The sequence below is a fragment of the Pseudomonas jilinensis genome, assembly GCF_003586265.1.
GTDB lineage: Bacteria > Pseudomonadota > Gammaproteobacteria > Pseudomonadales > Pseudomonadaceae > Halopseudomonas > Halopseudomonas phragmitis.
The window spans coordinates 114785-199237 of the sequence record NZ_QJSA01000009.1 but is presented as its reverse complement, the minus strand read 5'-3'; the positions used below and the strand labels follow the sequence as shown (position 1 = coordinate 199237).

73 protein-coding genes and 5 tRNA genes (1 of these 78 running past the window's edge) are annotated in these 84453 nt (G+C 60.2%); 44 read left to right on the top strand and 34 right to left on the bottom strand.

The features are described 5' to 3' along the window. Positions 1-165 precede the first annotated feature (165 nt). From C2846_RS11635 to C2846_RS11625, 3 genes are all read right to left on the bottom strand, one after another. A complete protein-coding gene (locus C2846_RS11635; protein ID WP_205890197.1) occupies positions 166-714 on the bottom strand; it encodes a YdeI/OmpD-associated family protein in 549 nt (182 codons plus the stop codon). A 367-nt stretch (positions 715-1081) separates the two neighbouring features. After that, complete coding sequence (locus tag C2846_RS11630) at positions 1082-2116, bottom strand: NADP-dependent oxidoreductase (protein WP_119701506.1); 1035 nt, start codon at positions 2114-2116, stop codon at positions 1082-1084. A 99-nt stretch (positions 2117-2215) separates the two neighbouring features. Next, entirely contained in the window at positions 2216-2782 is a 567-nt protein-coding gene (locus tag C2846_RS11625) for a hypothetical protein (RefSeq protein WP_080051075.1), read from the bottom strand. 152 nt (positions 2783-2934) lie between these two features. On the opposite strand from C2846_RS11625, the gene C2846_RS11620 reads away from it, so the two are divergent. Continuing rightward, positions 2935-4725 carry a hybrid sensor histidine kinase/response regulator gene (locus C2846_RS11620; RefSeq protein WP_080051074.1) on the top strand — a complete coding sequence of 597 codons (1791 nt, stop codon included), beginning with the start codon at positions 2935-2937 and terminating at the stop codon, positions 4723-4725. On the opposite strand, the gene C2846_RS11615 is transcribed toward C2846_RS11620, so the two are convergent. The 14 genes from C2846_RS11615 to ccoN form a co-directional block, all read right to left on the bottom strand. After that, a complete protein-coding gene (locus C2846_RS11615) occupies positions 4715-5359 on the bottom strand; it encodes a response regulator (protein ID WP_080051073.1) in 645 nt (214 codons plus the stop codon). The two genes, C2846_RS11620 and C2846_RS11615, sit on opposite strands and share 11 nt — an antisense overlap. Before the next feature lie 105 nt (positions 5360-5464). Next, positions 5465-6661: an MFS transporter gene (locus C2846_RS11610; protein ID WP_119701505.1), complete on the bottom strand. Its 1197-nt coding sequence runs from the start codon at positions 6659-6661 to the stop codon at positions 5465-5467. After that, a complete protein-coding gene (locus tag C2846_RS11605) occupies positions 6639-7508 on the bottom strand; it encodes an ion transporter (RefSeq protein ID WP_119701504.1) in 870 nt (289 codons plus the stop codon). Before C2846_RS11605 ends, C2846_RS11610 begins: the two co-directional genes overlap by 23 nt. Positions 7509-7566: 58 nt before the next feature. Continuing rightward, positions 7567-8112, bottom strand: a complete 546-nt coding sequence (locus C2846_RS11600) for an adenine phosphoribosyltransferase (RefSeq protein WP_080051071.1) — start codon at positions 8110-8112, stop codon at positions 7567-7569. Between the two features lie 24 nt (positions 8113-8136). Next, the gene (gene fnr, locus C2846_RS11595) at positions 8137-8868 is read right to left on the bottom strand and encodes a fumarate/nitrate reduction transcriptional regulator Fnr (protein ID WP_080051070.1); all 732 of its coding nucleotides are present in this window, start codon (positions 8866-8868) and stop codon (positions 8137-8139) included. An 89-nt stretch (positions 8869-8957) separates the two neighbouring features. Then, positions 8958-9689: a sulfite exporter TauE/SafE family protein gene (locus tag C2846_RS11590; RefSeq protein ID WP_080051069.1), complete on the bottom strand. Its 732-nt coding sequence runs from the start codon at positions 9687-9689 to the stop codon at positions 8958-8960. Continuing rightward, complete coding sequence (gene ccoS, locus C2846_RS11585; protein WP_080051068.1) at positions 9686-9916, bottom strand: cbb3-type cytochrome oxidase assembly protein CcoS; 231 nt, start codon at positions 9914-9916, stop codon at positions 9686-9688. Before ccoS ends, C2846_RS11590 begins: the two co-directional genes overlap by 4 nt. Further along, positions 9913-12366, bottom strand: coding sequence for a heavy metal translocating P-type ATPase (locus C2846_RS11580; RefSeq protein ID WP_119701503.1), 2454 nt, complete (start codon positions 12364-12366; stop codon positions 9913-9915). Before C2846_RS11580 ends, ccoS begins: the two co-directional genes overlap by 4 nt. A gap of 4 nt (positions 12367-12370) precedes the next feature. Then, entirely contained in the window at positions 12371-12886 is a 516-nt protein-coding gene (locus tag C2846_RS11575) for a FixH family protein (RefSeq protein ID WP_165443813.1), read from the bottom strand. A gap of 4 nt (positions 12887-12890) precedes the next feature. Next, positions 12891-14303: a cytochrome c oxidase accessory protein CcoG gene (ccoG, locus tag C2846_RS11570; RefSeq protein WP_080051065.1), complete on the bottom strand. Its 1413-nt coding sequence runs from the start codon at positions 14301-14303 to the stop codon at positions 12891-12893. Between the two features lie 139 nt (positions 14304-14442). Next, positions 14443-15327 carry a cytochrome-c oxidase, cbb3-type subunit III gene (ccoP, locus tag C2846_RS11565; protein ID WP_080051064.1) on the bottom strand — a complete coding sequence of 295 codons (885 nt, stop codon included), beginning with the start codon at positions 15325-15327 and terminating at the stop codon, positions 14443-14445. Next, entirely contained in the window at positions 15324-15515 is a 192-nt protein-coding gene (locus tag C2846_RS11560; protein WP_080051063.1) for a cbb3-type cytochrome oxidase subunit 3, read from the bottom strand. The genes ccoP and C2846_RS11560 overlap by 4 nt, the downstream gene beginning before the upstream one ends. 6 nt (positions 15516-15521) lie before the next feature. Beyond that, entirely contained in the window at positions 15522-16133 is a 612-nt protein-coding gene (gene ccoO / locus C2846_RS11555) for a cytochrome-c oxidase, cbb3-type subunit II (protein WP_080051062.1), read from the bottom strand. 11 nt (positions 16134-16144) lie between these two features. Then, positions 16145-17572 carry a cytochrome-c oxidase, cbb3-type subunit I gene (gene ccoN, locus C2846_RS11550; RefSeq protein ID WP_080051061.1) on the bottom strand — a complete coding sequence of 476 codons (1428 nt, stop codon included), beginning with the start codon at positions 17570-17572 and terminating at the stop codon, positions 16145-16147. A gap of 400 nt (positions 17573-17972) precedes the next feature. Here ccoN and C2846_RS11545 point away from each other — a divergent pair, with 400 nt between their 5' ends. After that, positions 17973-18602, top strand: coding sequence for an alpha/beta family hydrolase (locus tag C2846_RS11545; protein WP_119701513.1), 630 nt, complete (start codon positions 17973-17975; stop codon positions 18600-18602). A gap of 23 nt (positions 18603-18625) precedes the next feature. Here C2846_RS11545 and C2846_RS11540 read toward each other — a convergent pair whose 3' ends face one another. Together C2846_RS11540 and C2846_RS11535 are read right to left on the bottom strand one after the other, a co-directional pair. After that, positions 18626-19906 (bottom strand): TRAP transporter large permease, encoded by a 1281-nt coding sequence (locus tag C2846_RS11540; RefSeq protein WP_119701502.1) that lies wholly within the window; start codon positions 19904-19906, stop codon positions 18626-18628. After that, positions 19906-20508 (bottom strand): TRAP transporter small permease, encoded by a 603-nt coding sequence (locus C2846_RS11535; protein WP_119701501.1) that lies wholly within the window; start codon positions 20506-20508, stop codon positions 19906-19908. Before C2846_RS11535 ends, C2846_RS11540 begins: the two co-directional genes overlap by 1 nt. Before the next feature lie 212 nt (positions 20509-20720). Between C2846_RS11535 and dctP the strand changes: the two genes are divergently transcribed. From dctP to dcd, 3 genes are all read left to right on the top strand, one after another. Next, positions 20721-21782, top strand: coding sequence for a TRAP transporter substrate-binding protein DctP (gene dctP / locus C2846_RS11530; protein ID WP_080051059.1), 1062 nt, complete (start codon positions 20721-20723; stop codon positions 21780-21782). 298 nt (positions 21783-22080) lie between these two features. Next, positions 22081-23172: an iron-sulfur cluster carrier protein ApbC gene (apbC, locus tag C2846_RS11525; RefSeq protein ID WP_080051058.1), complete on the top strand. Its 1092-nt coding sequence runs from the start codon at positions 22081-22083 to the stop codon at positions 23170-23172. Positions 23173-23237: 65 nt separating this feature from the next. Continuing rightward, on the top strand, positions 23238-23804 hold the full coding sequence (gene dcd / locus C2846_RS11520) for a dCTP deaminase (RefSeq protein WP_080051057.1): 567 nt from the start codon (positions 23238-23240) through the stop codon (positions 23802-23804). 108 nt (positions 23805-23912) lie between these two features. Here the strand turns inward: dcd and C2846_RS11515 are convergent, their stop codons facing one another. After that, the gene (locus tag C2846_RS11515) at positions 23913-24638 is read right to left on the bottom strand and encodes a TorF family putative porin (RefSeq protein WP_080051056.1); all 726 of its coding nucleotides are present in this window, start codon (positions 24636-24638) and stop codon (positions 23913-23915) included. A 307-nt stretch (positions 24639-24945) separates the two neighbouring features. Here C2846_RS11515 and C2846_RS11510 point away from each other — a divergent pair, with 307 nt between their 5' ends. The 3 genes from C2846_RS11510 (at position 24946) to C2846_RS11500 (ending at position 26707) form a co-directional block, all read left to right on the top strand. Continuing rightward, positions 24946-25374: a universal stress protein gene (locus tag C2846_RS11510; protein WP_095624536.1), complete on the top strand. Its 429-nt coding sequence runs from the start codon at positions 24946-24948 to the stop codon at positions 25372-25374. Positions 25375-25412: 38 nt separating this feature from the next. Further along, positions 25413-25700 (top strand): ORF6N domain-containing protein, encoded by a 288-nt coding sequence (locus tag C2846_RS11505; RefSeq protein WP_080051054.1) that lies wholly within the window; start codon positions 25413-25415, stop codon positions 25698-25700. 83 nt (positions 25701-25783) lie between these two features. Continuing rightward, the gene (locus C2846_RS11500) at positions 25784-26707 is read left to right on the top strand and encodes an EamA family transporter (protein ID WP_080051053.1); all 924 of its coding nucleotides are present in this window, start codon (positions 25784-25786) and stop codon (positions 26705-26707) included. Positions 26708-26717: 10 nt separating this feature from the next. Here C2846_RS11500 and C2846_RS11495 read toward each other — a convergent pair whose 3' ends face one another. Both C2846_RS11495 and C2846_RS11490 read right to left on the bottom strand, forming a co-directional pair. Next, positions 26718-28547 carry an ABC transporter ATP-binding protein gene (locus tag C2846_RS11495; protein ID WP_119701512.1) on the bottom strand — a complete coding sequence of 610 codons (1830 nt, stop codon included), beginning with the start codon at positions 28545-28547 and terminating at the stop codon, positions 26718-26720. A 150-nt stretch (positions 28548-28697) separates the two neighbouring features. Continuing rightward, entirely contained in the window at positions 28698-30050 is a 1353-nt protein-coding gene (locus C2846_RS11490) for a class II 3-deoxy-7-phosphoheptulonate synthase (RefSeq protein WP_080051051.1), read from the bottom strand. 102 nt (positions 30051-30152) lie between these two features. Between C2846_RS11490 and C2846_RS11485 the strand changes: the two genes are divergently transcribed. The 3 genes from C2846_RS11485 (at position 30153) to C2846_RS11475 (ending at position 33026) form a co-directional block, all read left to right on the top strand. Then, complete coding sequence (locus C2846_RS11485) at positions 30153-30908, top strand: spermidine synthase (RefSeq protein WP_165443812.1); 756 nt, start codon at positions 30153-30155, stop codon at positions 30906-30908. A 69-nt stretch (positions 30909-30977) separates the two neighbouring features. After that, positions 30978-31826: a sulfurtransferase gene (locus C2846_RS11480; RefSeq protein WP_080051049.1), complete on the top strand. Its 849-nt coding sequence runs from the start codon at positions 30978-30980 to the stop codon at positions 31824-31826. A 120-nt stretch (positions 31827-31946) separates the two neighbouring features. Further along, a complete protein-coding gene (locus C2846_RS11475) occupies positions 31947-33026 on the top strand; it encodes a DUF5610 domain-containing protein (RefSeq protein ID WP_119701499.1) in 1080 nt (359 codons plus the stop codon). 5 nt (positions 33027-33031) lie between these two features. Here the strand turns inward: C2846_RS11475 and C2846_RS11470 are convergent, their stop codons facing one another. Then, complete coding sequence (locus C2846_RS11470) at positions 33032-34576, bottom strand: DHA2 family efflux MFS transporter permease subunit (protein ID WP_231705530.1); 1545 nt, start codon at positions 34574-34576, stop codon at positions 33032-33034. Then, complete coding sequence (locus C2846_RS11465) at positions 34569-35600, bottom strand: HlyD family secretion protein (RefSeq protein ID WP_119701498.1); 1032 nt, start codon at positions 35598-35600, stop codon at positions 34569-34571. The genes C2846_RS11470 and C2846_RS11465 overlap by 8 nt, the downstream gene beginning before the upstream one ends. Positions 35601-35703: 103 nt before the next feature. Here C2846_RS11465 and C2846_RS11460 point away from each other — a divergent pair, with 103 nt between their 5' ends. The 7 genes from C2846_RS11460 to C2846_RS11430 all read left to right on the top strand — a co-directional run bounded on the left by C2846_RS11460 (position 35704) and on the right by C2846_RS11430 (position 38918). Beyond that, positions 35704-36633, top strand: a complete 930-nt coding sequence (locus tag C2846_RS11460; RefSeq protein ID WP_080051046.1) for a LysR family transcriptional regulator — start codon at positions 35704-35706, stop codon at positions 36631-36633. 47 nt (positions 36634-36680) lie between these two features. After that, entirely contained in the window at positions 36681-38171 is a 1491-nt protein-coding gene (gene gltX / locus C2846_RS11455; RefSeq protein WP_080051045.1) for a glutamate--tRNA ligase, read from the top strand. Positions 38172-38242: 71 nt separating this feature from the next. Continuing rightward, positions 38243-38318: transfer RNA gene (locus C2846_RS11450), tRNA-Ala, on the top strand. A 105-nt stretch (positions 38319-38423) separates the two neighbouring features. Then, a tRNA-Glu gene (locus tag C2846_RS11445) sits at positions 38424-38499 on the top strand. A 43-nt stretch (positions 38500-38542) separates the two neighbouring features. After that, positions 38543-38618: transfer RNA gene (locus C2846_RS11440), tRNA-Ala, on the top strand. 105 nt (positions 38619-38723) lie between these two features. Continuing rightward, positions 38724-38799, top strand: a tRNA-Glu gene (locus tag C2846_RS11435). A 43-nt stretch (positions 38800-38842) separates the two neighbouring features. Continuing rightward, positions 38843-38918: transfer RNA gene (locus C2846_RS11430), tRNA-Ala, on the top strand. Between the two features lie 42 nt (positions 38919-38960). Here the strand turns inward: C2846_RS11430 and C2846_RS11425 are convergent. Beyond that, positions 38961-41213, bottom strand: a complete 2253-nt coding sequence (locus C2846_RS11425; RefSeq protein WP_080051044.1) for an Orn/Lys/Arg family decarboxylase — start codon at positions 41211-41213, stop codon at positions 38961-38963. Positions 41214-41360: 147 nt separating this feature from the next. Here C2846_RS11425 and C2846_RS11420 point away from each other — a divergent pair, with 147 nt between their 5' ends. Next, entirely contained in the window at positions 41361-41804 is a 444-nt protein-coding gene (locus C2846_RS11420) for an acyl-CoA thioesterase (RefSeq protein WP_080051043.1), read from the top strand. Between the two features lie 29 nt (positions 41805-41833). On the opposite strand, the gene ppnP is transcribed toward C2846_RS11420, so the two are convergent. From ppnP to C2846_RS11405, 3 genes are all read right to left on the bottom strand, one after another. After that, complete coding sequence (ppnP, locus tag C2846_RS11415; RefSeq protein ID WP_080051042.1) at positions 41834-42115, bottom strand: pyrimidine/purine nucleoside phosphorylase; 282 nt, start codon at positions 42113-42115, stop codon at positions 41834-41836. Positions 42116-42188: 73 nt separating this feature from the next. Beyond that, positions 42189-45359: an efflux RND transporter permease subunit gene (locus C2846_RS11410; RefSeq protein WP_119701497.1), complete on the bottom strand. Its 3171-nt coding sequence runs from the start codon at positions 45357-45359 to the stop codon at positions 42189-42191. Between the two features lie 3 nt (positions 45360-45362). After that, on the bottom strand, positions 45363-46415 hold the full coding sequence (locus C2846_RS11405) for an efflux RND transporter periplasmic adaptor subunit (RefSeq protein ID WP_165443811.1): 1053 nt from the start codon (positions 46413-46415) through the stop codon (positions 45363-45365). 195 nt (positions 46416-46610) lie between these two features. Here C2846_RS11405 and C2846_RS11400 point away from each other — a divergent pair, with 195 nt between their 5' ends. After that, positions 46611-47483, top strand: a complete 873-nt coding sequence (locus C2846_RS11400) for an NAD(P)-dependent oxidoreductase (RefSeq protein WP_080051039.1) — start codon at positions 46611-46613, stop codon at positions 47481-47483. A gap of 23 nt (positions 47484-47506) precedes the next feature. Further along, on the top strand, positions 47507-47758 hold the full coding sequence (locus tag C2846_RS11395; protein ID WP_080051038.1) for a YkgJ family cysteine cluster protein: 252 nt from the start codon (positions 47507-47509) through the stop codon (positions 47756-47758). A 94-nt stretch (positions 47759-47852) separates the two neighbouring features. On the opposite strand, the gene gltA is transcribed toward C2846_RS11395, so the two are convergent. Then, positions 47853-49127 carry a citrate synthase gene (gene gltA, locus C2846_RS11390; RefSeq protein WP_080051037.1) on the bottom strand — a complete coding sequence of 425 codons (1275 nt, stop codon included), beginning with the start codon at positions 49125-49127 and terminating at the stop codon, positions 47853-47855. Positions 49128-49473: 346 nt separating this feature from the next. Between gltA and sdhC the strand changes: the two genes are divergently transcribed. The 11 genes from sdhC to C2846_RS11335 all read left to right on the top strand — a co-directional run bounded on the left by sdhC (position 49474) and on the right by C2846_RS11335 (position 63168). Next, entirely contained in the window at positions 49474-49860 is a 387-nt protein-coding gene (gene sdhC / locus C2846_RS11385) for a succinate dehydrogenase, cytochrome b556 subunit (protein WP_176472787.1), read from the top strand. Then, entirely contained in the window at positions 49854-50222 is a 369-nt protein-coding gene (gene sdhD, locus C2846_RS11380) for a succinate dehydrogenase, hydrophobic membrane anchor protein (protein WP_080051035.1), read from the top strand. Before sdhC ends, sdhD begins: the two co-directional genes overlap by 7 nt. Continuing rightward, positions 50223-51995: a succinate dehydrogenase flavoprotein subunit gene (gene sdhA / locus C2846_RS11375; protein WP_080051034.1), complete on the top strand. Its 1773-nt coding sequence runs from the start codon at positions 50223-50225 to the stop codon at positions 51993-51995. A gap of 11 nt (positions 51996-52006) precedes the next feature. Then, the gene (locus C2846_RS11370) at positions 52007-52711 is read left to right on the top strand and encodes a succinate dehydrogenase iron-sulfur subunit (protein ID WP_080051033.1); all 705 of its coding nucleotides are present in this window, start codon (positions 52007-52009) and stop codon (positions 52709-52711) included. Positions 52712-53014: 303 nt separating this feature from the next. Further along, a complete protein-coding gene (locus C2846_RS11365) occupies positions 53015-55849 on the top strand; it encodes a 2-oxoglutarate dehydrogenase E1 component (RefSeq protein WP_119701495.1) in 2835 nt (944 codons plus the stop codon). 38 nt (positions 55850-55887) lie between these two features. Next, positions 55888-57120, top strand: coding sequence for a 2-oxoglutarate dehydrogenase complex dihydrolipoyllysine-residue succinyltransferase (gene odhB / locus C2846_RS11360; RefSeq protein WP_119701494.1), 1233 nt, complete (start codon positions 55888-55890; stop codon positions 57118-57120). A gap of 85 nt (positions 57121-57205) precedes the next feature. After that, positions 57206-58642: a dihydrolipoyl dehydrogenase gene (gene lpdA / locus C2846_RS11355; protein ID WP_080051030.1), complete on the top strand. Its 1437-nt coding sequence runs from the start codon at positions 57206-57208 to the stop codon at positions 58640-58642. A 179-nt stretch (positions 58643-58821) separates the two neighbouring features. Then, positions 58822-59988 (top strand): ADP-forming succinate--CoA ligase subunit beta, encoded by a 1167-nt coding sequence (gene sucC, locus C2846_RS11350; RefSeq protein ID WP_080051029.1) that lies wholly within the window; start codon positions 58822-58824, stop codon positions 59986-59988. Beyond that, positions 59988-60869: a succinate--CoA ligase subunit alpha gene (gene sucD, locus C2846_RS11345; protein WP_080051028.1), complete on the top strand. Its 882-nt coding sequence runs from the start codon at positions 59988-59990 to the stop codon at positions 60867-60869. The genes sucC and sucD overlap by 1 nt, the downstream gene beginning before the upstream one ends. 120 nt (positions 60870-60989) lie before the next feature. Next, the gene (brnQ, locus tag C2846_RS11340) at positions 60990-62315 is read left to right on the top strand and encodes a branched-chain amino acid transport system II carrier protein (protein WP_080051027.1); all 1326 of its coding nucleotides are present in this window, start codon (positions 60990-60992) and stop codon (positions 62313-62315) included. Positions 62316-62421: 106 nt separating this feature from the next. Continuing rightward, entirely contained in the window at positions 62422-63168 is a 747-nt protein-coding gene (locus C2846_RS11335; protein ID WP_119701493.1) for a DUF599 domain-containing protein, read from the top strand. Positions 63169-63247: 79 nt separating this feature from the next. Here C2846_RS11335 and C2846_RS11330 read toward each other — a convergent pair whose 3' ends face one another. Then, the gene (locus C2846_RS11330) at positions 63248-63580 is read right to left on the bottom strand and encodes a hypothetical protein (RefSeq protein ID WP_095624511.1); all 333 of its coding nucleotides are present in this window, start codon (positions 63578-63580) and stop codon (positions 63248-63250) included. Positions 63581-63735: 155 nt separating this feature from the next. Between C2846_RS11330 and C2846_RS11325 the strand changes: the two genes are divergently transcribed. The 12 genes from C2846_RS11325 to C2846_RS11270 all read left to right on the top strand — a co-directional run bounded on the left by C2846_RS11325 (position 63736) and on the right by C2846_RS11270 (position 80052). After that, positions 63736-64203: a PaaI family thioesterase gene (locus tag C2846_RS11325; RefSeq protein ID WP_080051762.1), complete on the top strand. Its 468-nt coding sequence runs from the start codon at positions 63736-63738 to the stop codon at positions 64201-64203. Then, entirely contained in the window at positions 64200-64646 is a 447-nt protein-coding gene (locus C2846_RS11320; protein ID WP_080051024.1) for a PaaI family thioesterase, read from the top strand. Before C2846_RS11325 ends, C2846_RS11320 begins: the two co-directional genes overlap by 4 nt. Before the next feature lie 9 nt (positions 64647-64655). Continuing rightward, on the top strand, positions 64656-65639 hold the full coding sequence (locus C2846_RS11315) for a hypothetical protein (protein ID WP_080051023.1): 984 nt from the start codon (positions 64656-64658) through the stop codon (positions 65637-65639). A gap of 87 nt (positions 65640-65726) precedes the next feature. Continuing rightward, complete coding sequence (gene htpG / locus C2846_RS11310; protein ID WP_119701492.1) at positions 65727-67628, top strand: molecular chaperone HtpG; 1902 nt, start codon at positions 65727-65729, stop codon at positions 67626-67628. Between the two features lie 207 nt (positions 67629-67835). Beyond that, entirely contained in the window at positions 67836-68609 is a 774-nt protein-coding gene (locus C2846_RS11305; protein WP_080051021.1) for an SDR family oxidoreductase, read from the top strand. Between the two features lie 87 nt (positions 68610-68696). After that, positions 68697-69650 carry a LysR family transcriptional regulator gene (locus tag C2846_RS11300; protein WP_080051020.1) on the top strand — a complete coding sequence of 318 codons (954 nt, stop codon included), beginning with the start codon at positions 68697-68699 and terminating at the stop codon, positions 69648-69650. A gap of 410 nt (positions 69651-70060) precedes the next feature. After that, a complete protein-coding gene (locus tag C2846_RS11295; RefSeq protein WP_119701491.1) occupies positions 70061-71320 on the top strand; it encodes an FAD-dependent oxidoreductase in 1260 nt (419 codons plus the stop codon). Between the two features lie 123 nt (positions 71321-71443). After that, positions 71444-72181: a dienelactone hydrolase family protein gene (locus C2846_RS11290; protein WP_231705529.1), complete on the top strand. Its 738-nt coding sequence runs from the start codon at positions 71444-71446 to the stop codon at positions 72179-72181. A 253-nt stretch (positions 72182-72434) separates the two neighbouring features. Further along, entirely contained in the window at positions 72435-73463 is a 1029-nt protein-coding gene (locus C2846_RS11285) for an efflux RND transporter periplasmic adaptor subunit (protein WP_165443810.1), read from the top strand. 10 nt (positions 73464-73473) lie between these two features. Beyond that, positions 73474-76581, top strand: a complete 3108-nt coding sequence (locus tag C2846_RS11280; RefSeq protein ID WP_080051016.1) for an efflux RND transporter permease subunit — start codon at positions 73474-73476, stop codon at positions 76579-76581. 253 nt (positions 76582-76834) lie between these two features. Beyond that, entirely contained in the window at positions 76835-78190 is a 1356-nt protein-coding gene (locus C2846_RS11275) for a hypothetical protein (RefSeq protein ID WP_080051015.1), read from the top strand. 77 nt (positions 78191-78267) lie between these two features. Beyond that, positions 78268-80052 (top strand): ABCB family ABC transporter ATP-binding protein/permease, encoded by a 1785-nt coding sequence (locus C2846_RS11270; RefSeq protein ID WP_119701511.1) that lies wholly within the window; start codon positions 78268-78270, stop codon positions 80050-80052. A 184-nt stretch (positions 80053-80236) separates the two neighbouring features. On the opposite strand, the gene cobA is transcribed toward C2846_RS11270, so the two are convergent. The 4 genes from cobA to nirB form a co-directional block, all read right to left on the bottom strand. Continuing rightward, a complete protein-coding gene (gene cobA, locus C2846_RS11265) occupies positions 80237-81013 on the bottom strand; it encodes a uroporphyrinogen-III C-methyltransferase (RefSeq protein WP_080051014.1) in 777 nt (258 codons plus the stop codon). Between the two features lie 3 nt (positions 81014-81016). Continuing rightward, positions 81017-83722, bottom strand: a complete 2706-nt coding sequence (locus C2846_RS11260; RefSeq protein WP_119701489.1) for a nitrate reductase — start codon at positions 83720-83722, stop codon at positions 81017-81019. Positions 83723-83999: 277 nt separating this feature from the next. Next, positions 84000-84326: a nitrite reductase small subunit NirD gene (nirD, locus tag C2846_RS11255; RefSeq protein WP_080051012.1), complete on the bottom strand. Its 327-nt coding sequence runs from the start codon at positions 84324-84326 to the stop codon at positions 84000-84002. After that, on the bottom strand, positions 84323-84453 hold the 3' portion of the coding sequence (gene nirB / locus C2846_RS11250; RefSeq protein WP_080051011.1) for a nitrite reductase large subunit NirB. 2326 nt of this gene lie beyond the right edge of the window; the window shows 131 of its 2457 coding nt (coding positions 2327-2457); its start codon lies beyond the right edge, outside the window; it ends in the stop codon at positions 84323-84325. Before nirB ends, nirD begins: the two co-directional genes overlap by 4 nt.

The window sequence follows — 84453 nt, the reverse complement described above, 5'->3', positions numbered from 1 at the left end:
CTACTCTCCGTGGGTAACTCGGGTACCAAGCGCCCAAAATGAGGGTAATAAAAATAGAATTTTCATAGAGTCTGCAATGATGTTCAACGCCTGCGCTCAGCCGACGGCAAATCGCGCAGCGGTTTGACGGCCGGCTGGAGCGCGTTGTTAAACAGCATCCTCCCGCTACCTCATTGCCTCGGGAGCGTTGAGGCTCTTGCTGTAGTAACCGGATTGATCAAAACAACAAACCCGTTTCTTGCCTTTGGCAAGCATATCGCAGGCGTTCTCCACGCGGCTCTTTCGCGTCTTGGCCTGCTTCGCGGACTCAACCCAGTGAACCCAGTCGACGCGTGCAATGGTAGTTGTGGCCTCCCAGACAGTCTTGGCCTCCGGGCACGCATCAAGGGCTTGCTGCAGGTCATCTGGCACTGTGGGCTCAGGCTCGGGACTCACTGGGGAAATCTGAACGGTGACCATCTCGCCAAACTGCACGCCTGCTGCTTCGCGTAGGTTCATGTCTACCCGAAGCCAATGGCTAAGCTGGCCATCCGGTTCGAGCGTAGCTTGGAAAGGATGCCCGTTGATAGCGCCTTGAACTGAGGTTCTGCCGCGTCTCGGCAGGGCATCGCTTATGCTCCTCGGTAGCACAAGAAACGCCCATGAATCATCATCTCCCGGCTTTGCCGGGCGCAGCAACTTCGTTTTGAACGGGGGGCAATTAATTTTTGCCACTTCGCGGCTCCTGAAGCTCCCAACAGTGAAGTAGATCGACAATTTTATGACCACATTCCAGAGGCTTCTTTATAATCACGCGCAGGCCTCATTTTACTCGGTGATTTTCTCTTTTAAGTCAAAGGTATGCGGACTTTGGTGGACGCTGCGGCGTAATCACGTGACTTCTCTGTTTTGCTCATGCAATCAACCTTCCCTGTATTGAGCTGTGCCGTTGGCTTTGGATGATGTCAGTGTGTCTTGCGAGAGGGCGATTGCCAAGAGGGGAGAGTTGGGGCGGGGTTCGCCTTTGTTCGAGCAGATGCTCGAGCATTCCCAGGAAACCCGGAACGCTTCGGGGTTGGAGCGTTCCGGGTGGTGGGGTTGGTTAGTCGGCGATTTTGACTACCAGCTTGCCGAAGTTCTTGCCTTCGAGCAGGCCGATAAAGGCTTGCGGGGCGTTTTCCAGGCCTGTTACGCGGTCTTCTTTTACTTTGACCTTGCCTTCGGCGACCCAGGGTGTCATTTCCTTGAGAAAGTCGGGGTAGTAGGGGCCGTAGTTGTCGAAGATGATGAAGCCTTGCATGCGGATTCGCTGGCTGAGGATCAGGCGCATAAGTTGCGGCATGCGGTCAGGACCAGCAGGTAGTTCGGTGGCGTTGTACTGGGCAATCAGGCCGCAGACAGGGATGCGGGCGTGGGCGTTGAGCAGGGGCATGACGGCGTCGAAGACCTTGCCGCCGACGTTTTCGAAGTAGACGTCGATACCCTTGGGGCAGGCCTTGGCCAGTTGTTCGGCCAGGTCGGCCTGTTTGTGGTCGAGGCAGGCGTCGAAGCCGAGTTCATTGACGGCGTAGGCGCATTTCTCGGCGCCACCGGCAATGCCGACCACATGGCAGCCTTTGAGCTTGGCCACCTGGCCGACGACGGCGCCGACCGGGCCGGTGGCGGCGGCGACTACGACGGTTTCGCCGGATTTGGGCTGGCCGATGTCGAGCAGGCCCATATAGCCGGTGAAGCCGGGCATGCCGAGCACCCCGAGCGCCTGCGAAGGTTCGGCCATGTGTTTGTCGAGCTTGAACACCATGGTGCCGTCGCTGACCGAGTAGTCCTGCCAGCCGGCGGTGTAGGACATGACCAGATCGCCGGGGGCGTAGCCGTCGTGGTTGGATTGCATGACTTCACACACGGCACCGCAGGTCATTACGCCTCCGACCGGCACCGGGTCGGCATAGGATTTGGCGTCGCTCATGCGTCCGCGCATGTAGGGGTCGAGCGACATCCACTTGGCGCGCAGCAGCATCTGTCCGGGGCCGGGTTGCGGGATTGGGGTTTCCACCAGTTGGAAGTTGGCCGGGGTCGGGGCGCCGACCGGGCGTGAGGCGAGCAGAATCTGGCGGTTGATGCTGTTGGACTGGGGCATGCTGAGACTCCTGTAATGAAGATCAAGGCAGGAACTGAGCATGGGTGGCCCCGGGGCGGGGGTCAAGCAGGTTATGTGGCGCTGATGTTGGGTTATCGATCAGGCTGAGATGCTACCCTCATTGTTGAAGGCCCGGCGCCAGGCGGCGAGAAAGTCGCTGGCACGGCCTCCCTGATGGGGGTAGGCTGTCTGCCACAGGCGGGCCAGGCCGCGCAGGTCGGTGTGTTCGTTCAGGCAGATGGCCTGACGCTGGTAGATCAGCCAGGCGATGGCGCTGGCATAGCCCAGGTTGAAGCCAAGCTCGGCGTGGGGATCCTGAAGGAACCCCCGCTGGCTGGCGAGCCCGCGAACCCGGCTGGCCAGATCAGGGTCTTGCGCCAGGTAGTCGTCCCAGAGGCTGAGGTGGTACTCGGGGGTAATGGCGAAGGGGCCTATGGCACCTGCGGGGCGCTTGTCTGCCGGCAGGCTGGCACAGGCCAGCAGCGTGCCTAGCAACAGGCTGTCTGCACCGTGTTCAGTGATTCCGAGCCAGCTTAGCGTTGGGACTATGATGCCTTGGCGCAGGCTGTCGGCGGGCAGGAGCGAGGTGATTTGAGCAGCAAGGGCACTACCGGGCGGCTGATTGCCGGGGGTGGTGTCAGATGGACTCGCAAGTAACGGTCTCATGGCGGCATCCTGGCTCAGTTAGCGTTCTAGTCTAAAGGATAGCTATAAAAACAGCAGGTAATGCACTGTTTTTAAATTGATTACACCTGAGCCTATGTTGCTATATTACTGCATGCAATAACGATAATAACTAAGACCATGGTATAGAGCGGATGCACACTTCTACTACCTCACAAAGTGCTGAGTTGATTGACGAGCCGGCCTTGCTGGCCCAGCGCCGTGGCTACACCCGGCTGCGTTTCAGTGCCGAGCTGGAATCCGGCTTTCTGCGTTACCTGCATGTGAAGATGTGCAGCCGGGTCTGGCTGGTTGGCGGCTCTTGCATTGCTTTCATGCTGCTGTTCGTTTGGGTCGATCTGCTGTTTCTGCCTGAAATGGTTCACCGCCTTACCGTGCCGGTGCGGCTGGCGGTGTTGCTGCTGGTGATGTTCACCCTGTGGTATTCCAATCGACCAGGCCGGGTCGAGCCGGTGCGAGCCTTTGCGGTGTCGACTTTGGGTTATGTTTGTGCCGGACTGATGGTGGTGATGGTGATCATTGTCGGGCGGCTGGCCGATGGGCCGATCCCGGTGACCCACGACGGCCTGTATCTGATCCTGCTGGCCGGATTCTTTCTGCTCGGCTTGCCGATGCGCCATGCGGTGGCTGGCTCGTGGGTCATCGTGCTGAGTTTTGTCGGTGCTGAGTATGCGATTGGGGCGAGCCGGGCGGCGTTGATTGGTCATCTGCTGTTCTTTGGCTCGTTCACCCTGATCGGCAGCCTGGGTGCCTACCTGTATGAGCACATGCTGCGCGGCGCCTATCTCAACGAGCGCCTGCTGGATGCGGCCCGCACCCGGGCTGAGCGCGAGAGCCAGAGCAAAACCCGGTTCCTGGCGACTGCCAGCCATGACTTGCGTCAGCCACTGCATGCCATGAGCCTGTTTGTCGAGCACATGGACGCGCGGGTGCAGGATGTTGAGGCGCGTCGTACCCTGGGGCGGCTGAACGACTCGATCAGTCTGTTGCAGAACATGCTCAGCTCGCTGCTGGATATTTCCCGGTTGAGCGTCGGGATGGTCAACCCGCAGCTACGCAGCATCAATCTGAATCCGTTTTTGCAGCGCTTGCTCGACAGCGTCGAGGCTACCGCACGCCAGCGCGGGGTCAGGCTGAGCCTGAGCTGTCCCCGCTATGCGGCGGTCAATAGTGACCCTCTGCTGCTTGAGCGGCTGATTCGCAATCATCTGAACAATGCGTTGATGCATGCCCAGGCCAGCGAGGTGCGTATTGAGGTCAGCCGCCGCCCGCACAGCCTGCGTCTGGCGGTGGTGGATGACGGCATAGGTTTGAGCGAAGAAGAGCAGGGGCGGATTTTCGATGAGTTTACCCAGTTGCGTAATCCGGCCCGCTCGCTGGACAAGGGCGTGGGGCTGGGGCTGTCGATCTGTCGGCAATTAATGCACCTGCTGGAGTACCCGTCAGGGGTGCAGTCGGCGCCGGGGCAGGGTGCACGTTTCTGGTTCGATGTGCCACAGGCTGAATGGCATGAGGAGCAGGCGGGTGCCGGGCTGATGCTGCCGGCTTTGCGGCTGTCGGGGCGGGTAGTGGTGGTGGAGAATGATGCGATCAACCGCGAGGCGACCGAGCTGCTGCTGCGCCAGTGGGGCTGTGAGGTGCATGGTTTTGAATGCGCCGAGCAGGCGATGCAGGCACTGCCGGGGCTGGAGGTCGATCTGCTGTTGAGTGATTTCCACCTGGAAGGCTCGCTGGACGGTCTGCAGTTTATCCGCCAGCTCAGGGCTCAGCAGTTGTATGCCGGGCCGGCTTTGCTGGTTACCGCCGACACCAGTGAGACTCTGCTCGAGGCCGTGCGTCTGGCTGATGTCGAGATGATCTACAAGCCGGTGTTGCCGGCGCGTTTGCGCCGGCAACTGCAACGGTTGTTACCGGTCAAAAGCTGACCAGCCCCAGGCGGCGGGCGTTGCTGACGCATTCGGTGCGGTTGTGGCAGTCAAGGCTGCCGAATAGCGCTTTGAGGTGGGTTTTGACGGTGTCTTCGGACAGCGACAGGCGCTGACAGATAGCCTTGTTCGGCAAGCCTTCGGCCAGCAAATCAAGAATCTCCAGTTGGCGTGGGGTTACTCCCAGTTCGCGGGCGTTGCTGAGTCGGTCCAGCGGTTGATTTTCGCTGGCAATCACCACCTGTTCACCAAACAGCAGCCGGGTAACGGCATCGAGCAGCATGCGACCGTCGGCGGTTTTGCTGATGAAGCCGGCGGCACCCAGTTGCAGTGCAGCATTCAGGTCGCTGGGGCTGGTACTGGCGCTGAGAATGGCGATGGGGACGACGCCGTCCAGCTCGCGCAGTTTTTGCAGCAGGGCCAGGCCGCTGCTGTCGGGCAGTTGCAGGTCGAGCAGAATCAGGTCGTAGCTGTGCTGGCTGACCTGGCTTTCCGCCTGACTGGCGGTGCGAGCATGGTCGAGAATGACGTCACGGCATAGTTGACCAAGGGTCAGGCTGAGTCCGTCAAGGTAGATCTGGTGGTCGTCGATCAACAACAACCGGGTGTCTGGCGGCAAGGTGGTGGTCGGCATGCCGTGGCTCCTGCTATTGGGTGGCGCTCTGTCGGCGCTACGTGTTGTTATTGTCAGGCCGGTCGATAATAGGAAACCTGAGGGTTAAGGTCCAGAACCGGGTTCTCACTGTTGGCGATACAGATAGGCAATCAGTATCAGGTTGACCAGTAATACCAGCAGCCCGCCGATGACTACCCAGAGCCAGCCGCCCAGGCGCCAGAAGGGCTCCAGATAAAAAATGCCGATGGCCGCGCCCAGGTAGTAACAGACCGAATACAGCGAGGTGGCGCTGGCTTTGGCCGACTCGGCATGCTGGTTGACCCAGGTGTTGGCCAGCGAATGGGTGAGGAAGAACCCAAAGGAGTTGGCCAGCAGGCCGAGTACTATCAGGCCAAGCTGATCGGCCAGGGTCAGCAGGCTGCCCAGCAACAGAATCAGTACGCCAATGGCCATGCCCTTGGGAATCTGCCGCATGCCAAAGCGCCCTGACAACATGGCCGAGAAGGTGCCGCCCAGATAGGTCAGAAACAGTAGCCCCAGGGCGGTGGCGCCCAATGCCCAGGGTGGTGCGCTTAGGCGAAAGGTCAGGTAGGTGTAGAGGTTGATGAACACCAGGAAGTTGAGGCCGCCGAGCAGAAAGGCTGGCCACAGCGCTGAGTTGCCGAGGTGCCGGCGGAAGTTGCCAAGCACGTTGCCCAGTGATATTGGTTGCGGGCAGAAGGCGCGGGGCTGTGGTAGCAGCCAGGCGATCAGCAGCACGGCGCCAAGACTGACTCCGCCAACCAGAATGAAGACCGCCTGTAGCCCCAGGTGATCAGCGATCAAGCCACCGACCAGACGCCCACCGGCCCCGCCCAGAGTATTGCCGCTGATGTACAGACCGACTGCGCCGACCAGTGCGGTGCGGCTCATGCTGTCGCCAAGGTAAGCCACGGCGGTGGCGGGTAGTACGGCCAGGGCCAGGCCCAGGGCGGCGCGCAGCCAGAGCAGGGTGGTGAAGTTGTCCGCCAGGGCCATGCACAGAGTCAGTAGTGCGGTGGCGCTCAGGCCGGCGATCAGCAGGGCGCGCCGACCAATGGCATCGGACAGCGGTCCGAGAATGAGCAGCGCCAGTCCCAGGGTCAGGCTGGTCAGGGTGAAGGCGTTACCAGCCTGCAATACCGAAACCTGATACTGGCTGGCGATCAGTGGTAGCAGTGGATGCAGGGCATAGAGGTTGGCGAATACCACCAGTGAGGCGATTACCAGGGCCAGACAGGCACGCCGGTAGGCTGGCGTGCCGCGTTCAATCAGCGCTTCAGCGTTCCCCGAGTTGGTCACGCAGAGATCTCAGTTCGGCGCGCATTTGCCGTACTTCCTCAAGCAGCAGTTCCTGGTTGGCGCCGGACAGGCTGGAGCGGTGCGGTTCGGTCGGCTCAACAGTCTTGCCCTGGCTGGCGGCCTTGCTGGCGGCGACCCGCTCACGCTGGTTCTGGATCGCATCGACGATCACAGCGATGAACAGGTTGAGCATCATGAAGGTGGCGATCAGGATGAACGGTACGAAGTACAACCAGGCCAGCGGATAGGCTTCCATCACCGGACGCACGATACCCATGGACCAGCTCTCCAGAGTCATGACCTGGAACAGGGTATAGAGGCTGGCACCCAGGGTGCCGAACCAGTCCGGGAACTGTTCGCCGAACAGTTGGGTGGCGATCACCGCCGCGACGTAGAACACCAGCCCCATCAGCGCCATGATGCTGCCCATGCCCGGCAGGGCCGACAGCAGCGATTGCACCACGATTTTCATGCTGGGCACGATCGAGATCAGGCGCAACACCCGCAGTACCCGCAGGGCGCGCAGTACTGCCAGCGGGCCGGAAGCTGGAATCAGGGCAATGACGATCACCAGGGTGTCGAACAGACCCCAGGGGTCGCGTAGCAGCCGCCAGTCATGGGCGATGAAGCGCAGACTGATCTCGATGACGAAAATGCCCAGGATCAACTGGTCGAGCCGACTCAGCAGGCCGCCCCAGTGCTGCATGACGCTGGGTGCGGTTTCCAGGCCGAGAATCACCGCATTGACGATGATCAGGGCCATGATCAGAAATTGACTGCGGGGGCTTTCAATCCACTCCGCCAGGCGCTGGCGCCAGGGTTGGGTCGCGTTTAGGGTCGTACTCATGGTATCCGGTCAGGCTAACAGGTTGGCGAGCCCGCCCCGGACGAGGCGGGCAGAAGGTTTACTCGTTTTCTTCGAAGGCGCACAGGGTGAAGGTCGGGATGTCTGCGTCCTGCATGCGCCGCGAGCCACCCAGGTCGGGCAGATCAATGATGGCGGCGGCTTCGTAGACTTCCGCACCGAGTTGTTTGATCAGACGGGCGGCAGCCAGGAAGGTTCCGCCGGTGGCGATCAGATCATCCAGCAGCAGTACCTGTTCGCCACCGTGCAGGGCGTCACGCTGTACCTCAATATGACATTCGCCATACTCGGAGGTATAGCTCTCGCTGAGGGTGTCGGCCGGTAGTTTGCCGGCCTTGCGGAACAGTACCAGCGGCTTGTTCAGCTCATAGGCCAGGACTGCTCCGAGCAGAAAACCGCGCGCATCAATTGCGCCGATATGGGTCACCGGGGACTCGACATAGCGCTGGATCAGGCTGTCGGCAACCATGCGCATGGCCCGTGGTGACTGGTAGAGCGGGGTAATGTCGCGGAACACCACGCCGGGCTTGGGGAAGTCCGGCACCGGGCGGATCAGCGACTTGATGGTGTACTCGTCAAAAATCATGGGGCAATCGATCCTGCAAGGCGGTCAATCGAGCTGGCCACCGGCCAGTGCACAGAGTTGGGTATGGTCCAGAATGTCGATCTGCTTGCCGTCGGCAGCGATCAGACCTTGCTGCTGGAAGCGGGTAAACACCCGGGACACGGTTTCCACTGCGAGCCCCAGGTAGTTACCGATCTCGTTGCGTGACATCGCCAGGCGGAACGACTTGGCCGAGTAGCCACGGGCACGGAAGCGTGCTGACAGGTTGATCAGCAGGGTAGCGATGCGCTCGTCGGCGGTTTTCTTCGACAGCAGCAGCATCATCTGCTGGTCGTCACGAATCTCGCGGCTCATCAGGCGCATGACCTGCTTGCGCAGCAGCGGCATGCTGGCAGTCAGGTCGTCCAGACGGCTGAAGGGGATTTCGCAGATCGAGGTGGTTTCCAGGGCTACGGCTGAAACCGGGTAACGCTCGCTGTCCATGCCGGACAGGCCGATCAGCTCGCTGGCCAGGTGGAAGCCGGTGATCTGCTCCTCACCGCTATCGGACAGGCTGAAGGTCTTGATCGCACCGGAACGCAGGGCGTAGATCGAGCTGAAGGCATCACCCTGACGGAACAGCATCTCACCTTTCTTCAGGGGCCGACCACGTTTGACAATGCTGTCGAGCATGTCCATTTCTTCGCTTTGCAGTGACAGAGGCAGGCACATGGTGGCCAGGCTGCAGTCCTTGCAGTGGGCTTCGGGCAGGGCTCGCAGTTTGAGAGCGTCAGTCATGAGGGGGCGTCCAAAAGGGTAGTGATCCTGATATGTGCAAGCCTACAACAAGCGTCACCGCTCTGCCATGGCTTAATGGGTGTATGCCATCAGTGGCTATGACTGCTGCTGTGGCTGGCGCTGTCATGGCTGCCATGACCCGTCAACCAGCCGTGGTGTGGGCCGGGCAAGGTCCAGAGGCCGAACAGAATCACCAGCAGGGCGGCGCTGATGCGGACCTGGCGTTGGCGTAGCAGGGCCATCATCCGTTCGGCGGCCAGCCCGGTCACCAGCAGGGTTGGCAGCGTGCCCAGACCGAAGGCCAGCATCAGGCTGGCCGATAATCCGGCACTGCCCTGGCTGCTGGCCCAGATCAAGGTGCTGTAGACCAGACCACATGGCAACCAGCCCCACAGCGCGCCAAGTGCCAGGGCCTGACGGGCGCGGGTGACTGGCAGCAGGCGTCGGGCGCGGGGTTCCAAGTGGCGCCAGAGTCGTCGGCCGAGGGCTTCAACCCGGGTCAGCCCAGCCCACCAGTTGGCCAGATACAAGCCCATGGCGATCAGCATCAGGCCAGCCAGCAGGCGCAGCCAGATTCCCAGGCCAAGACTGTGCAGCAGCCAGCCAAAGCTGCCGGCCAGTGCGCCGGCCAGCGCGTAGCTGGAGATGCGGCCAAAATTGTAACCAAGCAATACGCGCCACAGCCGCCAGCCGTGGCGCTGCTCGGCGGGAATCGCCAGGGTCAGGGCGCCCATCAGTCCGCCACACATGCCGATGCAGTGTCCGCCACCGAGCAGGCCCAGGGCCAGTGCGGTCAGCAGTAGCGGTAGCAGCTCAATCATGTCTGCGGTTTCTCGGGGTCGTCCTCGGTATTCGCAGCATCGGGCTCGGCCGGGTTGTGTTCCTGCAGGGCCTTGAGGTGAGCCGGATCTTCGTCGTCGAACAGGATGCTGTGGGCCGGGCCGTCGAGGTCATCGTACTGGCCGCTGTTGACTGCCCAGGAAAATACCCAGATGGCGACGATCACCAATACAACGGCAATGGGGACCAGAACGTAGAGTACGGTCATGCGAGCTTCTCCTGGCCCAGCGGCGCTACTGCCGGGCTGGCCGGGCGGACTTTCAGGCGGGTCAGGCGCAGGGCATTGAGTACTACCAGCAGCGAGCTGGCGGACATCCCCAGAGCAGCCAGGGCCGGGGTGACCCAGCCCAGGGCTGCCAGGGGCAGGATGCCGGCATTGTAGGCACTGGCCCAGAACAGGTTCTGGATCATGATACGCCGGGTCCGGTGGGCGCCGTCCAGTGCCTGCAGCAAGACATTCAGGTGACTGCTGAGCAGGACCGCATCGGCATTGGTTTTGGCCAGGTCAGAGGCTTCACCCATGGCTACGGAAATGTTGGCGCTGGCCAGCACCGGTACGTCGTTGACGCCGTCACCGAGCATCAGCACATTGGCGCCCTGGTTCTGGCGTTGCTGGACCCAGGCCAGCTTGTCGTCCGGGCTGGCGTTGCCGATGGCCTGTTCGATACCGAGGGTCCGGGCCATGCGCTGGACTACCTGATCGTGATCGCCGGACAGCAGCACGACGTCCAGCCCGCGTGCCTTGAGCCCGCTGATCAGCTCTGGGGCGTCGTTGCGCAGGCGGTCGTTGAGTACGAACCAGGCCAGCGGTCCTTGCTGGTCGCCCAATAGCAGCCACTGACCGGGTTGGTCGGGGAGTGCCGGAGCAGGCAAACCGCTCAGAGCGGCAACGAATTCGGGCTTGCCGATTCGCAGGGTCAGGCCATCGCAGATGCCTTCAAGCCCTTGTCCGGGATGATTCTCAACGGTTTCAGCCGGTTCCAGGCTGCGACCAAAGGCGCGGGCAATCGGGTGCTCGGAGCGGGTTTCAAGACGGCGGGCCAGTTCCAGTGCACGATCGCCATCGTGGCCGGGGAAGGGCTGGACCCGTTCCAGGGTCATGCGTCCTTCGGTCAGCGTGCCGGTCTTGTCCAGCACTACCGTGTCGATTTTGGTCAGCCCTTCAAGTACGTGGCCGCGAGTAATCAGCAGACCCAGTTTGTGCAGGCTGCCGGTGGCGGTGGTCAGGGCGGTAGGCGTGGCCAGTGACAGGGCGCAGGGGCAGGTGGCAACCAGCATGGCCAGTACGATCCAGAAGGCCGTGTCGGCATTGGCCACCCACCACCAGATGCCGCCAATGATCACGGAGGCGCTGAGTACGATCAGCAGGAAGTATTGCGCGACCTGATCGGCCAGTTGGCCCAGTCGTGGCTTGTCTGCCTGGGCTCGTTCGAGCAGGCGGACAATGGCCGACAGCCGGGTCTGTTCACCGACCGCGCCGACCCGGATACGCAGGGGACCATCAACATTCAGGGTGCCGGCTGTGACTGCATCGCCGCTACGCTTGGCCAGCGGCAGGTATTCGCCAGACAGGGCGGACTCGTTGATACTGCTGACGCCCTGCTCAATCACGCCGTCAGCCGGAATGCTTTCACCGGGCTTGACCTCCAGCAGGTCGCCGGGGCGGATTTCGTCGAGCATGATCCGCTGCGACTGGCCGTCGGTGTCGATGCGGATGGCGCTGGGCGGCAGCAGGTTGACCAGTTTCGCGGTGCTTTCGACGGTGCGCTGCCGGGCCCGGCGTTCCAGATAGCGACCAGCCAGCAGGAAGAAGGCGAACATGGTCACCGAGTCGAAATACACCTCTCCGGTGTGGGTCACGGTGGCCCAGATGCCGGCCAGATAGGCGCCGCCAATGGCCAGCGATACCGACACATCCATGCTCAGCCGACGGTTGTGCAGGTCACGCCAGGCGCCCTGGAAGAATGGCGCGCAACTGTAGAACACCACCGGGGTGGTCATGATCAGGCTGATCCAGCGTAGCAGAATGGTCATTTCCGCCGAGAGGTCCTGATTGAACTCCGGGGACAGCGCCATGGTCGCCATCATCACCTGCATGAACATCAACCCGGCCAGGCCCAGGCGTCTCAGGTAACGGCGATTTTCCTGCTTGATCTGTTCACTGGCCTTGTCGGCTTCGTAGGGATGAGCGACGTAGCCGATGCGCTTGAGTTCGGCCAGCAGGCTCGACAGACGGGTCTGCTCGGGAAGCCAGCTCAGACTCAGGCGATGATTACCGAGGTTGAGGCTGACGTCGGTAACGCCGTCGAGCTGGCCCAGACGCTTTTCGATCAGCCAGCCACAGGCGGCGCAACTGATGCCTTCGACCAGTAGCTGGATCTGCTGCTGATCGCCGTGGGTTTCAACATAGCGCTGCTGAATGTCGGCGCGGTCGAGCATTTCCAGCTCGTCCTGCAGTACCCGGGGCAGGGCTTCGGGGTTGCTGGCATTGTCGGTGCGGTGACGATAATAGGATTCCAGACCGCCGGCGATGATCGCCTCGGCAACCGCCTGGCAACCCGGGCAGCACATGGTGCGTGGCTGGCCGAGAATGTCACAGGTCCAGGGTGCGCCGGCCGGAGCCGGCTCACCACAGTGGTAACAGGCGGTGGGCTGCATGAACTTAACGGGCGCTTAGGCGGTACGGCTGGCCCATGCTGATGGTCAGTTCATCGGTCAGGCGCCAGCCGTCTTCACCGGGCAGGGCAGGGTCGCTGAGGTCGATGTAGAGGCGGCCCTGCATGGGCTCTTCAAGCTGGCCGACATATTGTTCGGCGCTGACATGCTTGAGCAGCACGCTGCGATCACGGTCGGCGTGGGTTGGGGAAATCAGGTCCAGTTGCAGGTTGGCCGGCAAGTTCTCCAGCTTGCCCTGCAGTTCCAGGCTGATCTCACCGGTCAGCTCGTCGATCTGGAAGTCGGCGACCAGATTCAGGTCACGGGCCATCTGGTCACGTCCCAGGTGCATGTTGATGGCACGGCCTTCCTTGTAATAGTTGTCGCGCACCATGCTGTCCTGGTTCAGGGTGGCGATGGTCAGCAGGCCCAGCCCGATGAAGACGGCAAAGATCAGGATGCTGATCAGAAACCAGGGCCAGAATTGCTTGTACCACGGGGGGATGATCTCTTGCTCGGTCATGAAATTACCTGACAGTTGGGCCAAGGAAACGACTCTCGGAAGTGGCCGAGATACTGTCGTCATCCAGGGCGGTCACACGGAAAACGATGGGCATGTTGGTGCCCTGCATGAAGCCGGGGTCGAGCTGAACGTTGACCGGCAGCTGCAGCAGGCTGCTGGGTTCAACGCTCAGGCGGTTGGCCGGTACTTCCAGAATCAGTTCGGGGTGCCCTTCAACGCTCAGGCTGTAGGTGCGTTCCTGCTGGCTCTTGTTGAAAATTTTGACAATATACACGTTCTCGATATTGCCGCCGCGGACTTCTCGATACAGAACATTTCGGTCGCGCTCCACATCCAGCGAGACCTGGGCCAGGCTGCCGACGGTAACGATGAATAGACCAATCATGATCGCCAGAGCCGCGCCGTAGCCGAGCAGGCGTGGACGCAGGATCTTGGTCTCTTCGCCGGCCAGATTGTGCTCGGTGGTATAGCGGATCAGCCCGCGTGGGTAGTTCATCTTGTCCATGATTTCGTCGCAGGCATCAACGCAGGCGGCGCAGCCGATGCACTCGTACTGCAGGCCATCACGAATATCAATACCGACCGGGCAGACCTGGACGCAGACGTTGCAGTCGATGCAGTCACCCAGGCCGGCGGCCTTGTAGTCGGCGTCTTTGCGCCGCGAGCCACGCGGGTCGCCTCGGGCGGCGTCATAGGAGACGATCAGGGTGTCCTTGTCAAACATCACGCTCTGGAAGCGGGCGTAGGGGCACATATAGATGCACACCTGTTCGCGCAGCCAGCCGGCGTTGATATAGGTGGCGGCGGTGAAGAAAAATACCCAGAACAAGGCCCAGCCACCGATCTGCCATGTCAGGGTGTCGACAACCAGCCCGCGAATTGGGGTGAAGTAGCCGACAAAGGTCAGCGCGGTGATCAGTGAGACGCCCAACCAGATGCCGTGCTTGGCGCTCTTGCGTAGCACTTTGTTGGCGCTGAGTGGGGCCTTGTCGAGCTTGATACGGGCGTTGCGCTCACCTTCGGTTACCCGTTCGGCCCACATGAAAATCCAGGTCCAGACGGTTTGCGGGCAGGTGTAGCCGCACCAGACCCGGCCGGCGAACACGGTGATGAAGAACAGGCCGAAGGCGCAGATGATCAGCAGGAACGACAGCAGGAAGAAGTCCTGCGGCTGGAAGGTGGCGCTGAAAATGTGGAACTGCCGGGCTGGCAGATCCCAGAGCACGGCCTGGCGGCCGTCCCATTGAATCCAGGCGGTACCGAAGTACAGCAGAAACAGAAACCCCACCCCGATCAGCCGGATGTTCTTGAACAGCCCCTGGTACGACCGGACCTGGATCTTCTCGCGCTTGGCGTACAGATCGTAGGTTTCAACCTTGCCGGTGGTAACGTCTTTGACGGGAATCTTTTCAGTCATAGCAGCAGGACCATGAAGTGCGGGGGAGGGGATGGCCCGACCGGTTGATTGGCCGGTCGGGCCGGGTACGAATCAGCATACTGAGGATAGTATGGCTGGGTACTTCGTACCATGCGACCAGAGGTCGCGCAGTTGTTTACTAGTCCTCGAGGGACAGGCTGTAAACGTAGGCGGTCAGCATGTGGATCTTGTCTTCACCCAGGTGGGCCTGAGCCGGCATGTTGCCGTTACGGCCGTAGCGGATGGTGTGCTGAACCTGCAGCATGCTGGAACCATACAGCCAGGTGTCGTTGGTCAGGTCGGGCGCACCGAGCATCGGGTTGCCTTTACCTTCGGGACCATGGCAGGCCACACAGGTGCTCTGGAAGACTTGCTTGCCAGCGTCAAGATTGACGTTTTCGGTTTCCAGCCCGGACAGGTGACGGACGTAGCCGGCCACGTTGCGCACGCCATCTTCGCCGATCACTGCCAGCCAGGCTGGCATCGCGGCCTGACGGCCCTGGGCGATGGTGGTGTGAATCTGCTCCGGCGAGCCGCCCCAGATCCAGTCATTGTCGGTCAGGTTCGGGAAGCCGAAGGCGCCGCGCGCATCGGAACCGTGACAGACCGAGCAGTTGACCGCGAACAGACGCTGACCAATGCGGACAGCCTCAGGGTCGCGAGCAACTTCTTCGACCGACAGGTTGGCGTAACGGGCGAAGATCGGGGCGAACTGTGCTTCAGCACGCTCTACTTCACGCTCGTACTGGTTGACCTGGGTCCAGCCCAGTACGCCTGGCCACTTGCCCAGGCCCGGGAACAGCACCAGGTAGATGGCGCTGAATATGAAGGTGGCCATGAACAGGATGAACCACCAGCGGGGCAGGGGGTTGTCATACTCTTCAATACCGTCGAAAGCGTGACCCAGGGTTTCCTCAGTCTGTTCCGAGCGCTGGCCCTTGCGGGTGGCGAACAGCAACCAGAGGATCAGACCAAGGGTGGTCAGGGTCAGGACAATAATGTACCCGCTCCAGAAATTGCTCATTCTTTGTTACTCCTAGCGTCTTGCTGCTCACGGGGCGCCTTGTTGTCATCGGGCTCGTCGGCAAACGGCAGGTTGGCCGCTTCCTCGAAGTCTTTTTTCTTGTATGAGCTGTAGGCCCATACGGTGATTCCGATGAATGCCACCAAGACCAGCAAGGTGGCGATGCCGCGGAGAGTGTTGATATCCATGGCGGTTTACCGGCGTTCCGAGATGACAGTGCCGAGGTGCTGCAGGTAGGCGATCAGGGCATCCATTTCGGATACACCTTTGACCGCTTCCTGGGCACCGGCGATGTCTTCGTCGGTGTAAGGCACGCCGAGGCGACGCAGAGCCTGCATCTTGCGTGCAGTGTACTTGCCGTCGAGCACGTTTTCCTGCAACCACGGGTAGGACGGCATCTTCGATTCCGGCACTACGTCACGCGGGTTGATCAGGTGGGCACGATGCCAGTCGTCGGAGTAGCGCTGACCCACGCGAGCCAGGTCCGGACCGGTACGCTTGGAGCCCCACAGGAACGGGTGCTCCCAAACGCTCTCGCCGGCCACGGAGTAGTGGCCATAGCGCTCGGTTTCAGCCCGGAACGGGCGAATCATCTGGGAGTGGCAGCCAACGCAGCCTTCACGGATGTAAATGTCGCGGCCTTCCAGCTCAACCGCGGTGTAGGGGCGCAGGCCCTCGACCGGTACGGTGGTTTCCTTCTGGAAGAACAGCGGGACGATCTGAGTCAGGCCGCCGAAGCTGATCGCAACCACGATCAGCACGACCAGCAGGCCCAGATTCTTTTCTACGAGTTCATGTTGTCTCATCAATCAACTCCTCAAGCCATCTGGGCAGCGGCACGAATTTCGGCCGGCTGGGCGGCACGGATGGTGCGCCATACGTTGTAGGCCATCAGCAGCATGCCGATTACGAAGAAGGCGCCACCGATCATGCGGACCACAAAGCCCGGGTGGCTGGCTTCCAGCGCTTCGACGAAGGAGTAGGTCAGGGTGCCGTCGACGTTGACTGCACGCCACATCAGGCCCTGGGTGATACCGTTGACCCACATGGAGACGATGTACAACACGGTGCCGATGGTAGCCAGCCAGAAGTGAGCGTTGATCAGCGCAGTGCTGTACATCTGCTCACGACCGAATACCTTCGGAATCAGGTGGTAGAGCGACCCGATGGAGATCATGGCTACCCAGCCCAGAGCGCCGGCGTGTACGTGGCCGATGGTCCAGTCAGTGTAGTGCGACAGGGCGTTGACGGTCTTGATCGCCATCATCGGACCTTCGAAGGTCGACATGCCGTAGAACGCCAGGGAAACCACCAGGAAGCGCAGGATCGGGTCGGTGCGCAGCTTATGCCAGGCGCCGGACAGGGTCATCATACCGTTGATCATGCCACCCCAGCTCGGAGCCAGCAGGATCAGGGACATGATCATGCCCAGTGACTGAGCCCAGTCAGGCAAAGCGGTGTAGTGCAGGTGGTGCGGACCGGCCCAGATATAGATGGAGATCAGCGCCCAGAAGTGCACGATCGACAGACGGTAGGAGTAGATCGGACGTTCGGCCTGCTTGGGAACGAAGTAGTACATCATGCCCAGGAAGCCGGCAGTCAGGAAGAAACCTACCGCGTTGTGGCCATACCACCACTGGATCATCGCATCAGCGGCGCCCGAGTAGATGGAATAGGACTTGGTCAGGGTGACCGGGATCGCCAGGTTGTTGACGATATGCAGCACCGCTACCGTGATGATGAAGGCACCGAAGAACCAGTTACCGACATAGATGTGCTTCATCTTGCGCTTCATGATGGTGCCGAAGAACACCAGCGCATAGCTCACCCAGACTACGGCGATCAGAATGCCGATCGGCCACTCCAGCTCGGCGTACTCTTTAGTGGTGGTGTAGCCCAGCGGCAGGGTGATGACAGCCAGCACGATCACGGCTTGCCAGCCCCAGAAGGTGAAGGCGGCCAGACCGTCGGAAATCAGACGGGCCTGCGAGGTGCGTTGCACCACATAGTAGGAGGTGGCGAACAGCGCGCTACCGCCGAATGCGAAGATCACTGCATTGGTATGCAGTGGACGCAGACGGCCGAAGCTGGTCCAGGGAAGGTCAAAGTTAAGGGCGGGCCAGACCAGCTGAGCGGCAAGAAAGACGCCCAGGGCCATGCCCACGATACCCCAGACCACCGTCATGACGGCGAACTGGCGTACCACCTTGTAGTTATAAGCTGTCGGAGTGGTAGCTGTGCTCATGCGAGATTCCACGGATAGCAATGGGTTTTTAGGGTTCAAAGCGGTCGCAAGTATGAGGAAACACCGCACTGTTTGCAATGACACAAGTCAAGGTAACAACGTGTTACGGGCGCTCTGCGGCGCGTCCTGCACTACTTGTGGTTCTGTCCTGCCTAAGCTTCCAAAGGATTGTTTGGTGGCCGGCTTCGGCATGTCGCAAGAGGTATTGCCAGCCCCCAAACATGCGGGTTCTGGCGCTAGCGCACCTGTGATTGTTGGGATCGGCTGGTGTGCAATTTCAAAAGCTTAGTATGCTGTTGGGCTTATGTGAAGAAATTACCCCCTTGGTCAGTGTGGCATCTTGTCGCACAGAACTTTGGGCGGTAGCGTTTCATCCTCAAGTTGAATGCGAATGGCCCCAATGACTGACAACCTGCTGCTGGCAGAGCCCGGCAATCCCCCGCTAGCGACCCTCTTGCTTGCCCACGGTGCTGGTGCGCCCATGGACAGCCCGTTCATGGAGCAGTTGAGCGCCGCTCTGTGTGAACGGGGTATCCGGGTAGTGCGCTTCGAGTTTCCTTATATGGCTGCACGGCGTGAGGACGGACGCAAGCGCCCACCCAATCCCTTACCAGCCCTGCAGCAGTGCCTGCGTGAGCAGGCCGCAAGCATGAGCGGCCCCTGGCTGGTGGGCGGCAAATCAATGGGTGGGCGGGTTGCCAGCCTGCTGGTCGATGAGTTGGGGGCGCTGGGACTGGTCTGCTACGGTTATCCGTTTCACCCGCCCGGTAAGCCGGAGAAGACCCGTACTGCTCATCTTGAGGCGCTGGCCACGCCGGCACTGGTGGTTCAGGGCACCCGCGATCCGTTCGGTCGGCCGGAAGAGGTCAGTGGCTATCGGTTGGCCGACAGCCTGCAGGTGCATTGGCTGGAAAGCGGCGATCATGATTTCAAGCCACTCAAGGCCAGCGGTCGCACCCAGGCACTATTAATAGAAGAAGCAGCCGAAGCGACCCTGGCTTTTGTGCAGGGTGTGATCTCCAAGAGCTAACGCCCTTCGCGCCTGCGAAGGCCTCAGGCGGCCAGTGACGGCAGCCACAGGGAAATCTGCGGGAACAGGATCAGCAGTACCGTTGCCAGCAGCAGGATGAAGATGAACGGCGGCGTGCCACGGATCACATCCAGGTACGGCCTGCGAAATACCGCCATGGCGGTGAATATATCGCAACCGAAGGGCGGGGTAGCTGAACCGATGGCAGCCTGCAGGGTCACGATCACGCCGACGTGAACCGGGTCCAGCCCGGCGGCATCCACGGCCGGCTTGAACAGCGGGGTCAGGATCAGGATTACGACGATCGGATCGACAAACATGCAGCCAATGAAAAAGGCCACCGCGATCATGGCCAGCACCAGTGTCGGGCTGTCGCCGATCACCTCGATCACCGGACCGATAATCGCCTGGGGGATGCCGGCAAAGGAAATGCTGTAGGTAAAGGCATTGCCGGCGGCCACCAGTATGAACACCACCGAGGTAATCAGCCCGGTGGACAATGCCACATCCCACAGCTCGCGGAGTTTGACTGCGCGCAGAATAACCACTTCCAGCAGCAGGGCGTAGAGCACGGCGATAGCTGCCGCCTCGGTTGGGCTGAAGTAGCCGGCATAAATACCGCCGACCACCACCAGCGGGAAGCCCAGGGGCAGCAGGGCCTTGCGCAGAGCTTTGAGACGCAAGCCCCAGCCGACTCTTGGCTCAGGCTCAATGCCCATGCGCCGTGATGCTACCCAGGCGTAGAACGAGAACAGCAGAAGAATCAGCAGCCCAGGCAGGATGCCAGCGATGAACAGGTCGCCAATCGAGGCGCCGGCGACCACACCGTAGATGATCATGCCGATGCTGGGTGGAATCAGTAGGGCAATGTCGCTGGCATTGATGATCAGGGCCAGTGAGAAACTGTCCGAGTAACCCTTTTCCAGAAGTTTGGGGCGCATTGGTCCGCCCATGGCCACTACCGTAGCCTGGGTTGAGCCGGAGACCGCGCCAAACAGGGTGCAGCTGGCGGCTGTGGTGATCGGTAGCCCGCCGCGCAGGTGGCCGACGAAGCTCTGGACCAGATCGAGCAGGCGGTTGGCGGTGTGGCCTCGAGTCATCAGGTCGGCGGCAAAGATGAACAGCGGTACCGCGGCCAGAGCCCAGGACTGTACGCCGCTGATCATCTGGCCCATCAGCAGGCCAACATTGTCCAGGCCAATCACCAGAAACAGCAGCATCAAGCTGGCGACCAGCAACGGCACCATCATCGGAAAGCCGAGCAGTAGTAGAACAAACATAGTGACGAAGGTCAGGGTCAGCATCATTCGACCCTTGACACGTTGGCTCCCGGTGCCTGCTCATAGCGTTCAGGTTCTGAGAACGAGCGCCAGATGCCCGGTGACAGCAGGTTGCGGGCCACGGTCAGCCAGTATTGCAGGCCCGCCAGGGCAAAGCCGATGGGGGCAGCCAGATAGGGAATCCACAACGGTATCTGCCGGGCCGAAGAGGTGCGGCCACGGCTCTGGATCGCGCTGACGTAATCCCAGGCGTGCCAGGCCAGATAGAACATCAGTGCGCCGGTGAGCAGGCTGATGGCTACCAGCATCGACTTGCGCAGCTTGCCCTTGAGCTGGTCATAGAATGCCGACATGCAGATATGCCTGGCCCGGCGCACTGCATAGCCGATGCCGGCGAAGGTCATGATTACCAGCGCCACCTGGGTCAGTTCGACCTGGCCGGCGACGCCGCTGCCAAATAGTTGCCGGCCCAGTACGTGGGTGATCAGCAGGCCGGCAAGAAACAGCACGCTACCGGCCAGAATGGTTTTTTCGATGTGTTCGGTGATCAGGTCCAGGGTGCCCAGAATCTTTCCGAGCAGTCGCTTGATCGAGTGGCTGGCCGATGGGTCGGCAGTCCTCGGCATTGGCTGGTCCTCTGCTGTTCCTGGCGCAGGGCAAGGCTGGCTGCGCGTTTATGAGTCTTTTCAGGACGCTTTGGTCATGATGCGGAATGGAGCTCTCCCTAAGCCCCTTTTTTGAACATAACCCATATTCGTCGTTTGTGCACGGCATGGACATGTCGGGGTCATGTGTTAAGGTTTAAAAGCAAACCAGAACAATCGAAAAGGAGCGTTCCATGAATTGGCGTAATGGCTGTATAGGGGTGGCGGCACTGTTTCTGGCGGCTTGTGGTTCGGACGACCAGCAGCAGGCGGCAAGCACTCCGTCGGCGGAGCCTGAAGTCCAGGTGGAAACCTGGGGTTTTGCGTTGGAAGAAATTGAAGGCAGCGTGCAGTATGAGTACGCAGCCAAGTTTGCTGAACTGGTGACCGAGAAAACCGCAGGAGCGGTTGATGTGCGTCTGTTTCCCTACGGGCAACTCGGTGGTTTGACTGATATCTATGATCAGGTCCAGGCCGGTGCGGTGCAGTTGGCCTTTGGCTCGGGATTCCTGGGCGGCACTGTGCCCGAGTCGCAGTTGTTCAGCCTCAACTTCGTGCTGGGCGATGATGAGTGGCAGAACACCCAGATACTCAATGACCCGGCTTTTCGCAAGCATCCCGACTTGCTCGAGTCTTTCCGTGAGCGTGACCTGCAACCATTGGCGATAGTGCCCGAAGGCTGGCAGGTATGGAGCGCCAACAAGGCAATTCGCAGCCCTGATGATTTCAGCGGGGTGGCGATCCGGACCATGGACAACCGCCTGTTGCGCGAGACCTATCGGGCCTATGGCGCCGATCCGACCACCATGGAGTATGGCGAGCTGTTCAGCGGTATGCAGCTTGGCCAGATTGACGGCAATATCCAGCCGGTCTTCGCGCATCAGGAGATGGATTTCTATCAAGTCCAGGATTACCTGATCTTTGCCAATCAGGCGCAATTCATTGCCACCTTCATGGCCAATCGCGACTGGTACGATGGGCTGAGCGATGAGCACAAGCAGGTTATTGAAGAAGCCGTGGTCGAGCTGGTGCCCTATATCCATGAAGTACAGACCCGGCTCAATAGCGAACGGCTGGACATCATCACCAGCAACAGCGATATCGAGCTGGTGTACCTGACGCCTGAAGAGCGCGAGGTATTCCGTGAACTCAGCATCCCGGTGCGCGAGACCTTTGCCGAGATGGTCGGTGAGCGCGGTACGCGGCTGATGACGGTGCTGGTGGATATGACCGATGAGGCCTATTCGGCTGAGTAAAGGAACCACTGATTAATTGCACCCAAGCTCAGTAGCCCGGTTGTCGCTGACCTGTTCTGGACTGTCGATGCCCCGGACGGGCATCGTCAAGCCCCCGTGGGTGAGGCAAGCGTTTACCAAGCATGCTTGGTGCGCAGCTGAACGCCGACCGATCTGTGATCGGTTGGCCGGACCCGGAGGGGTTCACGGCGTGTCCAGAACAGGTCAGTGACAATTGGGCCAGCACCGAAACTGATTTAATCAGTGTTTCCAGCTTGTGTTAGCATACCCACCCCCTGTTTCTTCGCTGGAAGCCCCCATGCATACCGTCGACCGTAGTGCCGTAGAGCGCGCTCTTGGCCAATATCAAGATCCTTACCTGCAAACCGATCTGATCAGCGCGGGCTGTTTGCGTGATCTGCGGATTGAGGGCGGCAAGGTTGAGGCTGAGCTGGTGCTGGGCTATGCGGCAGCCGGTATTCGGGCCGGTATCGAGCAAATGTTGCAGGTGGCGGTCGAGTCGGTGGCGGGTGTCGAGTCGGCGACCATCAGCGTAGCTTGTGAAGTGGCGAGCGCTCCTGCTCAGGGCAGTATCGAGGCGCTGCGCAATGTCAAAAACATCATCGCCGTCGCGTCAGGCAAGGGCGGGGTGGGCAAATCCACCACGGCGGTCAATCTGGCGCTGGCGCTGGCCCGTGAAGGTGCCCGGGTCGGGGTGCTGGACGCCGATATCTATGGCCCTAGCATGGGCTTGATGCTGGGGTTGCCCGAAGGTACCCGGCCTCAGGTCAAGGATCAGAAGCTGTTTATTCCGCCGACTGCCCATGGCGTGCAGGTCATGTCCATGGCTTTTCTGGTTGATGACAATACCCCGGTAGTCTGGCGTGGGCCGATGGTTTCCGGGGCGCTGATGCAGTTGCTGACTCAGACTGCCTGGGATGATCTCGACTACCTGGTGGTGGACATGCCGCCGGGGACCGGGGATATCCAGCTGACGCTAGCCCAGAAGGTGCCGGTAACCGGCGCGGTGATCGTGACCACACCGCAGGACCTGGCACTGCTCGATGCCAAGAAAGGGATCGAGATGTTCAACAAGGTCAATATTCCGGTGCTGGGGGTGGTCGAGAACATGGCCATTCACATCTGCTCCAATTGCGGTCATGCCGAGCATCTGTTCGGCGAGGGTGGTGGCGAGCGCCTGGCCGAGCAATACGGTGTTGATCTGCTGGCTTCTATGCCGCTGTCGATGATGATTCGCGAGCAGGCCGATGGCGGAACCCCGACCGTGGTGGCTGAGCCCGAATGCCAGATCAGCATGATTTACCAGGATATGGCCCGGCATGTGGGCGCACGGATTGCCGAGCGGGCTCAGGCACCGGCCATGCCCAGTATCAGCATCAGCGATGACTGACAGCTTAGTCATAACCGGCTAGAATGCCCGATCATTTTTCACCCAATCCTTATGCAGGACACACCATGAGCATCAAGTCAGACCGCTGGATTCGTCGCATGTCCCAGGAGCACGGCATGATTGAGCCGTTCGTCGAGCGTCAGGTACGCGGCGCCGAGGGCAATCGGATGATTTCTTATGGGGTGTCCAGTTACGGTTACGATGTGCGTTGTGCCGATGAGTTCAAGGTGTTCACCAACATTCATTCGGCTACGGTGGATCCCAAGCATTTCGACGAAAAGAGCTTTGTGGATGTGAAGGGCGATGTATGCATCATTCCGCCGAACTCGTTCGCCCTGGCCCGTACCGTCGAATACTTCCGTATTCCGCGCAATGTGCTGACCATCTGTCTGGGCAAGAGCACCTATGCCCGCTGCGGCATTATCGTTAATGTCACTCCGCTTGAGCCAGAGTGGGAAGGGCATGTGACCCTGGAGTTTTCCAACACTACTACCTTGCCGGCCAAAATCTACGCCAATGAAGGCGTGGCTCAGATGCTGTTCTTCGAGTCTGATGAGTCCTGCGAAGTCTCATACAAAGACCGCGGCGGCAAGTACCAGGGCCAGCGCGGTGTAACCCTGCCCAAGGCGTAAGGTAAAAAAGACGCCGGTGATCAAGGTTGCCGTGGCACAACCTTGAGACCGGCGTAGTTGCTGCAAGGAGCAAATACAATTCAGGCGCCCGAAGGCGCCTGAATGGTTTTAGAAGCTCTTGGTGGCTGAGAAAGTCCAGTTGCCGCTGCAATAACGGCTTTTGCCATACCATTCGCTGCAGGTGCCGCCCTTGATGTTGGTGTCTGAGTACATCAGTGCCCAGTCGATACCTACGAAGTCCTTGCTGACGGTGACAGCCCAGTCATCGTACTTCTCTTTGCTCTGTACCGAACTCAGCGGATCCTTGGTGTCAGTGCGACCGTAGTGCAGGTCAAGGCCGAATTCGTAGGGCAGTTCGAAGCCGTAACCAATGTAGGTGTACAGCGCACTTTCCGGGTCGTAGGCGTATTTGGCGCCCAAGGTGAAGCCGTACAGACCGATACTGGCCAGAACTTCGTCGACACTGGCATCACCACCGGCTTTCGGGTAGGTGTAAGTCGCCCAGCCCAGGTCCAGCTCGATTTCATCTGTGATGTTGCCGGCCCAGCCAAAGTAGTAATCGATTTCCACGCTGGCATCAAAGGCGTCGGCGTCGACGTTGGAAGCCCAGGCGCCGATATACAGGCCGGACTCGTGGGCGAAATCCAGGCTGCCCTGAACCGCGCCGGCACCAGCAGTCTGCGACTGGCCGCGCCAGATGTAATCGGTTGCCAGGGTGGCGGTCATGCTGGCGTCGATTTTACCGATCGGGGTATCGAACTCTTCTGCATGGGCCAGAGTGGCAAAGCCGAGGGTGCTGGCGGTGGCGACGGCAACTGCAAGTTTTTTCATCATATTGGTAGTACCCCATGTCGTGTGATTCAAAAAGTTTTGAATGTGTTGGCACGGGTTACATAGCACGTAGCTTGCCAGTTTTTATTTCTTGTTTTATTTCATGTGGTTATGTGTATTTTGTGGTGTTATGAGTATGATTTCGGTCAGCTTTTTGCGGAACGATTGCACTGTGGTGGTGCGCCAGTTCGGGGCGGTGGTGCATGCAGGGGAGTCCGTTATCCGGTTGATCCAGGTCAACGAGGGCGGTCACCGGTTTGCGACAATGACTATAGTGATAAACAAGGCAACAACAATCCAAGGAGTCACCATGCGCAACGTACTGCTACCCTTTGACGGCTCGGCCCCGGCCAAACGAGCCATTGAGTATCTGGTGGGTGTAGCTGCCGAGTATCCGAACATTCTGGTGCACGTGATCAATGTGCAGAGTGAGCCCAAACTGTATGGCAACTATGTGTCGGCCAATATGCTGGAACAGTTGCACGGGGGCGCGCTGGATCATGCCCGTGAAGTGATTGCCGAGGCTGGTGCCATGCTGCGCGAGGCCGGTGTTCGCCATGAAGAGCATGCGGTGGTGGGTGAGGTCATTGGTGAACTGGCACATGCGGTCAAGAGCCTGGGCTGTGACACCGTGATCATGGGTACTCGCGGTATGAGCAATCTGGGCAACCTGTTCATGGGCTCGGTCGCTACCCGGGTGGTGCATGAAGTGCCGGTGCCGGTGTTGCTGGTCAAATAGTCACTGCGCGACAATAACGGCTCCGCCAAGGAGCCGTTATGTCATCCGTTCAACCGATCCCCCATGCCGGGGTTGATACCCTCAGCTTCCGCCAGCTCGATCAGCTCAATGCGCTGCCCAAGGGCTCCTGCTTCAAACTGTTCAAGCACTGCCAGTCGCAGTTGCTCGAAGGTCGTGACTATTTCTACTTGCCGGCTACCGAGCATCAGGCGTTGATCGATCAGCTCAAGCTGTCCGGTCAGATTTATGCCAGCACGGTTCATCTGGTGCTGCTGACCCGTGATGGTTATGCCCGCCTGCGCGAACTGGGTGGGAGTCAACTGTGATGGCCGATTGAGCGGTCGCTGTATCTTCAGCAATTGTGCTGTTCCGGGCCTAATACTGCTTTAACTGCCTGGGAGTACTGCTCATGACCGCCAAGGATTTTCTGCTGGCGCTGCTTGTCATTCTGGTCTGGGGCATGAACTTCGTGGTGATCAAGGCTGGTTTGCAGGACATGCCGCCCATGTTGCTCGGCGCCCTGCGATTCATGCTGGTGGCCTTTCCCGCGATACTGTTCATCAAGCCACCGGCGGTGCCGCTGCGCTGGTTGCTGGCCTACGGTCTGACCATTTCACTGGGCCAGTTCGCGTTCCTGTTTTCAGCCATGCACGTCGGCATGCCGGCCGGCCTGGCCTCAGTGGTACTCCAGTCCCAGGCTCTGTTTACCTTGTTCTTTGCCGTACTGCTACTGGGTGAGCGGTTGCGTGGCTTTAATCTCATTGGGCTGTTGATTGCGGCCGCAGGTCTGCTAATGATCGGTTTGCAGATCAACAGCGGTATGACCACGGCCGGTTTCATATTGACCTTGTGCGCTGCCTCTATGTGGGCACTGGGAAATATCGTTACCCGCAAGATCGGCAAGGTGAACCTGGTCGGGCTGGTAGTGTGGGGTAGCCTGGTGCCGCCTTTGCCATTTCTGGCGCTGTCCTGGTGGCTGGAAGGTCCCGAGTTAATGCGCAGCGCCTTGCTGGGCTTCAATCTCAATACCCTGTTGGTTCTGCTGTATCTGGCTTTTGCCGCGACCATTCTTGGCTACAGCCTGTGGAGCCGGCTGTTGTCGCGCTATCCGGCCAGCCAGGTTGCGCCTTTTTCCCTGTTGGTGCCGGTGATTGGTTTGAGTTCCGCCGCGTTGCTGGCGGGGGAGCGGGTCAGCGCCCTGCAGCTTGGCGGAGCATTTCTGGTGATGCTGGGGATTTTGGTCAATGTGTCTGGAGGGTGGCTGCTTGGCCGTTGGCGTAGGGCCGCTGGGCGACCGGCAACGGAGTGTCCGGTCGTCAGCGAGCCCCGCTAGCCGGGGCGGCTCAGTCCTCGCCGAGAAAACCACCGGACTGTCGGGCCCAGAGCTGGGCGTAGAGCCCGCCGCGCTCAATCAGTTCGGCATGGCTGCCGTCTTCGATAATGCGCCCCTGATCCATGACGATCAGCCGGTCCATGGCGGCGATGGTCGACAGCCGGTGGGCAATGGCGATCACCGTCTTGCCGTCCATCAGCTTGTTGAGGTTGTCCTGAATCGCCGCCTCGACTTCCGAGTCCAACGCCGAAGTGGCCTCGTCGAGAATCAGGATTGGTGCATCCTTGAGCATGACCCGGGCGATCGCGATGCGTTGGCGCTGACCACCGGAAAGCTTGACCCCGCGTTCACCGACATGTGCATCGAAACCGACGCGACCCTTGGCGTCGCGCAGATCGGCGATAAAGGTTTCGGCTTCAGCCCGACGGGTGGCTTCGAGCAGCTCACTTTCGCCGGAGTCGGGTCGGCCGTAAGTTATGTTGTCGCGTACCGAGCGGTGCAGTAGCGAGGTGTCCTGCGTGACCATACCGATATGTTCACGCAGGGAGTCCTGGGTGACCTCGGCGATGTTCTGTCCATCGATCAGGATGCGCCCGCCCTCGACGTCGTAGAAGCGCAGCAGCAGATTGACCAGGGTGGACTTGCCGGCGCCGGAACGGCCGACCAGACCGATTTTTTCACCGGGCCGAATATGCAGGTTGAGGTCCTCGATCACTCCATGGCCCTTGCCGTAATGGAAGTGCACATGGTCGAAGCGGATCTCGCCGTGGCTGACCAGCAGCGGTTGGGCTTGGGGGGCGTCTTCGACCAGTTGCGGGCGGGCGATCGAGTTGATGCCGTCCTGCACGGTGCCGATGTTCTCGAACAGGGCCGACAGCTCCCACATGATCCATTGCGACATACCCCACAGACGTAGTACCAGAGCGACCGCCACGGCGACTGCGCCAACGCTGGCCAGTTCGTTGAGCCACAGCCAGATCGCCAGTCCGCTGACGCTGATCAGCAGCAGGGCGTTGAGCCCGTATAGAAGGGAGTAGACCAGAGTTACCAGGCGCATTTGCTGATAGACGGTGGTCATGAACTGGTCCATGCCTTCGCGGGCATAGGTCGACTCGCGCTGGGCGTGGGAGAACAGTTTGACGGTCTGGATGTTGGTGTAGCTGTCGACGATGCGCCCGGTCATGATCGAGCGGGCGTCGGCCTGTTGCTCGGCGACCTTGCCCATGACCGGAATGAAGTGGCGCATCAGCAGGATGTAGCCGACCAGCCAGATCAACATAGGCAAGGTCAGGCGCCAGTCGGCGCTGCCGACCACCAGCAGGGTGCCGATGAAGTAGACGCTGACATAGTTGAGCACGTCGATCAGCTTGATCACGCATTCACGCACCGCCAGCGCGGTTTGCATCATCTTGGTGGCGATACGCCCGGCGAACTCGTCCTGATAAAAGGCCATCGACTGGCGCAGCAGGTAGCGGTGCACCAGCCAGCGGATGCGCATCGGATAGTTGCCCATCAGGGTCTGGTGGCTGAACAGCGAGTTGGCGAACACCATCAACGGTAGCAGTACCAGTACCACCAGGCCCATCCCCAATAGCTTCAGGCCTTCGGTTTCAAGGAATGTCTCGCGGCTCTGCTCGGACAGCCAGTCAACAATGCTGCCCAGAAAACTGAACAGCCACACTTCAGCCAGCGCGATGCCGGCCATTAACAGCGCCGCCATGCCCAGGTAAGGCCAGGCACCGCGAGTGTAGTACAGGCAGAAGGCCAGAAGCTGGCGTGGAGGTTCGCTCGGCTCTATCGCAGGAAAGGGATCAAGGCGTTTTTCAAACCAGCGAAACAACATGTGCAAACCTGTCAGGGTAAAGCGGTAGGCAGGGCATTATCGGTGAGATAGTCGAACCGCGAAAGGGGCGGATGACTCCGAGGTGTCAGGCTATTCCAGCATCGCGCAGGTGCTGGGCGGCAATCCGACGACGCTCCCCAGAGGGGGTTAACGCCTTACCTTCTTCAACGTTTCGGCAATCATGAATGCCAGTTCCAGCGACTGGTCGGCATTCAGGCGCGGGTCGCAGTGGGTGTGGTAGCGGTCCGAGAGCCCGGCTTCGGTCACCGGAGTAGCGCCGCCAATGCATTCGGTGACGTTCTGGCCGGTCATCTCGATATGAATGCCGCCAGCCCAGCTGCCTTCGGCCTGATGCACGGCAAAGAACTGTTCGACCTCGCGCAGTACCTGGGCGAAATCGCGGGTCTTGTAGCCACTGGAGGCCTTAATGGTGTTGCCGTGCATGGGGTCGGAACTCCACAGCACCAGCCGGCCTTCACCTTCGACGGCGCGAACCAGTCGCGGCATGTGTTGCTCGACCTTGTCGGCGCCCATGCGCACGATCAGATTGAGCCGGCCGGGGTCGTTGTCCGGGTTGAGGATGTCGATCAGTCGCAGCAGTTCGTCCGGGTCGGTACTCGGGCCGACCTTGACCCCGATCGGGTTGTGGATACCGCGCATGAACTCGACATGGGCGCCATCCGGCTGACGGGTGCGGTCGCCGATCCAGAGCATGTGTGCCGAGCAGTCGTACCACTCGCCGGTCAGACTGTCGCGACGGGTGAAGGCCTGCTCGTAGTTCAGTAGCAGGGCTTCGTGGGCGGTGAAGAAGCTGGTTTCGCGCAGTTGCGGAGCGCGTTCCTCGTCGATCCCGCAGGCGCGCATGAAGGCCAGGCTTTCATCGATGCGGTCGGCCAGATGCTGAAAACGGTCGCTGGTGGCCGAGTTGGCAATAAAATCCAGGTTCCACTGATGTACCTGGTCCAGACTGGCAAAGCCGCCCTGAGCAAAGGCGCGCAGCAGGTTGAGGGTGGCGGTGGCCTGGTTATAGGCCATGATCAGACGCTGTGGATCGGGCACGCGACCGGCAGCTTCGAAGGCGATCTGATTGATGATGTCACCACGGTAGGCCGGCAGGGTAACGCCGCCCTGGGTTTCATCATCGGCCGAGCGCGGTTTAGCGAACTGGCCGGCCATGCGCCCAACCTTGACCACCGGGCAGCCGGCGGCAAAAGTCATCACCACTGCCATTTGCAACAGCACCTTGAAGGTGTCGCGAATCTTCGGCGCGGAGAATTCGGCGAAGCTTTCGGCGCAGTCACCACCTTGCAGCAGAAATGCCCGGCCCTGGGTGACCTCGGCGAACTGCCGACGCAGCTCGCGTGCCTCGCCGGCAAATACCAGCGGCGGATAGCCGGCAAGGGTGTGTTCGACCTCGGCCAGGACCTGAGCGTCGGGGTAGGTTGGTTGCTGCAGGATCGGTTTGCTGCGCCAGCTATCGGGAGTCCAGGGCGTGGTCATAGGCTTCAATATGTGGGTGTATCAGGGGGTTCGATGTTACCCTGAGACATGAAAATCTTGTACCTGTTATTACGCCGGCTATTGGGCATCAGACGTCACGCTATGACTACCCAGGAAAATGTGATCGATTGTCTTCGTGACGACTTTGGCCTGTTGCGGGTGACTGAATCCGGCCTCTATCGGTTTCTCTATTTCGGCGAAAAGACCGAGCAGAGCTGCTGTTATGTGCCGGATTCCGCCTGGCTGGAATATGACTACACCCGGGCCATGCTGTTGGGGTTGTACTGGTGCCGGGCGGATTATCGGGCGACCTTGCTGGGACTTGGCGGAGGTAGTCTGGCCAACTGTCTGGTTCGCTATTTCCAACCTGAGCGGGTCACGGCGGTGGAACTGCGCCCTGCGGTGGTCGAGCTGGCGCGCAAATGGCTGGGACTGAGCAGTGACCCGTGCCTGCAGGTGCTTGATGGCTGCGCCGAGCGTTATATCAATCAGGCGCCGGAAAGCTGTGATCTGTTAATGGTCGATTTGTATATGGAGGGCGGGCTGTCACGTTTGCAGTTGCAGACCGAGTTCTTCCAGAGCTGCCACCGTGCCCTGCGACCCGGCGGGCTGATGGTGATCAATCAGTGGCAAATGGGCGAAACCGGTCAGCCCTACGCGGCGGAGATGTTGCGTGAGCTGTTTGGTGATGACTACCTGTGCGTTGAAGTGGACGAGGGTAACATTCTGCTGTTCATTCCCGCTGGCGGGCGTCTGACCCTGGACAAGGACGCCATGCGACTGTGGGCTGATGATCAGGAGCCCCGGCTGGGTTATTCCCTGCGCCCGTATATTGAGTCGTTACGCCGCGCCGGATAAACCCGGCCGGCACCCTGGCTTTTCATCGGTAACCCGTCTACTGTCAGCCTTTGACCGATGGAGGCCGACATGTCCCAGTTGATCGATACCCAGGCGCTTGCCGAGCGGCTGGAAGACTCCGAATTGTGCTTGTTCGATCTGCGCTTCTCCTTGGAACAACCAGGGCAGGGGCGGCTGGATTTTGCCGCCGGGCACATTCCAGGCGCGCGCTATCTGCATTTGGATGATGACCTTTCGGCTGCCGTGGTGCCGGGCCAGACGGGTCGTCACCCTTTGCCGGACCCTGAGCGGTTGAGTGCTTGCCTGCGGCGCAATGGAGTAAATGGCGATAGCCTGGTGGTGGTCTATGACGACGGTCCGGGGCTGTTTGCCGCACGCCTGTGGTGGCTGCTGCGCTGGCTTGGACATGAGCGGGTCAAGCTGCTCAATGGTGGGCTGCGGGCCTGGGTTGCCAGTGGTCGACCGTTATCCAGCGAAACGCCTCGCCCTGCAGTTGAGGGCAACTTCCAGGGGCGCGCTGATCATGCCCGGTTGATCGATGCGGCAGAAATTCTCAGGCGCCAGGGCGACCCGGCCCTGCAATTGCTCGATGCGCGCGGCGCCCCACGCTATGCCGGGGAGCAGGAGCCGATTGATCCGGTGGCCGGGCATATTCCTGGCGCCGCCTGTTTGCCCTGTGTCGCCAATGTTGGCGCTGATGGCCTCTGGTTGCCGGCGGCTGAGCTGGCGGCACGCTTCAAGCCCTGGCAGGGGGAAGGTCAGGTATTGGCCTGCTATTGCGGCTCCGGCGTCACTGCCTGCCACAATATTCTGGCTGCCGTCGAGGCCGGGCTGCCCGAACCGCGACTGTATGCCGGCTCCTGGAGCGAATGGATCACTGATCCGCAGCGCCCGGTGGCAACTGGCATGACTCCCTAAGCCCAGGTAATGTAGGAACGGTCTGCGGCTGTGAAGCGGGCTGCATGCCCGCAGACCGACCAACGGTCATTCAGTGTGGGCAAAGTCGGCCGATAACCTCTGATCTTCTGGAGGTGCATCATGACTCAGACTCCGTTTCTTTCATCCAGTCAATCGCGCCCGGCGCACTCGGTTGCGGCGGCGTCTGTGCGCAATCTGCCGGTCCCGCAGCAGACTCTGGCCAATCGCCTGGCAGAGCGTCTGGGCTTGCAACAGGGCAGCCTAAATGGACCGGCCGAAAACTTTGCTCCGGCCAGGGTGGCGGAGACCGTTCTCGGCTTTATCGAGGGCAGGTTGCAGCAGGCCAGGGCCGATGGCGCCGATACCTCGCAGTTGGAAAAACTCTATGACCAGGCTCGCAAAGGGGTTGAGCAGGGTTTTGCCGAGGCCCGCAAGATTCTTGACGGCATGGGCGTGCTCAAGGGCAAGGTAGCCGAGGACATTGATGATACCTACAACCGAATCCAGTCCGGCATGAGCGATATCGCCCAGCGTCTGCTGCCTGGGCGTGATCAGGTGTCGGTGGCCAATTATTCCAGCCTGGTCGCGCTGTCCGAGAGTTTTGAACTGTCGGTAACCACCCGGGAAGGGGACCGACTGCGTATCAGCATCGCCCAGGCCTCAGTGAGTGCGGCAACGGTAGAAAAGACTGCAGACGGATTCGCCGGCAGCGCCGGACTGCTGCAGGTCGGCCAGTTCCAGGTGGTCATCGAGGGACAGCTCAACAATGATGAACGGGCGGCTCTGGAAAGCCTGCTGGGGCAGGTGCAGGAACTGGCCAGCCGGTTCTATGCCGGTGATCTGGCTGGTGCTTTTGACCGGGCTCTGGCGCTGGATCTGGACGGCACGCAGTTGGCCAGCATGTCGCTGAGCTTGACCCAGACCAGCGTGCGTCAGGTCAGTGAGGCTTACCGCAGTGTCGCCGGCCAGGCGGCGCCAGTCAGTGCGGTTAACAACCAGTTGCGTGATTATGCCGAAGGCCTGTTACAGGCGCTGCGCAGCGCCAGTGAAGTGAGTTCGGATGGCCTCAGCTTCCTTGAGCAGTTGCTGCGTGGCGGCTTTGCCCTGGATGAGCGCTTCGATCAGGGCCGCCTGGACAAGGCCGAGACGATCAACAACCGGTTGCTGCAGGGGTTGGCGCAACAGCTTGCGGCTGAGTGATCCGGCTATTGCGCCTTGAGCGGAGCCTTGGGTAGCGGCCTGGTCAGCAGAATGCAGACCATGGATATGGCCAGCATCAGCCCAATCAGGTGGAACGCGTCATTGTAGGCCATGATCTGGGCCTGCTGGTGAACCTGCTGGTTGAGCAGGCGCAGCGCGGATTCAGGGTTGCCGAGCTGCTCGGTCAGCAGGGTCAGCCGTTCCTCTAGTGCCGGGTTGGCTGGGGTGATGTGCTCGCGCAAATAGTCGAAGTAGTACTTGGCCCGGCTGTCCAGCATTGTGGCCAGTACGGCGATGCCGATGGCGCCACCGAGATTGCGGATAATGTTGTACAGGCTGGAGGCCGAGCCAGCCTGTGACGGCGGGATCATGGCGGTCGCCAGAATCGACATCGGTACCAGGATCATTGGCTGGCCAAAGGCGCGCAGCAGTTGGACGGCAATAAATTGATCACCGGCGAAATCGAGGCTGAGAAAGCCGCTGAAGTAGCTGGCCGAGCTGAACAGTAGAAAACCGGCGGCGCAGATCCAGCGGGCATCGATGTATTTCATCAGAATCGGCACCAGCGGAATCAGCAGCAATTGCGGCAGGCCCAGCCACATGAACACCTGGCCGATCTGCAGCGCGTTGTAGTGCTGGATCTGCGCCAGATATACCGGCAGCACGAACACCGTGCCGAACAATCCCACTCCCAGGCCGATATTGCCCAGGCTGCCGAGCAGAAAGTTGCGTTCTTTCAGTAGCCGCAGGTTGACCAGGTGGTTGTCTCGGCTCAGCTGCAGAATCACGAAGGTCACCAGGCTGACGAAGGCGATGACGCCGAGGGTGACCATCAGGGGGGATTCCAGCCAGTCCATGCGATGGCCTTCCTCAAGGAAGACCTGCAGGCAACCCAGGCCCAGCGCCATGGTGGCGATCCCGGCATAGTCACCTTTTTTCAGCAGTTCCCAGCGTGGCGGGCTCTTGTCCAGGCCGTACAGCAGACCGGCGGTCATCAGGATGCCGGGTACGATGTTGATGTAGAAAATGAATTCCCAGCCAAAATTTTCCGTCAGCCAGCCGCCGATGGTCGGGCCTATGGCCGGGGCGAAGGTGGCGGTCACGGCGAATAGCGCCATACCCTTGGGGCGCACCTCCAAGGGTAATTTGGTCAGGATCAGCGAGAAGGCGAAGGGTATCAGTGCGCCGCCGGCCAGGCCCTGGAGCACTCGGAACACGATCATGCTTTCCAGGTTCCAGGCCATCGAGCAGAGCAGTGAGGCGAACACGAAGATCACCGAGACGCACACGGCGAAGCGCCGCGGCGACATGATCATGGTCAACCAGGCGGCCAGTGGAATGATGATGATTTCGGCCACCAGATAGGAAGTGGAAATCCACGAGCCTTCCTCAATGGTAGCCGACAGTGCGCCCTGAATATCCTTGAGCGAGGAATTGATGATCTGGATATCGAGAATCGCCATGAACGCGCCGAGAATGGCGCTGAGAATGGCGATCCAGTCGCGCCGGGTCGGCGGCGGTATCGGCTGTTCGAAACGCGCGTCAGTCACGCAGGTCGACCTTCACCAGTACCGACATGCCGGGCCGGATGTGGCCGGTCAAGGGATGCCCGTTGGCCGGGACGATCTTGACCGGCATACGCTGTACGACCTTGGTGAAGTTGCCCGTGGCGTTATCCGGCGGCAGCAGACTGAACTGGGCGCCGGAGGCAGGGAACAGGCTGTCGATCACGCCCTCGATGGGCTGACCGGGAAAGGCGTCGAATTCCAGGTAGGCCTTGAGACCTTCGCGCAGGCCGCGAATCTGAGTTTCCTTGAAGTTGGCTTGTACCCACAGATGCTGCTCCGGTACCAGGGCCAGCAGGTGGCTGCCGGGCTGGACGTTGAGTCCGACCCTTACGCTGCGTTGGCCGACCCGGCCGCTGTTCGGGGCGCGGATTTCGGTTCGCTCCAGATCCAGTTTGGCCTTGCTGATGTCAGCTTCGGCCACCTCAATGAGCGCTGCCAGGCGTTGCAGGTCGGCGCGCAGGGTGTCCTTGACCAGTTGCTGGGTCTGCAGGTCGGCGTCAGCGCGTTGGACCTGGGCTTTGGCTACGTCTAGCTGAGCACGGAAGTTGCTGAGTTGCTCTTCCGATGCATAGCCGGACTGACGCAGCGGCGTGATGCGGCGAATATCCAGCTCCACGCGCTGGCGTTCGGCCTGGCGGGCCTGAACATCGGCGCGGGCGGCGGCGATCAGGCTGTCCTGTTGCGCCAGACGTGACTCGACCTCGATCCGTTCGGCCTTGCGTGTTGCCAGATTGGCGCGAGCCTGGGCCAGGGCGATCTGGAAGTCCCGCGGATCAAGGCGGATCAGTGGGTCGCCAATTTCCACCCACTGATTGTCGGTGACCAGCACTTCGGTAACCTGGGCGCTGAGCTGGCTGCTGATGCGGGTGATGTCACCCTGAACATAGGCGTTGTTGGTGGATTGGTAGAAACGTCCAATAAACCACCAGTGGACAAAGAAAGCGGAGCCGGCCATGGCGAGCAGGAGAAAGAAAACGAACAGGCGCTTGCGAACGTGGGCGGACATGGATACTTCCTTTTCTACTTGTCCGAGCACTGTAGCACTGTTCCAGCAGGCACCAGAGGCGCTAGAATCTGGAAACTTTGTTGCATGACAGGAACAGTTAACTATGGGTTTGGATGACGCCCTGATCTTCACCCGCGTGGTGGAGTGTCACAGTTTTACCAGCGCAGCAACCACGCTGGGTATGCAGAAGTCCACCGTCAGTCGGCGGATCGCTCAGTTGGAAGAGCGCTTGGGGGTGCGCCTGCTCAATCGCACCACACGCAAGCTGCGGCTGACCGAAGTAGGCCAGGCCTATTACGAACGCTGTCGACAGATCATGCAGGAGTTCTCCGAGGCCGAACAGGCGATCATGCAGTTGCAGCGCGAACCGACCGGGCTGCTGCGGATCAGTTCGCCGATCGAGTTTGGTCAGCTGTTTCTGGGCAAGGTAGTGGGCGAGTTCATGCGCTGCTACCCGGCGATCCAGGTTGAGGTTGAGCTGACGACCCGGACCGTCGACCCGGTTGAGGAGGGGGTGGATATTGTGATTCACAGAGGGCGTTTACCCGACTCCAGTCTGGTGGCCCGGCCGCTGATTTCCAGCCCCAGCCAGCTATATGCCAGCCCGGATTACATTCGTCAGTACGGCATGCCCAGCAAGCCTGAAGAGCTGACTCACCACCGCTGCATTCAGAGTGTCAGCGAAACCAGCCGCAAGTGGCACTTCCTTGAGCCCGAGGTCAACGTCACGGTCAACCCGGTGATGACGGTCAACAATGTAACTTTTGCCCGCGAGGCGGCATTGGCGGGGGCCGGGATCGTCAACGTGCCGGCTTTTATTGCCGAGCCCTGTGTTGAGCTGGGCACTCTGGTCAGGGTGCTGGAGCATTGCCGGCTGCCTTCCAGTGAGCTCTGCGCCTTGTATCCCTCGCGGCGCTTTCAGGCGATGAAGGTCAAGGCCTTTATCGACTACCTGGTGGAAAGTGTGGATGAGTGGCTCAACAGCAGACTGGAGGCTGAGTCCGAAGCGCTGATAAAATCTGCCGACGAATAGCTTTTTTCTGTGCCCCCGGTATGGGGGCCGTTTATCCGAGAGTATCCATGACCGTTCGTACCCGCATTGCCCCGTCTCCGACTGGTGACCCCCATGTCGGCACCGCCTATATCGCCTTGTTCAATGAGTGCTTTGCCCGTCAGCACGGCGGCGAATTCATTTTGCGTATCGAGGACACCGATCAGGTGCGCTCCAGTGCCGAGTCCGAGCAGCAGATTCTGGACTCGCTGCGTTGGCTCGGGTTGCAGTGGGATGAAGGCCCGGACGTGGGTGGTCCGCATGGGCCGTATCGCCAGAGCGAGCGTAGCGAGATCTACCAGGCGCATAGCGAACAACTGATCAGCAATGGCCATGCCTTCCGCTGCTTTTGCAGCAGCGAGCGACTGGACGCCCTGCGCGCCGAACAAATGGCCAACAAACAGACCCCCGGCTATGACGGTCACTGTCTGCACCTGAGTACCGAGGAAGTCGAGCGCCGGGTGGCCGCAGGTGAGCCGCACGTTGTGCGCATGAAGGTACCGAGCGAAGGTGTGTGCGTAGTCAACGATATGCTGCGTGGCGAGATCGAGATTCCCTGGGAGCAGGTCGACATGCAGGTGCTGATGAAGGCCGACGGTCTGCCGACCTACCACCTGGCCAACGTGGTCGATGATCACTTGATGCAGATCACCCATGTGCTGCGCGGCGAGGAGTGGATCAACTCGGCACCCAAACATATGCTGTTGTATCAGTACTTCGGCTGGGACATGCCGCACCTGTGCCACATGCCGCTGCTGCGCAACCCGGACAAGAGCAAGCTGTCCAAGCGCAAGAATCCGACCAGCATCACCTTCTACCAGCGCATGGGCTATCTGCCGCAGGCGCTGCTGAACTATCTGGGGCGCATGGGCTGGTCGATGCCCGATGAGCGGGAAAAGTTCAGCCTGGCCGAAATGGTCGAGCATTTCGATATCCACCGGGTATCGCTGGGCGGTCCGATTTTCGACATTGAAAAGCTGGCCTGGCTCAATGGCCTGTGGATTCGCGAACTGTCACCCGAGGATTTCGCCCGGGCGGTCCAGGCCTGGGCGGTCAATGGCGACTATCTCAAACCGATGATCCCGCTGGTGCAGAGCCGGGTCGAAACCTTCAGCGATCTGCTGCCGCTGGCCGGCTTCTTCCTGATGGGGCGGCTGGAGCTGGACCCGGCGCTGTTCAAGCACAAGAAGCTCTCGGAAGACGAGGTGCGTCAGGTGTTACAGCTAACCCTGTGGAAGCTGGAAGCGCAGCGCCAATGGAGCAAGGACAGCATCACCGCTTGTATCCAGTTTGTCGCCGAAGGCCTGGGGCTCAAGTTGCGTGACGTGATGCCGCTGCTGTTCCCGGCGATCACTGGTCAGGCCAGCTCGGTCTCGGTTCTCGATGCCATGGCGCACCTGGGGCCGGATCTGACCCGTTTCCGTCTGCGACAGGCGCTGGAGCTGCTGGGCGGCACCTCGAAGAAGGAAGCCAAGGCTTGGGAGAAGCTACTGGCTGGATTCACTCAGGTTGAGGCTTAAGTTGCTGTTTTGCGTAAATTTCTGTTGACAGGGTGGGGCGAGGACCATAATATTCGCCCCGTCCTTGAGACGGGGCTATAGCTCAGCTGGGAGAGCGCCTGCATGGCATGCAGGAGGTCAGCGGTTCGATCCCGCTTAGCTCCACCATTTTTTGGTCAGCGCGTAAGTGTTGACCTGTTTTACACTGGCCTGTATCGCTCCCAGGCGGTCAGGTAAAGAAACGATACCAGCATCGTTTCCAGAAGGGTTTGCGTCCCCTTCGTCTAGTGGCCTAGGACACCGCCCTTTCACGGCGGTAACAGGGGTTCGAGTCCCCTAGGGGACGCCATCTTTACCAACCGGTACCCATGTGCCGGCGGTCGCAAGAAGACGGGGCTATAGCTCAGCTGGGAGAGCGCCTGCATGGCATGCAGGAGGTCAGCGGTTCGATCCCGCTTAGCTCCACCATTTTTTGGTCAGCGCGTAAGTGTTGACCTGTTTTACACTGGCCTGTATCGCTCCCAGGCGGTCAGGTAAAGAAACGATACCAGCATCGTTTCCAGAAGGGTTTGCGTCCCCTTCGTCTAGTGGCCTAGGACACCGCCCTTTCACGGCGGTAACAGGGGTTCGAGTCCCCTAGGGGACGCCATCTTTACCAACCGGTACCCATGTGCCGGCGGTCGCAAGACCACGGGGCTATAGCTCAGCTGGGAGAGCGCCTGCATGGCATGCAGGAGGTCAGCGGTTCGATCCCGCTTAGCTCCACCAATTAAAGGGCTCGTCGCAAGACGAGCCCTTTTTCTTTGCCTGTCACTCCTTCAGGCAGTCCACACAGAACCGCACGCTGCCGTCCTCCTGGCGGATTTCGCGCAGACCGTGAATATCGCTTTCAAAGCCCGGGAACTGCTGGTCCAGTTGCTGCGCCACGCGCAGGTAGTCGGTTATTGCGGTGCAATCGGTCGGGAACCGCTCGCCGGGCATGATCACCGGAATACCTGGCGGGTAGGGAACCAGCATGACGGCGCTGATTCGGCCGGCCAGTTGCTCGATCGGGACCATCTCGACCTGACCGCGAACCATGTGCTGATAGGCGTCGGCTGGGCGCACCAGCATGTCTGGCAGCTCGGTATAGATCTGGCGCAGGATCTTCACCATGCGCTGCTGCTTGTAGAAGCTGTGCAGGCGTTCGCACAGATCCTGCAGTCCCAGGCCCGGATAATGGCCGCCCTGGGCGATGCCCGGCAGGGTCGTTTCCAGTGGTGCGTTGGCGTCGTAGAGGCGCTTGAACTCCTGTAGTTCGGATACCAGGGTGCTCCATTTGCCCTTGGTGATGCCCAGTGAGAACAGAATCAGAAACGAGTAAAGGCCGGTTTTTTCCACGACCAGACCGCGCTCGGCCAGAAAACGGGTGACGATGGCGGCCGGAATGCCACTTTTGGCCAGCCGGCCCTGTTCCTCGACGCCGGGAGTCAGCAGGGTGACCTTGATCGGGTCGAGCAGGGCGTAGTCCGGCGCCATGTCGCCAAAGCCGTGCCAGCTCTCGCCATTATCCAGGGTCCAGTCACTGGCTTGCAGTTGCTCGCTGTCCAGCGCTTCTTCTGGCTCCCAGACATCAAACCACCACTGATCCTCGTCCAGTCGTTCGGCGGTCTGCTGCATGGCCTGGCGGAAGCTCAGGGCCTCGTCCAGGGTCTCCTGGACCAGTGAGCGGCCAGGCTCGCCAGCCATCATCCCGGTGGCTACGTCGATCGAGGCAATGATGCCGTAATGCGGGGAGGTTGAGGTGTGCATCATGAAGGCTTCATTGAAGCGCTCGCGATCTAGCTGCTGCTCCTCGCTGTCCTGGGCAAGAATGATCGAGGCCTGACTCAGCGCTGCCAGCACCTTGTGCGGCGATTGGGTGGCGAATACCAGTGGGTGACGTGCGCGAGGCAGGCCGCGATTGCGACCCATGCCATGGCGACCGGCATAAAATTCGTGAAAGGCAGCGTAGCCGTACCAGGCTTCGTCGAAGTGCAGGATGTCGACGGCATCCTGCAGCTGTTCCTTGATCAGCTCGGCGTTGTAGCACAGGCCGTCATAGGTCGAGTTGGTCAGCACCGCCAGGCGGATATTGTCGACCTGGCGATCCTTGAGCAGTGGATGCTCGGCCAGGCGCTGCTTGAGCCGCTCGGGGGCCAACTCTTCCAGGCTGATCGGGCCGATGATGCCGTAGTCGTTGCGCGAGCCGGTCAGGTAGAGCGGGATGGCGCCGGTCATGATGATGGCATGGAGGATTGACTTGTGGCAGTTGCGATCGACCAGCACTACATCATCGCGGCTGACGAAGGCGTGCCAGATGATCTTGTTGGCGGTCGAGGTGCCGTTGATTACGTAGAAGCTGTGATCTGCGCCGAAGGTGCGAGCGGTGTTCGCCTCGGCCTCGGCAATCGGGCCGTTGTGATCGAGCAGCGAGCCCAGGCCGGGTACCGAGACCGACAGGTCCGAGCGCAGGGTGTTCTCGCCTAGAAAGTCATGGAAGGCCCGGCCGACCGGGCTCTTGCGAAAGGCCACGCCGCCGCCATGGCCGGGTGAATGCCAGGAATAGCTGGAACGCGCGGTGTAGTCGAGCAGGGCCTTGAAGAAGGGTGGCAGCAGTTGTGCCAGATAGGCGCGGGCGGTACGGGCGATCTGTCCGGCAATGAACGGCAGGGTGTCCTCGAACAGATAGATGATGCCGCGCAGCTGCAGCAGATCGCGCAGCGCGCTGAGGTAGTGGCTGTCCAGGTGCTGACGGGTGCTCAGGGCGATGATCGGCAGTTCGGGCGAGCGCGAGTGGGCAGCCTCGAACAGAGCCTGGACCGGCGCCAGGTCGTTACCGTCGTCGGTGCTGAACAGGATGCAGGACAGGCCGCGGTGGGCTTCGGCTATCAGTCGTCCTTCATCCAGCGAGCCGGTGGCCAGGACTTCGAAGCCCTCCTGGCTCAGGGCGCTGAACAGATCGTCGAGTTGCTTGCCGGCCACATTGGCCTGGCCGATATGCGGGTTGATGACCAGGATAGGGAAGTGCAGGTGTTTGAACATGAACGATTTCCTTGTTGCCTGCAGACAGTGTTGTCGCTGCCGTCGGTGACTGCAAGTGGTGCTTTGCCGGAGGCTGCCGACAGTTGCCGGTAGGGCTGTGTGGTATCCTGCGCGCTGATCGAATTTTGTCAGCAGGAGTCATTGCTCGTGAACTGGGATCTGGATAACCCCTATACCCTGGCCATTAGTGTGCAGCCGGATGATATCGACGAGCTGGGGCATGCCAATAATGCGGTGTATGTTCGCTGGCTGGAGCGTTGCGCCTGGCAGCACTCAAAATCCCTGGGGTTGGGATTGGAGGAATATCGCGAGCTGGATCGGGCGATGGCGGTGGTACGTCATGAGATCGACTATCTGGCCTCGGCCTATGAAGGCGATGAGCTAACCATGGCGACCTGGATTGTGCATTGGGACAAGAAACTGCGCATGACCCGGCATTTTCAGTTGTGTCGCAACAGCGACGGGCTGACGCTGCTGCGTGGGCGGACGACCTTTGCCTGTATTGAACTCAGCAGCGGCAAACCGAAACGCATGCCGCCGCTGTTTCTCGAGGGCTACGCCAAGGGGCTGACCGAAGTCAGCCCGGCGTAAAGTGCGCTCCAGACGAACGCTTAGGGATCCTAGCGGTATTCGCAGAGATAGGCAGTGTCCTGGGCTACCTTGAGCTGGAACTTGCTATTGGCCGGGACGGTGAACTGGCTGCCGCCGGCGAAGTCCTGCCACTGCTCGCTACCCGGCAGCTTGACGGTCAGCAGGCCGCTGATCACGTGCATGATTTCCAGTTGGCTGGTGCCGAATTCGTACTCGCCGGGGGCCATGACGCCCACGGTGGCGGCGCCTTCGGGCTGCTGGAAGGCGATGGAGGCGACTTTGCCGTCGAAGTACTGGTTGACCTTGAACATCGAATGACTCCTTGGGAGCGAGGCTTAAAGGGCGCTCATTATGCCGAGCCGTCCAGCCCTGCGGCAATGCCTGTCAGCTGCTGGCTGGCTGACCGGTCAGGCGCTCGCGTAGCCGTTCGGCGAAGCGGTTGATGACCAGATAAAGGCAGGGCACCACGAACAGGGTCAGCAGCATCGACAGTAGTAGGCCGCCAACGACCGCCAGGGCCAGCGGGCGCATGATTTCAGCACCTTCACCTAGTCCTACGGCCAGTGGCGTCATACCCAGTACGGTGGTCAGGGTGGTCATCAGGATCGGTCGCAGGCGCACACTGCCAGCCTGAACGATGGCCTCGTGCAGGCTCAGACTTTCCTGGCGGCGGCCCTGCTCGATGTACTCGACCAGTAAGATGGCGTTGTTTACCACGATACCGATCAGCAGAATCAGGCCGATCAGGACCGGAGCAGAGACCGGGGTGCTGGTCAGCCACAGGGCCAGGCTGACGCCGACCAGTGACAGTGGCGCGGCTGCCATGATGATCAGAGGGTTGCTCAGGCGCTCGTACTGCACCGCCAAGACCACGAACACCAGAAAGATTGACAGCGCTATCACCACGCTCAGTTCACGGTTGGTGTCCTGAATTGTTTCCCATTGGCCGCCATAGAGCAGGCTGTAGCGTTCGGGGATGTCGAGTTCGGCCAGACGCTGCTGGACTTGCTGCATGACGCTGCCGACATCGTTGATGCTGGTGTTTATGTCCCCGACCACTCGCACGATCCGACTCTGGTTTTCACGGTAGATGGTTGCCGGGCCGTCGCCCAGTTCCAGTCGGGCCAGGTCGCGCAACAGTACCGGTTCGTTCTGCTGGCGGAATAGCATGAGGTTGCCCAGTGCGTCGCTGTCTTCGGCGGCGCTGTAGGGCAGGCGTACCCGTACGTCGTATTCCTGATTGCCGTCGATATAGCGGGTTGGTACCGCGCCGTCAACGGCATCGCGTACGGCCTGACCGATTTCGGCGACCCGCAGGCCGTACTCGGCGGCCCGCTGCCGATCAACATGCAGGCGCAGCAGAGGGTTCAGGTCTTCCTGGCCGCTGTCCAACCCTTCCAGGCCTGGAATGCCTTGCAGGTGCTGGGCGATCTGGTTGGCCAGGGTTTGCAGTTGCCTGAGATCCGGGCCCATGACGCCGATCGCCAGATCATTGCCTTCACTGGTAAAGCGCAGGCCGCGAATCTGTGGCGGGCGGGCGAAGATCCGGGCGCCGGGAATATCCAGGGCCCTGACGGCTTGCTGGGTGTCGGCGATCCAGCGTCCGGCCGGCATCTCTGGGCGTTCACTGGCTGGTGCCAGTTGAATCATGAAAATGCCCGAGCCTGGCCGCTCGCTGATCACGCCGCCCCACAGAGCGCCGCCAGCCAGGGTGAAGACGCTTTCGACATACTCGCGACTGGTCAGCAGTTTTTCGATTCGCCGTGCCACCTGCTGGGTTTCTTCCGGTGGAGTACCAGGTGGCAGGCTGATACGGATCTGAACCGCGCCGTCGTCCATTTGCGGCAGAAATTCGCTGCCGAGCTGGCTGAACAGCCAGGCCGAGCCGGCCAGTGCCAGACTGGCCAGCCCCAGTACGCCCCAGCGCCAGTGCAGTACTGTCGGCAGGGCTGTGGTATAGCCTTGGCGCAGGCGCTCGACCAGGCCAGAAAACAGGCGTACTGGCAGGCTGCGATCCAGGCCGCTGTTCAGTGTCAGTTTGCCCAGTAGCGCCGCCAGACTCGGGACCAGGGTCAGTGCTGCGACCAGGGTGGCGATGATGGCGAAGGCGATGGTCAGAATCATTTCCTGGAAGACCAGAGCGGCAATGCCGCTGACCAGCAGGAAGGGCAGTACTGCAGCGAGGTTGGTCAGAGTGCCGGCAGTAATCGCCGAGACGACTTCGCGGGCGCCGTCGCGCGCGGCCTGGTCCGGGTCCTTGCCCAGGCTGTCACGGTGCCGGTAGATGTTTTCCAGCATGACGATGGCGTTGTCCAGTAGTAGTCCGACGCCCAGAGCCAGCCCACCCAGGCTGATGATATTGAGAGTCAGGCCGCTGACGCCCATCAGGGCGAAGGTGGCCATGATTGCGATCGGGATCGACAGGCCGATGACAAAGCCCTTGCGCAGGCTGCCGAGGAATAACAGCACCATCAGCATTGCCAGGGCACCGCCGATCAGGGCGGCGGTGCTGACGCTGGACAGGGCGCCGCGGATGAAGAAGCTCGGGTCCTGGGTTGGTTCGAAGCGGATGTCTATAGGGATGAAGCCTGAGTGCTGCAGGCGCTCCAGGGTTGCACGCACGTCATCGGCGACGGCGACTGTATTGGCTTCGGGCAGCTTGTAGATGGTGACCTGGGCCGCAGGTGTGCCGTTGAGTCGGGCGAACACCCGCTGGCGCCGATGGCCGTCGCGTACTTCGGCGACATCGGCCAGGCGGATGTTCTGGCCAAGTCGCTGGGCCTCCCGGGGCAGTGGCAGCAGAGTGTCGCGGATCTGTTCCAGCGAGTTGAACAGGCCCTCGGTCTTGCCGGCCACGTCGAACTCGCTGGAGCTGATCCGGCCGACTGCGAGGTCGCGGTTTTCGGCTGCCAGGGTGTTGCTCAGGTCCTGCAGGCCGAGCCCGTAGGAATGCAGGCGGGGTTGGTCGACGATGACCTCGATCTCGCGGACCATGCCGCCGGCTGACTCAACCGAGGAGACGCCGGCAATGCCGATCAGTTGTGGGAACAGGATGTTTTCGATCCAGTCGTTGACGGCAGCCTCATTGCGCACGGTGGAGCTGAAGCCGCCGCGCCAGACAACCGCTTCGCTGCCGTCGAACTTGCGCACCCGGGGCGGGTTGATATCCGGCAACTGGGCGCGGGCCTGCTCCAGTTCGCGCGAGGTGTTCTGCATGGCAATATCGAGATTAGTGCCGAATTCGAAAGTCAGGTCGATATCGGTGCGACTGTCCTCAACTCGGCTGGACATCAAGCGAAGGCCTTCGGTCGCTGCCAGGTTACGTTCCAGAACCCGGGTCACCTGTTCTTCCATGACCTCGGGAGAGACGCCGGGGTAGTTGACGGTTACCCGGATCTGCGGGTATTCGATGCTGGGCAACAGATCGATCGGCAGGCGCTGGAGAAAATACAGGCCGATCACCAGTACTACCGAAGCGATGGCCAGGGTGCCGACTGGGCGGCTGATCGCCAGACCAGCCAGTCCGCCGCGCGGCGGAGGTTGCTGCTGGGCCATGACTTACTCCAGGTAAGTGACAATACGCACTGGCTGGGCGTCCTGCATGTCGATAGGGTTGCTGGCCAGAATGGTTTCACCGGGTTCCAGTCCGTCGATGATCTCGGTCCAGCGGCCACGAGTGATGCCGGTCTGGATCGGACGATAGCCGAGCTGCTCCTGAGTGATGGTGTAGACATAATTGCCGTTGTCACCGCTGCCGATAGCGGCCGAAGGTACCACCAGTGTGTCGGGGCGCGGATCGATACCGGTGTCGATTCGGGCCAGAAAGCCGGGTTTTACGCCCAGGTCCCAGGAGCTTGGGGGCAGGACCAGTTCCACGGTGATCAGTCGGCTGGTTCCCATAGCGGCAGGAAAGATGCGCCGCACCTCTCCCGTCAGTCGCAGGTCGGGGAGGGCATCCAGATGTACCGGGATCTGCTGGCCGGGGGCTAGGTGCACCACATCCAGTTCCGATACGCCTAGGCGCAGAACCAGGTGGTCCATGTCGGCCAGTTCGAACAGGGTGTCCTGGGCGTCGACTGCTTCGCCTGGGTCGATATGTCGGGCGGTGATGATAGCGTTTTGCGGAGCTTCAATCCGGCCATAGGCCACGCGGCTGCTCCACAACGCTTGATGGCTTTCAGCGACCTGCAGTGCGACCTGGGCGGTTTGCAGTTCCAGTTCGGTGGCAACGCCCCGGCGCCGCAATTCTACGGCGCGCTGGTAGTCCAGTCTGGCTGAGTTCAGTTGGGCTTCGGTGCGGGCCAGTTCGGCGGCGGCCTCGGCGACATCGAGCTGAGCCAGTAGTTGACCGCGTTGAACTCGTTCGCCTTCTTCATGATGAACGGCCTGAACGGTGCCGGCAGTGCGCGCGGCCAGACGGATCTGGGTACGCGGCTCGACGCTGGCTGACAGGCGCAACGGGCGCGACAGGTCACGGGTGCTGACACTGTAGGCCGCAACTGGCGTGGCATTGTTGCTGGCGCTGACCGGTGGCGCTTCGGGCTGACAGGCAGAGACCAGTAGCAGGCTGGCGAACAGTACGAGCAGACGTTGTAAGCGGATAGATGGCATCACTGTTCCATTGCTGGATTGAGGCCCCATGCTACCTGTACTGGCGTGCCATGACATGGGGGGAGGGGTATTATGTTGGAGTTTTATTGGTAAAAAATGTCAGTGAGAGGGCGAGGCGGAAAAACAGCCTTGTTATCATTTCATTGATCGATGGCCGTAGTTGATCGGCTTGGGTTGACGTATTGAGAGGCGGTTATGGCAAATGTGGCGTTTATCGGTCTGGGCGTCATGGGCTATCCCATGGCGGGACATCTGCTGCGTGCCGGGCACGAGCTGACAGTCTACAACCGTACTGCCAGCAAGGCTGCCGAGTGGGTGGTGCAGCATGGCGGCCGGGCATGTGAGACACCGGCGCAGGCGGCGGTCGATCAGGATTTCGTCATGGTTTGCGTAGGGAACGACCATGATCTGCGCGAAGTGATCAGTGGTGAGCATGGCGTGCTCAAGGGGATTCGCAGTGGTGCGGTGATTGTGGACCATACCACTGCTTCTGCTGATGTGGCCCGGGAGTTGGCAGATCTGGCGTCCCGGCAGGGTGTGGGTTTTCTTGATGCGCCGGTTTCCGGTGGTCAGGCCGGTGCCGAGCATGGTCAGTTGACGGTCATGGTGGGTGGTGATGCGGCGGTCTATGATCTGGCCCGGCCAGTGATCAGCAGCTATGCCCGGATGGTTCGCCTGATGGGAGCGGCCGGGTCGGGGCAATTGACCAAAATGGTTAATCAAATCTGTATCGCCGGTCTGGTTCAGGGCTTGGCCGAGGCGCTGAATTTTGCCCGGAGCGCCGGCCTGGATGGTGAGGCGGCGATGGAAGTGATCAGCAAGGGTGCGGCCCAGTCCTGGCAGCTCGAGCATCGACACAAGACCATGCTGGCGGGTGAATTTGACTTCGGTTTTGCGGTCGACTGGATGCGCAAAGATCTGGGGATCGTGCTCGACGAGGCGCGGCGCAATGGCGCGCAGTTGCCGGTGACGGCGCTGGTCGACCAGTTCTATGCCGATATCCAGGCCATGGGTGGCGGGCGCTGGGATACCTCCAGTCTGATTGCCCGGCTCAAGCGTGATGCTTGAATTGTTGGGGCTGGAGGTATTGCTTGCAGTGTCGTGAAGGTTGTGGCGCCTGCTGCATTGCGCCCTCGATCAGTTCTGCTATCCCCGGTATGCCGCAGGGCAAGCCGGCTGGTGTGCCCTGTATCCATCTGACTGCCGAGTATCGCTGCGCGATCTTTGCTGATCCGCGGCGCCCTCCGGTATGTGCGGGATTTACTGCCGAGTCGGTCTCGTGTGGTAGTAGCCGAGAAGATGCGCTGCAGATCCTGACGTGGTGGGAGGAGGCTACGGCGTAGCGCTCAACGCTGCGTTGTTGTCTGGGGGGCGCGTGTCTGCTCGACACAGGTTTCGGCAATAACGAAAAAGCCCCGCCAGGCGGGGCTTTTCGGATCACTTGCTCGGGTAGTCCCGTTGGCTGTGACCAGTGTAGAGCTGGCGCGGACGGCCGATCTTATATGGGCCGCTGATCATCTCGTTCCAGTGGGCGATCCAGCCCGGAGTACGGCCGGTGGCGAAGATTACGGTGAACATCTCCGTGGGAATGCCGATGGCCTTGAGGATGATGCCCGAGTAGAAGTCGACGTTCGGGTACAGGTTGCGCTCGATGAAGTAGGGATCGGTACGGGCGATCTCTTCCAGCTTCATGGCCAGTTCCAGTTGCGGATCGTTGATGCCGAGCTCGCTCAGAACCTCGTCGCAGGTTTGTTTCATGACCTTGGCGCGCGGGTCGAAGTTCTTGTAGACCCGGTGGCCGAAGCCCATCAGTTTGAACGGATCGTCCTTGTCCTTGGCCTTGGCGACGAATTTCTCGATGTTGGAGACGTCGCCGATTTCGTCGAGCATGCGCAGCACTGCTTCGTTGGCGCCACCGTGAGCCGGTCCCCACAGCGCGGCGATGCCGGCGGCGATACAGGCGAACGGGTTGGCCCCGGACGAGCCGGCCAGGCGGACGGTCGAAGTCGAAGCGTTCTGCTCGTGGTCGGCATGCAGAACGAAAATGCGGTCCATGGCGCGGGCCAGGATCGGGCTGATCTTCTTCTCGTCACAGGGTGTGTTGAACATCATGTGAAGGAAGTTTTCCGAATAGCTCAGGTCGTTGCGCGGGTACATCATCGGCTGACCGATAGAGTACTTGTAGACCATGGCCGCCAGGGTCGGCATCTTGGCGATCAGACGGATGGCGGAAATTTCCCGGTGATGCGGGTCATTGATGTCCAGCGAGTCGTGGTAGAAGGCAGACAGGGCCCCGACTACACCGCACATGATGGCCATCGGGTGAGCGTCGCGGCGGAAGCCGTTGAAGAAGCTCTTGAGCTGCTCGTGCACCATGGTGTGGTTCTTGATGGTGCTCTCGAATTTCTGCTTTTCCTCGGCATTGGGCAGCTCGCCCTTGAGCAGCAAAAAGCAGGTCTCGAGGAAATTGGCCTTCTCGGCCAACTGCTCGATCGGGTAGCCGCGGTGGAGCAGAACGCCCTTGTCACCATCAATGAAAGTGATCTTGGACTCGCAAGATGAAGTGGCCATGAAGCCAGGATCGAAGGTGAAAATACCTTCGGCAGTCAGGCTGCGCACATCCACTACATCCGGCCCCATGGTGCCGGAATATACTGGCAGCTCAATGGGGGCAGCGCCCTCGATGATCAACTGCGCCTTCTTGTCAGCCATTGATGGCCTCCTTAATTGCTGTATCGAAAGTGTGACCCCCCACGCAGGGCCCGCATCACTATAAGGTGATAATCCCGTTTGTCAATTGTGCGGATAGTCAATAGATATGAAGCCAATAAAAAGCTTTTATTGGTCTTTTGGCTGTGCGCGTTAATCGCCCGACAAGGTTTGAAATAGGCCTATTGCAACAGGTTGTTGCATTGTAATCAGGGGGGTAAGTCTCTATACTCCTTGTCCGGCAAAATGACCTTAACGGCTTTCATTGCAAGGCTGACCACGAGGTCATTGGGGTACCCACAAAAGTGCACCTTCCTATAATCCAGCCCTGTCCCGCAGGGCCATGAGTGTGAATATAGCCGTGAATAGCAAAAGACCTGTCAACCTGGATCTCAGGACAATCAAACTACCTATCACTGCATACACGTCAATCGCTCACCGCATTTCGGGCATCATCCTGTTCATCGCCATCGCTGGTCTGCTTTGGATGCTGGACACCTCGCTGAGTTCCGAAAGTGGTTTCGAGCAGGTTAAGGCCTGTCTGCAAAATCCGCTGGCCAAGTTGGTTATCTGGGGCGTGCTGTCTGCGCTGCTGTACCACTTGGTCGCCGGCATTCGCCACCTGCTGATGGACGCTGGTGTGGGCGAAGAGCTGGAAAGCGGCAAGTTGGGTTCGAAGATCGTAATCGTGGTTTCGGTCGTTCTGATTGTTCTTCTGGGGGTTTGGATATGGTAACCAACGTCACCAACCTGTCGCGCAGCGGTCTTTATGACTGGATGGTCCAGCGCGTATCGGCTGTGGTTCTGGCGGTATATGTTCTGTTCCTGCTGGGCTGGATGGTTGCCAATCCGGGTCTGACCTATGAAGCCTGGCACGGTCTGTTCAGCCAGAACTGGATGCGAATCTTCAGCCTGCTCACTCTGGTGGCCCTGAGTGCTCACGCCTGGGTCGGCATGTGGACCATCTCGACCGATTACCTGACTCCCATGGCTCTTGGCAAAGTTGCTACCCCGATCCGCTTCCTGTTCCAGGCGGTTTGTGGTCTGGCCATGTTTGTTCTTTTCGTCTGGGGCGTGCAGATTCTGTGGGGTTTCTAAATGGCTAACATGCGTACTCTGACTTTTGATGCCATCATCGTGGGTGGTGGCGGTGCCGGTATGCGCGCTGCGCTGCAACTGGCTCAGGGCGGTCACAAGACTGCCGTTGTAACCAAGGTGTTCCCGACCCGTTCGCACACTGTATCCGCCCAGGGCGGTATTACCTGCGCCATCGCTTCGGCTGATCCGAACGATGACTGGCGCTGGCACATGTACGATACCGTCAAGGGTTCCGACTATATCGGTGACCAGGACGCTATCGAATATATGTGTTCGGTAGGCCCGGAAGCGGTATTTGAGCTGGAGCACATGGGGCTGCCGTTCTCGCGTACCGAGCAAGGCCGCATTTACCAGCGCCCGTTCGGTGGTCAGTCAAAGGGCCCGGACAACCCGACCCAGGCTGCCCGTACCTGTGCCGCCGCTGACCGTACCGGTCACGCTTTGCTGCATACCCTGTATCAGAACAACGTCAAGCACGACACCACCTTCCTCAATGAGTGGTACGCGGTTGATCTGGTCAAGAACCAGGATGGCGCGATCGTTGGTGTCATCGCCATCTGCATCGAAACTGGCGAAACCGTCTATATCCGTGCCAAGGCCACGGTACTGGCCACTGGCGGTGCCGGCCGTATCTACTCTTCGACCACCAATGCCCTGATCAATACTGGTGATGGCATGGGTATGGCCCTGCGCGCCGGCGTTCCGGCCCAGGACATGGAAATGTGGCAGTTCCACCCGACCGGTATCGCCGGCGCTGGTGTGCTGGTGACCGAAGGTTGCCGTGGTGAGGGTGGCTACCTGATCAACAAGCATGGCGAGCGTTTCATGGAGCGCTATGCTCCCAACGCCAAGGACCTGGCTGGCCGCGACGTAGTTGCCCGCTCCATGGTCAAGGAAATCCTTGCCGGTAATGGTTGTGGTCCGGATGGCGACCACGTGATGCTGAAGCTCGATCACCTCGGTGAAGAGGTTCTGCACAGCCGTCTGCCGGGTATCTGTGAACTGTCCAAGACCTTTGCCCACGTTGATCCGGTCGTCGCTCCGGTTCCTGTTGTTCCGACCTGTCACTACATGATGGGCGGCATCGCCACCAATATCCATGGTCAGGCGATCACCCAGGATGCCAACGGCAACGACAAGATCATCGAAGGTCTGTTTGCTGTCGGTGAAGTGGCCTGCGTATCCGTACACGGCGCCAACCGTCTGGGTGGCAACTCTCTGCTGGATCTGGTGGTGTTCGGTCGGGCTGCCGGTCTGCACCTGGAAAGCGCGCTCAAGGAAGGCATCGAGTACCGTGGCGCCTCCGAGTCCGACATCGATGCCTCCATGGCTCGTCTGGCCGGCCTCAATGAGCGCAGCTCTGGCGAAGATGTCGCTCCGCTGCGCAAAGAGCTGCAGAGCTGCATGCAGAACTACTTCGGTGTATTCCGTACCGGTGAATACATGCAGAAGGGTATCAAGCAACTGGCTGATCTGCGTGAGCGTATTGCCAACGTCAAGATCAATGACAAGAGCCAGGCATTCAACACCGCGCGTATTGAAGCGCTGGAACTGCAAAACCTGCTCGAAGTGGCTGAGGCTACTGCGATTGCCGCGGAGATCCGCAAGGAAAGCCGTGGTGCGCACGCCCGTGAAGACTTCGAGGAGCGTGATGACGCGAACTGGCTGTGCCACAGCCTGTACAAGCCCGAGACCAAAGAGGTCAGCAAGCGGGCTGTGAACTTCGCGCCGAAAACCGTTCCGGCCTTTGAACCTAAAGTACGTACTTACTAAGGGTGACCGATATGTTGCAAGTGAGTGTCTATCGTTACAACCCGGAGAGCGACAATGCTCCCCACATGCAGGACTTTCAGGTCGATACCGGCGGCAAGGACATCATGGTCCTGGACGTGCTGGCGCTGATCAAGGAGCAGGACGGCAGTTTCTCCTACCGTCGCTCCTGCCGTGAGGGCGTATGTGGCTCGGACGGTATGAACATCAACGGCAAGAACGGTCTGGCTTGCGTCACTCCGCTGTCTGCTGTGGTCAAGGGTAACAAGCTGGTGCTGCGTCCGCTGCCGGGTTTGCCGGTAATCCGTGACCTGGTCGTGGATATGAGCATCTTCTACAAGCAGTACGAAAAGGTTCAGCCGTATTTGCAGAATGACACGCCGGCGCCGGCTATCGAGCGCCTGCAGTCGCCTGAGGAGCGCGAAAAGCTGGATGGCCTGTACGAGTGTATTCTCTGTGCCTGCTGTTCGACTTCGTGCCCGTCGTTCTGGTGGAACCCGGACAAGTTCATCGGCCCTGCGGGTCTGTTGCAAGCTTACCGCTTCCTGGCGGACAGCCGCGACACCCAGACCGAAGAGCGTCTGGCAGCACTGGACGATCCGTTCAGCGTATTTCGTTGCCGCGGCATCATGAACTGCGTGAATGTGTGCCCCAAGGGTCTGAACCCGACCCGTGCCATTGGCCACATCCGCAACATGTTGCTGCAGAGCGGAACCTGATCGGCGATCTCTGCATCAAATGAACCTGTGCCGGCACCTGCTATAGGGTGCCGGTCAGAAGTGAATCGGGCCGCAGCTCACAAAGCCGCGGTTTGTAATACCTAAACCAACAGGGGCAATCGGGTAACACCCGAACTATCTGTCGGGGCCGGCAATTTTCCGGTTTCGCAGAGCCTGGGCAGGGTAGGGCGATCGGTAGAGACAATGCCGGCAACCCTCTGGTCGGTTCTGCACGGATGGCAGTGTTTTGCCAATTAATGGTCTTTGCGCCAGGTGGTGTCCCCTTATAGAGGGTGACCAAGCATGCCAGACAGCGAAATGCAGCAGCTGTGGAGCACATCTCATCTATCCGGTGGGAATGCCTCCTACGTTGAGGAGCTCTACGAGTTCTATCTGCACGACCCGAACAGCGTCGCCGAAGAGTGGCGCAGCTATTTTCAGAAGCTGCCCCAGGTCAACGGTTATGCTGCGTCGGATATTTCCCATTCCACCATTCGTGAACACTTCGAACTGCTTACCCGCAACCAGCGCCGCCCTCAGGCTGTTGCCGGTCAAGTCAGCAGTGCTCATGAGAAGAAGCAGGTTGATGTCCTGCGCCTGATCCAGGCCTACCGCATGCGTGGCCACCAGGCTTCTACCCTGGATCCGCTGGGTTTGTGGAAGCGGGAAGCAATCGCTGATCTGAGCCTCGATGATTACGGCCTGACCGACGCCGATCTGGACACCCCGTTCCATACCGGCGAACTGCAGATTGGCAAGGAAGAGGCCACCCTGCGTGAAATCCTCGAAGCACTGAAGTCGACCTACTGCTCGACTTACGGTGCCGAGTACATGCACATCGTCGACTCCAACCAGCGCCGCTGGTTCCAGCAGCGTCTGGAAAGCGTGCGTGGCAAGCCGCAGCACTCGGTCGAGAGCAAGCGTCATCTGCTCGAGCGCCTGACTGCCGCTGAAGGTCTGGAAAAATATCTGGGCACCAAATACCCGGGCACCAAACGTTTCGGCGTCGAGGGTGGCGAGAGCCTGATCCCGATGCTGGACGAAATCATTCAGCGCGCCGGCTCCTACGGCACCAGCGAAGTGGTGCTGGGCATGGCTCACCGTGGCCGCCTGAACGTCTTGGTCAACACCCTGGGCAAGAACCCGCGTGATTTGTTCGACGAGTTCGAAGGCAAGAAGATCATCGACCTGGGCTCCGGTGACGTTAAATACCATCAGGGCTTCTCGTCAAACGTCATGACCTCCGGTGGTGAAGTCCACCTGGCGCTGGCGTTCAACCCTTCGCACCTGGAGATCGTCTCTCCTGTAGTCGAAGGTTCGGTGCGTGCCCGTCAGGATCGCCGCAAGGATGTCACTGGCGACAAGGTACTGCCGATCAGTATCCACGGCGACGCCGCCTTTGCCGGTCAGGGCGTGGTCATGGAAACCTTCCAGATGTCCCAAACCCGGGCCTACAAGACCGGTGGGACCATCCACATCATCGTCAACAACCAGGTCGGCTTCACCACCAGCCGCCAGGAAGATGCCCGCTCTACCGAGTATTGCACCGACGTTGCGAAGATGATTCAGGCGCCGATCTTCCATGTGAATGGCGATGATCCGGAAGCCGTGCTGTTCGTTACCCAACTGGCTGTCGATTACCGCATGCAGTTCAAGCGTGACGTGGTGATCGATCTGGTCTGCTACCGTCGTCGTGGCCATAACGAGGCTGACGAGCCGTCCGGTACCCAGCCGTTGATGTACGAGAAAATCGCCAAGCATCCAACGACTCGTGAGCTGTATGCTGAGCGTCTGGTGGCCGAAGGTGTACTGAGCGGCGATGATGTGCAGGCCAAGATCGAGGACTACCGCAACGCGCTGGACAACGGCCAGCACGTGGTCAAGAGTCTGGTCAAGGAGCCGGATACTGGTTCGTTCGTCGACTGGGCGCCGTACCTGGGCCACAAGTGGACCGCGCGTCATGACACCCGTTTCGACCTCAAGACCCTGCAGGAACTGGCCAATCGCCTGAACAGCCTGCCGGACGGTCTGGTGTTGCAGCGCCAGGTTGGCAAGATCGTCGAAGACCGTCGCAAGATGGCCGCCGGTGCGCTGGCGCTGAACTGGGGCTTCGCCGAGACCATGGCCTACGCCACCTTGCTGCATGAAGGCCATCCGATCCGGATCACCGGTCAGGACGTCGGGCGTGGCACCTTCTCGCACCGCCATGCCGTGCTGCACAACCAGAAGGATGGCGTACCTTACATTCCGCTGGCCAATCTGGCCGAGCCGCAGCCGCGTTTTGACATTTATGATTCGCTGCTGTCCGAAGAGGCGGTACTGGCTTTCGAATACGGCTACGCCACCACCACGCCGAATGCGCTGGTGATCTGGGAAGCCCAGTTCGGTGACTTCTTCAACGGTGCCCAGGTGGTAGTTGACCAGTTCATCACCAGTGGCGAGCACAAGTGGGGGCGTCTGTGCGGCCTGACCATGCTGCTGCCGCATGGCTATGAAGGTCAGGGTCCGGAACACTCTTCGGCGCGTCTGGAGCGCTTCCTGCAGTTGTGCGCCGAGCACAACATTCAGGTCTGCGTGCCTTCGACCCCGGCTCAGGTTTATCACATGCTTCGCCGTCAGGTGATCCGTCCGCTGCGCAAGCCGCTGATCGCTCTGACGCCGAAGTCGCTGCTGCGCCACAAACTGGCCACCTCAACCCTGGAAGAACTGGCCGACGGTTCCTTCCACACCGTGATCCCTGAGATCGACAGCATCGATCCGAAGAAGGTCGATCGAGTGGTCATGTGCAGCGGCAAGGTTTATTACGATCTGTTGGAAAAGCGTCGCAACGAAGGGCAGGACAACATTGCCATCATCCGGATTGAGCAACTGTATCCGTTCCCTGAGGACGACCTGGCTGAAGTGCTGGCACCCTACAAGAACCTGAAGAAGGTGGTCTGGTGTCAGGAAGAGCCGATGAACCAAGGCGCCTGGTACTCCAGTCAGCACCACATGCGTCGGGTTCTCGCTCAGCACAAGGTCAAGAATCTGTATCTGGACTACGCTGGTCGTGAAGCTTCGGCGGCACCGGCTTGCGGCTACCCGTCCATGCACGCGGAACAACAGGAAAAACTCCTGCAGGACGCCTTTACTGTTTGAGCACCTTGCAGCTAACGAAGAATTCATAAGGATCGACAATGGCTATTGAAATCAAAGCCCCCACTTTTCCGGAATCGGTTGCCGATGGCACCGTGGCCACCTGGCACAAGCAGCCTGGCGATGCCGTCAAGCGTGACGAGCTGATCGTTGACATCGAGACCGACAAGGTTGTGATGGAAGTATTGGCCGAGGCTGACGGCGTACTAGGCGATATCGTCAAGAGTGAAGGCGATACCGTACTCAGTGGTGAGCTGCTGGGCACCCTGAACGCTGGCGCGACTGCCGCTCCCAAGGCTGAAGCAAAGTCTGAATCCAAAGCCGAAGCCGCACCGGCTGCCAAGGCGGCTGAGTCGGACGACGAGCTGCTGCTGTCGCCGGCTGCGCGTAAACTGGCTGAGGAGAATGGCCTGAGCTCTGGGGAAATTAACGGCACTGGCAAGGGTGGCCGGATCACCAAGGAAGACGTGCTTAACGCCATCGAAGCCAAGAAAAATGCTCCGCAGGCTGCTCCGGCTGCGGCTGCCAAGCCCGCTGCGGCGGCCCCGGCAGTCAGCCTGGGTGAGGGTGACCGGATCGAGAAGCGCGTGCCCATGACCCGTCTGCGCGCCCGCGTTGCCGAGCGTCTGGTCTCTGCCCAGTCGACCATGGCTATGCTGACTACCTACAACGAAGTCAACATGAAGCCGGTCATGGACCTGCGCAGCAAGTACAAGGACCTGTTCGAGAAGAAGCACAATGGCGTGCGCCTGGGCTTCATGTCGTTCTTCGTCAAGGCTGTTACCGAGGCGCTCAAGCGCTTCCCGGCGGTCAACGCTTCCATCGATGGCAACGATATTGTCTACCACGGTTATATGGACATCGGCGTCGCCGTATCCAGTGATCGTGGCCTGGTCGTGCCGGTCCTGCGCAACGCCGAGTTCATGAGCCTGGCTCAGATCGAAGGCGGTATCGCCGACTACGGCCGCAAGGCGCGTGATGGCAAACTGTCGATCGAAGAAATGACCGGCGGCACCTTCACCATTTCCAATGGTGGTGTGTTCGGTTCACTGCTGTCATCGCCGATCGTCAACCCGCCGCAAACTGCAATTCTGGGCATGCACAAGATCCAGGAGCGCCCGATGGCGGTTAACGGTCAGGTGGTGATCCTGCCGATGATGTATCTGGCCCTGTCCTACGACCACCGTCTGATCGACGGCAAGGAAGCGGTGAGCTTCCTGGTGGCCATCAAGGACCTGTTGGAAGACCCGGCTCGTCTGCTGCTGGAAGTCTGAACCTCGCTGAAGCCGGGCGATCCCCGGCTTCTTCCCTAAGCTTCATGCCTCAAGCTTAAAGCTTGCACGACAGAGGATTGATTACATGAGCCAGAAATTTGATGTGGTAGTCGTTGGCGCTGGCCCTGGAGGCTATGTAGCCGCCATTCGCGCTGCGCAACTGGGTTTGAAAACCGCCTGTATTGAAAAATACGTCGGTAAGGACGGCAAGCAGGCCCTGGGTGGCACTTGTCTGAACGTCGGTTGCATTCCGTCCAAGGCGCTGCTGGACAGCTCCTGGAAATTCCATGAAGCCCAGGAAGGCTTCAAGATCCACGGGATCGAGGTCAAGGGCGTCAGTATGGACGTTCCGGCTATGGTCGAGCGCAAGGACAAGATCGTCAAGCAGCTGACCGGCGGCGTTGCCGCGCTGTTCAAGGCCAATGGTGTGACCAGTATCGAAGGTCACGGCAAGCTGCTGGCCGGCAAGAAGGTCGAAGTAACCACGCCGGACGGCAAGACCGAGATCATCGAAGCCGAGAACGTGATTCTGGCTTCTGGTTCGCGCCCGATTGAAATTCCGCCGGCGCCGTTGACCGACGACATCATCGTCGATTCGACCGGTGCCTTGGAGTTCACCAGCGTTCCGAAGAAACTGGGCGTTATCGGTGGTGGCGTGATCGGTCTGGAGCTGGGCTCGGTCTGGCGTCGTCTGGGTGCTGAAGTGGTGGTTTTCGAAGCTCTGGAAAACTTCCTCGCCGCGGCTGACGAACAGGTCGCCAAGGAAGCCCTGAAGACCTTCACCAAGCAGGGCCTGCAGGTCCGCCTGGGGGCTCGTGTGACCGGCACCGAGATCAAGCGCAAGCAGGTCATCGTTTCGTTCTCCGACTCCGAAGGTGAACAGCAACTGACCTTCGACAAGCTGATCGTGGCTGTTGGCCGTCGCCCCTACACCGAAAACCTGCTGGCTCCCGATTGTGGTGTCGATCTGGACGAGCGCGGCGTGATCTACGTTGATGATTATTGCTCTACCAGCGTTCCGGGTGTTTACGCTATTGGTGACGTTGTGCGTGGTGCCATGCTGGCGCACAAAGCCTCGGAAGAGGGCGTGATGGTCGCAGAACGCATTGCCGGCCAGAAGGCTGCGATGAACTACGATCTGGTGCCTTCGGTTATCTACACTCACCCGGAAATCGCCTGGGTTGGCAAGACCGAGCAGCAACTTAAGGCCGAAGGCGTCGAGTACAATGTCGGCGTTTTCCCGTTTGCGGCCAGCGGCCGAGCTATGGCGGCCAACGACACCGGTGGTCTGGTCAAGATGATCGCCGATGCCAAGACTGACCGTATTCTCGGTGTTCACGTGATTGGCCCGGCTGCCGCCGAGCTGGTTCAGCAGGGCGCCATCGCCATGGAATTCGGCAGCAGCGCCGAAGACATCGGCATGATGGTGTTCTCGCACCCGACCATGTCTGAAGCGCTGCACGAAGCAGCACTGGCGGTTAATGGTCACGCAATTCATGTTGCCAACCGCAAGAAGCGTTAAACTAGCGCGTCCGTGACTGCCGGGTCCTGATTGGGCCCGGTAGTCGGGTTGGCTTCAGCACGATGTGGCAATTCCGGTTGCGGCCGGTTGGACCTTCTCCGGAGGGTCAAGGGTGGCGGTGGTGCAGGGTCGGCTACTGTCATAAACGCAATTCCTACACGATGAAACGGTAGATAAGCATGAATCTTCACGAATATCAGGGGAAGCAGCTGTTCGCTGAATACGGTCTTCCTGTATCCAAAGGCTTTGCTGTAGACACTCCCGAAGAAGCGGCTGAAGCCTGCGACAAGATCGGCGGCGACATGTGGGTTGTCAAAGCCCAGGTGCATGCCGGTGGTCGTGGCAAGGCTGGCGGTGTGAAGCTGGTCAAGAGCCGCGAAGACGCCAAGGCTTTCGCCGAGCAGTGGCTGGGTCAGCGCCTGGTGACCTACCAGACAGACGCCAATGGTCAGCCGGTCAGCAAGATTCTGGTTGAAGCCTGCACCGATATCGCCAAAGAGCTGTACCTCGGTGCGGTAGTAGATCGCTCCACCCGTCGTATCGTGTTCATGGCCTCCACCGAAGGTGGTGTCGAGATCGAGAAGGTCGCCGAGGAAACTCCTGAGAAAATCCTCAAGGCCACTATCGATCCGCTGGTGGGCCCGCAGCCCTACCAGGGCCGTGAGCTGGCTTTCAAACTGGGCCTGCAAGGCGACCAGATCAAGCAGTTCACCAACATCTTCGTTGGCCTGGGTAAACTGTTCGCCGATTATGATCTGGCCCTGCTGGAAATCAACCCGCTGGTGATCAAGGAAGACGGCAATCTGCACTGCCTGGACGCCAAGATCAACATCGACGGCAACGCCATGTACCGTCAGCCCAAGCTGCGCGCCATGCACGATCCGTCCCAGGACGACCCGCGTGAAGCCCACGCTGCCAAGTTCGAACTGAACTACGTTGCCCTGGAAGGCAATATCGGCTGCATGGTCAACGGTGCCGGTCTGGCCATGGGTACCATGGACATCGTCAACCTGCACGGCGGCAAGCCGGCCAACTTCCTCGACGTTGGTGGCGGTGCGACCAAGGAGCGCGTAACCGAAGCGTTCAAGATCATCCTGTCCGACAGCAATGTCCAGGCTGTTCTGGTCAACATCTTCGGCGGTATCGTGCGCTGCGACATGATCGCCGAAGGCATCATCGGCGCGGTCAAGGAAGTTGGCGTGAAAGTGCCGGTGGTTGTGCGTCTGGAAGGCAATAACGCCGACCTGGGCGCCAAGGTCCTGGCCGAAAGTGGTCTGAACATCATCGCTGCAACCAGTCTGACCGACGCTGCCCAGCAAGTCGTCAAGGCCGCGGAGGGTAAATAATGAGCATCCTGATCAACAAAGACACCAAAGTCATCTGCCAGGGCTTTACCGGTTCCCAGGGCACTTTCCACTCCGAACAGGCGATTGCCTACGGCACCCAGATGGTTGGCGGCGTTACCCCCGGCAAGGGCGGTACCACTCACCTCGGCCTGCCGGTGTTCAACACCGTTGCCGAAGCCGTTGAGGCCACCGGTGCTGACGCCAGCGTCATCTACGTACCGGCTCCGTTCTGCAAGGACTCGATCCTGGAAGCCGCCAACGCTGGCATCAAGCTGATCGTATGCATCACCGAAGGTATCCCGACTCTCGACATGCTCGACGCCAAGGTCAAGTGTGACGAGCTGGGCGTTCGCCTGATCGGCCCGAACTGCCCGGGCGTGATCACTCCCGGCGAGTGCAAGATCGGCATCATGCCTGGTCACATTCACCTGCCGGGCAAGGTCGGTATCGTTTCGCGTTCTGGCACCCTGACCTATGAAGCCGTCAAGCAGACCACTGACGCCGGTTTCGGTCAGTCCACCTGTGTGGGCATCGGTGGTGACCCGATCCCGGGTTCCAACTTCATCGATATCCTGAAGCTGTTCCAGGACGATCCGAAGACCGAAGCCATCGTCATGATCGGTGAGATTGGTGGTAGCGCCGAGGAAGAGGCCGCAGCCTTCATCAAGGCCAACGTCACCAAGCCGGTTGTGTCCTACATCGCTGGTGTGACCGCTCCGGCCGGCAAGCGCATGGGCCATGCCGGTGCGATCATCTCCGGTGGCAAGGGTACTGCTGACGAGAAGTTCGCTGCTCTGGAAGACGCCGGTGTCAAAACCGTACGTTCGCTGGCCGATATCGGCGCAGCGCTGGCCGAGTTGACCGGCTGGTCCATGAAGTAAGGCCTGACCTATCTAGGCCCTGACAAACCCCGCTTCGGCGGGGTTTGTTTTATTGATCCTTTTATCCTGCAATCTGGAGTAAGCGCGAGACAAGCGGCAGGATGCCCTCGCACGATTGTTATGACTACACTTAAACCGTTAGATTTGCTGGCCTTGGGGTTCATGACCTTTGCCCTGTTCCTGGGTGCCGGTAACGTAATTTTCCCGCCAAGCGCCGGTCTGGCCGCTGGCGATCAAATGGGCCTGACCTCGTTGGGATTTCTGCTCACGGCAGTGGGGCTGCCGTTGTTGACTGTAGTGGCGTTGGCCCGGGTCGGTGGTGGGCTGGATACCTTGACGGCTCCGCTGGGACGTACCGCCGGCCTGGCGCTGGCGGTGCTGGTCTACCTGGCCATTGGTCCACTGTTTGCCACGCCGCGTACGGCCGTAGTGTCCTATGAAATGGGTGTCGCGCCCTTCACAGGCAGCGACTGGAAGGCCTTGCTGATCTATACCCTGGTCTACTTCCTTCTAGTGGTCGGGCTGGCGCTCAATCCCGGACGACTGATTGATCGGGTGGGCAAGTTCATTACTCCGCTATTGCTGCTGTGCCTGATTGTGCTCGGCTGCGCCGCACTGCTGATGCCCGCAGGGGAGCAGAGCCTGGCCTCTGGCGCCTATCGCAGCAGCCCGATGATTCAGGGCTTCCTGCAGGGTTATCTGACCATGGATACGCTGGGTGCTCTGGTTTACGGCATCGTGATTACTACGGCGATTCGTGATCGGGCGGTTAGCAATGAGGCTCTGGTTACCCGTTATACCGTCATTGCCGGTGTGGTGGCGGCCATCGGTCTGTCACTGGTGTACCTGGCTCTGTTCCACCTGGGCTCGACCAGCGGCAGTCTGGTGACCGAAGGTGCTAATGGCGGACAGATCCTGGCCGCTTACGTGCAGTACCGGTTCGGCACCTTTGGCAGTCTGCTGTTGGCGCTGGTCATCATCCTGGCCTGTATGACCACTGCTGTGGGTCTGCTGACGGCCTGTGGTGAGTTCTTCAGTCGCTGGTTGCCGGTCAGTTACGCTTCCGTGGTCTGGGTATTTGCGCTGTTCAGCCTGGGGGTGGCCAATCAGGGCCTGGACAACCTGATCCAGGTGTCGGTGCCGGTGCTGGTGGGGCTTTACCCGCTGGCGATTGTGCTGGTGTGTCTGGGCCTGCTTTGTGGCAACTGGGCGCGTCCGGGCAATATCATGCGTCCGGTGATGCTGGTTACTCTGGTGTTTGGTGTAGTGGACGGGCTCAAGGCCGCCGGGCTGATTACTTCGGCGGGCTGGCTGGATCGTTTGCCGCTGGCTCAGGATGGGCTGGGTTGGCTGGTGCCTGTGCTGGTTGCCCTGGTGCTGGCTATACTGGCGGAGCAGTTGCGGCATGGGCATTTGAGAGTTCCGGTCGCCTCTGCGGACTCCTGATGCTGCCGATCAGACTGTCGGCCTGATCTTGCAATATGTGCCAGGCGGCGCTCAGGCGTCGTCTGATCATCAGGTTCCGGCCAACAGCGTACTCTAAGGAGAAGGAATGCCCGTATTACCCGCAGCTGATGATGTTCTGCTCAATCTGATCGCCTTTCTGTGGTTCCTGTTCTGCTGGGTAGGCTATACCTTCTACGCGCATTACAAGGGCCGTGATACCGCCTGCCTGGCCAGTGTGCTGCACCTTTACCGCAAGGATTGGATGACTCGGTTGCTGATGCGTGAGCAGCGGATAGCTGATGCCAGCGTGATCGGCAACCTGGAGCGCAATACTGCGTTCTTTGCCTCCAGCACCTTGCTGATCCTGGCAGGTCTGATCACGGTGCTGGGTGCGACCGACCGAGCCCAGAACCTGCTTCAAGAGTTGCCATTCGTGGCTCAGGTCAGCCGCGAAATCTCAGAAATGAAGTTGCTGGTACTGTTGGCAATCTTCGTCTATGCGTTCTTTACCTTTTCCTGGGGTATGCGCCAATACAACTTTGCCTCGGTGCTGCTGGGGTCGGCACCGTTGCTGGGGGAGAAGAGTGTCAATGAAAGCGAGCGGCGGGCCTATGCCGAGCGGGCGGCAAGAGTGCTGTCGATGGCTGGCAACGAGTTCAACCTGGGCTTGCGCTCGTATTACTTTGCCTTGGCGACACTGAGCTGGTTCATCAACCCCTGGCTCTATATGCTGATTACCACCGGGGTCGTTGCGGTGCTCTATCGGCGCGAGTTTCATTCCGATGTGCTCAAGGTGATGATGTTCACCCCGACGTTGTTCAACGACGGTGCGGTGCAAGAGAAGAGCGAGTGAGTTTTGCGGGAGAGGCTGGATGGCAGATCCAGTAGAGGGCGGTACCCGGCCGAAGCCGGGTACCTGGAGCCGATAGTTATTACTCTTCCATAGCGTCCTCGTAGGCTTCTTTGGCCTGGTCACGTTTTTCCTTGAGATACTCGGCACTGCTGTCGTAGGCATCGCCAATAGCTTCGCCGGCTTCATCCATGTGCTCGTGGATTCTCTCGCCAGTGGTGGGTTCATGGCCCATCAGTTCTTCGGCTTGCTGCTCGATGGCTTCGCCGGTGCTTTCCGCCGCTTCACCGAGGTTGTCCATCGCTTCGGATACCGATTCGCGAGCATCTTCGACCTTGTCTTCCGGCTCACTCTGACAGGCTGCCAGAAGTCCAAGGCTGGCCATCAGAACGGCGGTTGCGCAAAGCTTTTTCATCGAATTCTCCTAGTTACTTGATCCTGCAAGTTAGTCATGCGCTGCGCAGAAGAGTTCCTTAGCGCTTCATCAGAATAGCCGAAATCTGGAGTATCGGGCACGATCTGGTTAATATGCTGGGCCGATTTGCGGTTATTTTCAGGTCAAGCGTTGCCATGAGTTCGATACAAGAACGCGCGCACAATTTTTTATCCGTGTTGCGCCACTGCCAGACATTGGGTATGACGGTCGAGCAGGCCGATGAACAGGGGCTGGTACTGAAACTGCCCTACAGCGAAGGAATCATTGGCAACCCAGTGACGGGCATGGTCCATGGTGGCGCGATAACCACCTTGATGGACACCTGTTGTGGGATTTCCACGGTGTGCTATCTGCCCGAATTTGAAATCTGTCCGACCCTGGACCTGCGCATCGACTACATGCACCCGGCAGAACCGGGCAAGCCGATCTATGGGTTTGCCGAGTGTTATCGTGTGACATCGACGGTGATCTTTACCCGTGGTGTGGCCTACCAGGACAGTCGTGATCAACCGATTGCCCATGTGGTCGGCACCTTCATGCGCATGGGTAAGCCCGGTAAACAGGGGCAACTGACCAAGGCCATCGATGGAGAGCAGGCATGAGTCTGGACGCGGCACGAATCGAGACTTTGGTGCGCGAGGCTCATACCTCCGGCGATTATGCACCCTTGGTAGAGGTCATCCCCTATGCGCGTATGATCGGCTTGCAGGTCAAGCGCCTGGGTGAGGAGGTGGTCTTCCAGTTGCCCAGCAGCAAGGACAATATTGGTAACCCGGTGTTGCCGGCGTTGCATGGCGGGGTGATTGCCGGGTTTATGGAACAGGCGGCGATGCTGCACCTGATGATTTTCATGAACAGCCCGACGTTTCCCAAGATCATCGACTTTTCAATTGACTATCTGCGGGCTGGACTCTACCGCGATACCTACGCCACCTGTCAGGTCTGGCGGCAGGGGCGGCGGGTCGGCAATGTCGCGATAACTGCCTGGCAGACTCGTTCCAACGAGCCCATCGCCACGGCGCGAGCCCACTTCAAGCTGGACTGAGTAACTGACATGGATGCGCTGCTGATTCTCACCGGTATAGTTCTGACCCTGGTTGCCTGGGTGTGGCTGGCGAGTCTGGCCTGGCGACAATCGGTCGGTGTTTTTGTGCTGGCTCTGCTGCTGCCCTGGCTGACGTTGTTTCTGCGTGGTTTCAAGCTGCTGCCCCGGTTGCTGTTGGTGATGGGGCTAGTGGCTGCCGGCTCGGGCCTGTACCTGTTGCAGCGCGACCAGCCCGAGCGTTTTGCCGCTTTGATCAGTGGGCAGTGGATGGCAACGCCCGAGGCCAGTGTCCAGGGCCAGATGCTGGGTCAGGTTTTCAATCCGGAGCGGGTGTACTGGCAGGGGCAGACGCTGATTTTTGAGGAGCGCTCCGGGGAGCGTCTGCGCCGGGCTCTCAGTCTTGAGTTCAGTCAGGTGCCGATGCTGCTGGAGGACTCGCTGATTGAACGGTTGCCGGGCGATCAGGGTGGCTGGCCGGAACTGGTCCTGCAATGGCATGCCGGTGCTCTGGAGGCCCCAGGGCTGCGCCGGATCGCCGATGAATACAGCCTGAGCCTGCAGTTCATTCCTGACCCGGGGCAGCAGTCGGCGCAGGTGCGTATCCACTTGCATTTGCCGGTATCACATGCGACCTGGTTGAACGGTGAGGCGACTCTTGTGCCTGTGCCGGACTGGCTGCGCCAACTGGGCCAGAAGGCGCGTCAGCCAGCGCCGGAACCAGCCACGACCGAACTCGCTCAGCCAGCGCGCCAGGCGATGGCGGATCGTTCGTGGCAACCCTTCAGCGTCCTCGGGCTGGTCGATGAGCCTGACCCCTTTCTGGGGCAGCCACTGCGCCTGACTACCTGGAGTGGACGGGTCTATGAGGGCCGTTTGCGTGAGGTCAGTGAGTCGCGCCGACTGGTATTGGCGCTGCCTCAAGGACCCAATCAGGTCGATCTGCATTTCCATCCGCTTGATGTTCGTAGTCTCGAGGTGTTGTCCAGCCCTTGAAAAGTCATCAGTCACGCCCCATCTACTAGGTCATTCCAATAGCGGCAATAGCCCCTACATTTGACCTTGAGTGGAGAACTTGACGCCATGACCGTGGACGCCCATAAGGAAACGCTTGGATTTCAGACCGAGGTGAAGCAACTGCTGCACCTGATGATCCATTCGATGTACTCGAACAAGGAGATCTTTCTCCGCGAGTTGATTTCCAACGCCTCGGATGCCTCGGACAAACTGCGTTTCGAAGCCATCGCCAAGCCGGAACTGCTCGAAAACGAGCCGAACCTGCGCATTCGCATCAGCGGAGACGAAGCTGCCAAGACCCTGACCATCGAAGATAACGGTATCGGCATGTCGCGCGCTGAGGTGATCGAGAATCTCGGTACCATTGCCAAATCCGGTACCGCCGCGTTCATGCAGCAACTGACCGGCGACCAGAAAAAGGATTCACACCTGATCGGCCAGTTCGGGGTCGGTTTCTACAGCGCCTTTATCGTTGCCGACAAGGTTGAAGTGTTCACCCGCCGCGCCGGCCTCAAGGCCGAAGAGGGGGTGCGCTGGGAGTCGAGCGGTGAGGGGGAGTTCACCATCGAGACCGTCGACAAGCCCGAGCGTGGTACCCGCATTGTGCTGCACCTTAAGGCGGCCGAGAGTGAGTTCGCCGATGGCTGGCGCCTGCGCAGCATCATCAAGAAGTACTCCGACCACATCTCCTTGCCGATCGAGCTGCCGAAGCAGCATTTTGGCGAAGAGGCCGATAAGCCAGCCGAGACCGAGTGGGAAAGCGTCAACCGTGCCAGCGCCCTGTGGACCCGCCCGCGTACTGAGGTCAAGGATGAGGAGTACCAGGAGTTCTACAAGCACGTTGCCCACGACTTCGAGAACCCGTTGAGCTGGAGTCACAACAAGGTCGAAGGCAAACTGGAATACACCAGCCTGCTGTATGTGCCGGGTCGGGCACCGTTCGATCTGTATCAGCGTGAGGCTCCACGCGGGCTTAAGCTGTACGTGCAGCGGGTGTTCATTATGGATGACGCCGAGCAGTTCCTGCCGCTGTACCTGCGCTTTATCAAGGGTGTGGTCGACTCCAACGATCTGTCGCTCAACGTCTCGCGCGAGATCCTGCAGAAGGATCCGGCGATCGACAGCATGAAGTCGGCACTGACCAAACGCGTGCTGGATATGCTGGAGAAGCTGGCCAAGAACGAGCCGGAGAAATACGCAGAGTTCTGGAAGGCCTTCGGCAGTGTGATGAAAGAGGGCCCGGCCGAAGACTTCGCTAACCGCGAGAAGATTGCCGGCTTGCTGCGCTTTGCTTCCACCGCCAACAACGATGACAGTGAAAATGTGAGTCTGGATACCTACCTTGAGCGCATGAGCGAGGGCCAGGACAAGATCTACTACTTGACCGGCGAGCGCTACAGCCAGGTCAAGAACAGCCCGCACCTGGAGATCTTCCGCAAGAAGAACATCGAGGTACTGCTGCTGACCGACCGTATCGACGAGTGGCTGATGAGCCACCTGAGCGAATACCAGGGCAAGCAGTTCGTCGATATTGCCCGCGGCGACCTCGATCTTGGCAAGCTCGAAGAGGAAGACAAGCAGGCCCAGGAAGAGGTAGCCAAGGCCAAGGAAGATCTGCTCAAGCGCATCAAAGGTGTGCTCGGCGAGGAGGTCGACGCGGTCAAGGTCTCGCACCGCCTGACTGACTCGCCGGCAGTACTGGTGATTAACGAGGACGGCATGGGTCTGCAGATGCGCAAGATCCTTGAGGCCACCGGCCAGAAAGCGCCGGAGAGCAAGCCGATCCTTGAGGTCAATCCGACCCATCCGCTGCTGGAGAAACTCGATGCCGAGCAGGACGAGGAGCGTTTCGCCGACCTGACCCGGATTCTGTTCGATCAGGCCGCATTGGCCGCTGGTGAAGCGCTGCAGGATCCGGGCAGCTATGTGCGCCGGCTCAACGCACTGCTGGTAGAGCTCAGCAAGTAAGCCCTGAGCCCTGCTCACAACAAGCCCCCTGACGCTGCTGCACAGGGGGCTTTCGTCATTTATGATTCATGAATTGCATGTTTTGTTTGCCAAAATACCCCTGATTAGGCTGTTTTTCTGGATGATCCATCCAGTCACAGGCAGTTTATTGCCTGGCTGATTGCCGCCTAAGCTGAACTCTCCGTTGACTCGTGAAGGAGATTTCTCATGGCAGACCATTCCATCCAAGACAAAGTTGTTCTCATCGCCGGTGGTGCCAAGAACCTCGGCGGTCTGATCGCCCGGGATTTGGCCGCACAGGGCGCCAAGGCTGTTGCGATCCACTACAACAGCGCTGCGTCCAAAGCCGATGCCGACGCGACCGTCGCCGCAATCCAGGCCAGCGGCGCGCAGGCCGTGGCCCTGCAGGCTGATCTGACGACGGCCGGTGCTATCGAGAAGCTGTTCGCCGATGCCATTGCTGCCGTTGGCAAGCCAGACATCGCCATCAACACTGTTGGTAAGGTTCTCAAGAAACCGTTGGTCGAGATCAGCGAAGCTGAGTACGACGAGATGGCGGCAGTCAATTCCAAGACCGCCTTCTTTTTCCTAAAAGAGGCGGGCAAGAACCTCAACGACAATGGCAAAGTCTGCACCGTGGTGACGTCGCTGCTAGGTGCTTTTACTCCGTTCTATGCTGCCTATGCTGGCGCCAAGGCGCCGGTCGAGCACTACACTCGTGCGGCCGCCAAGGAGTTCGGTGCTCGCGGTATCTCGGTGACAGCGGTCGGTCCTGGTCCGATGGATACGCCGTTCTTTTACCCGGCCGAGGGGGCGGACGCGGTGGCTTATCACAAGACTGCTGCTGCGCTGTCGCCGTTCAGCAAGACCGGCCTGACCGAAATTGAGGATGTAGTTCCTTTCATCCGGCACCTGGTCAGCGATGGCTGGTGGATTACCGGGCAGACCATCCTCATCAACGGTGGCTACACTACGAAGTAGGCATGCTGGCACCCGTGCAGGCGGCCTGATCGGAGTGTGCTGCGAGGCTTGGCGGGCTAACCTCCAGATGATCGACAGGGCAGAGGCATGGACAGGTTCGAGCAGTATCGAGTATTTGCTCAGGTTGCTGAAATGGGCAGCTTCATCAAGGCGGCCAACGCCCTGGAGGTGCCGCGTGCGTCGGTGTCTGCGGCCGTCCAGCAGTTGGAGGCACAACTGGGCGTGCGCCTGTTGCACCGGACGACGCGCCAGGTACGATTGACACCCGATGGTGAGCGGTTGCTGGATCGTGTGCGTCCTTTGTTGGTTGAAGTGGAAGACATCGAGCAGTTGTTCCGAACCGGCCAGCGCGAGGCTGCTGGCCGGCTCATCATCGATGCTCCCAGCCGTATCGCCCGACGTTTGATTGCGCCGGCGCTACCCGATCTGCTGCGCCGCTATCCCCGGCTGCAATTGACCCTGAGCTCGACCGACCGCGTCATCGATCTGGTACAGGAAGGTGTGGACTGCGCAATACGCGTTGGTTCGTTGCATGAGAGCAGTCTCGTGGTACGACCGCTGGGTCACATCACCTTGATCAATTGTGCGAGTCCGAGCTATCTGCGCGAGCATGGAGAACCGAATCAGCCAGCCGAGTTGCTCGACGGGCATTGGGCTGTGGGCTATGCCTCGCCGAAGTCAGGCAGGGAGCTGCCCTGGGAGTTCCAGTCCGATGATGGTAGCGAGCAACTGCTCGACGTGCCCAGTCGGGTAGTCGTTAACAATGCTGAAAACTACATTGCCTGCTGTCTGGCAGGGTTGGGGTTGATTCAAATCCCACGTTTTGATATCCAGAACCTGCTGGACTCAGGCCAGTTGGTGGAGGTCATGCCGACCCACCGTGCGGCTTCGATGCCAGTGTCCTTGCTCTACCCACACCGCCGCCAGCGTTCGCGGCGGTTGGCTGTCTTCCATGAGTGGTTCGAGGCGTTGATACAGCCACATCTAGATATCCGTAACGGTCTTGAGCGCGAGCAACGCAAAGGGCTCGCACTGCCGTAAATACCAGTTGATTGCTCCATCGCATTCGTTGCATTTGTTAGCCGCTGAATTTGCAGCCCTTGTGAGCGCACTGGGCTGTGGTCAGAGCAAACGAGAGACTGGCTACAGCAATCCGCCGCAGACATCAATCGCTAGGGTCTGTTGACGTTTCATCGCAACCGCGCCGGCGCCTGTTTTTGCGCGAGGCAAGGCGCGAGATGCGAGGTTTGGTGGGCCAAATAAGCATTGAGCAACGCAGCATCGCGCAAAAACAGGCCCGGCCCTTCGGGTTGCGCGTAAAATGTCGCCATGCGTTGTTGTGGGACTTGGCAAGGGAGCGACCATTACCTGCGTCCCACGCCTAGCCTGGCGACATTTTTCGCAGCAACGTGGTTTGCGATGAAACGTCAACAGACCCTAGGGAGGGCAGGATGTCACATCATCATTTCGCCATTGTTGGCTGTGGAACCGCTGGGCTAAGCGCAGGGATCATGCTGGCCCGGTTGGGGCATCGGGTAACGCTGTTTGAGCGTTTCGCTCAGCCGCAGGCCCGGGGGGCCGGGCTGCTGATTCAGCCATCGGGCATCGAGGTGCTGGACCGCATGCAGATGTTGCCGGCGGTGGCCGGCCGGGCCACTCGGATCGAGGCGCTGGATGGCCGCCGTCGTGATGGGCTGCGGGTAATGGATGTTCGCTACAGCGATCTGGGCAGTGGCGCCTACGGCTTGGGTGTGCATCGTGGCAATCTGTTGGCGGTGCTGCATGCCGAGGCTCTGGCAACCGGCGTGGAGATTGAACTGGAGGCTGAGGTGGAGAGTTTCGGCGATCCGGGCGCACGCCAGCTGCAGCTTGAGCTGGCCGATGGCCGGCGCCTTGGCGGCTTCGATGGCCTGATCATTGCCAATGGCACCCAGTCACGCCTGCGTGCCCAGCTGGCGGTGAAGCAGCAGATACGGCCATACCCCTGGGGCGCTCTTTGGCATATCAGCCCATCGCCGTTTGACCAGCCTGCAGCCTTGTTGCAGCGCTATGACGCTGCCAGGATCATGGTCGGGCTGATGCCCAGTGGGTTGCAACCAGGTACTGAACAGCCCTGCCGCAGTTTTTTCTGGAGCCTCAAGGTATCCGATTATCCGGCCTGGCAGGCCACGGACCTGAACGTCTGGAAGCAGCAAGTGATTGATTGCTGGCCGGATACCGGGACTGCGTTGGCGCATATCGAAACCCACGAGCAGTTGCCGATGGCGATGTATGCCGATGTGCGCATGCGCCAATGGCATCAGGGGCGGGTGGTGGTGATTGGTGACGCCGCGCACGGCATGAGTCCGCAGTTGGGGCAGGGTGCCAATCTGGCTCTGGTCGATGGCTGGGAACTAGCCGCTGCGGTTCAGCGTGAGTCCGGGCTGGCCGAGGCTTTCGCCCGTTACAGTGCAGTGCGCCGACGTCACTTGCGTTTCTACCAACTGGCCAGCCGCATGCTGACTCCGTTGTTTCAGTCGGACCGAGCCGGTTATGCGGTATGGCGTGACGCCTGTTTTCGTCTGGCCAATCAGTTGCCTCTCTCCCGGCGTGAAGCATTGCGTACCGTTGCCGGGCTCAAGACCGGCTTGCTGTTTGACCGCCAACTGGCCCTGAGCAACCTGACGCTGAACGGCGCGGAGCTGGCTGCTACGGGCGTGCAAGCGGCATGAGCCGAGCGCCCATGCCGGTGTGGTACTGCTGCTAAGCTTGATGCACTGTAAATGAACCGATGGATAAAGGGGAAAAGCATGAAAAGGATAGTGTCCACCTTGCTGATGGCGGGAGTAACGGGAATGACGCAGGCTGCAATGGTTGTTGAACGGGTCGACTATGAGATTGACGGCGAGGCCTATCAGGGCATGTTGGTGTATGACGATGCGGTCAGTGAGCGGCGGCCAGGCATCCTGATGGTACCCAACTGGATGGGTGTGACCGAGAATGCGGCAAAGAAAGCCTATCGTGCCGGCGGCTCTGAGTATGTGGTGTTCGTGGCGGACATGTACGGCAAGGATATTCGCCCGCAGAACACCGACGAGGCGGGCAAGGCTGCCAGCTTCGTGCGCTCGGACCGGGCGCTGATGCGCCAGCGGGTCAATGCCGCGCTGGAGGTGTTCAAGGATCAAGCCGATGAAGTTGGGCTGGATGCCGAACGACTGGCGGCCATTGGCTTCTGTTTCGGCGGTGGGACGGTGCTGGAGCTGGCTCGCTCGGGTACCTCGATTGGCGCTGTAGTGTCCTTCCATGGCAATCTCGATACGCCCAATGTGGCCGATGCCAAGGCGATCAAGGCACCCGTGCTGGTGTTGCATGGCGCCGATGATCCCTATGTGCCGACCGAACAGGTGCTGGCTTTCGAGGCTGAGATGCGTGAGGCTGGCGTGGACTGGCAACTGGTCAGCTATGGCGGCGCGGTTCACTCGTTTACCGACCCGACCGCTAATGTGCCTGGGCAGGCGCAGTACCATGAAAAGGTTGCCACCAGGGCGTTCAATGCCATGCACCAGTTCTTTGCCGAGACCCTTGGCAATTGACTGGTTGCGCCCACTGGCCGCCGCGTTGGCGCAGGTGGGCGCAGGGTTCCATTACGCTGAACGCGTCGTTCAGACGGGCTGTCACATCCTGTAGGAATTAGCCGTATGCAAAAGCCGGCCGCAGCGTCATCATTGAGCGACTATCGGGTCACGTATAATTCGCGGCTTTCTGCCAAAGCGTAAGTAGGAATCAAACATGTTTAGGATGGTACGAGTCAGGCGCTGGGCCGCCGGTTGGCTCTTGGGATGCTGTATGGTTTTGCCGGCTCTGGCGCAACAACCGATGCAGGTCATCGTAGCCGCCGTCGAACAGCGCGAGATCGCCAATGAAATCGAGGCGCTCGGCACGCTGCAGGCTAACGAAACCGCAGTGGTCACCGCCAACATGACCGAAACCATCTCCCGTATTCACTTTACCGACGGCCAGCGGCTCAAGGCTGGCGATATTCTGGTCGAGTTGACCAACCGTGAACAACTCGCTCAGCTCGAAGAAGCCCGGGTGGCGTTCAATGATGCCGAGCGGCAACTGCAACGGGCCCAACAACTGGTCGAGCGGCGGTTTGTCTCCGATCAGGAACTGGATGACCGGCGCCGTGAGCGCGAACTGGCCCAAGCTCGTCTCAGGGCTGTTGAGGCACGCCTGGCCGATCGCCTGATCCGGGCTCCGTTCGACAGCGTGGTGGGGCTGCGTCAGGTCAGTGTCGGCAGTCTGCTGACCCCCGGGACGCCGGTGGCAACCCTGCATGACGACAGTGTCATGAAACTCGATTTCAGTGTGCCGGAAACCCGCCTGGCTTCGATTCGTCCGGGGCTGGCGATCACTGCCAGTAGTGCAGCCTTCGCTGGTCGGCTGTTCGAGGGCGAGATCAGTGGTGTGGACAATGAAGTCGACCCGGTGACCCGGTCGATCCGGGTGCGGGCGCTGATTCCCAACCCCGATGGCCTGCTGCGCCCGGGGATGCTAATGACGGTGCGGATTGCCAGCGCCCCGCGTGAGGCCCTGGTGATTCCCGAGGAAGCTCTGGTGCCGGTCGGGCGGCGTCAGTTCGTCATGTTGTTGAGCGAGCGAGACGGGGGCTGGGTAGCCGAGCGGCGCCAGATCAACATCGGCGAGCGTTATCCAGGTCTGGTCGAAGTGACCTCTGGGCTGCAATTGGGCGAACAGGTGATCAGTCACGGCGGCTTCCGGGTCCAGCCGGGGCAGAGGGTCGTGATCAAGGCGGTACTGGAGCCGGGCGCACCCTTGGCTGAGGCGCTGTCCAACAACCCTGTAGTCAACTGAGGACGCGCCGATGATTCTTTCGGATACGGCAGTCGTTCGGCCGGTCTTCGCCACGGTACTGGCTTTGTTGCTGGTAATCTTTGGCCTGGTTGCCTTCAGTATGCTGCCGTTGCGCGAATACCCCGACATCGACCCGCCGGTGGTCAATATCGACACCACCTATGTCGGCGCCGCCGCCAGCGTGATCGACTCGCAAATCACTCAGGTGATTGAGGAGCGGATCGCCGGGGTTGAGGGTATCGAATATATCGAGTCGCGCAGCGAAGACAGTCGTTCGATCATTACCGTGCGGTTTTCGATCAACAAGGACGTCAACGAAGCGGCCAACGATATCCGTGACCGGGTTTCCGGGCTGCTGCGTTCACTGCCCGATGAGGCCGACCCACCCCAGGTCCGCAAGCTGGATGCCAACCAGGACGTGATCGTCTGGTGGAACCTGGCCAGTGACCGGATGACCCTGCCGGAGCTGACCGATTACGCTGAGCGCTATCTGGTTGACCGGTTTTCCACTCTAGATGGGGTAGGCCAGGTGCGTGTTGGTGGCGCCCAGCGTTATGCCATGCGGGTCTGGCTCGACCGTGAGGCGCTGGCAGCGCGTAATCTGACCGTAGCGGATGTCGAGAATGCACTGCGGGCCGAGAACGTTGAACTGCCGGCCGGCAGTATCGAGTCGCTGAACCGTTTGTTTACCGTACGGGTAGCACGCAGTTTCACCTTGCCTGAAGAGTTCGCCCGGCTGGTGATTGCCCGGGGCGATGACAACTATCTGGTGCGTCTGGGTGATGTGGCCAGGGTCGAGCGGGGCACCGAAGAAGAGCGCAATCTGTTCCGTGGCAATGGCGTGCCCATGGTCGGTATTGGCCTGGAGCGGCAGTCCACCGCCAACACCCTGGATGTGTCCAGGGCAGCTCGTGAGCTGGTTGAAGCGCTGAATCCGACCCTGCCGGAGGGCATGCAGATTCTGCCCAGTTTCGATAGCTCGGTGTTTATCGAGGGCGCGATCAAAGAGGTCTACAGTACCCTGTTGATCGCGCTGGTACTGGTGGTGCTGGCGATCTTCCTGTTTCTTGGCAGTCCGCGGGCGATTCTGGTGCCTGCGGTGACCCTGCCGGTTTCGATTACTGCAACCTTCATCGGCCTGTTGCTATTTGGCTTTACCGTCAACCTGCTGACCCTGCTGGCGCTGGTATTGGCGATCGGTCTGGTGGTGGATGATGCCATCATTGTGCTCGAGAACATTCGCCGGCGTATCGATGAAGAGGGAGAAACGCCTCTGGTGGCGGCTTTCTACGGAGCCCGGCAGGTGGCCTTTGCGGTGGTCTCGACCACCCTGGTGCTGGTGGCGGTGTTCGTCCCCATCGCTTTTTTGCAGGGTGATGTCGGTCGGCTGTTCTCCGAGTTTGCCCTGACCATGGCTGCAGCCGTGGCCTTCTCCAGTTTCGTGGCGCTGACCTTGTCGGCAATGCTGGCATCCAAGGTGCTCAAGGCGCATGACGAAGATAACTGGCTGAGCCGCTGGGTTGAGCGGGTACTGTTGCTGTCCCGGGGTATTTACGCTAAGGCTCTGCGTTTCGTCTTGCGTTTCCGTTGGGCGGCGTTGCTGGTGTTCCTGTTGATGTTTGCTGGCACTGGCTGGCTGTTCAACAAGCTGCCCAGTGAGTACACCCCGCGTGAGGACCGTGGTTCTCTGTTCGTCATGGTTAATGGCCCGGAAGGCGCCTCCTATGACTACATGCTTGAGTACATGGATGAAATCGAAAAACGCCTGATGGATCTGGTCGACGCTGGTGAGATCAGTCGCTTGCTGGTGCGTGCGCCACGGGCCTTTGGCGCGGTGACCACCTTCAATACCGGGATTGCCGTGGTAGTGCTGGAGGATTGGGGGCAGCGCCGCAGTGGTTGGGAAATCATGGCGGACATTCAGGCGCGCCTGAGCGATCTGCCCGGGGTCCGGGCCTTCCCGGTCATGCGCCAGGGCTTTGCCAGCGGTCAACAGCAGCCATTCCGGCTGGTGATTGGCGGGGCGGGCAGCTACGACGAACTGGCCGAGTGGCGCGATATCCTGCTGAGCAAGATCGCTGAGGACAATCCAGGGCTGACCAATATCGATTCCGACTACAAGGAAACCCAGCCACAGCTGGAGGTGCAGATCGATTATGACCGGGCTGCCGATCTGGGGGTCAATATCAGTACTATTGGCCGGACCCTGGAAACCATGCTGGGTTCGCGGCGGGTGACTACCTACATTGATGAAGGCGAGGAATACGATGTCATCCTCGAAGGTGAGCGCGAGACCCAGCGCCGGGCGGCCAGCATGGAAAATATCTATGTGCGCTCGGCCAGTAGCGGGCAGCTGATTCCATTGTCGAACCTGGTCAGTCTGGAAGAATATGCCGGCTCGACCACCCTGAACCGTTACAACCGCAATCGGGCGATCACCATTGATGCCTCGCTGGCCGATGGCGTGGCCCTGGGCACCGCCCTGGATCATGTCGAGCGCCTGGCCCGTGAGCACCTGCCGGAAAACCTGGTGATCGACTACAAGGGCCAATCACTGGACCTGCGTAATGCCAGTGGCTCACTGCTGTTCGTGTTTGTGCTGGGCCTGATCGTGGTATTTCTGGTGCTGGCGGCTCAGTTCGAAAGCTTTATTCACCCGTTGGTGATCATGTTTGGTGTACCCCTGGCGGTGGGCGGAGCCCTGGTCGGGCTGTGGCTGACCGGCAACACCCTGAACCTCTACAGCCAAATCGGCCTGGTGATGCTGATTGGTCTGGCGGCCAAGAACGGTATCCTGATCGTCGAGTTCGCCAACCAGTTGCGTGATGCCGGCAAGCCCTTCGAGCAGGCTTTGATCGAGGCCAGCACTCTGCGTCTGCGGCCGATCCTGATGACCGGGGTAACCACGGTGGCAGGCTCGATTCCCTTGGTGCTGGCGTTCGGTCCGGGCGCGGAAACCCGCCAGGTCATTGGCATCGTGGTGGTGTCCGGAGTCAGCGTGTCGATGTTCCTGACCCTGTTTGTGATCCCGGTACTGTATAGCCTGATGGCGCGAGGGACTGGCTCACCGGATGCGGTGCGTCATCGCCTGGACAGTGAGCAGCAAGCCAGCGCCTGAAACAGTCGGAAATGATCTATTCATCAGCGTGATAATTCGGGTGCGGCCTGGGCGTGGGCGCTGTCAGGCCCGCAGACCCGGCTCCAGCCCGCGTCACTGGGCGCTTCCGACGCTGGCTGGGGCCCATAAGGCGTAACCCGCATGGTTGGCGGGGTGCATGTACTTTTTTGCCGCGCTGGGCATAATGACTGCTGCCTGAGTTGCACTGCGGCCAGGCCACACAATAAGTCCAATAAGAACCACGGAGTCAGCTATGTCTCAACCCGAATTGCCTGGATGGCGCTGGGGGCCGTTCACTTTCCGTTTGCCGTTCTACCACACGCGGTTCTACTGGCAGGAGGCCCTGCAGGGGTTCTTCGTGGCCGCCGCTACCGGCCTGGCCCTGATCCCGATCATGACCGGTGCCTTCGGCCTGAGCTTCGAAGAAGCCGTGGCCGTTTCCATGCTGCACTCCATTCTGATCGGCTCCGCGCTGATCTTCTTTGGCGAACCCTATGCTCCTGGCTGGATCACCCCGGCGTTGCCGCTGGTGCTGACCTTCGTGTTGACCGGATACGAAGACCCGGCCTCGCGGTTCCAGGTGATGACCGCGCTATCACTGAACTTTGCCGTACTGTTGGTGTTGTTGGGGATAACCGGGCTGGGCAAGAAACTGGTGCTCTGGCTGCCAGACACGCTCAAGGCCGGGATCATCCTCGGCGCCGCGATTGCTGCGGTGCAGCGGGTGTTTGTCGGTGACGGTTCGCAGCCGGCGTTGCTCTCGCATCAACCGGTAAGCATCATGCTGGCTTGCGCGGTGTGCCTGATCTTCTCCTTTTCGCTGCCGATGCAGAAGCTCAAGGAGAGGCACAAACTGGTCGCACTGATTGCGGCACTAGGTCTGTTGCCGGGCTTTTTCATTGCAGCGGTAGTTGGGCCGATGGTCGGCGAGATCAGTTACAACATCCAGTGGGGCATCTTGATTCCGCCGGTGGGTGACGCCTTCGCCAAGATGTCGCCCTTCGCTATTGGCTGGCCGAGCTGGGATATGTATATCAAGGCCATACCGCTGGCGATCATCACCTACGTGATCCTGTTCGGCGATATCGTCACCGGCAACGAAGTGATCCGCGACGGCCTGAGCAAGCGTCACGACGAGCATGTCGACATCAATCCGACCCGGACCCACCTGTCGGTCGGTATCCGCAACGCATTGCTGGGGCTGTTCGCGCCGTTCTTCCCGACCCAGGGCGCGATGTGGACTGGGGTGCAGGTGATCATCGTGCAGCGCTGGGCTCAGGGTAAACAGGCCATGAACAGCCTGCACAGCGGACTGATTTCCTATTACCTGATGGGGATTCCGCTGCTGTTCTTCCTCAAGCCGCTGCTCACCGGGCTGCAACCACTGCTGTATGTGGCGCTGGCGCTGACCCTGATGCTGACCGCCTTCGCCTGTGCCTATGTGGCCATGTCTATTCCACGCAACAACACCGCGCGGGGTACGGTACTGGTGATTGGCGCCGGGCTGGCGTTCTTCGATCCCTGGACCGGTCTGGGGTTGGGGGTCCTGGCCACGCTGCTGATGGTCGGCTGGGATCGTAACCCGGACCCGATTCCGCACGAGGACTGAGACAATCGTGGGCTTGACCATCATCGATGGCAAGCCCACACTCTGTCGGCTTCTTCAGCCTTGGCCCTCAGCCCAACATGCGTCCTCACTCCGATAATCAGTACGCCAACGCTCCGGTCAACTGGCGGATCATCACCAGCCTGATTCCCTATCTCAACGAATTTCGTGGCCGAGTATTACTGGCCATGGCCTTTCTGTTCGTGGCCAAGCTTGCCGGGGTAGCGGTGCCCTGGGTGCTCAAGCTGATCGTCGAGCATTTCGAATCGGTCACTGAGGCCCTGATCCTGGTGCCAGTAGCCTTGCTTGCAGCCTACGGCCTTCTGCGTTTTTCCTCGGTGTTTTTCTCCGAACTGCGTGATGCGGTATTCGCCCGGGTTGCCGAGCGGACCATGCGGCGTATCTCACTCAGGGTTTTCGAGCATCTGCACCGGCTGGATCTGGGTTTTCACCTGGCACGACGTACCGGTGGTCTGGCCCGTGATATCGAGCGCGGGACCAGTGGCATCAGCTTTCTGCTGCGCTTCATGGTCTTCAATATCCTGCCAACCCTGCTGGAAATTGGCCTGATTGCAGTGATCCTGCTGGTCAATTTCAGTCCGGTGTATGCGCTGACCGTGCTGGGCTCGGTGATTCTGTACGGGACGTTTTCAATCTGGTGCACTGAGTGGCGCAACCGCTTCGTGCGTGAAAGCAACAAGATGGACAACCGCTCCAATACCCGTGCGGTAGACAGCCTGCTCAATTACGAGACGGTCAAGTATTTCGGCAATGAGCGGTTTGAAGCCCAGGAGTACGACCGCCATCTGGCTGGATGGGAAGCGGCACGGATGAAGAACCGCCTGTCGCTGGCGGCCTTGAACTCCGGCCAGGCGCTGATCATCGCTGGTTCGGTGACCCTGATGATGGTATTGGCGGCCAACCAGGTGGCAGCTGGCAGCATGAGCCTGGGTGAGCTGGTAATGATCAACGCCTACATGATCCAGCTGTTCATTCCGCTGAACTTTCTCGGCTTCATCTACCGTGAGATTCGTGAGGCGCTGACCAATATCGAACGTCTGTTCGGCCTGCTCGAACAGCCGGTCAAGGTCGCTGACAAGCCCGGCGCGCCGGCTCTGAAAGTGCAGGGCGGGGCGGTGAGCTTCGAGGCGGTCGGCTATGCTTATGAGCCGCAGCGACCGATTCTAAAGGGTGTCAGCCTGGAGATTCCCGCCGGGCACACCCTGGCGATTGTTGGCCCCAGTGGTGCGGGCAAATCAACCTTGGCCCGGCTACTGTTTCGCTTCTACGATGTCAGCGCCGGAGCCATCCGCATCGATGGCCAGGATCTGCGCGAGGTCACCCAGGACAGTCTGCGCCGGGCCATCGGCGTGGTACCGCAGGATACCGTGCTGTTCAACGACAGCATCGGCTACAACGTCGCCTACGGCTGCCCCGGGGCCAGTGAGGACGATATCTGGCGGGTGCTGCGTGCGGCCCAATTGGAAGACTTCGTCAAGCGCCTGCCCGAGGGGCTGAACACCCAGGTCGGTGAGCGCGGGTTGAAATTATCCGGGGGTGAGAAGCAGCGGATCGCCATTGCCCGGGTGCTGCTCAAGGATCCGCCGATTCTGATCCTTGATGAAGCCACCTCGTCACTGGACACCCATGCCGAGCGGCTGATTCTCGATGCGCTCAACGCCGTAGCCCGCAAGCGCACTACCCTGGCGATTGCCCACAGGCTGTCGACCATCGTTCATGCCGAACGGATTCTGGTGCTGGATCAGGGGCGCGTAGTGGAGCAGGGGACCCACACTGAACTGCTGGCAACCGGCGGCGCCTACGCCCGGCTATGGGCCGACCAGCAGCGCGAGCGTTTGGAGTAGGACGTTAAGGAAACACTGATTAAGTCAGGTTTTAGTGTCGGCCTGGTTGTCGTTGAGCTGTTCTGGACACGCCGTGAACCCATCCCTGGGGGCTCGTAGATGCCATCCCTGGCATCTAACGGTCCAGAACAGCTCAACGACAACCAGGCTGCCGGGCCTGCGTGCAATTAATCAGTGTTTCCACTCAGGCACTTGCCTGTTCGGCAAGCTGCGGCAGCAGCGCCTTGGCTTCGGCCACTACCTCACCAATCACCAGCACGGCCGGGCTTTGCAGTTTGAACGCGCGGGCCTGCTGGCACAACTGATCCAGCCGGCACTGATATTGGCGCTGGTCGGCCAGGCTGGCACGCTCGATCATGGCCACCGGGGTGCTGGCGGGCAGGCCGCCTTCCAGCAAGCCTTGCTGGATCTGCTGCAAGCGGGCCACGCCCATATACACCACCAGAGTGGTGCCACCCTGAGCCAGACCCTGCCAGTTCAGCTCGCTGTCATCCTGAGTGTGGGCTGTCACCAGCGTCACACCCCGGCTGACGCCGCGCAGTGTCAGTGGAATGCCGCATTGAGTAGCCCCGGCCAGCCCAGCGGTAATGCCGTTGATGATCTCGGCCTTGAGCCCGCGCTCGGCCAGCCACTGGGCTTCTTCGCCAGCGCGGCCGAAGATGCATGGATCACCGCCCTTGAGCCGCACCAGACGCTTGCCCTGACGACCGTAGCGCAGCATCAGCCGATTGATGAACGCCTGCGGCGTCGAACGACAGCCGCCGCGCTTGCCAACCCGGATGATCCGCGCTTGCGGACAGTGCTCGAGAATCGCCGGGTTGACCAGATCATCGACCATCACCACCTCGGCCTGAGCCAGTACCCGCACCGCCTTGAGGGTAATCAGCTCCGGGTCGCCGGGGCCAGCGCCGACCAGCCAGATATTCACAGTGTCGGGGTTGTTCGGGGTTAGTGCGTGCATTGTTCAAGCCTCCACAAAATTCGCTCGCCGACCGATCAGTCGCTTGACTTCCGGCACGCAGGAGCCGCACTGGGTGCCGCAACCCAGTTCGGCCTTGAGACCGTCCAGATCCAGGCCGCGGGCAATGCCGGCTTCGATCTGGCTCTGGCTGACGTTCATGCAGTTACACAGGGTCTTGTCGCTACTGACCGCTGCTCCACCGGGCGGACTGCTGAGCGGGGCGAGGAACCAGCGACGCAGGTCGGCATCGGCCTCACCACTGGTCCAGACATTGCGCAGCCAGTCGCGGGCGGCGGTTTCGCCGGTCAGACGAATCGCAGTGATGCGTCCGTCTTCAATCCGCACCCGCTTGCCCACTGCCCGACGCGGGTCGTCATAGACCAGTACCGGGCCGTCATCCAAGCCGAGCAGGGCATCGACCTTGGCCAGCCAGGCAGCATCGGCAGCCTCGGTATGCGCCACCCGCACCAGCAAGGCCGAGCGCTCGCGTCCGGTCAGGGCAAAGCTGGCGTACTCGAAGTCTTCACAGAGCGGACGCAAAGCAGCGAAGCGTTGCTGCACCTGATCCTCGACCAGAATGAACAGCTCCCAGGGCAGCTCCACCGGCTGCAGATTGATCGCCGCCTGCTTGAGTTCCGGCTGCTTGGACAGCGGATCGAATTCCGGCTGGGTCAGCACGTTGATGCCCAGCCCCTTGAGAAAACGGTTACCCCAATGCATCGGCATGAAAGCCTGGCCCGGACGCACCTGTTCATCGGCCTGAACCGGCAGCACCAGACTGCCGCGCTGGCTCTTGACCCGCACCAACTGCCCCTCGCTCAGCTTGCGGCTGCGCAGCTCATCGGGATGCAGGCTGATCAGCGCCTGCTCGACATGACCGAACAACTGCGCCGCCGTACCGGTGCGGCTCATGCCATGCCACTGATCGCGCAGGCGACCGGTATTGAGAAGCAGCGGGAAACGGGCCTCACGCTTCTCCTTGGGCGGCTGGAACTGCTCGGCGATAAAGCGCGCCCGGCCATCCGGAGTAGGGAAGCGGCCATCGGTATACAAACGCTCGGTGCCGCGCTCAGCGCCAGATGGAAACGGCCACTGCTGCGGGCCCAGTTCGTCAATCAAGGCATGACTCAGACCGCTGTAATCCAGATCGCGACCTGCCGTTAGACCCTTGTATTCATCGAACAGCTCGGCCGGGTTGGCAAACGCGAACAGGCTCGGTTGGCCCGGACGCAATTGTTTCTCCAGCCGCTGGGCCAGATCACAGACAATCGCCCAATCCGGCCGCGCCTCTCCGGGGGCCGGCACCGCCGGGCGCACATGACTGACCCGGCGCTCGGAATTGGTTACAGTGCCTTCCTTCTCACCCCAACTGGCCGCCGGTAGCAGCAAATCGGCATAGGCACAGGTCTCGGTAGTGGCAAAGGCCTCCTGCACCACCACAAACGGACAACCGGCCAATGCCTCATGCACCAGCGCCTGATTCGGCAGCGACTGCGCCGGATTGGTACAGGCAATCCACAGCGCCTTGATCTTGCCCGCCCGCACCGCCTCGAACAGCTCGATGGCCGAGAGTCCCGGGTTCAGCGGCATCCGCTCAACTCCCCAATAGGCCGCCACCTCACCCTGATGCTCAGCATTGGCAGCATCGCGGTGGCCCGGCAACAGATTGGCCAGACTACCAGTCTCACGCCCACCCATGGCATTGGGCTGGCCGGTCAGCGAGAACGGCCCGCTACCTGGCTTGCCGATCTGCCCGGTGGCCAGATGCAGATTGATCAAGGCACTGTTCTTGGCACTGCCTGAGCTTGACTGATTCAGCCCCATGCACCACAGCGACAGAAAGCTCGGTGCACTGCCGATCATCCGCGCCGCTTCCATCAGATCCTGCACGCGAATACCACACAACTCACTGACCAGCGCCGGCGTGTAATCTCGTACCAGCGACTTCAACTGATCAAAACCTTCGGTATGCGCATCGATAAAACGCCGATCAACCCAGCCTTCCCACAGCAGGATATGCAGAATCCCGTGAAACAGCGCCACATCGGTCCCTGGCTGTACCGCCAGGTGCAGATCGGCGATCTCACAGGTATCGGTCCGCCGGGGATCAACCACAATAATGCGTTTGTCGGGATTGGCCGCCTTGGCCGCTTCCAGGCGGCGGAACAATACAGGATGGGCAAAGGCCATATTGCTGCCAGCGATCAACAGACAATCACTGGTCTCGATATCCTCGTAAGAGCAGGGCGGTGCATCCGCCCCCAGACTGCGCTTGTAACCCACCACCGCACTGGACATGCACAGCCGTGAATTGCTGTCGATATTGTTGGTACCGACCAGGGCCCGTGCCAGCTTGTTAAAGGCATAGTAATCCTCGGTCAACAACTGCCCGGAAATGTAGAACGCCACACTGTCCGGGCCATGCTCGGCAATCGCCTGACCGAATACCTGGGCCGCATGACCCATCGCGGTTTCCCAGTCGGTACGACTGCGGGCCAGCCCCTTGCCCAGGCGCAGCTCGGGAAACAACGCCCGCGCCGCCAGATCCCCGGTCTGATGCAGGGTCGAACCCTTGCTGCACAGCCGCCCGAGGTTGGCCGGATGCTGCGGATCACCGCTGACCCCGAGAATGCGCTCGTTGTCATGCTCGATCAGCACCCCGCAGCCGACGCCGCAGTAGCAGCAGGTGGAAGCTGTAGTCTTGGTCATCTGTAGAAATCCGAGTCTGATCGTGGGAGCACTGATTGACTGCGCAAGTATTGGCAGCGCTGTTGCCGGTCGGCTGAGCTGGACCGTCGATGCCCAGGGATGGGCATCGCCGAGCGCACAGGGGTGAGGCAAGCGATTGCGAAGCACTGCTTCGCGCGCAGCCGAACGCTTGTCGATCTGTGATCGCAGGCAGGCCCCGGAGGGTGCTTGTAGCGTGTCCAGCTCAGCCGACCGGCAATGGCGCCAGCGTCGAAACTCGAATCAATCAGTGCCAACGTCATGCCGACGCCAACGCCTTTTCCAAAACCACCTGCACCCGACCACCCTCAACCCGGGTCGGATAGCGATGGGTGCAGCCCACATCCGGCGCTACCGCCTCGCCACTCTCCAACTGGATCTGCCAGTTGTGCAGCGGACAGGCCACCTGCTTACCGTAGATAATCCCCTGCGACAGCGGCCCACCCTTATGCGGGCAACGGTCATCCAGCGCAAACACCTCATCCTCGCTGGTGCGAAACAACGCAATATCACCCTTGGGACCATCGATCACCCGCGAACCCAAACGCGGAATCTCTTCCAAAGCACAGATATCCAGCCAGTTCATGCGTTCACTCCTTCCAACTGCTGTACCGCAATGCGGCGGAATTCCTGTTTCAAGTCTTCCTTCTCGATCCGCTCCTTCCACGGATCCTGCTCGAACGACAACGAGAACAGCAGCCGCTCATGCAGCG

Excerpts from the sequence above, each read along its gene's own strand:
- C2846_RS11505 (WP_080051054.1), top strand. The coding sequence starts at position 25,413 with ATGTCATCCGTTCAACCGATCCCCCATGCCGGGGTTGATACCCTCAGC.
- ppnP (WP_080051042.1), bottom strand. The coding sequence starts at position 42,115 with ATGTTCAAGGTCAACCAGTACTTCGACGGCAAAGTCGCCTCCATCGCC.
- C2846_RS11600 (WP_080051071.1), bottom strand. The coding sequence starts at position 8,112 with ATGATTTTTGACGAGTACACCATCAAGTCGCTGATCCGCCCGGTGCCG.
- C2846_RS11535 (WP_119701501.1), bottom strand. The coding sequence starts at position 20,508 with ATGCCGAGGACTGCCGACCCATCGGCCAGCCACTCGATCAAGCGACTG.
- C2846_RS11620 (WP_080051074.1), top strand. The coding sequence starts at position 2,935 with ATGCACACTTCTACTACCTCACAAAGTGCTGAGTTGATTGACGAGCCG.
- C2846_RS11480 (WP_080051049.1), top strand. The coding sequence starts at position 30,978 with ATGTCCCAGTTGATCGATACCCAGGCGCTTGCCGAGCGGCTGGAAGAC.
- C2846_RS11465 (WP_119701498.1), bottom strand. The coding sequence starts at position 35,600 with ATGTCCGCCCACGTTCGCAAGCGCCTGTTCGTTTTCTTTCTCCTGCTC.
- C2846_RS11625 (WP_080051075.1), bottom strand. The coding sequence starts at position 2,782 with ATGAGACCGTTACTTGCGAGTCCATCTGACACCACCCCCGGCAATCAG.
- C2846_RS11320 (WP_080051024.1), top strand. The coding sequence starts at position 64,200 with ATGAGTCTGGACGCGGCACGAATCGAGACTTTGGTGCGCGAGGCTCAT.
- C2846_RS11590 (WP_080051069.1), bottom strand. The coding sequence starts at position 9,689 with ATGATTGAGCTGCTACCGCTACTGCTGACCGCACTGGCCCTGGGCCTG.
- C2846_RS11560 (WP_080051063.1), bottom strand. The coding sequence starts at position 15,515 with ATGGATATCAACACTCTCCGCGGCATCGCCACCTTGCTGGTCTTGGTG.
- C2846_RS11545 (WP_119701513.1), top strand. The coding sequence starts at position 17,973 with ATGACTGACAACCTGCTGCTGGCAGAGCCCGGCAATCCCCCGCTAGCG.
- ccoS (WP_080051068.1), bottom strand. The coding sequence starts at position 9,916 with ATGACCGTACTCTACGTTCTGGTCCCCATTGCCGTTGTATTGGTGATC.
- C2846_RS11270 (WP_119701511.1), top strand. The coding sequence starts at position 78,268 with ATGCGTCCTCACTCCGATAATCAGTACGCCAACGCTCCGGTCAACTGG.
- C2846_RS11615 (WP_080051073.1), bottom strand. The coding sequence starts at position 5,359 with ATGCCGACCACCACCTTGCCGCCAGACACCCGGTTGTTGTTGATCGAC.
- apbC (WP_080051058.1), top strand. The coding sequence starts at position 22,081 with ATGCATACCGTCGACCGTAGTGCCGTAGAGCGCGCTCTTGGCCAATAT.
- C2846_RS11400 (WP_080051039.1), top strand. The coding sequence starts at position 46,611 with ATGGCAAATGTGGCGTTTATCGGTCTGGGCGTCATGGGCTATCCCATG.
- C2846_RS11630 (WP_119701506.1), bottom strand. The coding sequence starts at position 2,116 with ATGCCCCAGTCCAACAGCATCAACCGCCAGATTCTGCTCGCCTCACGC.
- C2846_RS11500 (WP_080051053.1), top strand. The coding sequence starts at position 25,784 with ATGACCGCCAAGGATTTTCTGCTGGCGCTGCTTGTCATTCTGGTCTGG.
- C2846_RS11410 (WP_119701497.1), bottom strand. The coding sequence starts at position 45,359 with ATGGCCCAGCAGCAACCTCCGCCGCGCGGCGGACTGGCTGGTCTGGCG.
- odhB (WP_119701494.1), top strand. The coding sequence starts at position 55,888 with ATGGCTATTGAAATCAAAGCCCCCACTTTTCCGGAATCGGTTGCCGAT.
- sdhA (WP_080051034.1), top strand. The coding sequence starts at position 50,223 with ATGGCTAACATGCGTACTCTGACTTTTGATGCCATCATCGTGGGTGGT.
- C2846_RS11305 (WP_080051021.1), top strand. The coding sequence starts at position 67,836 with ATGGCAGACCATTCCATCCAAGACAAAGTTGTTCTCATCGCCGGTGGT.
- C2846_RS11485 (WP_165443812.1), top strand. The coding sequence starts at position 30,153 with ATGACTACCCAGGAAAATGTGATCGATTGTCTTCGTGACGACTTTGGC.
- ccoG (WP_080051065.1), bottom strand. The coding sequence starts at position 14,303 with ATGACTGAAAAGATTCCCGTCAAAGACGTTACCACCGGCAAGGTTGAA.
- gltA (WP_080051037.1), bottom strand. The coding sequence starts at position 49,127 with ATGGCTGACAAGAAGGCGCAGTTGATCATCGAGGGCGCTGCCCCCATT.
- fnr (WP_080051070.1), bottom strand. The coding sequence starts at position 8,868 with ATGACTGACGCTCTCAAACTGCGAGCCCTGCCCGAAGCCCACTGCAAG.
- brnQ (WP_080051027.1), top strand. The coding sequence starts at position 60,990 with ATGACTACACTTAAACCGTTAGATTTGCTGGCCTTGGGGTTCATGACC.
- ccoP (WP_080051064.1), bottom strand. The coding sequence starts at position 15,327 with ATGAGCAATTTCTGGAGCGGGTACATTATTGTCCTGACCCTGACCACC.
- lpdA (WP_080051030.1), top strand. The coding sequence starts at position 57,206 with ATGAGCCAGAAATTTGATGTGGTAGTCGTTGGCGCTGGCCCTGGAGGC.
- cobA (WP_080051014.1), bottom strand. The coding sequence starts at position 81,013 with ATGCACGCACTAACCCCGAACAACCCCGACACTGTGAATATCTGGCTG.
- C2846_RS11510 (WP_095624536.1), top strand. The coding sequence starts at position 24,946 with ATGCGCAACGTACTGCTACCCTTTGACGGCTCGGCCCCGGCCAAACGA.
- dctP (WP_080051059.1), top strand. The coding sequence starts at position 20,721 with ATGAATTGGCGTAATGGCTGTATAGGGGTGGCGGCACTGTTTCTGGCG.
- C2846_RS11330 (WP_095624511.1), bottom strand. The coding sequence starts at position 63,580 with ATGAAAAAGCTTTGCGCAACCGCCGTTCTGATGGCCAGCCTTGGACTT.
- dcd (WP_080051057.1), top strand. The coding sequence starts at position 23,238 with ATGAGCATCAAGTCAGACCGCTGGATTCGTCGCATGTCCCAGGAGCAC.
- C2846_RS11260 (WP_119701489.1), bottom strand. The coding sequence starts at position 83,722 with ATGACCAAGACTACAGCTTCCACCTGCTGCTACTGCGGCGTCGGCTGC.
- C2846_RS11475 (WP_119701499.1), top strand. The coding sequence starts at position 31,947 with ATGACTCAGACTCCGTTTCTTTCATCCAGTCAATCGCGCCCGGCGCAC.
- C2846_RS11365 (WP_119701495.1), top strand. The coding sequence starts at position 53,015 with ATGCCAGACAGCGAAATGCAGCAGCTGTGGAGCACATCTCATCTATCC.
- C2846_RS11315 (WP_080051023.1), top strand. The coding sequence starts at position 64,656 with ATGGATGCGCTGCTGATTCTCACCGGTATAGTTCTGACCCTGGTTGCC.
- C2846_RS11575 (WP_165443813.1), bottom strand. The coding sequence starts at position 12,886 with ATGACCGAGCAAGAGATCATCCCCCCGTGGTACAAGCAATTCTGGCCC.
- C2846_RS11370 (WP_080051033.1), top strand. The coding sequence starts at position 52,007 with ATGTTGCAAGTGAGTGTCTATCGTTACAACCCGGAGAGCGACAATGCT.
- C2846_RS11405 (WP_165443811.1), bottom strand. The coding sequence starts at position 46,415 with ATGCCATCTATCCGCTTACAACGTCTGCTCGTACTGTTCGCCAGCCTG.
- C2846_RS11335 (WP_119701493.1), top strand. The coding sequence starts at position 62,422 with ATGCCCGTATTACCCGCAGCTGATGATGTTCTGCTCAATCTGATCGCC.
- C2846_RS11580 (WP_119701503.1), bottom strand. The coding sequence starts at position 12,366 with ATGCAGCCCACCGCCTGTTACCACTGTGGTGAGCCGGCTCCGGCCGGC.
- C2846_RS11490 (WP_080051051.1), bottom strand. The coding sequence starts at position 30,050 with ATGACCACGCCCTGGACTCCCGATAGCTGGCGCAGCAAACCGATCCTG.
- C2846_RS11285 (WP_165443810.1), top strand. The coding sequence starts at position 72,435 with ATGGTTTTGCCGGCTCTGGCGCAACAACCGATGCAGGTCATCGTAGCC.
- C2846_RS11300 (WP_080051020.1), top strand. The coding sequence starts at position 68,697 with ATGGACAGGTTCGAGCAGTATCGAGTATTTGCTCAGGTTGCTGAAATG.
- C2846_RS11290 (WP_231705529.1), top strand. The coding sequence starts at position 71,444 with ATGACGCAGGCTGCAATGGTTGTTGAACGGGTCGACTATGAGATTGAC.
- nirD (WP_080051012.1), bottom strand. The coding sequence starts at position 84,326 with ATGAACTGGCTGGATATCTGTGCTTTGGAAGAGATTCCGCGTTTGGGT.
- C2846_RS11515 (WP_080051056.1), bottom strand. The coding sequence starts at position 24,638 with ATGATGAAAAAACTTGCAGTTGCCGTCGCCACCGCCAGCACCCTCGGC.
- htpG (WP_119701492.1), top strand. The coding sequence starts at position 65,727 with ATGACCGTGGACGCCCATAAGGAAACGCTTGGATTTCAGACCGAGGTG.
- ccoN (WP_080051061.1), bottom strand. The coding sequence starts at position 17,572 with ATGAGCACAGCTACCACTCCGACAGCTTATAACTACAAGGTGGTACGC.
- sucC (WP_080051029.1), top strand. The coding sequence starts at position 58,822 with ATGAATCTTCACGAATATCAGGGGAAGCAGCTGTTCGCTGAATACGGT.
- sdhD (WP_080051035.1), top strand. The coding sequence starts at position 49,854 with ATGGTAACCAACGTCACCAACCTGTCGCGCAGCGGTCTTTATGACTGG.
- C2846_RS11425 (WP_080051044.1), bottom strand. The coding sequence starts at position 41,213 with ATGTTCAAACACCTGCACTTCCCTATCCTGGTCATCAACCCGCATATC.
- ccoO (WP_080051062.1), bottom strand. The coding sequence starts at position 16,133 with ATGAGACAACATGAACTCGTAGAAAAGAATCTGGGCCTGCTGGTCGTG.
- C2846_RS11275 (WP_080051015.1), top strand. The coding sequence starts at position 76,835 with ATGTCTCAACCCGAATTGCCTGGATGGCGCTGGGGGCCGTTCACTTTC.
- C2846_RS11540 (WP_119701502.1), bottom strand. The coding sequence starts at position 19,906 with ATGCTGACCCTGACCTTCGTCACTATGTTTGTTCTACTACTGCTCGGC.
- C2846_RS11280 (WP_080051016.1), top strand. The coding sequence starts at position 73,474 with ATGATTCTTTCGGATACGGCAGTCGTTCGGCCGGTCTTCGCCACGGTA.
- C2846_RS11605 (WP_119701504.1), bottom strand. The coding sequence starts at position 7,508 with ATGAGTACGACCCTAAACGCGACCCAACCCTGGCGCCAGCGCCTGGCG.
- gltX (WP_080051045.1), top strand. The coding sequence starts at position 36,681 with ATGACCGTTCGTACCCGCATTGCCCCGTCTCCGACTGGTGACCCCCAT.
- sucD (WP_080051028.1), top strand. The coding sequence starts at position 59,988 with ATGAGCATCCTGATCAACAAAGACACCAAAGTCATCTGCCAGGGCTTT.
- C2846_RS11295 (WP_119701491.1), top strand. The coding sequence starts at position 70,061 with ATGTCACATCATCATTTCGCCATTGTTGGCTGTGGAACCGCTGGGCTA.
- C2846_RS11325 (WP_080051762.1), top strand. The coding sequence starts at position 63,736 with ATGAGTTCGATACAAGAACGCGCGCACAATTTTTTATCCGTGTTGCGC.
- C2846_RS11460 (WP_080051046.1), top strand. The coding sequence starts at position 35,704 with ATGGGTTTGGATGACGCCCTGATCTTCACCCGCGTGGTGGAGTGTCAC.